Source organism: Halorubrum sp. B53, assembly GCF_059752395.1.
In genome coordinates this window covers 53,042-168,384 of sequence record NZ_MWTH01000006.1, presented here as the reverse complement: position 1 = coordinate 168,384, position 115,343 = coordinate 53,042, and the positions used below count along the sequence as shown (strand labels likewise).

The window sequence follows — 115,343 nt, the reverse complement described above, 5'->3', positions numbered from 1 at the left end:
GTGTCGTCGCGGGGACAAGCGACCATCCCGAAAGAGTTTCGCGAGGAGTTGGGTATCGACACGCCCGGCCGTGTGAAGTTCGTTCGAACCGAGGAGGGCGACATCGTTGTGCGTCCTATCCACTCGGTGACAGACCTGCGTGGGATTCTGGAAGACAAAACCGACGACCAGGGGCGCTCGGCAACCGAGCGCCTTCGAGAAGAACGCGAAGCGGACAACGCCAGCGAAGCGGCGTTGCGGCAGCGCTACGTCAGTGACGACGAGGGAGATGCGTGACGAGCAACGCTGAACCTCCCGAGTCGATCGTCTTCGACGCCGAGCCACTCATCGCCTACTTCTGTGATGAACCGGGGAGCGACACCGTCGAAGCGTACGTCGACGCCGTTGAAGGCAAAGCAGACGGCTACATCTCGGCTGTTAATCTCGCCGAAGTCCATTATATCGTCCGGGCAATCGACGGCGAGGAACGTGCCGATGCCGTCGTCGATGTGCTTGAGGAAAGCGGCATCCGTCGAATCGATACCGAACACACGTGGCCGTTGGCGGCCGAGTTCAAATTTGGCTACGCTCCGGCGCTCGGCGACGCCTTCGCGCTCGGGACCGCAGCACACGTCGGCGGGACGCTGCTCGTCGGTGCCGATGGTGATTACGACGATGTTACTGAAGTCCCGATCACTCGGTTCCGGACCGAACCGGCGTAGTTGGGTAAGGTAGCTTCTCTGTTTAGCTCGTCGCCTGCACAGAGTTCGACGCGCGTTGGTTGCGGCTCACCGGCCCGCTGCCGACTGTCAGTAACCCACTCCGGAGCCAAGCCCCGGGCCAGTCGTCTTGTACACCTCCACACGGTAGAACACGTTACCGGACGCCTCAAGCTCCCTCTGACTCCGTAGTTAGTACTCGATCGCCGCCGAGTACCGGTCCAACACGAGCACGAACGCCGCGCCGGCGACCGCCGCGAGCGCGAACCGCGGCGCCGCGGCGCGCCACGTCTCGCCGCTCTCGGCCAGGCGGACCGACACCTCGACGAGGGGCGCCCGGAGCGCGCCCACCACCAGACTCACGAGAAAGGCGAGCGTCGCGGCCCGGGCCCGCGTGAGCGCGTAGCGGATGGCGTGTGCAACCGTGAACAGCCCGACGACGCCGCCAGCGAGGAACGCCACCACGGGCGGGACGGTCGCGAGGAGCGCGTCGCTTCCGTCGCCGGTGAGGAACGCGACGAGCCCGTCGACCGCTCGGCTCACGGTGCCCGACATGTACTCGTACTGGCCGAGCACGACCAGCAGGAGGGAGCCGGAAATCCCCGGGAGCACCATCGCGCTGACCGCGACCGCGCCGGCGACGAAGACGACCGGCAGCGAGCTGCCGAGCGCGGTCGACGCGTACCCCGACGCGAGGAAGGCGAGCAGAAAGCCCGCGCCCGCCGCCGCCTTGCGACGGGGCGTGTCGAGCGCGACGCCGCCGAGGAGGACGCCCGCCGACGCCGCGATCAGCCCGAAAAAGAAGCCGTACGTCGCGACCGGCTGGGTCGTAAGCAGGTAGTTGACGCCGCTCAAGACGGCGACGACCGCCGTGCCGATGCCCGCGCCGAGCACGAGGAGGAAGGCGCCGTCGATCTCGTGGAACGCGGCGCGCGCGTCCGGGATGTTGGTGGGTCGGACGCCCGTGAGGATCCGTTGGATCCGTCCGGGATCGATCGCGGTGACGGCCGCGATCAGCCGCTCGTAGATGCCGACGATGAGCGCGATGGTGCCGCCGGAGACGCCGGGGACCGCGTCCGCGCTCCCCATCGCGATCCCCTTCAGATACAGCGTTGCCCACTCCCGGAGGCCGGCCATCGCTGGTTACGCGCTCGTCCCGTCGCGGGGCGTCGCGACGGTCGCCGTCGCGTCCGCGACGACCGCGCTCGCGGGCGTGATCGTCGCGCTCTCGTTGCCGCCGTCGCCATTAGAGCCGCTCCCGTCGACCGGACAGTCGGGGTCGCCGCTCGGACAGTCGATAACCTCTTCTTCGAGCTCGACCGTCGCCGCGGCGTCGTCCGCGCCGACGACCTGGCCCTCGGTCACTTCGACCTGGCCGACGCGCTGGGTGGTGTACAGATCGTCGCCGGTTACCTGTTCGGTGCTGACGGTGTACGGCCCGGTCGCGCGCACGCTGGTGTTCGTGTAGCCGTTGTCGGGGCCGAACTCGTCGTACCCCGTCGTGGAGTACGGCACCGTGAACTCGAAGTCGCCGTTGGAGTCTGCTTCGGCGTACTGCGTGTACTCGAACGTCTGCCCGGAGGCCTTCTGCATCTCGACGGTCGCTTCAACTTCTTGGCCGGGCTCGGCGCCCGATCCTTCGATCGTCGCGCCAGGCACCCGTTCGAACGTCTTCACGTAGTCGTCCTGGAACGCCGCGAGGAACGACTCGCCGAGGATATCCTCGACGCTGGTCCCTTCGGGGAGGAGCTGTTGGAGCACGCGGACCTGCAGCGCCGAGGGCGACTGGCCCTTGGCTTGGGAGGCGTGGACGAGCCGGTGGTGTTCGAGGGCTGTGACGCGCTCGGAGGGGAGCGTGCCGACGCCGCCGATCTGAGCGCTGCCGTCCTCCGCGACGTACTCCCGGGCTGCGGTCATGTTGTCGAACTGTTTGATTGTGGTCGTCGGGTCGGCCGGGAGCGTGTTCACTTCGACCTGCTCGCCGCTCTGCGTCTGGGCAGTCCGGGTCTCCCAGTCGACGACGACCGGTTCGGGCTCAACCGCGCTGCCGTAATGCTCGTACAGGCGGATCATCTGGCTCTCGTGATACCGCTGGGTGTTCACCTGCATCACCGTCTGGAACCCGCCCTGCTCGGTCTGCTGGTAGAGGACGCGGTTGAAATCGGAGCGCGTCTCGTTGCCCGAGTAGAAGGTGACGGGCGCGCCGAACTTGGAGTTCGGCGAGGCCATCTGCCAGTCGACCATCACGTAGCGGGTGTTTTCCCCTTCTTCGCTCTGGCTCGCGAGCACTTCGCGGGACGCCTCTTCAGTCGGCGCGAGGAGGTAGTCAGCGGCTTCGCCCGCGTTCTGCTGGAACGGGTTCGCGTTCGGGATGCGCTCGGCGCGGGTGGTGATCCAGTGGCCGTAGTCCCACCACGACTGCACGCCGTACGCGCCCTCCGGATACTCGAAGTCGCCGTCGTCGGGGCGCTCGTAGGTGCCGTACAGCTCCATGGGGTTGTCCGCGCCCTCGAGCTCGCCCGGTGTGGGCGTCTCGTCGTTCATCCACTGGAGGCTGCCGTCCCACTGGGTGACGCCCCCGGGGCCGGTGTTCGCGCCGGCGGCCCAGACGGGGGTCGCCATCGCGACGAGGGGGACGATGAGGACGACGACGAGCGCGATCGCCGTCATCGCCTGCCAGCCTTCGATGTCGCGGAGGTCATCAAGTGAGTGGAGGCTGATTGCGTCGAGGGCCACTTGGAGGAAGTACGCCGCGCCGACCGCGACGATCACCGCGAGGTAGTAGTTGAAGCGGGTCTGGGTGAACGCGGCGCTCCCGATGAACGCCGCCCACACGACGAAGTAGAGCTCTTGGGTGTCGTACTCGACGAGGAACGTCGCGCCGACGAGGAACGCCGCGGCGATGACGAGCCCGACCACCTGCCAGCTCACGCCGACGACGCCGCCGATGGCGCCATACAGTTGTGGAACTGCGTAGACGGAGCCGACGACCGCGAGCGCGGCCGGAATGTAGAGGGTGTGGTTTGTGTCGTCAGAGCGGTAGAGGGGGCGCGCGAGGATGTAGAGGATCGCGGCGAGCGCGAGAAAGAACGCGAAGCCGTACTGCGAGAGGACAAAATCAGAGAAGGCCGCGTTCTGGAGTGGGGGCTGGGCCTCGCCGATTGTGCGGAGTCCGGCGCTCGCGCTGTAGCCGACGAAGTTCAGCAGATTACCTGTGAGTGTCGACCATAGCGACGGAAGCGCGAGCCAGACGATGCCCGCGGACGCGAGGATGAGGCCGCCGACCGCGGGCGGGTAGGTCGTGGTATCGAGGTCGCGCGACTCCCACTGACGAGCGAGCCACGCGAGAAAGACGGCGCCGAGGGCGACGCCAAGCGGGAGGACGACCTGGAGGAGCGAGTACTGAGTGGTTTGGAAGGAGAACGTGTCGAGCGGGATCAGCTGCATCAGAGCCGTCACGCCCATCGCGACCGCGCCGGCGAACGCGACGGGTTCGGGGCTTCTACCGTGGTAGGTGTCGCTCGTGAGCTTCACCGCGAGGAAGACGCCGGTGATCCCGACCAGCAGGACGCCGGGCTGCCACGTCCATATGTAGAGGCCGAGCGCGACGCCAGCCGCGGCCGCGTACGCAGTCGGACGCTTCAGTGCGTCCCAGTCGCGGTCGACGACGAGCTCCCAGACGGGCGCCTCGCGTTCGGCGACCGCGAAGGCGACGAGGAACGCGAGGACGGCGAGACTCTGAAAGAGGACCTCGGCCGCGCTGTGGTCCGGGAAGCCGACGAGACTGTAGCTGAAGAAGGTACCCGGGAGGAGCGCGAGGACGACGACCGCGGCGAGGGCCGCAAACCGATCGACGAGGCGACGCGCGATGAAGTACGTCGGAATCGCGACTAGCGCCCCGGCGATAGGGGCCATGATGAGCATGACTTCCTCGGTGCTGCCCATGATCGGGCGGGCGATCCAGACGCTGACCGCCATAATGTGGTCCCACAGCGTGCCGAACTGGCCGACTTGGCTACCGACCGGGAAGCCGGTCCAGACGTCGAAGGGGAGGGTACTCGGCCAGTTCTCGAGGAGATAACTCGTCTCGCGGAGGTGATACCACGCGTCGTTGCCGCGGAAGTACACCTCGCCGTTTTGAACGAAGTTACCGTACGAGCGGAGGCGGGTCCACAGCATGAACGCGAACGCCCCGAGGAGGATGAGGACGTGATACCACCGCCGGAGGACGTCGAGGGGCGATCCCCCGTCGTCTCCGACGGCGTCGGTTTGCTGACTCATTACACGAAGTCACTTCCAAAACCTCCATAAGGCTTGTTATATACCGGCCGGCAATAGACTTGTACACGTCGTGCTATCGCTGGGGTCAGATTGTCGTCGTGAAGACAGTCTGCGGGAGTTCAGCAGAAAGACTTCGTGAAGGTGCTTTTTTATTCGGCGCCGACAACACCGGCGTATGAACGTGTTTTCGGCGGCTGCGCTGGGCCTTCTGGGCGTGACGGCCGCGCCGTACCTCGCCTTCCTCGGGCTGTACGCGTGGGTCCGGCCGGAGGGTTCACCCGCCGCCAAGGAGCCGGCGGAGCCCACGGTGAGCGTCGTCCTCCCGACGTACAACGAAGAGCGAATTATTGAGGCGAAGCTCGACGACCTCCTCAAACTCGACTACCCGATGGCAAAAGTCGAGCTCGTCGTCGTGGACTCGTCGACCGACGAGACGCGATCGTTGATCCGCGAGTACTTCCGAGACGTAGACGCGCCCGATCTCGTGTTGATCGAAGAGGACGAGCGCCGGGGGCTCGCGCCCGCGCTCAACGAGGCGTACGAGGCGGCACAAAACGAGATGGTCGTCAAGACGGACTGCGACTCGAAGCTGCCACCGGACGTGCTCCGCGAAGCGGCCGCGAACCTCGCGGACGACGAGGTCGACGCCGTCACGGGACGGAACGTCGAGGTCCTCGGCGGGAGCGAGGTGGAGTCGGGATATCGGGGCGTACAGTCACACATCCAGCAGCTGGAGTCGCACCTCGACTCGACACTCATATTCCACGGGCCCTTCTCTGCGTTTGAGAACGACGCACTGCTGCCGATCGATCCGAGCTCGCTGGCCGACGACACGGAGCTCGCGCTGAAGATCCGGCGACAGGGCGGACGCGTGATCTTCGATCCTGCGGTACGGTACAAGGAAGCCAGTCACTCGGAGTTCGTGAAGCGACGCAAGCAGAAGGACCGACGCGCAATGGGGTTGATCCGACTGTTGGTCCAGCATCGGGACGCACTCGGGAGGTACGGCAAGTACGGGCAGGCGGTGTTGCCGTTCAACTGGTGGTTCATGATCGCCTCGCCGTGGTTGTTGGCGCTGACGCTGGTGGTTGGGATGGTCGCTGCGGTCGCGACGGTCGGTTGGGCGGCGATCGCGCTGCCAGTCGCCGTCGGTCTATTCACCTACTTCGGGCAGAGTGACGCGCTCGGTCCGGCGCAGGCGCTGTACTCGCTGTTCGACACGCAGGTGTCGTTACTGCGCGCGAGCGTAGAACTGCTGCGCGGGAAGGGTGACGGGACGTGGGAAGTGGACTCGGAGCTCCGGGAGGCGTTCGAGTGAAGATACTGTTTGTTACGCACCGATATCCGCCGCGAACCGGGGGCGTCGAAACGCACGTTCGAGAGATTGCGACGCGGCTCGTGGACCGCGGTCATGACGTGACTGTGTTCAGCGCCGACGCTGGAAGCGATGTGCCCTCAAAGGCGACAGACAGTGGTGTTCGTGTCCGCCGCTTTCGGTCACTAAGTACAGATGGTGCATTTTATGTCGCACCACAACTGGCGCTAGCAGTCAGCCGTTTCGAGGCCGATGTCGTCCACGCGCACAATTATCACGCGTTTCCGTTATTTTTTGCGGCACTCGGAACTACCTCTGATCGCTTTGTCGTAACCACACACTACCACGGTGGGAGTGCGAGCCGTCTCCGAGATGTTTTGCTGTCGGCCTACAGGCCGTTCGGTCGATGGGCAATCCAGCAGGCAGATAAAATCGTTGCTGTCAGCGACTGGGAACAAGACCGCTTACAGGAAGATTTCGACATCGACACTACAGTGATTCCGAACGGAGTCGACGTCGGGCGATTCGCCAACGCGGAGCCGGAACAGCGGGAGTGTCTGTATCTACTGTGCGTTGGTCGTCTTGAGGAGTACAAAGGCGTCCAACACGTTATACGGGCACTTCCGGAACTCCCCGATTACCAATTGGTGATCGTTGGCGACGGTCCGTACAGAGAGCAATTGAGACAAATTGCGCGTGACGAGGCTGTGGCAGATCGGGTCGATTTTCTTGGATACGTCGATGATAGCCGATTGCCCGGTCTGTACGCTGGCGCAGAAGTCTACGTAACAATGTCAGAGTTTGAAGCATACGGAATAACTGTCGCGGAGGCACTAGCTGCGGGCACACCATGTGTTATTCGGTGTATCGCAGGCTTGTCAGACTGGGCAGATCGAGACGACTGTATTGATATCGAACGAACAACCTCGAGTGAAATCGCCACTGCGGTTCGTCAAGGTGTTAGTTTGGATGGGCCTACCAAGCCAGTTCAAGACTGGGAACAGATCATCCACAAATTAGAGTCAATATATTTAATTAATAGTGGTCGATAATGAATTAAATATGACAAAGAAATCCAGATTTTTACGCTGTTTCGTAGAGTTAGACTATTGTAATATGATAGATGACCGCAGTAAAACAACAATATGAATACAAGTTCTCTGTGAGTGGCGTGAAACATGTAAACATACAAAACAAGTAAATCCGTTTTAATTTCGCATCATGTCTTCCATGCGATGTGTTTTACTTGGTTGGGTTACGGTCTTCCCAAGCAGATGTTTTCCTCTCATCTGGCGTGAACGACGGGCCTTGACAGTGAAATTATCACGTGTTCTCGTCACCTTTGGCTCCACGTAGTGGTTGGACTGTTCCATCTCCAGAACGTTTATATCGAGACTATAGCAATCAGGCGCCATGAACGTATTACTCGTCACGATTGACTCTCTCAGGAACGATCGAGTCGGGAACGATCGTGGTCTCACCCCCGAAATTGACGCAGTTTCCGAGTCTGGGATCGAATGTAGCCAAGCGATCACACATGGACAGGGGACTCCTGTTGCGTTCCCAGCAATCCTTACTGGAACGTATCCGATGCTGTACGGCGGGTGCTCAACGCTGTCTCCCCGTCGTCCTGCTTTGGCTCGACGACTTCAGAACGCGGGATACGACACGGTCGCGTTCACTTCGAACCCTCACCTCTTCGAGCGCTACGGATACGGTATCGGGTTCGATGAATTCAATGAATTCCGAGGAGATACGGACGGTGGCGCTGACACCTCCCACTCTGTGCTTGAACGACTCCGACTGGGAATAAGTTCAATAGTCGGCCAAGACTCCCGACTCTACGACATCCTCCGGCCGGTGTACTACTTTCTCCTGACCGCGACGGGCGAGCGACCGTATGCCCCGGCCGACGAAGTAAACGAGCGGTTCTTCTCGTGGCTCGACAACCGTGACTCGTCGGCCCCGTTCTTTTCATGGATCCACTACATGGATGTCCATTATCCGTTCTATCAAGACGACGACCGACTCGCCGAAGTCGGAGCTGACCCGATCCCGACTCGAACTCAGCGCCGAGTCAACCGCCTGATGAACGAGTCACCCGAGGAGTTAACCGATGACGATGTCTCAGCGCTCAGGTTGTTATACGACGCCGAAACCCGATTCACTGACGAACAGTTCGGCAGACTGCTGGACGGTCTCCGCGACCGCGACCTATACGATGATACCATCCTCATCGTTACGAGTGACCACGGTGAGGGACTGGGCGAACACGGCGGGTTCGGCCACTATAAGGCACTGTACGAGGAACTGTTCCGGATTCCCCTCGTGATCCGAGTACCCGGAGTCGGGTCCCACCGTATTGATGAACAGGTGGGCCAGATAGATATTGCCCCCACCATCCTCGACTTTCTTGGTGAACCGATCACCACAGACGAGGAAGAACCATTTTCGGGGACATCGCTCCGACGCCTGATCGATGACGACGAGGAGTGGTCTGATCGGCGACAAGTGATCGGCCACGGCGACCCACTCGGCGTCCGGACGGAACGATGGAAGTACATCTGGTGGGATCGTAAAGGCGACGAACCGCTGGATTCGGAATTATTCGATCTCCAAGCTGATCCCGGTGAGACGACGGACGTGAGCGACGAGTATCCTGAGGTCATCTCTGAGTTCGATACGTTCCTCTCTGATCATATTTCCCAAGCGGAAAGAACAGACCATGATCCACATACAGCGGCCAAATATGGCGGTGAGACAAGCGATAAACATGTTGAGGCACAATTAGAAGCGCTCGGGTACAAGTGATATTGTGTCTGCGTATCGTACTGATAACCGACAAAAGCTAACGTTACAGTCTGTTCGTCTTGTCGCGTCCAGAGGACCCATCGCGCGGCCACTACCCTCTTGGAAGAGAAGCGAGTTTTATGAGGTACATACTTGAAATGATTATATTAGTTTCGATTGGCTGTGTTGAATCGCCATACGGCAGCGAGGTAGGCCGCTAAATCAAAGGAATTGAACCGGGAGACTTCAGTTGTTCATGACCCAGATCTCCCGCTTCATCGGGGAAGTTGTGCCGGTTGCTCAAAGAGTTACTGGCGATGGAGGCGAATCCGCCGCCACCGTCCGGGGCGGCGGATTCGCCGACTACGCACTCGTTTCCCTCCATTGTCTCCGGATTTACCTCGATCCATCGTACCGTATGACGATCGACTTGTTCAAAGAGATGCCACAAATAACCGAGGATATCGGCCTCAGCGCGGCCGATCTCCCCGCGCCGTCCACGTTGTGTAAGGCGTTCGATCGGATCAGTATGAGCGTCTGTCGAGTGCTGCTGCGCCAGTCGGCGCAGCTGCACGATCTCTCTAAACACGCCGCGATCGACGCCACATTTTACGACCGCTCACCAGCGAGCCGCCACTACTGCCAGCGAATCAGCTACCGCGTTCAGAAGCTCAAAGTCACGAAACTCGTCGATACAGCGTCGCAAGCCGTTCTTGACGTTCACTGCTCAACGAATCGGGAAGGAAGCGACGCGGACCTCGCTGAGCAGATCGCCCGCCGGAACGCGGGCGATCTGCGGTCTCTTGCGGCCGATAAGGGCTACGACAAGCAATCGCTCCGCGAAGGTCTGCGTGAGCTCGGGATCAGACCGCTGATCAAGCACCGCATCTTCGCTCCGTACGACCACGCGCACAACGCCAGGATCGACGATAACCGCTACAATCAGCGCTCCATGACCGAAACCGTGAACTCGGCTGTCAAGCGCTCGCTCGGCTTCGCCGTGCGAGCGCGGTCGTGGTTCCGTGAGTTCCGCGAAATCGCGCTGATGTGTGTCGTCTTAACATCAAACGCTTCGTCACACCGTGAATCTCTCCGCCTTACAGCGATTCAACACAGCCGTTCGATTAAATATCTGATTTACATGCGGAGCTACAATATCAAAGATAGTAATTTGAGGCATCCATTTTTATGCTTCTGTTGGGATATTGTAACATATAGTAAATTATGGTCACGATACAAAATAAAACTGAGCTGACGGCTCGGAGCCTCATGAGTAACGCTTACTGGGGACTGCGGCTTCGTGTCGGCCGAAACACGATCAAACGAACACTTAACGATACAACCGCAGAATTCCCGGTCAAAAATAAAGCTGACGGGTGGAAATACTGGCAGCACGGCGGTGATATCTATGGAGAGAAAGCGGTCGTTTACGATGCGCTTAAACGCATTAAGCCAAGCGATACGTTCTGGGACGTCGGTAGTGCGGACGGCGGCTATTCGGCCTTTCTCGGCCAGCGATGTGCCAACGTTGTCGCATTCGAGCCGAGTTCGGACCGTATTAACCGGCTTCGTGAAACCCTCGAAATAAACGGAGTGGAGGCAACTATTCGACAACACGCTCTCGGAAGTTATGATGGGTTCGTTAGATTAAATAATGATATGTCGATCACATGTACGGGCGAGTCTCAAGGAAGCACGGACGAACCCAATATCCGTCGAGGGGACTCTGTTTCCCCGAACCCACTTCCTTCGCCAGATCTAATGAAAATTGATACTGAAGGCGCAGAACTCGAAGTCCTCCGCGGTATGGGTGACCTCCTGAATGAAGTTCGAGTGCTTTACGTCGAACCCCATCCAGACCACTACCACCGGTTTAACACCGACTGGGCGGAGGTTGAGGACTTCCTTGACAACTTCTCGTTCGAATTAGATCCGATCGAGGTGGACAGGGTAAATCCTCTATATCGGGCCATCCGACCTGAGTAATGATGACAAACGACATTGGCGGAACCGGGTTGTTCTTCAGTCGCGAACCCTGTCGTCGCTCTGGACCCTGACTAGGTCACTGGAACCGTCTATGTGGGTAGTGCTGAAATAAGGTAAGGATGAGCCAGTCAAAAAAATCGACCGCTCTATACTTTTATTCGACCCACTCAGCAGTGATAATGGTTGTATCGAGTTAGATACTTGGAGTGAAGAGGTGACACTCAGGTTGCTGATGAGATAGGTATATGAATTACGTGCTGATTTGATCAATTTATAGATATATTTAGCCATAGCGGTTGAGTACTACTAGAACTAGTTACCGAGGATCTCTCTTCACCCAGAATCTGTTTACTTGAAAATTCTCGCCGAATTGTGTATCCGGAAGCAATTCACCGATATCCGAGATCCGAGAGATGATTTTTGACATGCTCGGGATCAATTCGACCGAACAGATCTTCCTCTTCCAAATCGGGATCATATCCACGTTCATCGCTCCCGTTGATGTGGAGGTACGGAACCGATCTCACAGCAGGAACTGGAACGCCGTGAGGGTGCCCGTACGTGCCCCATTCGCCCATCGCATTCCCGTGGTCAGCCGACAAAGCTATTTGACTATCACAGTTCTGTCGGAGCACGTTGATGTGTTTCAAGACCCAGTCGAGATTATCCCAGTAAGCCTCGCGAAATTCGTCACGTGGGAGACGTCCAGCGGCGAGTTCATAGAACCCGTGGCCCCAGTTCGTATCCAGTAGATCACCGCCGTAGAACCACTCTTCGCGTGACCGGAACGGGGTGTGGGGCTGCATGTAGTGAACGATCATCCGGTTGACATCATATTGATCACGGTTACGCCACACGTGAATCGCTCGATCTGTCACTTCTCGTGGGTCTACCGCACGGATGTCGCCGATGTCGTGGTATTCACCCGAGACAATAGAACAGACACCGAACTGATCGATGTCGAAGTCCTCTATGAAGAGGTTCGCGGTCACGTACGCCGTATCTTCCATCTTGTCGTAGTGATCCGACCCAAACATTCCATCCATCCACTCTTTAGAGGTGCTACCGACCGACCATAGTGTGTCGACGGAACCTGATGGTGGAAGCCATTCTGTGCGATCGCATGCATCCTTCATTTGATCAACCCGGCAGGCATCAAGAATACAAAGTACTTCGAAATCTCGATCCCAGTGGGGTTCCTCAGTAGGAAACAGGGTATGTATTTTTCGGGCTCGTCGAAGTCCACCGACCCACAATTCCATCGCTCCGAGACGGATAGCGTCCTCTACAGGTAATTGAGTGAATCTGTCGGCAGTCATCGAAATCCAATCCATCAGCGACATTCGAAAGTACGTGTTTCATACTACATTTTAAACGGCGCGGTTCTCCAACAATCAGGTCGCTATCCACAGTTCTTCAGGTAGTTGTGAATCGGAGTGGCTGACTGGTTCTGAAATCATACCCCGTAGGTGCGGGATTCATCTGTCGTTGGAATGGCCTCATCCGTAGTGTTCACGCGAGGTGATTCTATATGATCCAATCTGTCTGATCGACTCAGATTTGCACGTTAGCGTCGGAGGTTGAGTGAACGAAGAGGTGGTCGATCTTTTCCATGAGGTCATCGACGCCGCGATCATCGTTGTCTCGAACCCACGAGAGAAGATTGTACACGGCTTCTTTCAGGGAGTGTTCGAGATTCGCTCGAAGCGATGACGCTTTCGAGCGAACCGTTCCCAAGGCGCTCGAATCGGGATCAAGACGAACGAGACTGTAGGCGGCCATCAGAAGGTGCCAGTGGCGACTGGCACCTTCGTCGATCTGCATCTCGCAGTCTCCCAAGCCGAGATCCTGCTTCGAGTCCTCGAAGAACGTCTCGATGCGCCACCGCATCCCGTAGGAGCGGATCACGTGCGGTGTCGGTGCGTCGATCTTATTCGTGGCGAGGTACTTAATCGGGTTCTCTTCGTCTTCGTCGGTCTCTTTCTCGGCGATGACCAGCTTCACGTCTCCCAACTGGGAGACGGGAAGCTTCTTCGTCCAGATGTCATAGAGCTCCTCGTCAACTTCGCGTTCAACCGTGTCGATGCGTTCTGCCAGCGCATCGACGCGGAGTTCTTCGCCGGCGTAGGTCACTTTTCGATTGCTCCGGAGCGGGCCGATCCAGTCCTTGCCGTAGGATTCGATCTGTTCGGAAAGGCCGGAGTCATGAGCGAACCACGAGTCGAAGAGGTAGGTGTCCCGGCGGACACCTACCTCTTCTTCGAGTTCGGTAACGATCTCGCGGGCGAGATCGTACTTGGTGTCGTGGTCTTGGTCATCATCGTCTTGCTGTTCGTAGAGCGGAAGGTGAGCGGATAGGCGGTTTTGTCGTCAGCGTAGAACGCGTAGATGAGGTCTTGGCCCCAGACAGTGTCGCCTTCAGCGTGATCGTAGAAGTGACCGACGCCGGGGACTTCGTCCCCAGATTTCTCGGTGATCGTATCGTCGAGGATGATGTAGCCATCCTGTGACCAGCGCGTTTCACCGTGTTTCTGGAGTTCTTTGAGGCGTTCGTGGTTGAACTCCTGTTCGTCCCAGTCGTACTCGGTGAGGAACTTGTTGAGGGCGCGTTTCCCCTGAGCTGGAAGGACTTCGCGTGCGATGCCCGCCACGGTCTTGTTGCTGGCCGCAACAAGACCTGTGGCGTAACTTTTCGCATGATGGCGTTGAGCCGGTGACAGCGAGTCGAACTCATCGAACACGTGCGTGCACGATAAGAAATCCGTAATCGGCATCATCCGTCCTTGCCACCGCCTACGTCACCCTCCTACTTCAACGTGCAAAGCTGAGTGGTCCAGTTGTTGGCGGTTCTGTTCTAACATTATTACAATAGCCAAAATGATAGTGTTTGATATTCCCCAAAGCACGTTTGATATTGTTCCAGGTTGTTCCAACCAATAGGGTGGAATACTTACTGAGACATACAGTGTTAGTCCCGACAAACTCCGAGAGTATTTAGGTGTGGTATCCGACGAAATGGTCGGTTCTTCGTCGATAACTCTATACTGGCATTGCCGTAATTAATGGACAGCACGGCACCGGTGAGGTGGATCAGAGACAAACACGTCGTTCAGCGACTACCCTCGTAGACGGAATAGCACCGAATAACGTTTCTAACCGAACTGGTGAAGTGTGTGGTGAGGTTGCTGACTGTCTCGAACAATTTAGATACGTACAAGAAAATTTGCGGAGCAAGACTCGTATCGATAAGCGGCTGCCGGGACGACAACACCCAGTTAGCGCCGGTCAAGCAGTTCTTGATACGCGCCGGCAACACGTTCGCCGTATCGGTCCCAAGTGTAATCTTCGACCTTCTTTCGAGCGTTCGTTCCCATCTGACGGCGTTTATCAGGGTCAGAAGCGAGTGACTCAAAGGCGTCGGCAACGGAATCCACATCACGATGCGAGACGACTAATCCGTGTTCGCCGTTCTCAACGAGACTACCGACATTAGGGGTGACGATTGACGGTAAAGCGGACGCCATCGCCTCGTAGCTCACGAGTGCGCTCCCTTCTTCGATAGACGGAAAGACAAAAACATTTGCCTCTCGGTATTTTTGCGCCATTTCGTCAACCCAGCCCACGAACTGGATCGAAGGATCATCACGGTACTCCGCGATGATGGGTGACGCCGCATCAGTTACTTCACCAGCAAGTATTAGTTCACCACCCACGTCGGCCTTCTGCCAAGCTGGAAGTAGGTACTGGATACCTTTCCGAAGTGAGATCGTTCCAGCGAACAGCGCAGTGAACTCGCCGTCTGGTCGAGCCGGGTCTTCTGGCGGTGTGAATTGATCAGTATCGACGCCGAACGGAATTACAAAGATATCGTCTTCGCTGTACCCTCGTTCACGGAACGTATTAGCTACAAATGTCGACGGAACAAACACTGCGTCACACTCCTGAAGTTCGGCTATTGCCCGGCGGTGCTTACGATCCCGGAACCCTCTTTCGGCGATCGGAATGTGACCCTCACCGTAATCGTCTCGTTCCCTGTTCACCAACTCTCGCTGAGCCTCTGGGTGGGTACTGGCTCGCTCGACGACGGTTATCGCTCCTTTCGCGTTAGCTCGACGGAGGGACCGGAGACACATATCGTTCCATCCATGAAACAGGTCGATATCGCTGACGTACCTGCTAGCTAAGAAATCGTACAGGGTGTTCTTCGGATAGTACAACGGAGAATGGTCAATAACACCACCAAATGGTACCTTCTTGATAGGTGCGTCAATCCCACTGGTGTCGGCCGTACGTAAGGTCAAGACCTGCGATAATAGAGATGACCGGTTCGCGCCCCGAACCGCATTACATGCGATACGGCCAATTCCGGATCCACATAGCTCTTCGCCGAAGGAGTAGACTACCTTGCCAGTCACGACCAGAAACTGACGACAATTGTATATAAAATTATTCTATTAGGTGATTCCGAAAATAGATGAGTTGTTAGCCATCTCTGCCCAGTTTCTGTTAAGATAGCGTCAATAATTCTCCGACTCTTTCCCATTAAACTCCCTTCTGGCCGACAGCATTTCGTACCAGCTACTTATCGCTGAGTGCGGCACGGAGTTCACCGTACCGAGCTAAACTGCGTTCGACTCCCGCGACCGCGCCAACCGCTGGGTCTCCAGTAGCGGTGGTCGCAGAAACGATAACCAGCGGCGCAGCGATGAGCCCCAAGACGATTCTCCACAACGGTCGTGGCTCCCCGTGAGCGCGATCCATATAGTAGGCCCCGGAGCCGTGACGGATCGCCCTTGACCGGAAGGAGGGCCAATCGTACTCGTCATTGTGTTCGACGACACAGGGAACGAATTTCATTTGATACCCCGAAGCTGCGACGCGTTTCTGGAGGTCTGCGTCCTCGCCTGCGGCCGTCGGGAACGTCTCATCGAAGCCGTCGACGGCTTCCAATGCCTTGCGCCGATACGCGATATTTGCCGTCGCTCCCATCGGGAGGTCACTCCCGCCGATGGTCGGCCCATCGGGGACCTCGTACACATATCTGACCCGGTACTTGTGGTGCCTAGCAAAGACGCTCCGTTTAAGTGCCTCTTCGGTAGGTAGTAGCGGTCCACCGACAGCCCCCACACCTGACTCGAATCCGGTGACGATAGACTCAATCCAATCCGGCGGAACTACGCAGTCGTCATCGGTAAATAGAATTATCTCAGCCTCGGTCGACCGCCAGCCACGGTTGCGGGCGGCAGCGGGGCCCGCGTTTGACTGACTAATCACTCGAACTCGATTAAACCGTGTACTCAACGAGTCGAGTATCTCTATCTGACTGTCGTCACTCGATCCATCGTCGACGACGACCACCTCGTAGTCGTCAACGGTTTGATCACATACAGATTCGATTGTGGCTTGGAGTCGCTCCGGTCGCTCGTACGTCGGGACGACTACGGCGACTCGGGGCCGTTCGTCTGTAAATGACATTAACTACAATCGAGAGGGGTGTGATACTTTATCGGGGGAGAATCCGACTGACGCGCAAGAAATTTGACACGCACCGGACAGACAACTTGTGATCATACGTGGAACCATCCGGCAACGGCTAAAAGTCATGTGGTAAGAAGGGCCCGCTAGCTCAGGAGTAAATCGGTTAGTAGCTCGGAGAGTTCGGCACCGACTGCGTTGGCGCTGAACGATTCAACAGCGCGAGACCGGGCACGCTCTCCGTACTCTGTCGATTCGTTACGAATCGCATCGATTCCCTCGCGGATCGCCACGGCTGTCGGCTCCTCGAGGAGGACACCGGTATCCCCGACAGCGTGTGGGATGTCTCCGATAGCGGTGGCAATTACTGGGGTTTCCATGCTCATCGCTTCTGAGAGCTTCGCCGGGAACTGATACTCCGAGTCTGGCAGGCGTTGCTGAGCTAGCACTAGTGCGTCTAATGCCGCGTAGTAGCGCGGAACCTCAGAGTGAGGAACCGACGGAACAAAGACAATATCATCGGTTGCTCGCCTCTTCAGTTGCTCGCCATAGCTGTTGTCCGCCGGTCCGACTATTAATCCACGTATGCCGTCATCCGCGCCGCAAATAGCATCGACGAGAGCATCGATTCCCTTCGCTTTGCGAGGAGTACCGATGAACCCGGCAACAAATTCATCCTCATCAAATCCGAGTTCCGCGCGTATTGCTTCGCGGTCGTACCGATCAGGGTCAAACCGTTCGGTGTCGACCGGCGTATGAAGTGCGGTCCCGTTGAGTTGCTCTGCCAGCGGACGGTTACTTGTTACCACCGCGTCGAAGGATGACAACGGGTCAAACGGTAGCATTTCTGCCCACTCTGTGCGGTCAAAGATATCCACGATAACCGGCACATCCCACGGCCCAAGGTGCTTTGCTAGGAGGCCAGCTCCAACACTCCCCTTCCAGCCACTTGCGACGACGACGACGTCCGGAGCAGGGGCGCTGTAAGCATAATGTGCCCACAATCGGAAGGAATCAGTTCCTTGGTTCGATAGCCTCCGGAGCCGATCTGGCACCGTCGGTTCACCATCCCAGTCGCCGTATCCTTTGGTGTCTACGGTATGAAAAGTAAATCGCTCAGAGTCGAAGTAGCTGTGAAGGCTTCGATCGTCGACCAGTCCGTAGACATCAACTTTCGCGTCAGGTAAGGCTTTCAACAGGAGATACGACCTGACGAGCGTGTTGTCGCTTAACCGCCGACAGAGAACTGCGACCCTCATCATCGATATCTGAGAGGGGATGAGGCTTGACCTTGTCGGAAATGAACAGTATACTGTGGCTTGTACTCCTTGTGTAGCCAAGGCTGCCCAGCTTTAGCTCAGTAGTCGGGAGATAGATCTGTTCACTGTAACTTGGCGAGAGACGGCTTTGGTTCGCTAGCTATGTCAGCGAGGAATGCTAACTGCGTCGCCGCCACGGAATCGAGACCGAACTTCGAGATGACCCGCTTGCGCGCTGCCGAACTGAGTTGCTTTCGGCGATCGTTGTCGGTCAGGAGATCGACAATGCCACGGGCTAATGCCTCAGAATCGCGTTCTGGAACGACGGTCCCGGCGTCGCCAACAACCCACGGGAGCGATCCACAGTCGGAGACAACCGGAGGGATACCGCAGCTCATAGCTTCCGCAACGCTATAACCGAATTGCTCAGCCCATTCGTCTGTCGTTTCGCTGGGATAAACGAACACGTCTGCCGTCCGGTAGATGGCTGGCATCAGATCGTACGGTTGACGATCAGTGACAAGATCAATTGCACCTGATAGCCGCTCGGTATCGGCGGCGTCATGAAGTTCGTCTTCGAGATCGCCCTCGCCGAGTAGGGTATACCGCGCTGAAGAGACCGACTCACGCACCGATGGGACTGTCTCCAGCAGTGTTTCGACGCCTTTCTCACGGTCAAGCCGGCCGGCGTAGAGGACGATCCGCTCGCCGGGATCGGAATTGAAAACCGATGGAAGCCGATCGCTTGGGTCACCTGGCTCGGTCGTGCTATTGTTACTAGATAACGTATGATTCGGCGTAGGTGCGAATTGTTCGGTGTTCACGCCAGATTGGGGTGCCTCGGCAACGGGTCCCTTGAATCCGCGCGAACGGATACGAGCGGCAGCGGCATTGCTCCCGGTAATGAGGCCGTGTACTCGTTTGAGTACCAGATCTTCAATTTTCCGCTGTATTCGTGATTGAGGAACGTGATTCAAATTCTCCCACGAAAACACGACGTGTGGGACGCCAACGAGGTCCGCTGCCACCTGAGCGTACAGTGTGCCGACGAACCACGGTTCACCATGTGTGAGTACAATATCCGGATTGATCTGTGAGAGAAGTCGCGGTAGCCCGGGAAAAACATACCGCGCCATGTTACCATGGAATAGTGATTGACACTTGTGGAGCATAAAAGGGGCGTCGTTCGGTGGGTGGTCTTCCGCGGGAATCGGCGGCCAGCCGTTAGGGACGATAATATGGGTATCCACCCCAGCAGCTTCGAAACGAGAACAGAGCTGCCACTGGCGCTTTGCGAGCATCGGATAACCCACCACGACGACGCGCATTCAATATATAAAAACTTGGTAGCCGGTTAAAAGTACTCGGAATTCGGGCGCAGATCTACCCCGGAAGGCTTCGCTAACTTCGATCACACTAGTGGCTGATCGCTGAATTCCCTGCTACTGATCGTCACTCTCGACTGGTGTGTTTATGAGTATGTCTCGCGAGAGTCTAAGCATGAACGTAATCATAATTATCGTTGACACGCTCCGACGCGATGTAATATCGCCGTACGGTGCGAAAATTGACACCTCCCAAACCTATCACGAATAGCCGAGCAGAGCATCGCTTTTGATAATCTTACCGCGGCTAGCTGCTGGACGATGCCGATTCACGCCTCTATGCTTACTGGTGAGTACCCCTCGACTGGCTCTGGTGAATCGCTGTAAGACGACGAGATAGGTCGCCAAATCAAAGGAAGTGAAGCGGGAAATCGGCGATGCCTATGTCGAAGATCTCCCGCTTCACGAGCAAGGCGGTCACGTTAGCTAAAAATGCTGTTGGTGGCCGAGGCGAAGCCGCCGCCCCCGAAGGGGGTGGGGGCTTCGCCGACTACGCCGTTGTTTCGCTCCACTGTCTCCGGATTTACCTAGAAAAATCCTACCGCGAGGCGCTTGATCTGCTGAGTGAGATGCCACAAATAGTGGCCGAGATCGGCCTTGATCCGGGCGATCTCCCTGATCACTCAACTTTGGTAAAGCGTTTGATAGGTTCGAGATGAAAGTCTGGCGAGTGCTGCTGCGGCTGTCGGCACAGCTGCACGACACCGCCGATCACGCTGCGATGGACGCGACGTTTTTCGACCGCGAAACCGCCAGCAAGCACTACTGCCGCCGGACGAACTATCGCGTTCAAACGCTGAAAACGACCGCGCTCGTCGATACAAAAACGCAAGCTGTGCTTGACGTTCACTGCACGACCGAGAAACGTCACGACACGCAGATCGGCTGGCAACTCGCCCTCCGCAACGCGGGCGAGATTGCCAGCCTCGCCGCCGACAAAGGCTACGACTGGCAACGATTACGCGAGAAATTGCGCGAAGAGGACGTGAGACCGCTGATTAAGCACCGCGAGTTTCGACCCATCCATTACGCGCATAACGCGCGCATCGATGGGTCTCTATACGGCCAAAGAGCACTGTCTGAGACCGTCTTTTCCACAATCAAGCGGACGCTCGGCCACGCGGTGCGTGCCCGAGCGTGGTACCGCGAATTTCGTGAGATCGTTTTGATGTGTGCGGTCTACAACATCAAGCGAGCCGTGAAACAGTGAAATCAAACGCCTTCTGGCGATTCACCAAAGCCCCTCGACTCATAAGGCGACCAGGTCCGATGAGGGATTATCTCCATCGGTACCAACTGTCAGTGAAATACTGCATTTGAGCGGGTACCGAACATACTGTCTCAACCCTCCTCACCCACTGAATAGACAAGTAGGGTTTCGTGACCGCGGCTGGGACCGCTGGCACAACACATACACCGACCCGAAGCACGAACAGCTCGCTCGACTCCTGAAAGTTTGGACACAAGAAGGACTCATGGAGCGTCCACGCTACGCGTTTGATTTAGATACTGTCGGTCCGAAAAAAAAATTACCGGACACGGTGGGTACTTGATGAGATCATCAACGTGATCAACGAGCCGAGTGACTCATTTGTTTTCACGAATCTGTTCGCGGTCCACCGCGACTACGAACCGTTTCCGCCCGGTATTCTGGATGTCTCGGAGGAGACCCGGAAAATATCTCGTCGGAAAGATCATTACCAGCATCGGTACAACTAGAGCAATCCCGATCTGCCCGATGACGTTATTGATGAGTTGTGGAAGCTATACGCAGGTGGTGTCCGCTGGGTCGATGAGAAACTCGGTCGGTTTTTCAATCGACTCAAAGAGAGTGGTCTCAACGAAGAAACCGCCGTAATAATTACTTCCGACCATGGCGAACTGTTCGGTGAGACAAACGATCGACCGCGTATTGCACATCAGAACTCACTCCATCCAGCGTTGATCGACGTACCGTTTCTCCTGTATCACCCTAATTTGGAGCCACGACGTGACGATAGACTCGCTTCGCAAGTGGATGTTACCCCGACAATTCTTAACGTGGCAGGTGTCCTTGACGATCACCAGGACACCGTCAGTACGATGGCAGGCCACTCGCTGCTTGGTAAGTCAAAACACGAAACGGTTTTCGCTGAACTCGCAGCGATGGAGTCACCCGACAAGGATCTCGAACAACGATATGAGCTTGATTTTTCGCCGTACGAGCGGACGTACAAGGTGGCTCGAACGCCTAACCATACGGTTCGGTTCCGGCCAGATGGTATGACAGTTGCCCACGACCGACAGGATCAAAACGCGTCGGTCCCTAGCGGTGAAATGGAGGGCCTCCGTGTGCTTGTCGAAGAGCGTCTAGAATGGAATATTAGTTCACTCGAAGTAAGCGATGCTGTTCGTAAACAGATGGAACGAGTTGGGTATCTTGGTTGAGTCCGGACCTTCGTTAGGAAACAGTCAGCACTCACAACGGACTCAGGGCCTTTCGGTAGGGATTCGGTTCTATACTCCTGTGACCGATCTAAAAGAGTTAAATCTCCACCCGAACTCCCTAGGGATATGAATGTTCTCCTCGTAATCGTTGATACACTTCGGCGAGACGCGGTCTCAGCATACGACGATGATGCTGACACTCCGAACTTGTCGCGCATCGCTGAGAAGAGCGTTGTTTTCGAGGATTTCACTGCGGCTAGTTGCTGGACAATGCCCACTCACGGGTCGATGCTAACAGGTCAATATCCGTCGATCCATCGTGGTTTGGAGCCGACCGTGTCGCTATCTCGCTCCTCGCCGATGTTGAGTGAACTACTCAGTGAGAGTGGTGTTCGGGCACATGGTATCAACATCCCGCCGCCATTGGCAGGGGAGGCCGGTTTTCGTGACCGCGGCTGGGATCAATGGCAAAACACTCACCGGATGTCGAAACCGCGTCAACTCTCACGACTGTTCAAAACTTGGGCCGAGGTTGGACTTGGGCGCACTCCCAGCCGCGCCGTTTCTCCCTCGTTCGTCAATGCTCTCCGGGAGAACTATCGAACACGGTGGGCAGTCGACGACCTCGTTACCGCAATCAACGAGCCAGGGGAGTCGTTTGCCTTCGCCAACTTGTTTTCGCCCCACCGACCGTACAAGCCAATTACTGGCGAGGCTGGCGACGTGAGCAACGCGGCTCGTAAACTTGCGTGGCGAGCAGATGACTACCACATACGGTACAACTACGGAGACCTTGATGTAGATGAGTCGGCGATCGAGGAGAACCGTCGGTTGTATGACCGCGAGGTTGCCTGGGTCGATGAGAATCTCGGGCGTCTGTTTGACCGTTTGGAGGCGAAAGGATTACTCGATGAAACTGCCGTGATGATTACTGCCGACCACGGTGAACTGTTCAATGAGCCGTCGGAACCTCCTTATATTGCTCACCGTAACTCGTTACATCCTTCGCTGATTGATGTGCCGTTCCTGCTGTACCACCCTGACTTGGAGGCAGGGCGAGATGATCGCCTTGCGTCCCAAGTAGACGTGGCCCCGACGGTACTCGATGCGGTCGATATTCTTGATAACCACCGCGAAACTGTCGATAAAATGGCTGGTCACTCTTTACTGAGTGATTTTGAACACGACGTGGTGTTCGCTGAAATGGGTCAGCACGATGTTTCGAAGCCCGAACTGGAATCAACTTATGACCTCGATTTCACGCCGTACTACCGCGCTGCGAAAGTCGCTCGCACGGTCAATTACACTGTCGAATTTCGGTCGGACAGTTCGCCTATTGCTCGCCATCGACGAGACCCAACAGAAAAAGTCCCAAATAATGAGGTCGAACGGTTGCGCAAACTCGTCGATGAGCAACTCTCGTGGGAGATTGAAGATGTTGACGAGGCGGTCGCAGACGCCGTCCGCGAGCGACTTCAAGATGTCGGCTATCTCTGATAAGAGACCACCTCGCCGTCGGCTGACAGCGGAAGACAAGATGCCGGTGATGTAGCAAATAGTACGTTCCTGATTGTCGAAATGTTAGACACTCGGTGGCCATCCAACTACATAATTGGTCTTTCGCGCGGGCGTTTTGTTCTTATCAAATATTTATCACAATTGGGCTACTGAAAAACAGAGTCCGTGGTAAAGACCAGGTAAGGAAGTTGTTTGATTCATTAGCCGTACCGACAAACGTAAACAACCCTGAAGATTCCATCAAATAACACTAGTGAATTACTTACAGATGAATATATAACAGTACTCACGGAATCACAAACGAATACTGTTATAATCCTGTTGTGAACCTATTGATACACCGATGGGAATCGCCCGGTCTGGCGTCGGTTGGTTTATCGCTAAAGTCCTCGCTTTGGGGTCGTCTTGGGTTGCTTCGATGTACTTCGCCCGGACGCTTGCGGATCCGGCTACCACCCTCGGCCAGTTTTATGTGTTTGAGACGGTTGTTTCGTTTTTTATGTTGGCATCAAACGCCGGAATCAACGGTACAATTACCAAGCGCGTTAGCGAAGGTGACCAATCAGAGGCCTACGTGGTTACAGGAGTCATACTGTCCGGGGTTATTTTAGTCGCGGCCACCGTTCTCGTGGCGTTAGCGTCCCCGTTGTTCATCAGTTACTTCGATTACGGAGGGCTGAGCGTGCTCTTTGTCGTTGGGATGCTTTGGGCACTCCAGATCCGAAATACTGCGTCGGCAATTCTTGAGGGGTATTCGTTGGTCGGCCGTAGTGGCGGTATCAGTTTACTAGACACCTCGTCACGTGTTGTGTTCCAAGTTGGTTTCCTCTCTGCAGGATTTGGTCTCTTTGGCCTATTGGCTGGGGCTCTCGCCGGAGCGAGTTTGGCATCTATCGCTGCAGTCGTCATACTCGTAATGGGTATTCCCCTGCCATCTCGAAGCGAACTTCGCGACCTAATTGACCGAGAGCACGTGAAAGACATGATCTCGTATGGAAAATATGTACTCCTCTCGGGATTTTCGACCAAATTCTACGACAACATCGATATAATTGTTATCACTTCCTTTCTCGGATCTGCTGCGACAGGTGTCTACGGAATTGGTTTTCGGTTCTCTCTATTACTGTCGATCGTTTCAGGCGCCGTTATGACCTCAAGTCTCCCAGAGATCAGCTTTCACTCTGCCGATGGGAACGCCGAACAGATCAAGGGAATTCTGACTGACGCCATCATATTTTCGACAATATTTGCGATTCCAGCTACTGTTGGAATGGCTGTTATCTCGGAACCGCTAATTGTTACCATTTATACACCCAAATTTCGTGATGCAGCCATCATCGCAACTATTGCGGTCGGGATTCAAATACCAGACGGCTTCCGGTCCGTATTCAGTTCAACTATGAATGCAATTGATCGTCCTGACGCCACCTTTCGGGCGGGGGTCATTCTCGTCGTCGCTAACGGCGTGCTTGACCTATTATTAGTGCCTACCGTCGGTGTCACCGGCGCAGTCGTAGCAAGTCTAGTTGGAATCTCTCTGGCGACGCTTTACCTTGGCTATCATCTCCTTGATGAGTTGGACCTCTCCTGGGAAATACTCCCTGTTAATGCACTAGCTGCAGAATCCGTCGCGGCATTATTAATGGGGTCGGTTGTTTGGTGGTTAAGGAACACCATATCCCTGCCAGTCATCCAAAAGCTTGCGATTCTTATTCTGACGGGAGTTGCTGCGTATTTCCTGATTCTACTGACGATCAGTTCCGGAATTCGTGACCGAATACTTGGAATCGCCTCTGAGTTTGTAGGGTAAACTCTAATCTGTATCTGCGGAATATAGCACTATGGATACTATCGGTTGAGATGGCCGAAGTCGTGAGTTCTTCATATTTCTCAAATTTTGTCATCGCTATTTTCGTTGTGCTCAGCAGACTCGTGCAATATATTAGTAATTCTTGTTCCTAACACCACATAATACTTGAATCCAATACTATTATAACGAATTTAATGTTCAGTGTTTTATTCTACATGATTCCATCTGCGATTTAGTGGTAAGGTATCACCTGTACCGGCGTAGTTTAGTCCTACTTTTATACCGAATTATTGTTCTATTTTAGTTGCGTGTGACGTGAACGAACAATCGTGCGTCCGAAATCAAAGTGAGTTGAACTGCTCAATATAACGGTTGGCCACAGACTGAGAAGTAAATTGCTTCCGTTGACTCTCCTTCCATCCATCTATCTCGCTCTGAAATCCGCTGCTTTCGTGGATATCTTGTAAACAATTTATAATCGATTCTACATTTCCTGTATTAAATAAAAGCCCTGTCTCTCCATTAGTTACCACCTCTGGAATCCCACCGATATTACTCCCAACTACTGGTGTTCCTAACATAAGTGATTCAACGCTCACGCGGCCAAACGGTTCGGCCCACCGAGACGGAAATACGGTCGCTGTCGCGTTCGCCATAGCGTCGTACACCTCATTCGGTGGAACCCGCCCTTCGAACGAAATAGTGTTTGCTGGACAAGTTTCGCTTGCAAGCGCTTCTAGCTCTTTTTTGAGTGGTCCATCACCAAACACTCGTAAACTCGCCTCGGGATACGACTCAGTGAGCTGTCCGACAGCTTCAATAGCTAGATCAACCCCTTTCTCACGAACAAGAGAACTAGCCGTTACGTAAGTCGGAGAATCAGGCTTTTTTCCCGATTCGATGTCAGACTCTACCGACACAGGATTGTAAATGACTTTGTCTTGAGATGGGTTGATTCCTCGATAGTTCGACTTGATAGTGTCTCGAAGATGGTTCGCGATGTACACAGTCGCATCAAGTGTTTCCAGACCGTTCTGGTAATGTTGTCGCTTACTGAGCAGGTAGGGCTTAACCACTTTGCCCTTCATACCGGTCCAGCCCTGATATTCGACGCACTCATCTAGCTGGTTGCCACATCCAGTACATTGCTCACACCCAACATTATAGACCGATATAGGGCAAACAGGCCAATAGTCACGGATTGTACCGATAGTAGTAGTATTTTTAGGGAGATGTTGGAGAGCAAGTGTTGAACGGCGGTGGTGGGCATGTACAATATCCGTATCTTTGAGGTATTTTCTAACTCGTCTGGCGAGCAATCGCTCGACAATAATATCTATAGCAAAGTCTGGGATATCCCGGGCAAAGTCAGGCATCTCAATAGGTTCTACTCGTGCGGAGTCATATTCAAGTTGCTCCTTATTCGCTAAATCGACCCCAACGACTATCAGATCGTCTACGGAGGGATGATCGGCGAGTGACCGGATGATAGTCTGGGCGCTTAGTTCGGCACCCCCAACATTATTAAGATAATCAGTCACCGCGATGAGATTCATTTACTTTTCTATTGTCGCTTCTGACGTATGCTCTTTTCCATGGATAGTTTTAGTCCTAGCTCCTCCCTAGACCAGATATGAAAGCGATGCCCGTTGAATCCACAGACAGCATAGGATTCAGGGCTGAATACACGATCATCAGAGTCCAGCATTAACGGATACCCCGCACGGACTCCGGACGACGACATAGTTTTGGAGGGCAAAATACGATGCCGATCATCCATCTGTCGCCGATTCCTACTCAAACGCTAGAGATTACTCTGCCAATCCGGCCATCGTCATCGGACTCAACAAGCAGAAAAGATCATATATTTAATACGTATAGGTCACAAATTTACCTAAACAACGGTTGGTTATGCTAAACTCTCTCTCTCGCAACCACTCCAAGGCGATGATCTCACCGAGAATGGTGTTGATACTCAAGTCTGTAGCTTCTTCTACATTAACGATATGGTTCAAGATATCATACTATCTGCTGACGCCAGTCCGGTAATAGCTGGTGATGAAGTTATTAATCTCGGCAGTACAGGTGAAATTATAATCTAGGAACCCGCAGATATGCTTGATACGAGTTGTGGTATCGTTCACAAGGAGCTTCAGGAAGACGATCTACTACTTCGTCGGCCGGATATCAGCCGAACGAAAGAACAGTTCGGTTGGTCCCCAAGCATCCCTCTTAGTGAAGGTATTGAGCAATCTATTCTCTAGCCCAAAGATCAACTCAGTGTGAACCTGAACTAAACCGCGAACTTCTTTTTGTATCCGATAAACAACGCAATATGGATCGTGTCCTCGTCACCGGTGGTGCAGGTTTCGTTGGCAGCCATATTGTCGATGAATACACAGAAGCGGGCTATGACGTCACAGTAGTTGACAATCTAACTGAGCAAGTCCACGGAGACAAACCTGAATATTTGAATGAAGACGCAGAGTATATTTGGGGTGACGTTCGAGACCGTGAGTTGATGACCGATCTTCTCAAAGAGACAGACTTTCTGAATCATCAAGCTAGTGCTGTGGGAGTAGGTCAGTCGATGTATGAAGTCGAAAAGTATGTTGACGTGAATACACTCGGAACGGCCCGAATACTTGACATCATCATCGACGAGGAGATCCAACTGGAAAAAATGGTCGTTGCATCGTCGATGTCGATCTACGGCGAAGGTGAGTACTACTGTTCAAACTGTAGTAAGATCCGTCATCCGTCGCTCCGGGATGATGACCAAATGGCAGGCGGTGATTGGGAACATACGTGTTCTGAGTGCGGTCATGACCTCAAACCGAAACAAACGCCGGAATCGAAACCACGGGATAGCACGAGTATCTACGCAATTACTAAGAGGGATCAAGAAGAGATGATGCTCTCTATCGGACGCGCCTACGACATCCCAACTGTTGCACTTCGCTATTTCAACATCTTTGGAAGCCGCCAAGCACTTGACAACCCATACACCGGTGTCTGTGCGATATTTTCTAGCCGAATCAAAAACGGTAATCCACCGCTCGTGTTTGAAGACGGTGAACAAACTCGGGATTTCGTTCATGTTAGCGATGTTGCGAGAGCTAACCGGCTCGCTATCGAGTCAGATACTGAGAATGTCGCTGTCAACATCGGGAGCGGTAATCCAACGAGTATTAATGACGTCGCTGAGACACTGATTGATCTCTACGGAAAATCCGACGAACTTGAGCCCGAAATCGCCAACGACTATCGCCAAGGAGACATCCGGCACTGTTATGCTGACCCCACGGCGGCTGCCGAGGTGCTTGGCTTCGAAGCTGAAATCGGATTTGAGGAGGGTATGCGTGAACTCGTTAAGTGGGGACGCAAACAGCACGCCGAAGATCAGTTCAAGCAAGCCCAAGAAGAACTTGAAGAGAAAGGACTTGTTGGAAAATAACACTGATTCTATCGCTTATTTATTGATCCCCGACAGTCCAGAAATGGTTTTTTCGCGTCTGATACAGAGTTTGTTGGCAATAAAGTGGGAGTACTATCCGGACAGGCTGCCGTAATTGTATGACGTGGCTGATCTCAAGCAGACGCGCAGCATACTGCTCGACGCGTAGCGACGTCATTCGGTCCGTCGTTCGTACGACGGACCCACTAGCGTGTTAGAGTGGTTATACAGGCTTTCCTCATCGCCTACGGGACTGCCGTGTCGAGTCAACGGTAAGGAAATGAGCCGGCCACACACCCGTGTTTGCCACGACGCGATGTCGATATGCGGTGTCTCACTCCCGCAGGTCAGGATTTGCCGCCAGTGGTAATAAGTCGCAATCACCGTATGAATAGGTGTGAGTCTCACAGAGTTTCGACAATTTCGTTATCACATATAGCTGTCGCTGGGTGGTCGAGTCCGATAAAGAAGTGTCGCAAGGGTCGGCCCGCGAGGGCCGATAGTTAGCGAGTGTGGTGAATCGCTGCTGCGTTACTCGGTACGCCGCGTAGCGAGGAGCGCAGCCGCGATGAGCGCGACGAGGGCGACGAGCGCGCCGAAGCCGGGCGTGCTGTCGTCCGTGCCGGTGTCGTCGCCGGTGTCGTCACCAGTGTCGTCGCCGGTGTCGTCACCAGTGTCGTCGCCGGTGTCGTCACCAGTGTCGTCGCCGGTGTCGTCGCCGGTGTCGTCACCAGTGTCGTCGCCGGTGTCCTCTTCGATGGTGAGCGTACCGGTCTCTTCGTCGTTGTCGGTGGCGATACCGTGCTCGTAGTCACCAGCGTCGAGGCCGGACGTGTCGGCCGTGAACTCGACGGTGGTGCTACCGCCGGCTTCCAGAGTGGTCTCCTGGCTGTCGAGCTCCTCGCCGTCAAGCGTGAGCGCGACATCCTGGGTACCCTCTGCGTTACCGGTGTTCTCGATTGTCGCGGAGACGGTCACTGAGTCGCCAGCCGTCGCGGTGGCTTCCTGCGGGCTGAGGTCCGAAACATCGAAGCTTGCTCGTTCCTCAACCGTTTCGACGACCGTCCCGTCAGAAGTGGCGTCGAAGGCAGCCTGGCGGACAGACGCCTCGAACGTGTCGTTCACTTCGGTTTCACTGAAGTCGAAGGTGGCCTCGAACGTGCCGTCGGGCGTCACGATGAGGTCCTCGTCGTTCTGGATGAAGCTCGTCGACGCGTCGTCGTCGCTGCGGACGCGCACGTCGATTTCCGTCCCGGGCGCGACGTTAGTCGTACCCGTGATGGACTGCTCTTCAGCGGCTTCGACTTGGATATCGTCCTCGTTGTCGAACTCGCCCTCGGCTGCTTCAGCCGTGAACGAGGCCGAGTTCTCGAGGAACGCATCCTCGAAGGCATCTTCGTCATCCTCTTCGAGAGTGTCCAGCAGCCGCGCGTCCTGCACGTTGATCTGGACCTCGTACTCGTCCTCATCCTCGATGTCCTCACTGACCTCATCGTTGAGTTCATCGGTGTTTGCGACGATGTAGTAGTTGTCGGTGTCTTCGTCGTAGACAACCGTGAAGATGTCCGAGAATGCACTACTACCGATGTCCTCGTTCACGTCGATCGAGGTGGTCGGCTCGTTCGGACCGGGGTTCTGGAGTTCCAGAACCATTTCGACCTTGTCATCGCTACCGTTGGCAAGGTTGGAGTAATCCGATTCGCTGTCGTAATCGTTCGTCTCTTGGAGAAGCGCGTAGAGCTGGGTCGTCCGATCGCCCTGGCCGAGGCTATCTCCATCGGCGCTCTCGAGGACGCCCTCCAGCCCACTCGCGGTGAGCTGGTGGACGAGAACGTCGCTGCGCGAGCCGTCGTCATCGACGGCAAGTGTGTCAGTCTGCGTGACAAGGTCGCCTTCGACGGCGCTGTTGATCAGTTCGACCGTGGCGCTCTCGTTTTCATCGCCGAGCTCCTCTGCGACGTCTTCCTCAACGCTCTCGCTGGTCCGCCAGAGCGCGAGGCTCGTCTCGGACCGCTCCTGAATTGAGAGCGAGGAGATCGTGTCCGGATCCTCGATCGTGTCGATGAATCGCTGGTCGGCAGTGTCGTTGGTGTACGGGCCGACCGCGAGGTCGTACGTACCAGTATCAAGGATGTCGGTCAGGTTCGAGTCATTCGCAAGTGACACTTCCGCGTCGTCATCGTCCGTGTAGACGATGTCGTCCGGACTCGCGGTGGCGTCTCCAGCTGCGTACGTGTTGAAGAGGACAACCACTTCGTCGTCTTCCTCGTCCTCAATAGTCACGTTCGCCTGGTATCCGTCGTCCTCTTCGTTACCGATCACGAGTGTACCCTGATCGGTGTTGTCGAGTTGGACGGTGATCTCGGCGACGTCACCCTGCTGCTCAACGACCGAATCAGCGATGTCGAGTTCGCCTTCATCGGCCTCGGTGACGTTGATCGTATCGGTGTCCTCAGCAGTCGAGTCAACTACGCTCACTTCGAACTCGTACTCGTCCTGATCGATATCAGTGAAGTCAAGTTCGTGATCGCTGTCCTCAGCGTCAAACAGCGTGATGATGTCATCATCTTCGTTGAGCGCGTAGTCTCCATCCTGCTGACTAGAATTGTTAGCCCAAGCGGAGACTTCATAGCGGTCCCAGTCGCCGTCCTCGTCCGTGATGTTCTCTGTAACATCACGGTCGTAGGTCGCGTTCCCGCTGCCGGTGAAGATGTCTTCAAGATCGTCTGCGTCGAGGCCGTCTGCCTGGACGTTGACGACGTATTCGTTACGCGCGTCTGAATCAATCTCGTAATCGACAAGCGCGTCGTCACCAGAGTCGCCGACTTCGTCGTCGTCAAACTCGGTGGTCAGATCTTGGGCGACAACTTCGAACCGGATGTCACCCTCACCAGAGTTGTTGAACTCGCTACCACTGCTCTGCGTGGTGATGACGTATTGGCCAGCGTCACGGTTGGACGTATCGATGACGACGTAGTCGTCACCATCGGGATCAAGTGCTGCTTCCAGACCTCCGATCTGGGCCGGGCTCTCACTTGTGTCGAGCTCTCGGAGCTCGAGGTTTCCACCATCGTAATTACTGACGCCGCTCACATTAACGATGAGTTCTTGCCCTTGATACGTCGTATCACCGTTGTCTATTTCTTGATCGTACTCTGCAGTCTGAATATTGGCTGCAGCTGCGGGAGCAGCTGCAAAGCCAACTGCGACCATGGAGATAACCATGACCGCTGCAAAGAAGACTGCATTAGCCTTCTTGCGTGTTGTATTGTCGTTTGTCATATTGTTGTCGTTGTGTTCTACGTCGCGACAGTCTGCTTTGTCCTCGCCTGAGTCGCCCGTTCATCATCACCCTACACACTCGATGTGGTGCAGCCGGACTTGACGCGGATTACTTGCGATCGTGTCGCATTGTGGGGTAGGGGCTGCGACCGATTGTTAAAGCGGTCAGTATAAGTACTTTGTGTGAAATCGAGGTGCGTGTGAATGTGTCTCATGGGGTTTTCAGTGGGTTGAGACGGCCGTTTTCAGATTTCAGGTCATGAGCCCAGATACAAGCCAAAAATAAGCGAAGTTAGTACAGAGCGCAAATGAGTGAAACTGTCTCTGGATATCGGATGTCAGACGGTTATGCAGACGAGACAGTCGTCTGATTCCCCCCAAGGACATCCTCGTCAGTCACGGACACAGTCCGGTTACCAATCGTATATTCACCAGGGTATGCAACCCGGGTCACGGCGGTATCTTCTGTCTTCGTGGCATTCCGGGTATATTCGTACGTTTCATTAGCGATCGAGACCGTCGTGCTGGCAGCCACGCGCTCACCGTTCGTGTCACTCACTCGCAACGTTGCACCGGGGACGACTGCAAAAGTCCGAACACCGTCTTCAGCTGCAAGGAGTTGATAGTGGCCAGTAGTGGCCGTCCCGTTGGCGCCGACACCCAGTCCCTCATAGAGTGTACCGTAACTGGAGTTCGTCGGTGGCGCAGCCTCCCGATCAGTGATGACAACGTACCCGACGCGACCTTGGAAGCGATCGTACCATGCGTCCGGATCTGGCGCGGCGAGGAATTGGTCGTGATTACTCTGTGCATAGCCGTAGCTTAGTGACTCACCGCTCACGAAGTAGTTGTACATGCGGTTGTCGCCCCACAGACTCAACACAAAGTTCTGTGGGTAGTCGCGATCGACAGCATCGGCATGTTCGTCGATCGTTTGTGCGGCCTCAAACTGCGCTCGGTCGTGGGTCATTTGTCCGACGAGCGGTGGAATAAGAATGAGATTAAATACGAGCACGAGCGCTACTGCGGCACCGAGAATACCACGCATACGGATTCTATCGGGGATCTGGACGGAGGTGATGCCAGGCGCTGTCTCAGCGGCACCGATGTGGTCAAAGATCGAGCTGTCCTCGTCGTCACTGGTGCCTCCGTCCCACTCCGAGTAGAAAGACCCTGCCGTGTCACCGGTCCTACTCGCAGGGTCGAGCACGTCGACAGGCCGAGCGATATCGATCGCGGCGAGCAGATAGATCAATCCAATACCCGCAAACGGGGCGATGAAAATCGCCAACTGGCCGGCAAACCGCACCTGGATCGTCGCGAGCAGCGTGTAGTACCACGCGAAACAGACGAGTACGAGCCACCCCGGCTCATATCGACGAGCCACAACCCACGTCGCAACCCCGAGGACAGCAATCCCGAAATAAAATCCGAGGCCGAGCTGGATGAGCGGGCCGAACACCACCGCGAAATCGGGACTGAACAGCGAGGCGGTTTCGGTCGCACCCTCACGGAAGAAGAGATCCTCCGCGCGGGCCCGGAAGCGCTCAATCTCGGCCGGGCGAAGTTGCCAATACGCAGAGAGCCCACCTGTAGCGACAATCGCCTCGACGACGACGAATCCCGTTGCTGGAAGATCCGTCCGGCGCCACAGCTCGCCGGCGGCGACAACTGCGACGGCGCCGCCAGCGACGAGCACGGGCGTGACTGCCGCAATCGATTCATGCCAACTGAGCCCGAGATGCGCGGCGAGTGCGAGTCCGGCGCCGACTATGAGCCCCACAACCAGAGGCACGTTTCCAAAGGCTGGCGAACCGCCATGTCGGATGTCGAGGGCGACGCGAAAGCCGACCACAGCAGCAACCGGGATGAACGTGAGCGGCGAGCCGCCCCACAGATGTGCGGAGGCTGCGACAGCAACTGCCAGACCAGCGGCAATACCCCATGATCGCGGGGCGCGTGCGTGGGCGCGAGCAGCGCTAGCCGGGTCTGTCTCGCGGGCGCGACGGGCAACGTCTGTCGCAAGGGCAGTCAACGCGAAAACGAGCAGTCCAAGCCAGAGATACTGGTGAGATTGGTGGTCGAGAAAGCCGACCGTTGTGTACACCACGTTGACAGGGGCAAGTCCATAGAAGAGAACCGCGGCGAGAGCCACGCGAACGTCACTGGTGAGCAGAGATGTGAGTCGGTAGACAACGTACCCGAGACAGACAGCCGTCACAATCGGCAGCCACGCCGCAACCAGTGGCGCGGTATCAACCCCACCGAGCAACACGGTCACCCACCAGTTGATGGCATGTGAGAGCGGCCGCGTGCCTGCGGCCCCACCCATATCAGCAAACAGCGCGAAATCAAAGATGCCATCAGCACGAGCAGCCAGTCGCTCCTGCCAGTAGCGGAAAAAGTAGGTGTCGTTAGCGGGCGACACGACGTAGCCATCGCGGAGCACCGCCGGCGCACCGACAAGCCGTGCCGCAACCACGGTGAGGAGTGCGCCGACTACCGCGAGACGCGTTTGAAAATCGCTAGCGAGACGGGCAGATAATTTTTCAGACAGGGAGACACTCTTTGTACTCTCACCGGTCGCAGGATTGTTGGCTTCGGTCGATTCAGCCATATCGGCTCCATCGAGCGCAGCGCGAATCGCAGCCGGCTGCTGGAGGCGATACCCATCATCGACAGCAGTCGCGAGATCACGCGAGACGAGCTCCCCAAACTGGCCGGAATCAAGATCTGTCTCTGCAAATGTCCAGGGGTCACCATCAGCATCGCGCTCAAGGAGTGCCCCGAGCGCGTCTTCGGCCTCCGGGTGGTCCGCGAGATACTCGCGGGTGCGTGCGGTTGTCTCCTCGGGCGAGGGCATTAGCGTGCAACTGTGGCGGGGCCGGATTAGCGTTTTCGTTCGGGCCACCTCGTCGCGGAGGGAGAGGGATTCAGAATTGTATCTTGAGGAAAAAAAGAAATGACGGATCCTTTTGTGGTGACAGGTACCTCTCTCCGTATGCGCCGATTACGGATCCCGCTGCTCCCGAACATAATGCGATGGGGGGCTGTGATCACAGTTGCAGGGATTATTCTGTATTACTCGATTCAAGCGGGGCCAGGCACCCAGACGTTTCAGACGGGCCCACTCGGGATATTCCCGTATTCGGACTGGCTGCATTTTCTCGCGTACGCCTGTCTCGCCGTCATGCTCGCGTACGCGTTGCATGATTCCCGGCTCCCAGAGTGGCAGGTGGTTGTCCTCGTGGGTGTGTGTGCAATCGGCTACGGCGTCACAATTGAAGTGATGCAGTCACGGCTGCCATCGCGGACGTTCGCGGTTGCGGATATGGGCGTGAATGCGGTTGGCGCAGCCGTGGCCGTTGCCTGTTGGCGACTGCTCGCGCGGTACGTTCGGTTCTATCGAGCTACAAGGATCGCTGATCTTGAACGGCCAGTGTGAACAGGAAGAGCTCTCCGCGCAGGCCAGCGAACGCGACCGATGATACTCAGACAACGAGCGTAACGATCCCGCCACCAACAATTGCGAGCCCGCCAAGGCCAAAACAGACGGCCCAGAACGGGATCCGCTCGACGACGCGCATGAGCGCGTCAATCGTGAGATAGCCGACGACGGCGCTGACCGCAAGCGCGACGCCCGCTGCTGTGGGACTAATCCCGGGGAGGCCACCAGCGCTCAACAGTGTGAGTACTGCGGCGCCGAGACTCGCCGGAATAGACAACAGAAATGAGAGTCTGAATGCGGCCGGTGGCTCGTAACTGCGGAACAGGAAGACACTCGTCGTCATCCCCGATCGCGAAATACCGGGCAGAATGGCGAGCCCCTGCACGGCGCCGACAAGGAGCGAATCGGTGAGTGTCGGGGCCGTGTGGCCACCCATCGAGACGGATTCAGAGGCAAGTTGGAGGACCCCAGTTGCAAGCAGCAAGAGCCCGATCACGGCGATGAACACGCCACCCGTAAGTTGCCCGGCCAGATCAACGGCATAGATGTAGAGCGGGATGCCGACGACGCCCGTCATGAACGAGGCGACAACGATGTACGAGGCGATTGCGTTCTCGCCCTCGTAGGCGTCCTGAGGCCGCCAGCCCGGCACCGCCGCGAGTGTGGTCTGGAGTTCGTCTCGGTAGTATGTGGCCGCCGACAGCGTCGTCCCGACCTGCAAGAAGAGCGCGAGTTGTACTGCGACGGCGGGGTCGGTCCCAACCAGCGTTAAGACGAGTGAGAGATTGCCCTGACTCGATACCGGGAGCCACTCGACGACCCCCTGGACGATCCCCGCAAGAATCGCGATGAGCAGGTCCGTTAGCGTCACTGTATGCACTCGTGGGATCCGGCTACTTAAGCGGCGCAGATTCGCGATGCGGGTGACGGGTGGGATGACGTCAGTGTGTGCTACGACGAGAGCGGCGATACGCTGGCCGTCTGCGCCTGGTCACCGAACCAACTTTTTAGGGGCTGTTAGCGACGTTCGGAATATCCGTTTTGGTATGGTCACCGAGGACAGGACGGAAGCGACCTCTCCGCTCAACGACGCGATAGAGAACATCCAGCGGGAACTGGTTCGGCGGGTCGCCGCGGACGACTGAGATTCGAACTGGAACGTCTACGACACGCTCAAAAACGAGTGAGAAATATCTACAACCCCTTGGATATATATTTTTCCAGAGCATAGGGGACCTTATGCCGAACGAAACGGACGCTGCCGATTCAAACGCTCCCTCGATGACGCGAGGTGAGCGAGTTCGTGCGGCCGCGCGAACGCTCCGAACGCCCCGAACCGCATCGTGGGTGGCCGAGGAAACAGAAACCACGACGAAGACGGCCCAGAAGTACCTCGATCAGCTCGTCGAGGATAACGTCTTACAGAAGACCGACCGCGGGAGCCAGACGCTCTACTGCGTCGATCAACTGATGGCGACCTATCGCGAAGTCGCGACCCTCCAGCGCGAGCACGACCGGGAAGAACTCGCCGACGCCCTGGAGACGATGCGGGCGCGGATCGCAGAGTGGGAAGCCGAGTACAACGTCGAGTCGCCGAGCGAGCTCCTTGCGAGTGTCGCCGAGGTCGATACCCCTGACGAGGCCGAAAGACGGCGTGCGATCGCCAGCGAGTGGGAACACCTCGCTGACCGGTTGCCGGTCGTGAAAGCAGCGCTGAAAGAGTACGACTGGGCGACCGACCGAGACGGGGTTCCGGTCTGAACGATGGGGTTGCCAGGGACGATCGACACGTCTGTCTACGACGGGCTTCGTGACATCTAAAATCGACATCCCAAAGTCACAACTGTTGGCTTTGAGCCGGACAGTATCTCGAAAGAATACATTCGAGCGAGTGTCGCTCCCGACCGGGTTGAGCCCCCTACTGGTCCAGAGCCCCCACTACTCGAAGTGGAGTGGCGGTTTCGACGAGAAACGGAATCCTATCGAATCCACTACGCGGACCCGAACACGGGCTTCGACTGTGGGTGGCACCGCGACGAGGATCATCCGGATCTAGGTTCGGTACACTTTCAGTACGAACACCGGAACACAGGGGAATCCGATCGGACACGCGCTGAATTCACGAAATCTGTTCCGACAGAGATTCTGTGGACTGCGCTTCATCGGTTGTTCGAAACGAAGATTCCAGCGTATACGTCGAGTCGATAGTTGATTGGTTCCCTCAGCCGTGCGCTAGCACTCCCTGCTCGGCAAGCGAGCGGGATGAGGTTGGGTGGCTTACACGCCCCGACCCGGACAGACGCACCAACCGAACCTGCGGCTGGGTTTTGTGAGTCCGGTAATTCGTCGTGTTCCCGTCGAGTTTTGCCTTCTCACGCCACGCGACATTCACCGACGCATTCCGGTCAGCGTGGTCTTGCACCACGTCACACTCGTCGTTCGTACAGCGGAACCGCCGACCCTGACGATACCCACGCTCACCACAGCACGAACACGTCTTCGAGTTGTAGTACGCATCCACCGTATCTGTCGGGAGTTCTCGCCACGTCGCCTTGTACGACACGAACGTCTCGAACTTGTGGAACGGCAGTTTGTGCAACCGGCGGTTCATATACGACCCGTACTGGATTTCATCACGGATACCCTCCATATCTTCGAACACGATGACCGGGTTCGAGAATTGGTCTGCGAACTCCACGACAGCACGGGAGAGCCGATGCAACACCCATCGGTGAATCGTTCTTCCTTGTCGCCGAGTTTCCGGTGGACGCTTGTCTTGCCGTGTTGAATCGATAGGAGCGCCCCTAGACTGACCGGTACGGAGAACTCGCCGGTAGGCTCTTGAGTATGGATATGATCTGAATAGGTATGGAAGAAGCGAAAAAACGACGTGTCGGCGACCGCGGTCAGGTCACCCTCCCGAAGACGCTGCGCGAAGCGTTTGACATCAGTGGCGGCGACGAGGTAGCGATTCACGAAGAGTCCGGAAAGATCGTCATTGAGAAACCGGTGACTAAAGAGGATCTTGCGGCCGGGTATCGTGCGCGAGCCGAGCAATTTCAAGACCTCAACGACGAGATGGAGAAGGTATCACAGGAGGCCAATACGTATCTCGGCGATGCCCCGGAGTGGGAGTAGATGGAGGTTCGCCGCGGCGACATCGTGGTCGTTGGGCTCGACCCGACGAAAGGATCCGAGCAGCGAGGGACGCGGCCGTGTCTCGTCGTCCAGAACGACGCCGGGAACGAAAACGCACCCACGACGATCATCGTCCCGTTTACGACATCGTTTGATGGCGAGTTGTACCCGTTCGAAGTGCTCGTGACGGCTGAGGAAAGCCACCTTCGAGAGGATTCTGTCGCGATGTGTAGTCAGATCCGAACAGTGTCGATCGAAGCCCGGATCGAAACCGTCATCGGCTCTATTCCCGACGAGCGAATGCGTGAGGTTGATACCGCACTCGAGTACAGTCTCGGACTCCGTCATTAAAACAGAGATTCCAAATCGTTGTCGTCGCCGAGCAGATCCTGTCGCTTCTCGTCGCTTTCGCCTTCAATTTCGTCGAGATTCTGCTGGGCCTCGATGGCGACCTGTTGGAGTTCTTTGACGCGAGGGACGTTCGTGACGCCAGCTAACAAGACGACGGTGGCGACAACCCCACTACCCGTCCGCGGGTAGTCCCCACCACGCACTTCCATCGAGCCGGTCTCTTCTTCGAGCCACTTCCGGCTGCGCTCGATGCCTTTGCGGTTGAGGAGTGGCCCGGCCCCGGCCACGACAAGCAGCGCGCGTTCAGTCCCCTCCACCTCACACGGGAGGGTAAGCCGGCCCAGCGTCGCCTTGCGGACGAGACTCGTGATCCGATTGGTGGTGTCGGTGCTGTCGAACGCATCCGAGTCGTTACCGCCACCCGAGAGCCGGGAGAGAAGGCCTTGTTGTGTGGGCTCCTCAACGTCGGACTCTGCGTAGCCGAGCGTTGAGATCCCTCCGCCGGAAAGCGTGTTAATGATCTCTGAGGAGTCAACGACGCTTTCAGCAATATCGTTGCCAGCCTGCATCTCGCCGGCGCTAAACAACAGCCCGAATCGCTTCACAATTTGCTCGTTAATTGCGTCGAACCCCTCCGTGACGGATTCGGACGTCTGCCGCCACGCATCGTTGTCGAACACGAGGAGATTGTCGACTTCTCTGACGAACGTTTGTAATGAGCGGGCCGCATTCAGCGTGTAAATGCCGCCTTCGTCGCTGCCGGGGAGGATCCCAAGCCCATAGATCGGTTCGGTGTAGATCCGTTTGAGATATTTGGCGATCACGGGCGCGCCGCCAGAGCCGGTACCACCACCCAGCCCGGCAACGACGAGGAACGCATCAATCTCGTGAGAGGGCACGCCATCAAGCGCGCCCTGAATCTCACCGAGGTCGCGTTCGATGACCTCGGCGCCAAGCTCGTTGTCGGCCCCGACGCCGTGGCCTTTCACTTCGGCTTGCCCGACAAGAATTCGCTTCTCGTCGGGGATGTGGGTGAGTCCTTGGAGGTCAGCGGTTGCCGTGTTGACAGCGACCGCGCCGCGCACGAGGTTCGCCCCGTGTGCGGCGTCGTATTCGATAAATCGATCAACGATTTTGCCGCCTGCTTGCCCGACGCCGATAAGTGCGAGTTTCATTGGAGGGAGGTATGGTCGGTCTTTGTCTCACGTTAACATAAAACCGCCTCTGAGACTGGGCGGGAGCGCGCCAGCGAGGGTGTTGCTGGTATGAATACCGACTCCATTAGATACGGGACGATGAGGTACACAAAATGCACAGTATCTCATCTCTCAGGCGGCCCTCTCTGAGGCAGTTTCTTGTCGTCTAGTGGTTGTGTGGCGAGTATGTCGGCTTCTTTTTACTCCTATAGGAGTGGATTTCCGCCTTGCTCTGCTATGAGAAACACTACATACCTCGGCGGGAATACCCCACATAATCCATGAACGTCACAAAAGCGGTTATCCCCGCAGCAGGGTTTGGAACGCGCTTTCTGCCCGTAACGAAGGCGCAACCAAAGGAGATGATGCCGGTACTGGACAAGCCCACCATCCAGTATGTCGTCGAAGAGGCTGTCGAGGCCGGCATCGACGACATCCTTATCATCACCGGCCGTGGCAAGCAGGCCATCGAGCGCCACTTCGATAAGTCGTACGAGCTGGAAGAGGAGTTAGAAGCCGACGGCAAACTCGACCGGCTTGACCGCGTCCGGGATATCGCTGATCTCGCAGATATCCACTACGTCCGCCAGAAAGAGCGGGAGGGGTTGGGTGACGCCGTGCTGTATGCGCGGAAGCATGTCGGCGATGAACCGTTCGCGCTACTGCTCGGGGACACAATCATCGAAAACGAAACGCCGTGTACCGAATCGCTCGTTGAGGCCGCGGAGAAACATGACTCGTCTGTCCTCTCGCTCGAACGGGTTCCGTGGGAGGATGTGCCCTCGTATGGCGTGGCAGATACCGACGAAGTCGATTCGAGCGCCGACAGCTTCCCCGTTCACGACTTCGTGGAAAAGCCGCCACGCGATGAGGCGCCATCGAACCTTGCAATCACCGGCCGCTATGTGCTTACCCCAGAGATCTTTGAGCTCTTACAAACAACTGAGAAGGGGGTTGGTGGCGAACTACAGCTAACAGACGCGATCCGCAAGTTGGACACTGTCCGCGGTGTGGAACTCGACGGTGACCGATACGACATCGGAAACATCCCGAGTTGGCTCCAAGCCAATATTGAGATGGCACTCAACCATGACGACGGCGAGATTAATGAGGCTGTGAAAGCGCTCCTCGCAGACCGGGACGCATGAGCCGGATCCTCGTCACCGGGGCGGCAGGCTTCCTTGGGTCGCATCTTTGCGATCGACTGCTGGCAGATGGACACGAGGTGATCGGGATGGATAACCGTGTGAGCGGGCAGGTAGAAAATCTCAACGCTGCCTTCGAGGATAGTCGGTTTCGATTTCACGATCACGACGTGACGGAGTTCATCCACGTGTCCGGCGAGTTGGATGCTGTGTTACACCTAGCGAGTCTCGCCTCGCCCGTGTTCTATCGGGATCACCCGATCAAGACACTGAAAGTCGGAGCATTAGGGACGCACAAGACACTTGGCTTAGCGAGAGAGAAAGACGCGACGTACCTGTTCACGTCGACGAGTGAGGTCTATGGTGACCCCGAGGTGAATCCGCAACCAGAGGAGTATCGTGGAAACGTGGACTCGTACGGCCCACGGTCATGCTACGATGAATCAAAGCGGTACGGGGAATCGCTGGTTCGCGCCTATCGCGACAAACATGATCTTGACGTCCGGGTGGCGCGCATCTTCAATACGTATGGACCACGGATGCGTCTTGATGATGGACGCGTAATTCCGAACTTCATGAAGCAAGCGTTGACACAACAGGATCTAACCGTGTATGGCGATGGGAGTCAGACGCGAAGCTTTTGCCACGTTGACGATATGATCGAGGGGCTGGTGACACTGCTGGAGTCAGACGTACAGGAGCCGGTCAATATTGGCAATCCTGATGAGCGGACAATCAACGAGTTAGCTGAGTTGGTGATCGAGATTACTGATAGCGAGAGTGGAATCACCCACGAGGAGCTCCCGCCCCAGGATCCGCAAGTGCGACGACCAGATATCTCCAAGGCACGCTCGGAGTTGGGGTGGGAACCAGAGGTAGGATTGCGTGACGGGCTACACCGCTCAGTTGAGTACTTCGATCAGCGAGTGTAGAGGCTCAAATGAGCAATTCTCGGGCAAATCGCCTAGTACGCTCTGCCGAAACGGTATCGGCTGGATCCACTCCTGAGTGAGCAGACAGGGTGAGAGCCGCCTCTGACTGCGATCTGAAGGGGGCTGACCGTCTGAACGCTGCTACTTGTTGTTCGACTCTGTCTGGTCGACGTCATCGGATGAGCTCCCCACCGATGAGTCGGCTTCGGTGGAATCGTCAGTCCAAGATGTCTCTTCGTTTGTACGTGGTTGGGACGAATTCGTGGTGTCCTCGCCAGCTCCAGACCTCGGTGGCTCTGGTGGCTCCAAGGCGGCAATCGTGAGCGCGACAGGCCGCGTTTCTCGGAGCGTTGCCCAGTCACGGTCGTCTTGCATCGCAACCAGTCCGAGTACGGCGAGACCACCACCGGCAGCGAGACGCGTCGTTGCAACACCACCGTGGAGACCACTGGCAGCGACCACGATACCAAAGAGCGCGATCAGAAGCCCGAGGACACGCAGCGGCGCTGCAAGCGTCGCTATAGCACCCCGCTGCGCGATGCTGACAACACGGGAGTCGTCTGCAGCATCCACAAGCCGGTCAATAATCCAGTCGAGGATCTGCAAGACTGGCCCAACCGTCCAGGTCTTGCGTAGGTCAATCACAATTACGTCCGGGTCGGGTTCAGCAGTAAGCCACTGATACAGTACTGAGTGCCGAACCCATGAATTCGCTCGCGACCCGGCTGTCCGAAGGGCGCTCGCGATGCGGGAGCCAGCTAATATGGCCGGTGTCTCGGCTTCACCCGCTGATCCGGGGTTGCTGGCTGCGTCGGACTCATCTGAGGTGTGTGTCGTCATGCTAGTGGTACCCCTCTCGAAGCAGGCGAACCGGGCAGCTGCTGGCGCCGTGGAGGGCAGCCCGGCTCGACCATCAGGTGACGCTCACCACCTCGGCATCAATAATGCGCGTCCCCACGTCGATCGTGATGGTGCTACCTCCGCGCAGCGGCTCACCTTTGAATTGGACGCCTGTCGCTGTATCTCGCACTTGGATTTCGGCGGTGATGGTGACGTCTCGGTTGATCGGGTGGTCCACGACGTTGACGCTGCCGTCCTCACCGGTCGCAATAATCAGCGATGGCTCGGTCTCGACGTCGGTGATCTCCGCGACGGGATCGTCGACTGGACCTTCGGTCATCCCCGGCCGGATCGCGTCGGCGGTGTCGTCGCGCACGTCGCTCATCCGGAGGGTGACTCGTCGCGTCGACGTCTCGCCAAGCTGGAGATCGCCGTTCACGCGCTCGATCTGGCCATTAATTGTGTACTCGTCAGCAGGTAAGGTGAGCGACTGGCCACGCTGGAGGGGGACGCCACCGAAACGGGCCTGACCACCCTCGCGATGCGTCGACAGATTCGTTTCGACGAGGATACGCGTGCGGGCAGGATTGTTTGTGGCATACGTGGCCACATCATCGATCGTCGCAACCGTGCGTCCAGCGAGTCGAATCTCGTCACCAGCGGTGACTGACGTGGCCGTTTCGGCATCAAGCGTGTCCCGAAGAATCACCTGCTCAGTGTCGCCGGGGAGGGCGTTATCGCCACCGATATCTCGTATTTGGCCGCTCACCTCATACTGGGCCGTCTCAATTGCGAGGGTACGCCCAAGCCGTGGGGGCGCATTCGCATAGGAGATCGCGTCGCCATCGATCTCTCCTTGGAGCTCGACGCGGGTTGTGACGCCGATCTGGTTCCCACGTGGGGTGAGATGGACATCTGTAATGGTGATAGTCGAGGTGTCGTCAGGCGAATACGTGTCGCCTTCATTAATTGCGTCGACGAGATAGGCGGGTTGAGTTCCCATATCGAGAGTGGCGTATGTCGTGTCAGTGTCGGGTTCAGGCGCCGGATCATCCGAAAACACAAGCGCGACGCCAGCAACGACGACTGCAAGCACCACTAGCACGACGAGCGCGTCGACGACGTTGACGACACCGAAGAGATTGCCGTCGTCGTCGATCAGTTCCATGAGAGACCACCCGTGAGTCGCATTAATGCGTGGGTGTTGGGCGGGGAGTAAAACGGTTCCCCTTTTGAGAGTGTGAAGATTCGGATGCACTGGCGTTCATAGATAAGAGAGTACATTTCGTGTGCTTTCGATCGGCGACGGTGCTGAGAGCGAGTGGATTTCGTGTGCCTTCTCTCCCTTCTTCGGAAAGATACGAGGAGATAACGGATGAACCAGTTGACCGATGGGACAAAGGGAGGGAAGTTCTTGAAACTCCCCCACTGTGTCGAGTGCTTGTCTCATCGGAGCAGCAGTTGGATCCCCCACCCCACCGTGTCGAGTGTTCCGTGCGCGGGAACTATCTTGAGCATATTGATCGGGCAGTCACTCGGTTGGACTCGCATACGATGACGCCGTTCGTCCGAGTTTGCGGTAATCCGCCAGCGTCTCACTGAAACGGATGGAGAACACGTATCCAGATCCTCACATCCTGTACCGAGTAAAACTGGTTTCAGACGTCGTGTCGCGGGAACACCCACCCCACTGTGTCAAGTGTTTTTCGAAGGCAACCACCGACAGTTCTCTACCAAATTCTACTGCGTCGAGTAGTCGATATCGATGGCTGGACGTCTCCATGTCTCACCCCACCATGTCGAGTGCTCTTGGAGATCACCAACGACAGTTCTCGTACCATACCCCACGGTGTCACGTGTTCGGTGTGGATGACTGGAGCTCCCTATGTCCCACCCCACCGTGTCGAGTGTTACTAGGAGTTGCTATCGAAGTGGCCTGATCAAAAGACACTCCACCGCGTCAAGTGCTAACCGATAGACTTCAAACATCTATCTTTTCATATGACACACTTGACGCGGTGGGTTTATACGTGTGGGCTGAGTCAAACCTGGCAGGGGATGGCTACGTTCACACGCGACACGGAGATCTTCCGCAACGAGGACATGCTCCGTGAGGATTACCAGCCGGATTCGATCACCGCTCGCGAGGACGAGATTTCGACATACACTGCTGCGCTTCAGCCGATCGTCAACGGCGCACAACCTCGGAACATCTTCTTGTACGGAAAGACGGGCGTCGGGAAGACCGCGGTGTCTCGGTATCTACTGGAGCAGCTACAGCGGGACACGGAGCAGTACGACGACGTCGATCTCTCGGTCTGCTGGCTCAACTGTACGAACCTCTCGTCATCTTACCAAGTCGCGGTTAACCTCGTGAACCAGCTGCGACCCGCAGACGATCAGATCAGCACGACCGGGTATCCCCAGCAGCGCGTGTTCGACATCTTGTACGAGGAATTAGACCAGATCGGCGGGACGGTTCTCCTCGTCCTCGACGAGATCGACCATATTGGCAGCGACGACGAGATCCTGTATGAGATCCCGCGAGCCCGGTCGAACGGCTACCTCTCGAAAGCGAAGCCAGGCGTGATCGGCATCAGCAACGATTTTGGCTTCCGCGACGACCTCTCTCCGAAGGTGAAAGACACCCTCTGTGAGGAGGAGATTCATTTTTCGCCGTACAACGCCCCGGAACTGCGAGCTATTCTCGAAGGGCGAGTGGCCGGTGCCATGTACGATGACGCGGTGGACGACGCCGTGATCGCGTTGTGTGCTGCCATCGCAGCACAAGACACAGGAAGTGCCCGTCAGGCGTTGGATATTCTGTACAAATCTGGTGAGATCGCACGGACAAATAACGAAGAGCGGCTGACAGAAGACCACGTCCATCAGGCTCGCGAGAAGCTCGAACAGAGCCAAGTCGAACACGGGATGCGCGAACTAACGAAACACGGACATCTTGCGCTCGTAGCGATGTTACAGCTCGCGTTCGAGCAGGAGACCCCGGCACGGATTCGCGACGTATACCCGTTGTATCGACGTATCGCGGACGCTTCTAACGTCGACCCGCTCGTTCGTCGTCGCATGCACGACCATCTCGCGGATCTGGCGATGCTTGGCATCCTCGATCGGCAGATGAAAAATGAGGGACGGGCAGGTGGACACTACTACCAGTACAAGTTCGACGTCAACCTCGATATCGTCGGCGACGTGGTTCGGGACTTCGACGGCATCGCGCTCCCAAAGGATGTGGCAGCGCGGATCGAGTGAGTTCGATCGGTTTCGTTCGAGTGGCCTTGGCCAGCGTCGTATGAACACTCGACACAGTGGGGTCACACCGGAGAGCATCTGCCCTCTCTCAGGAAGAACACTTGACACGGTGGGGTGGGTGTGGCGGTGACACGACGGGGCGCAGTCAATATTCGGCTGGATGACGCCACGGAACTGCGGACGATCCTCGAAGGCCGGGCAGACCGCGCCGTCGACGACGAGGCGTGTGGCACGACGGCGATCGCGAAGGCGGCGGCGTTGGCCGCACAGGAGGTGGGGAACGCGCGGCAGGCGCTCGATCTGCGCCGCGTCGGCGCGGAGCGGGCCGAGCAGAACGGCAAGGCGCCGGTCACGGACGACCACGTCACGACCGCGCGGGCCCGAGTCCAGCGCGGTCGGGTCGCGAAGGTGATCCGAGACCAAACCGAGTACGCACAGTACATGCTAGAAGCTATCGCGACCCTCCGGACGAGTGGTAAGGTTCCGGCGCAGTCGACGGGAGATCCAGCGAGCGTCCGAGCGGGTGGCGGCGTCGCACGCCGCCTCACCGCTGTCGACGCTGAAGCGCATCCAGGATCATCTTTTGTACCGCCACATGTTGGGGTTCCTTCGACGCCACGAGCAGAACAAGAGATTGAGCGGGGGGCAGTGCGACGAGTATGAGTTGGATCTCGATCCGGTGATCGGCTTCGAGACGCGGGCGGAGATAGACGAACACACGCAGTAAACGCACACGAAATCTGCGCTGTCTCTCGGAGAGATTCTCGGTGGGACGCGGGCGGGAAAACAGACGAAACGTACTCTCTCCTTCATCGAGGTTGCGGTCGCGGAGATGATGAAGGAGATCCGGACGAATTCGGAACGACTATGATGAACGCAGGGCGGACACAGCGTCGGAACGAGACCGACGACATTATTCGAGTCGCCGACAGAAATCGGTGTAACTCACCGCTATGTCATCGTCAGATCCCGAACCGGTCTCCAGACGCGAGAAACTCGACGCTCTCCGCGACGTCGCGCGGTACAATCCAAAATATACGGCGGCGGTCGTCGTACTCGGGGTCGTCGCCGCGGTGCTTGAGGGCGTGGGACTGAGCTTTATTTTACCAATTGTTGAACTTGTCCAACTCCAAGATCCCGCCGCGGAGGCGGAAGGACTGCTCGCGGTGTTCGTGACGGTCTATCAGACACTCGGGATTCCGTTTACGCTAGGATATATCGTACTCGGTGTGTCAGCCGTGATGGTCACGCGGTACACGACCAGTTTCGCGGTTGCGTGGTTCCGGGAGGCACTCCGGACCTACTACATTCGTGATCTCCAGACGCGGGCTTTTCGCAATGCGTTGAACGCGCGCGTAGAGTACTTCGATAAGGAGGGGTCGGATGATATTTTGAACGCAATCGTCACGCAGACGTACTACGCTGGTCGAGTGATTCAACGAGGGATACAGACCTTTGAAATGTTCTTTTTGGCTGCGATATACTTTCTCGTGGCATTGGTCATCGCACCTGCGCTAACAATCATCACGGGGGTTATTCTCGGCGGGTTCACGGTTTTATTTCGACGCGTTCTTGATTCGGGATACGGCGTGGGAGACGAGGTCGCCGAGGCAAATGAGAAGAGACAGCAGGCCGCACAGGCTGGTACTCAGGGGATCCGTGACGTGCGGATCTATGGTCTTGCTGATGAACTCTTCGAGGATTTCTCACAGGCAGTCAACCAGTATACGGACTCACGAATCATACTGCGTCGTAACGAAGCCGCGATCGACAGGTTTTATAATCTCGTCGTCGCTGTTTCGGTGTTCGTACTGATCTATCTAGCGTTAACGTTCGCGAATCTCTCGGTCGGAGAACTCGGTGTATTCCTCTTCGCGATGTTCCGACTTGGGCCGAAAGCGAGCCGCGTGAACAAACTGTATTATCAAGTTGAAAATGATTTACCGCATTTGGTTCGGACTAATGAATTTATTGAAGAATTAGAGTCGTATAACGAGCCAACTGGATCAAGTCGGAAGATCCCCGAAGAGATCAGGGAGATTGAGTTCGACGACGTCCATTTCTCGTATGACGACGAGGAAGAGGTACTTCGTGGGATCGACTTTACTGTCGAGAAGGGTGAATTCGTCGGTTTCGTTGGCCAATCGGGCGCAGGGAAGTCAACGATTGTCTCGCTTCTCGCCAGATTGTATCCGGTTGATGAAGGTGAGATCAGAGCGAACAGGATTCCAATCGATGAGATGGATATCGCAGAATGGCGCGATCGACTCTCGATGGTCAGACAGGACCCGTTCATCTTCAACGACACGCTGCGGTACAACCTGACGCTCGGGAACCGAGAGGTCTCCGATGAAGAACTCAACCGTGTGTGTTCGATTGCAAAGGTTGACGAGTTCATTGACGAACTTCCGAATGGGTACAAATCTCTTCTCGGCGACGACGGTGTTCGGCTATCGGGCGGACAACAACAGCGCGTTGCGCTCGCGCGGGCGCTGCTGGAGGACGCTGACTTGTTGATTCTCGACGAGGCGACTAGCGACCTTGACTCCAACTTAGAAAAGCAGGTCCAAAAGTCAATCGAGGAGATGGACCGCGACTACGCAATCGTCACGATCGCCCACCGGCTTTCGACAGTGAAGAACGCCGATCGGATCTACACGATCGAGGAGGGCAGGGTTACCGAGACGGGACGACACGACGAACTCGTTGATGAAGACGGGAAGTACGCGGAACTGTATGGTATCCAGACGAGTCGAGAGGGATTCAACTAAACTATTATCAGATTAATTTTTGTGTGAGATGTACTCAATCTCCCGGAGAAGTGTCAATAGGATCATTATCTTGACCGGGACCGTCCGGATGATGATTGACGGCAACACCGCACTCTTGATCGGTGGAGATCAGTCGATCCCGTATTCTACGGTTACTCGATCGCAGCCCACAGATTTCTGGATCCTTGACAACACTGAGCCAGACCACTCGTCGTTTAAATCAACCATCTCAGACGATCGCTGCCGGTTCTTCACCGAAAACGTTCAAGATAATAACTTCTCTCTTGAGCTATGGCCAGCATCAACACCATCGTTCATACGGCAGAAATGAAACGTTAATATCTGTAAATACAATTTGTTCGGGGCAATAAAACTAACACTCGACCTCTAGAATGGTTTCGGAGAGGACTTTTAACTTGGACTACTCACGCCTAACCGGGTATTAGTAGAATCTGGGACCTACAAGAGGTTACTTTGACGGTCGGGCGCGTAAGAGAACTGGCACCCGCTTCAGGCAAGCTGAGCTATATTGTGAATCAGAGATATCGAGGTACAAAAAGAGCTTACTTGTACCCCAGTGCCGCTAATTTCTCTTGTAACGCATCGGAATCTTCCGGGCCAACGTTTGCTTCTCCGGGGATAATCTCTTTTTCACTAGACTGAGGAGTGATCAGCCAAGGAACATCTCTGAGCCCACGAGAAAACACACCAGGATGGCCATAGATCCCCCAGCGACCGAACTCGTTGCCGTGGTCAGACGTAACGACAGTCTGCCCAGGTAGGTCTTCAATGAGTTGTTCCACAGCTGGGAGAACGATCTCAAGATTCTCTTGATATGCTCTTCGAAAATCTTCCTCAGCGACATCATCATGTCGTAACTGTTTCCAGAATTTCCTACCAGAGGAGTAGTGCTGAATGACGCCGTGATCGTATAACTTCTGACCAAATTCGCCGATAAACGGGAAGTGAGGCTGCATAAAATGAATTATCAACCGCTTATTGGGATATTTAACGGCGGCTTCAGCGGCGCTCGTAGCTACCGCTTCTGGGGGCACAACGTTGAGTTCATCATCCCAATGTGATTCCCAGAGTCGAATTCGGTCGTAGAAGCGGGCATCGATGTAGGAGATATTCGGATTGGCGGAGACATACACGATATCCGGAAATTCCGAGTGACCAAAATTCCGTTCGAGAAAATCGACCGTATTTGATCCACGAGAGCGTTTCTTTTGGAGTGCACCGTCCAAAGAGTTTATTTTCTCGAACGTGTCGAAGCGACACGCATCAAGGATGATGAGATTATCCCAATTTTCTTCGACAATATTAATTCCTGGAGGCTGGTTGAATTGCTCTTGGTATATTGTATACAATTCTAGAGCGGCACGGCGGGGGTTCTTAATCCCTTTCCAAAGCTGAGACAGGTCGTGCGAAATAGACGACATATGAGTTATCTTGATCGGAACCGGCATTAATCTTCCATTTCGGGGTTCTACATAATTTAGATGTCGTGGAAAGATAGATCAGTGGAAGGCGGTACTCATGTGTGTATGTTCAGTGAACTCGACGATATTGGTCAGGGAGTTCACCCAGTTAGAGCGTCCGGGATACAGTGGAAAGAGCGGTGTATCCCCGATGAAAGCCGCCATCCCGCTGTATGTGCTCGGCGGTGCCATGATGTAATCGCAGAGAGAAAGCTGGACGAAGGAATCGATGTAACTTCCATTAAATTGCCCACTTGCCAGTAGATAGTGATCTTCAGAAAAATGCTCTCGCTCAACGAGACTCTCATCAGACGACACAATAAAGCCGACATCACGATCGGGGAAACGTTCATTTCTAATGCTATTTACCCACTGATTGTACGTTTCGGGATCGAAGAAGTACATTCCATCCTGCCAACTAGAATAATCGCCTCGCCGAATGTGAACGCCCATCAGTAAATCATGGTTTTTTTCAAATTCGTCTAAGTGATCGGCAGCGTTTCTATAGTAGTAGTCGGCCGGTTGTAGTTCTAATCTGATTTTCCCGGAATATTCGAAGACAAGCGGCCAACACCGAAGTCCCCATCCAGCGACGACTGTGTTATCCACGTCTCGTATCCGCTGGAGGAACGAACCATCTTCAAGATCCAAATTTGTCAGCTCTTCGCCCGGAAGTGGGTATATGATCTCCCCCCCATTTACAACGAAACTTTGGGAATTTCTCTGTTTAGTTGCTACCCAGTGTAAGAGGAGAATCTGTACGGGATCGATACGTGTGGTTGCAATCCGACTACTGATTTCGTTCTGGAGGCGTGTTACTATGTAACTAGCGTTACCGGGGTACAGTGAACTGAGAAGCACATCAAACAAACTCATGCCGCTCACTGTGGTTGGCTGCTGAGATGTTCCGAAGTATTGTTTACCATATTTGAGCATCGGAATATTTATTATGTCGAATTTAGGGTGTTTAATACCAAAGGCCAACAAATTCGCCTGAGTGAGTAACTGGTTGCCTAACCGTCCACCACCCGCAGAAAATATGAATCTTGAAACCATTTGCTGGTACCATCAGAAGCAGACAGTAATAAAGTATTTTTTCATTTCCCGGATGGTCGGAAGTCGGGAGACCTACTCTGTTTTGGAACCACCAAACCAGACAGCATATGGATGTGACAATATATAACCGCGTGAGAGTCGTCGATCCTCCGTTTGTTTATGAGAATACATCTCAATACTGATAAGGGTGTCAAGCTTATCATGAAGGAGAACGCGGTCAAGCATTCTGGTAGGTGTTCAGAGGATGCCCGACCACGTGGTTGAGTAAGCACGCGAGCAAAACGTATTTTCGCGTGAAGATACGCCAACAGAACAGCGCATCGAAGAAGCATTTCTGTATCACGTGGGTCTCTCGTACCGCCGGGTAGTGAGAGTAGTTGGGCGTTCGTATGAGGCCGTACTCCAGTGGTATCATCGGTTGGCGCACCTGTTCGAACCGTAGCCCGACTACCATTCGACGATTGCGATCGACGAGACCAAGCTGAAGTCGAAGAGAATGAGGTCTACGTCTGGGCGGCAATAGATGTGGACACCTTCGAAGTGGTCCATATCAAGATCCCTTCTAGCAGATATGACCTCGATGCGTTGCTGTTCATCAAGCTAGTCCTGAAGCGGTGTCACGGTGAGCCAGTTGTGCTAGTTTATCCCGGACCATGGTACAACTGGGCGCTTGACGATCTCGGTCTTTGTCAGTCACGCCGAGAAACGCGGGGGAAGGGTCTCTGATCGAAGCCTGGTTCGGCTTGTTGAAATGCCAAACTAGGCTCTTCTACAGCCGGTCCCCCCACCAGAGCTCCTGGGTCAAAGCCCTCGCAGCCTTCCACAATACGATCCTCTAATCTTGGCACTCTTTTACATAATATTCCGACCTATTTATTAGCAAAATCTGCGAGATTGTTCTAAGACTACCAGCAAATCAAACCAGTTAGATTTAGGTGACGCATGTACTATCAACTTGGTAGTGGGAACCAGCACAAGTTCATCACGATGGGGGCGGTTAAGCCAACAGTTGTCCACACTGACTGCGGCGATTCCCGATCGAAGGTCGTTCCTGCTTCTGCAGCTGTACCTGTACCTTGGATTCGTATTTTCAGTCTATATCTGGTATCTCCATCCAGTGAATCCCAACGGATGGCCACTTGATGTTTCCTTGATTAAGATTCTACAGTCAGTAGTTTTCTCTACGGTTGCGATGCTAGTGATCCCAAGCGACCAGCACCCGTTCGTTGCCCTCTCCGGATGGCTGTTACTCATCTTTACAATCGTACCTGTCACGGCTTACTACGCCCTGACTAGCGGACCGCAGTTGTTCACAGCCACGGTTGTATTGGCATTTCTGATCGCAATAGAGGTCGGAAAGAGAACTCCACGTATTATTCCCGTGCTCAATAACCCCAATCTGAACCTTGCTGGCTACGGGGCCCACTTCGTCATCGGATCTCTTTTAATACTCATCGGGATCGTACTCCTGGGACTCTTCATCGCGAACGGTCCTCCTCGGACGGATCCGCTTTTCTATCAAAATACATATGAAATTCGCGGGGAACTGGAGTTACCCTTCCGCAACTTTGGCTACCTCAGAGCCTGGGCCGGTAATGTTGCGATTCCTATATTGGCGGCCATTTACTTGTACAGAGGAAGCTATCGGTTATTCGGAATAGTGGTCGTTACAAATCTATTACTTTATATGTGGACACCGTTTAAGCTCCTTGTTGCCCTACTGCCCTTCGTTGTTGGCGTACTGTGGTTGGAATACCATAACAAAATTAATGGTGGCGTTTTAGCGGCCGCTGTGACAGTGATGGTCGGGATCTTTGCCATCGGAGCACTCACCGGTACCACATTACCCCGATACCTCGTCGCCGCTCGGATGATCTTCTGGCAAGGGCGTGCTCACTTCATATTTTTTGAGTTCTTTAATTCAAACCAACATGTGATTTTCACCTCTACACCTTTGAATCCCCTTGATTATCCGTATTCGAAACCGGTCCCATTCGTCGTCTCTGAGGCATCCGGATTGGTTGGCGAACATAATATGAATGCTGGGATTTTTGCTGATGCATTCGCACAGGGAGGGTACGCCGGCGTGCTCATTATTGGGGCGGCACTGGGGTTCCTGCTCGCTGCCTTAGAATCACTCGCCAAAGTCAGTGACTATCGGATTCTGCTGGCTGGCGTTGCTATCCCATTCTTCAACCAAACACAAAGCGCATTCACCATTGGGTTGCTGACCGGTGGCTTCCTCCTCGTTATTGGGATCGGCGTCTTGTACGATAGCTAAGACCTCGCAATTGAGCACTTGTGGTTCCAGTTGGGGTGCTCTACTTTGTTGAATCCGAAGACGGCGCAGGGATCACTGTCTGAGAGCCTGTTCGAGGTTGTAGACTGCGGCGGTCAACATCAACCCGCGGTACCACGCACGAGGGTGGACAGCGGGACCGAATCGACGCTTGATGGTCGAAAAGGCGGTCTCGGCCATCCAGCGCTGGCCGTATAGCTCGCTGTCCAACCGTGCGTTGTGTGCGTGATCGTAATGAGCGAACAGCCGCTGCCGCAGCAAGGGTCGGACGCCCGCTGAACGGAGGGCGTCCCGGAGAGATAGGTCGTCATAGCCTTTGTCGCCGGCAAGACTCTCGATCTTCGCGGTGTTGTGAAGGGCGACTCGACGGCCGGTTTGGATGTCGTGAGGCCAGTGTGCCGAGCAGTGAAGATCGAGGATAGCACACGAGTCTGTATCGACGAGTGCCCGTCGTTTTGAGCGTGCGTATGTGGCTATCTGAGCGGTGTTGGTAGTGTCTCGATGCCGTTTCCCGATCGAAGAATGTGGCATCGGTGGCACCGTGCGAGCCCGGATCGCAGATGGTCGTAGACTCCCGAAGGAACCCGCGCCACACGGACATGGGCACCCTCTCAAACGACCGGACAGCGTTGAGGGTGCGGGAAATGCCGTTCAAGCGAGCTGTAACAGACCACGCACGCGATCCATCTCACTCGCCCAATCCACGATCTCACGGTACGTCGCATCTGCTCTGTTGAATCCGCAGAATGCGTTGGGATCGGGTCTCTATATCCAGTTCAGTGGCGCTGCCGTGAGAATCCAGAGATGGAATCTTGGCAGCGAGAAAGAAGATCGAAATCGTCAAGTAGATCGATCCAAGTCGTCGATGCCGAAGAGGGGAAATATCCGCGGTTTCAGAGATAGGGACCCCGTGCCGTCATCGGATTCAACAGAGCAAACTCGACAGTAAATAGGAGCTATATCCATCAATTTATGCCTCTATGAGAATAGCAATAGCCAAATAATGGCAGAGAAAATCAATATTGGCCTCGTTACTAATATTCCGTCCCCATATCGGATACCGTTATTCAACGCTATTGCTGGACGAGACGGCGTAGGTCTAACGGTCTACTTCATGGATGTCACCGAAAAGAACCGCTCGTGGGCAGTTGCCCCGGAAGAATGGGAGTTTGATCATGTGTTTCTAGATGGCTCAACATGGCATTCAAACATGCTAGATCGTTCGGTAGCGGTCAACTGGGGCGTGATCCCCCGCTTTCGAGAAGCATCTCACGATGTAATTGTTGTTGGGGGATATAACCACACAACATGTTGGGTGACGCTCGTATACTCAAAGCTCTCTGGCACGCCGATCGTCCCATGGAACGGCACTTGGACCAGAAGTATTCGACTCAATAACCCGATTGCCAACACACTCCGCCGAGCGTTCGCTCAGAGCGGACAGGCCTGGATCGCGTATGGTTCAAGAGCGGCAGCCGCGCTATCGTCGTGGGGGGCCGATGAGAACCGGGTTTTCGAAGCGACGAACACTGTTGACGTAGCACGGTTCGCAGAGCAATCGAAGCAGATATCACGTCAACATAGAGGTGACGGATTCGAACTGCTGTACTGTGGTCAACTGATCAAGCGAAAAAACGTTAGAACAATTATAAGCGCGTTATCTAACTTCCCGGAAGACGATATTTTGTTTACTATCGTGGGGGATGGGACAGAGATGGAGTCGTTACAGCGACTGTCTGAGGAAGCGGACATTAACGTGAGTTTTGAAGGATACGTTTCACGTGATGAGTTATATCGATATTATTCTAATGCCGACATACTGGTTTTGCCGTCGAAAGAAGAGGTGTGGGGACTTGTTGTCAACGAGGCGCTGGCATGTGGGACACCCGCTATTGTCTCCACCGAATGTGGCTGTGCGCCCGATCTTATCAGAGAGGGATTTAATGGAAATACATTCACACCGACAGATCCTGATTCGTTTATCAACACAATTACACCCCTACTTGAGGGAACAAATGAGTATGCAGACGCTGATGCTATCCGACAGGACGCGCTGGACCGTTTTGGAATCGAAAAAGCCGCCAACGCGTTTGTTTCTGCTTGTCAGACAGCGAGTAGGCAATATAAATAGGGTGTTTCGCTGAATGCAGCCACTTCTTGTTAACAGTCACAGCCATCGAGGTGGGGCAGCGGTTGCAACTCGGCGATTACACCATGGTCTCAGAGCTACAGGTATCAATTCAAAGATGCTCGTACAACGGGGACAGGCTCAAGAGGATTCAGTATTTGGTCCGGAATCTCGACTCGACAAGTGGGTAGGGGAACTTCGGTACAAAGCAAACTATTTGCCACTCTGGAGACGCTACTTCTTGGAGGATCAGCCGGGCCTATTTTCACCGACCTGGGTGCCAGACCGGCTATCAGCCCGCACCCATGAGCTATCTCCAGATATTCTACACCTCCACTGGACAGCTGGATTTATCCGGCCAGAAGCGATCGGAGAGATCGACACCCCCCTCGTGTGGACACTCCATGATATGTGGCCGTTCACTGGTGGGTGCCATTACGCCGGGGGCTGTCAGCAATATCAACACAGGTGTGGAGAGTGTCCGGTTTTAGGGAGTACTACAGAGAATGACCGCTCTAGGTCATTATGGAACCGAAAACAAACCGCGTGGGAAGATCAAGAGTTTACGGTGGTCACCCCCAGTACGTGGATGGAAGCGAAAGCCCGTGAGAGTTCTTTATTCAAATCAAGCAATATTGTAACTATACCAAATGGCCTTGATCTCGAACGGTATCGACCTGTCGACGGCGAGCAGGCTCGTAAAACGCTCTCTATCGAAACGGACGACGAGCTTATATTATTCACAAGCGCCGATAGTACGCTTCGAAAGGGAGGTCACCACCTACGTACAGCCCTCGATCAGCTCACGCTCGACCCCGCATCCCATTCACTAGTTGTGTTCGGAGACGTAGGAGACAAACTCAAAGATACTGAGTATGACGTATATGAATTGGGGTATATTGACTCATCAGCCGTTCCTCTGGCATATAGCGCAGCAGATGTTACGGTTATCCCATCAGAACAAGACAATCTTCCCAACACTGGATTGGAATCTCTAGCGTGTGGGACACCGTGTGTCGCCTTCGAGATTGGTGGGATACCAGATATAATTGAATCCGGCCGAAACGGCTATTTGGCGAGCCCATTCGATGCAGGGGCATTAGCGGAGGGTATTGAAACTGTTATAGAGAATAAGAAGCAATTATCTGAAAATGCGAGAACGACTGCGGAAAATCGGTTCGATATCACTAATACTGCTCAGGAATACATTCAGCTGTACCGATCGATACTCTGATATTCATTTTTTCGTATAACTGAGTCCGTATCGGAGTTGTCCGCTCTGGTCTTCTGACGACCGATTTTCAACAAATTTCTCAAAAGCATCGTTTTGATTGGTATCATCAGAGATCAAGAGTCCTCCCTCACGGAGATGCTCCCAAGCAATTTCGTATTCGAACAACATACAGGGGAACGAGTGCTCTGAGTCGTGAATAAACACATCTAATGGCTCTGAGGCCTCTAGAATCCCTGGGAGTAACCGTTGACTCTTTCCCATCTCTAACGTCCAACGGCCCTGGACTGAATCTGGGATGATCCATCCAGAATCCCTACCAGCAGGAATAGTCGTAGCAGGATTATCGTCGAACGTTTCGTCACGAAACTCACTGACTGACTCATCGGCGCGGAGCGGTAGATCAACCGAATACAGGTGGCCCGATCCGTTCATTTCTAACGCAGCGAGCAAATAGAGGGTAGAGAATCCGTGGCGGACACCCGTTTCGACAATTGTGTCTGGTTCAAGTGATCTTACAAGAGTATAGTACTTCTCACCCATGCACGGATTTCCAATAGATTCGTCCCCGTAGGTGTCCGTTAGTCGTTCTCGAGCCTGATCAAACCAGCCAGAAACAGGCGAACTCTGCAATTCCGCACGGTAGGAATTGTATTCCGTGGTATCCTCGAAAAAGCGGTCGATTACAGCTTTATCAATCACCGACTGCCGTTGACGCTGTCCGGTCCGATACTTGAATTCATGGTACCCCCGTCTAATTTTTGGTTGGATACTTTCGGGTGCTAGTTCGTACAGTTTCCGAAGTCCACTCATTGTCCAGCCACGATCTCATCCATGGTTCAGTTCATCTGTTGTGATGCCTCCATCCGTAATGATTCCTTCGTTGGAGATCCTTCGTATATATAAAAGACCACTCAGGTATATTCACTATTATATACAACCAATCAAGCCTTAGTTCTGTCGAAATTAACATACGAGAACTTGATAAGATAGTGGCTTCATTCTTGTCGAAAGGGTTAGAAAGACCCAATCATTCTAGTCGGTTCTGTTGAATCCGCAGAAGGCGTCGGGATCGATTCATTCTGTGCTCGATTCAGAGCCGCTACCGAAAGAATTTTGAAGATAGAATCTTGACAGAGAGCGAGAAGATCGAGGTCACTGGGTGGATCGATCCAATTCATCGTTATCGAATACCGAGATAAAAGTAGCTTCAGAGATCGTGATCCCCGTGCCATCATCGGGTTCAACAGAGCACACTGAACTGGAATCCTTAAAATAACCTCTCACATAAGGGTGGATGTCTTTTAATGGGTCCTCGAAAACTCGAATCGTCTCGTGCTGGTCGTCGATCGTGAATTTTCTTGACTCCGCCCGAACCACGAACCCGTTCGCCAGATAGTGTTTCCCGCCACTACCATCAACATCTGACTCGGGATACAGATGCTCGTACGCACCCAGCGATTCGATGATCTCGACCTCGATACCCAGTTCCTCCCTAGCCACGCGATGTACGGCATCCTCCAAGCGTTCACCCTTTCGAACACGTCCGCCGGGGACGAACCACTCGCCTTTTGCTGGCTCGTTGGTCCGCTTCGCCAGAACTAGGCCGTCGTCGGTCAGCACCACCAGATCGACCGAGACGATCGGGACGTTTCGGACGATCGATTCCCACTCGTCGTCGGGGATCCACTCGACGGGCTCCGGGCCGTCCTCACTCATCGATGATCGTCTCGCGGTTGGCTTCGTACCACTGGATCGTCTCGCGGAGACCGTCCCGGAACTCAGTCGAGGCTGTCCAGTCAAACCGGTCTTCCGCTCGGGAGGTGTCGAGTTTCCGGCGGGGCTGTCCGTCCGGCTTCGAGGTGTCCCACTCGATCGTGCCCTCGAAGTCGGTCAGGTCGGCAATCAGTTCGATCAAGGTTTTGATGCTGATCTCTTCGCCGCTCCCCAAGTTCACCGGCTTGGAGGCGTTGTACCGCTCGGTCGCATCGAGGATACCCGCCGCCGCGTCCTTCACGTAGAGGAACTCCCGCGTCGGCTCGCCAGTCCCCCACGCGGTTATCGAGTTGTCGCCACGCTCTCTGGCTTCGACGCACTTCCTGATGATTGCGGGGATAACGTGAGACGTTTCGAGATCGAAGTCGTCACGCGGTCCGTAGAGGTTCACCGGCAGCAGGTAGATGCTGTCGAAGTCGTACTGCTCGCGATAGGCCCACGACTGGGTGTGAAGGGCCTTCTTCGCGATGCCGTAGGGTGCGTTCGTTTTCTCGGGGTACCCCGCGTAGAGATCCTCCTCGCTGAACGGTACGGGCGTGTCTTCCGGGTAGGCGCAGATCGTACCCAGAATGGTACACTTCTCGACGTCGTACTGTCGGGCCTGTTCGATGAGTTCGATGCCCATCACCGCATTATCGTAAAAATACCGCCCCGGATTCTTCCGGTTCGCACCGATACCGCCGACAGTTGCCGCGAGGTGAATAACAACGTCGGCCTCGCTGTCCTCGAACGCCCGCTGGATATCGACTTTCTCCCGAAGGTCGTACTCGTCCGATCGAGGGACAAAGATGTTGATGTCGTTGGAGCGAGTACGAAGTTCCTCGACGAGGTGACCGCCGAGAAATCCTGACCCACCTGTCACCATCACCGTCTTCCCGTCCCAGAACTCCGTGGTGTCCCGATTCATCGCCAGTCTACCCGGCCGTACCAGCTGTCAGGGTTGTTCGCGTACCAGTCGATCGTTCGGCGGATCCCCTCACGCCAAGATACCTCGGGTTCCCAACCCGTTTCCTCGTTGATTTTCTCGTAGCCGACGAGGAGTTCTTCAACGTCGCTATCCCCGGGCCGGAATCGGTCGTCGTCCTGAACGATTTCAGGATCTTCCCAATAACCGTGTTCGGATCCCACTTCGAGAATCGTGTCCGCCCACTCTTGCATCGAAATATTCTCACCGTGGCCATAGACGTACTGTTCACCCGGCGATCCGCCGAGCGCGACGTGGAGGTGTCCCCTAACGCCATCGGCAACATAACACATGTCGCGCTTTGGCGTCAGGTTACCGAGCTCGACGATATCCCGTTCGAGTGCCTGTGTGATGATCGTTCCCGTAATGTATCGGGGGTTCTGTCGAGGGCCGTAGTTGTTGAACATCCGCGTCGTGACTGTTGGCAGTCCGTACGCGTCGTGGTAGTTCATCGTTAAGAAGTCCGCGGCCAACTTCGAAGTCGCATAAACACTCGTCGGGTTGACCGGAGACCGCTCGCTAAGGAGGACCCGACCGTCTTCTTTGAACTCGTGCTTGTCTTTCACGTTCTCGTCGACATTTCCGTACTCCTCGCTCGTCCCAGCAGTGTCAAATTTCGCGATATCGAGATCCAGATCGACAACCGACTGGAGAAGATTCAGCGTTCCGGTAACGTTTGTATCAACGGTTTCGTAGGGGCGCTCCCACGATTCGCCCACGTGTGCTTGGGCAGCAAGATGGAAAATAAGGATATCGCTGTGCCCCTTGAGTGTTTCAAGGGCTTCTCTGACAGAGAGTTTATCTCGGAGATCGCCGCGATGTACCGTGATTTCATCTCTGTGGTGGCGAATGTTGTTTAATTCTCCACTAGAGGTTGCTCGAACGAAAACATGTACGTCTGCCCCGAGTCCGACGAGTCGATCGACGAGGTGTGATCCGACGAATCCGTCAGCACCGGTGACGAACACCGGACGATCTACAAGTTGGGAGTCGAGATTCATCTGATGGAAGAATAAACACGTGCCTTCATCTATGTTTTCATCTGTAGCCACCGGAACCAGTTTCACGATCAGGATTGCGGAGTGTGTTTGGGTGCTAGACGAAATTTACTGTACTTTATCCTCATAGCTATGGAAGTACTGAGGTATTTTCCGCAGTGGCTTGATGAGTGGTATATGGATACCTCCACGTAAGTCGTTCTTCAACCAAGATTCGTAAACTTCCAGATTGGCTTTAGCGATGTTCGTAAGTGATTCATTACTTTTCCCGCCCAAGGACATTCGAACAAGAACTTTATCGAGATACGTCGCCGAAATGTCGTGGCGTAAGAGGAGTCGAAGCAACAACTCGTAGTCGGCAGCAATCGAGAAATTGAGGTCAAACGGTTCGAACCGCTCGTAGACATCCCCTCTCACGAACACCGTCGGATGCGGCGGCATCCATCCATAATAGAACTTTCGTGGCCGGTATTCACCGCTTTGCCAGTACCGTACGACCTCATCGTCATCATTAACGTATACGAGATTACCGTAACAGAGTTCCGCTCCACTTGTTTCAAAGGCATCGACTACAGATCGAATCACGTTGGAATCTTGATATCTATCATCCGCATTAAGAATCCCGACTATATCGCCGCTAGCACGTCTAATGCCCTTGTTCATTGCATCGTATACACCGTCATCAGATTCCCGAATGAGAACATCGATACAGTCGGCATAGTTCTCGATGATCTTCGGTGTCTTGTCGGCCGATCCTCCATCGACTACGATAATTTCGATATCAGGAACGTCTCGTTGTGAGAGAATAGACTCGAATGTTTGTTGAATACGCGGTTCGTTATATACGGGTGTAATTATACTCACTTTCATCGTTGAGTCCCGCGATCCGTTCGTTTTCCAATCTGTATTTTAACCAGATGTGTCATATGGTTTTAAAGGGAAATATTTGATCACAGTTCGGCTCGGAGAGTTTGCATCGCAAAAACACATCTGTGGCTTGTTCAGGAGCATTATCCGGTAACGGTCGCCACAACATCAAGTCCGACCTTCCAGACCTGGCGAACAACAAGCTTCAGATCGTACGTGAACGACTGCTGTTTGACGTACTGCAGATCGTACCGCAACTTCTCTTCTGGATCCGTACTTTTCGCACCATTCACCTGCGCGAGTCCGGTCAGCCCTGGCTTGACGAACCACCGCTTACGCCACGATTGTTCTTGCGCCTCCAACAGCGACTCCTCTTCAGTCCACACGGCTCGCGGCCCAACAACGCTCATGTCTCCGACAAGGATCGACCACAGCTGTGGAATCTCGTCGAGATGCGTCTGGCGCAACACGCGCCCTACACGCGTGATTCGATCATTCACCTCATCATCTACCGGCTCAACGGATTCCCCTTCGGGGACCATCGATCGGAACTTGAACACCTCGAACGTCTCCCCGAACACTGCGGTGCGCTCTTGGCTATACAGGATCGACCCGCCATCATCCAGTTTGATCGCCAGCGCAATCGCACAAATGACGGGACTCAACATCACCAACCCAACCAACGAGAACACTACGTCAAAGCTGCGCTTGAGGATGTGGTCTTGGATGTCCCACGGCTCGACGTCGACGGTAACGAGCGTCCCGGCATCACTCTCTGCAGTCAACACCCGATCGGCGTGATCGCGGTGAACAAGCACATCGACGCCGTGCTCGTAACACGCATCGAGCGCGCCGAAGAACTCGGCGCGATCCGTGTGCTCAAAGGCTAACACAGCCGTATCAATATCGTACTCGACCAACACATCCTCGATCCGTGAGAGTCCACCCAGCCGTGCCAAGCCATTCAATTGGACCCCACCGTCGGCAACAGCAGCCACCGGCTGCGATGACGCCTCAGCCATGAATGCACTCGTCGGACAGAGATACCCCAGGAGCGGGATATCGGTGTCGGCCGCGAGCGCCTCAATCGCGTCCGGATCATCTCCGACGATGACCGCCCGCTCGGCGTCACCGGTCGGCCGGTGTCGAATCCACACGAACCATGCAGGCAACGTCACGAGCAACAAGGGCGTGATCGCGATGAGCGACGCCCGTGGGAGCCGATAGGTATAATCGAAATACCCGATCGCAGCGAGCGTGACCATCGCGACCAAGACCCGCTTTTGGGTGAGCGCCACCGTGTCGAGAATCCGTCGCGGCCGTGGCTTGTACAACGGGAGAAACGCCGCCGTAACGATAACGACCGTCGTCACCATCTCGAACACGAGTTCGGCACCCATCGGCGCATCCGCCGCCAGGCGCCCCACAACTGGCAGCCGCGTGAGCAGCGCGTGGGTGACCGTGCTGTTGGCGACCGCAACCGCCAGGGCAGTAATGACTGCGACACCGCCGACGCTGCGCAGCCGGTACTGCCACCCGGAGAGCATTAGCTGTACATTATGATGACACTATATAAATGGACTACGATGTCCATGACAGCAGCGTGGTGATGGCGGAACCACGGTCCCCTTGAGGGGGAAAAGTAACCAGCCAAGCAGCGAGCTCGACAATCTAATCGGGAGGGTGTGATCTGCGTGGCTCTGGAAGCCCTCAACGTGTATTCAGACACGGACAGACATGATCTAGATGATCCCAGATTAGGTACGTTCAAACAGATTGTGTGTTCTCAGTCGTACTCATTCTCGATCACTGCCGCTTCAGCGTCCAACGCCCGCACCTCGATCCCCCGCCACTCCCCATCAACCCCCACGAGCGCCTCCGCATACCCGAGCTCCTCGTTCCCCGGCACCGCCTCCTGCACGAACCGCTTTTGGGCGTGATTTAACCCGAACTCGTCGGCCCAGTGGTCGTCCATCCCATCCAACCGATGGAAGTACTTGATCGCACACTGATCAAGAATCATCTCGGCTTCAGACCGCTCGAAGAACTCATCGACCGTCTGGGTAACCAACTGCAGCGACAGATCGTGGTGCCGGTGATGTCGAAAGATCGTCTCAAGGAAGGCCAGATTCTCCGCATCACGCAACACGTACCGCGCCTCATCGATCACGAACACCACCTCCTTGTCCGTCTGTTTAGCTCGCTCGTACACCAACGAAATAAGCAACTGCATCACCAGCGTCGTCCGCCCGCCGACACGCCCCTCCTGTTGGGCCAGATCCAAATACAGCAGATCGGTGTCCGAAAAATCAATCTCACTGGATCGCCCCAGATGCGCAAACTGCCCGTCCGGCGCAAAGGGTCGCAACTGATCAATAAGCCACGTGGCGTCCGCCTGCAGCTTCTCGGCTTCGGCCTCGATCCGGAGCGTCTGCTCTTTTGGTGCCGCCACGAACGCTTCAAGCATATCAATTACATCCCGCAGCGTCGGACTCTCCCGGTCGTGGGTCGTCAGATCCTCCGTGATCCCCGCCTCCCGGTACGCGGCGTCAATCGCTAACTCCAGCGTCGTCCGTCGATCCCCAAGCGTGATCCCGCGCTGCGCAAAGAAGTTCGTCAGAAAGCTCACCACCCGCTCTTTCTTTTCGGTGAAGGGACTTGCGTCAGCCCCAAGCTTCCCACGGACGTGTGGCGGCATCGGCGTGATCTCAAGGGGATTGATCCCCAGTGTCCCACCCACCGTGATTCGCTGGGCATCCAACGCGTCTGCCACGCTCGCCCAGTCGTTGAGCGGCTCCAAGATCACCCCGATCCGGTCCTCGTGATGGGCCACCGACCGAATAAACCGCTGTTTCGCGCCGAAACTCTTTCCAGACCCCGGATCCCCGACGGTGAACGTGGCGTACCCGTTCTCACGCGCAAACGGATCGATCACCACCGGCGTATCCGTATGCCGATGCACTCCCACCTCGACGCCATCCGGCTCCAACAGCGTGGGGCGATGCGGCGACGCCAACAGAGCGCCCACCGCGCCGCTGACACACGTCGTCCGGCGATCCAACACGGGCCCGCCGAGCGGTGCCGCCCCGCGCAGCGCCCGATCCTGCGCGCAGATTGCGGTCTTCGGCGCCAGCTCCGCGGGCTGCTCACGAAGGGTTCGCTTCACCCGGCGCACATCCCGATCGAGGGTCTCCCGGCCGTTGGCCCGCACAGTCACAAGCAGCGCCTGTGCAAACACCCGCGCGCCGGCTTCGACGGCGCGATACATCGCCGCCGCCTCACGCGCCCGATCCTGCAGATACGTGCTGCGGACGCTCGATTCGAGATCCGCATCCACTTTCAGATCGTCGGCGGTCGCCTGCAGCTGGTCGAGCGCCCGCTCCTGATCCCGCGGGCGGAAATGCGCCGTCACGTGAAACCGGACATCGGTGAGCGTGAACAGCTCGCTGAGATACCCATCGCTCGGATAATCCGGCCACCCCGCGATATACAGCGTGGTCGTCCACTCATCGCCCACCCGAGCACACCGACTCTCCCACTCAACAGCTGCCGGCGCGACCGCGTCCTGCTGGCGCTCACGGGGTGGGGCCACCTCCAGATCCCGTTGTGGCGCTCCCGCAGGCGGCTCCACGAACGCCGACAGATCCACTTCCGGATCACGATCAGGTTGGCGCGCCTGCAGCCACACCCCCAACAGGAGCCCCACGACGAGGATGCTTCCCCCCGCCATCAGGCCGCCGACGAGCAACGACGGCGACAGCGACTCAACGCCACCAACTAGGAGCAGCAGCTCACGCATCGGCGCCACCTCGCTCCGTGTGGTCCACACCGGCCCGGTCAGCGACGGGCGTCTCTGTGAGCTCAGTGCCGTTCCAGAACTGCGTGGCCAACCCCAGAATCTCGGCCGTCGACAGTCGGCGCGCCGTACAGTCACTGGTTTTGGCGACGAACTCCGTCTCAACCGTCCGCACCCGCTCGCGAAGCTTTGTGAGTTGCGCGCCCCGCAGCTCCGCGTCGGTGAGCCGATCGCGACGCGTCACGAACGGCGTCGCCAACACGCCAACCACCGGCAGCGTGGTGAGTCGCTCGGCCGGCGTGCGCTCCTCGGGATGCCGCTCGTACACCTCGTACGGCGCCACGGACACCCCCAGAAAGTAGCGCACTTGCTGCGTTTCTGCCAGCTCGGCCGGCCGCTGATCACGGTAGGCGGCGATCAACGCCCGCACCGACTCCCGCTCGCTCACGGCCGGGTCGGCGAGGCGATCATCCAACTGGTCAACCAGCGTCGCCGCCGGGTACGGATCGGTCGTCGTATACAACGTGAGCGCGAAGGTCAGCTCCTGATTCGCGAACGCCTCACCCACGGCTTGCCGGGCGGCCCACTCGTCAGCCATCGCGAAATCCATATTGCCCGGGGTGAGCTCGAGAAACGTCTCCATCCGCCCATCTGTCCGTTCAACGGCGCCGTGGCCCGGCCACGCCCGCTTGAGCGCGGTCAGCTCTTGGGTCTGCTCGTCGACAACGAAGGGCTGTGGGACCGTCGTCTCACTGTCCGGGTCCGGTGTCGAGGCGGCCCCCACCGCCTCGTGGAGGGTCACCCGCGGCCGGCGCAGATAGAACCGCCCCAGGTCGGCAAGCCACGTGCTCGCCGGGAGCTGTCTGGGAGCCGCATACACAACAGCCACTCCAATCGCAAAGCCAACACACACCAGCGGGAACACGAGCGGCTCAATCCCAAGCGCCGCCCCAACCACGAGCCCCGCAATCGGAAAGCTGAGCAACACGTACAGGTCACGTTCGTACACGCCGATGAGTGGGAGTCGCCGGTCGGCGTCAAGCGAGCGCATCACGCGACGGGTCGCGGGGGTGTCTGAATCCGTGCTCATGGGCGTGGTTCATTTTCGGTGCGGCGGTACGACGCCCACCCACCCTCGTGACTGCGCACGGTGGGGGACGACGTCGCTGCCGTCGAGGGTGGTTCACTGCTTGAGTCACCACTCGAGTCCGAACTGCTGTCGTTTCGGGCAACCCGCTTGGCGACGGTATGACCAACCGCGGCTTTCGGCCCCCACCGGGCCGCCGTGGCGCCAGCCCACGGGCCCGCGACCGTCGCAGCCCCAGCAACCGCGCCGGCGGTCGCGGTGAGCCCGGTCACACGGCTGATACTCCGGACCAAGCGTGGCGTCGTATACGCGAACAGCTTCCAGATTATCCAGACGCTGAGCACCGGCAGCGAGACCGCGATGATGTATCTGAAAAATGCGCTGTCAGGAGTAAGAAGTGAGTCTGGACCGTTAGGAAACAGGAGTCCATAACCGCGAAATAACAGCCCAACTGGAAGTGGCATTATTGCAAGAGGGATGAATTTGACAGCAACACGTGTTGCTAAATTCGATATAACTGGCAAACCACTGTATGCCACCGCTATTGCTATCGGCATAGCATAGGTCGCGACGTACAAGAGGATCTCCCGGAGGAACAACAGTGCTTGGAGTGTCCACATCGCTACCGCGCCTATAAAAGTGAGAAAGAATCCAAGAGGTGGATTCGAGATAGTGACTGTGAAGAAATCGGCTAAGCCAGTAGCCACAGTACCTATAGAAGGAACAAGCAAAATCGCAAACCCATCAACAAGATATAATGCAATCACAGCAACCCAATACCAAGTCGCTATCAGAATTCCTCCTGTCCATGCAGAACGACGAACCTGTCTGCTCCTAATTGGATCTGTGAGATTGAAAATTCGAAGTGTGTGACGTCCTTGGACACATACGAGCAGAATCAGGAAGGCAATTAGTGTCACATCACCAGCGACTAGTGACTCATGAATGCGTATCCATGGCGTGTTTTCCGGCGGTCCTAGAGGAAGCCCATTTGAAGTTTCTGGCACGGGAGTACCGAATAGTGCCTCAGTGAGATCGCGATACCCATTTGTGATAGCCTCTGTAAACCATTCGATTAGCTGGCTGAGAATATCGGTGAACCACTGAAACCCAACATCAACAAGTGAGACCCCACTCATTAGATCTCCCTCTCAATAGTGATTTGACAGTCTGAGAGGCTACTCCCCCTGTAAGTGACGTTGTATGTCTGCTCAGTATCTTGTTCAACTACATTACTGGATAACGAGATTCTAAATTGGCCACTATTTCCTTCAGATGTACATTCAACCTCACTTCCGCTTGGTGAAAACGGGAGGCTTTCAGAGTAGATGGTAAGGAGTTCATCTGGCTCAATAATGGGATTAGTATATCGTACAGGCTTCTCTATCGCTGCAATCCCGCTCCCAGAGAACTCATCGGGTGTTGGGTTAGGAACATCACCGCTAAATCGTAGTTGAGTGATTTTCTCTGGACCAGTACCTGTATTTTTGACATCCAAAATGACTTCTGTGGAGATGGTTAGCTCCTCAGCCCCTTCGTACATTTCCTCAGGGTGATTTCGACCGAGTTTCAGATCCTGAATCACAAGTTCTGGTCGCAACAACTGCTCAACGGCAGCCACAACGCGATCAGCATCAACCAGCTGGACGGTGTAGGTCCCCGGCGGGTACGACGTCCCAAGCGGAATCGTCTCGCGGCTCGCCCCCGGCGTGAGCTCCCGCTCGGCAAACGCCTCGCCAGAGGGCGCAATCACAGCCAGCCCAGTAGCGCTCGTCTCCGCGTCGTACTCGACGACCAACGCGGTGCCCTCGACACGGACGGCCGAGAACGCGCCCGGTCCGGGCTCGCTCGAGGCATCGCTGGCACAACCACTGACAGCGACGAGCCCGCCGGTCGCGATCGTTGTGAGCACGGTACGGCGTCGTGGGGATGATGGCGTGTGACTCATGGCGGTGATTCACGGGACAAAAGGTGTGCGATCTGCCGGCCGGCAACCCACGCGACAGCAATCGGGATCACTCCCCACAGCACGGTCTCGAGCAGCTGCACCCACCCGGCGACAGTACTGAGCGGATGCCAGCGCACGGTGTCGCTGGCAGCCACATACGCAGGGGTAGTGGCGCGCCACGAGGCGGGCTCGAAGCGAACCGTATAGAGGCCGGGCTCCGAGAGCGTGCGTCGTGCCGTGCCGTTCGGCCCGACGGTGAGCGGCTCGCCGTTCACCCAGAGTTTGCCGGGCGGCGCGTCGGCCACAATCGGGCGGGTGGCGTTCGATCGACGTGGTCGAATCGGCGCACCCGTCACGGGGTCGGTCAGCGTGACCACCAGCGTCGCGGAGGCCGCACGCCGGTCCGTGAGCCGTACCGACAGCTCCGGCTGACGAATCGGCCGTTCGGTGGGCGTGACTGACGTCAGTGGCGCCGACACGCCACGGACGATGCCGTGGAGCCGGACCGCCTCGAGCTGTGTGGCGTCGCTGCGCACTGCCAACCCATACGATCGGGTGTACGCGTCGTCCACGACACCAACAGAAACGTTCTCGTGGAGCCGCGCGGCCGGCGTCGCCGTCTCCACACCCCACACCGCGGTCAGGGTGGGCCCGTCACGCACCGGCATCGTACGCGGGCCGATCCGTGACGGGTACGCGACGACCTCGAGCGCCGGCACCCCCTGCTCGAGGCGACTCGTCCCCGTCGCCCGCGCCACCCGAAGCCGCTCCCAACGAGGGTCCCGCGCCGTATAGTAGCGCCAGACACCCCGCACGCGGTGGGTACCGTTGGCGGTGAGCGTGAGCCCGTGCCACGGCTGGCCCTGATACACGGCGAGCCCGCGACTCCCATCCGGATACTGGGCGGTGTACGCGTCCGGGTGGAGCCGATGAATCCACACCGACCGCGTGTCGCTGACCGTCACCGTCTGGGTGGTCGCATTCGCCGGCGTCCCGTTCGGCGCCGTCGTCACCGCAATCGTCGCGGTGACGGTGAGCGGCTGGTCGCCGGTCCGGGTTGTGGTGTACGAGAGGGCAGGCGTCTGCGTTCCGGTGGTCGTAGCGACCTCTTCATCGCCGATTGTGACGGTGACACGCTGCACTCTATGACCGATAAGCGACCGATTCGGGCCGAACGCCCCCCGCACCCGGTAATCGACGAGCGCCCGAACGGTCCCCGTCGGCGCAAGATACTGGCGAGTGGTGGTCGCATCGAGCTGGACCCGGGTTGCGGGATGAATCGCGACCACAGTGGCGTGCGCGTCAGCGATCGCGCCGCGGGAGACGCGGTCGGCGTGTGGGGGATAGACACTCGCGTTCGCACCACCCGGCTCGAACGCCGCGAACGCCTGGGCGGTCATGGTCGCGGCGTGGGCGGGTGGCGCGTCGTACGTCAGATCCGTACACGTCGCCAGCTGTTGGGTGCGGGTGGGCGCCTGACCGTACGTGGCGGTATACTGCGCCGGCGACAGACACGGATCCGGATCGCGGGCGTCGACAGTCCGCGTCTCATTCGCGGGCGGCGGCTCTGTGGGCGTCGCGGCGGCACTCACGGCCAGCACCGACACGAGAGCCACCAGCGAGAGTGCGAGCCGGGAGCCCCAGTGGCGCACGCGCATCGTTTACCACGGAGTCAACTCCACACACTCCGCGAGCGGGAGGTTCATCACGCTGCCGGCGACCGTATACAGCGGCCCGAGCACGACCAAGATGACCGTCGACCGCAGCGCGGTTCGCTTGTGGCGTTTGAGCCCCTCCCGCTGTTCGGGCCGGAACGTGAACAGCTCGATCAGCGAATCGGCCTGCCACACGATCACCAAGCCGAGCAGCCCGACCGCGGTGGTCAGCTGGAAGAACCCGGAGATCATGCCTGGCAGGCGATCGACCTCACAGACGGCGCTGTCTTGGGCGGCCGCTGGCTCGACGGCAAACAGCAGGAGGACCAGACCGCCGACTGCGACGCGGCGACAGACCGCGCGGACCGAGACACGGACGGGACGCGACGGCGGGGCACGGGTGAACATGAGTGGAGGGGGCGAACGTAGGTTGTGGTGTGGTATCGTGGAACATGACTTCTATTGTGACTCTCAATAATAAAATTTGTCCAGCGCTGACGAAATGGTTACCAGAATGACTTGTGAAACGGCGGTGTTAACCAACAACGCGGGCGACTGGTGGCCGGTGTTGGTTAAGACTGAGCACTCTTACGAGAAATACGAGGCGAAAGCCTCGCGCTTCAGCGCGGGGATGAAGCCGACCAACAGTATTCAACCGCCGTCAATGGAATAGGCTGTTGCTGCTTGCGCGGTAATCGCGTCCCAGTCGTACTGTTGTGCGTGGGCGACGGGCGATATCGGTGGCCGGGCGCCACCCAGCGCGGCGTCGAGTCGCTCCGTGAGCGCGTCGACCGTGGGCTCGACGAGGAAGCCGGCGTCAGCGAAACTGGACGGATACATACCCAAACGGCGCTACTAAGTAGCATAATACCGAATTAGTTTGTATGAGTAGTATCGATCTCCCATCCGACGTGCTAGATGCGATTGCGGCACCGCCGGAGGATCGAGAACCGATCGTCCGGCAGGAGCTCGCAGTATCACTGTACCGGGAGGGATATCTCTCGTTCGGGAAGGCACGAGAGCTCGCCGGTCTCTCGAAGGCGGCGTTCCACCGGCTTCTCGGTGACCGCAAGATCCAGCGCCACTACACGGAGGCGGACCTCGCACTCGACGTTGAGTACGCGCAGGAGTAAGCTACCACGCCCTGAAAGGCGTGGCATTCAGCGTGGACTCCCGTTCTAACCGTTAATCACGGTAGGCGAATATTCGCCATTCACGTTCAACGTCCCGCTGTTCAAGCGCACGCCTACGGGTGCGCCTCCACGTCCAGACTTTTGCTGGTCGCGGAGATACTTCAAGCCGATATTCTTCGCGGCGTTGTAATCCGCGTGAACATCGTAATCACACTTTAGACAACCGAACTCGTCCTGTCCCTTGTTGTGTGGGCGGTTGTCCTCGTGGGTGAACCCACACTTCGAGCAACGCTGGCTCGTGTACGCCGGATTAATCTGCTTCACCACAAGCCCCTCTGATTCAGCCTTGTACGTGACGTACTCGAACAATCGGTGGAACGCCCACTTGTGAACCGCCTTTGCGTGCGGCAAGCGTTCGCGGATTCCGTTGAGTTGCTCGAACACGATATGCGTACAGTCGTTTTCGAGGGCTTCCTCAACAAGTTCATTCGAAATGGTGTGAAGCAGTTGCTCGAAGCGCCCAGTCTGCTTTCGACTGACTCGTTGAACGTTGATGTGTGCCCATCGAGTCCCAGTCTGTTGCAGGTCGCCTCGGCGTTTCTCGTACTCGCAGTGCCAGTGGGTGAGTTCGCCGCCGCTCCAGAACCGCCCGGTTGAGGTAGTTGCGATGTTTGTGATACCGAGGTCAACACCAAGGACGGAGACGTGCGTGGCATCGCCTGTGTCGGCATCATTATTCTTCACGGCGGGCTTTGTCCGCACGTGAAGGTAGAAACAATCCTCTACCTTGTCGTAGTGGAGCGTGGCCCCTTTCACGTCGTAGTCGTCGTTGAATAGGTACGCCGAGTGCGGCGTGTCACGGTGTTCGTCAGGAAGGACGAACTCCGCAGTCACTCGTCCATCTATTGTGGCGAGTGTGGCGTGGTCGTCGTTGACGGTGATGGTTCTCGCGTCGTAGCTGGCGAACCGAGACGTGAAGTGGGGTTTCGAGGCTTTCTTCCCTTCCTTCCAGCGTTCAATAACACCGTTGACGGCTTCTGCGGCGCGGTTTCGTGCGGCTTGCACGAGGTTGGCCGGGAGCGGTGAGTTGTCTCGAACGTCGTAGTACGTGAGGTCGTGGAGTTTTTGTTTACTGGTGATTTTCCAGTCTGGTTCCCACGCTACGTCTACAACGTGGTTGGCGGCGTCAAGGAAGTGGTCGGTGGTCTGGTGGAGGAGGTCAGCGGCACTCTTGTCCAAGTCGAGCTTGACGGGAACAGTTCGAGTGCTTGAGTCGTCCACCATCTGTACTTCATATGTAGTAGCGTGTATTTATTATGTTTTGGATTGGTGTGGGGGAGTCAGCCCCTTACCGAACGTGGGTTGTGTCAATGTTGTCGGCTTCCTCCCGCGCCTGAAGACGCGGGTTTCCGCCTTGCATTCATTAGGAGCACGTCGTAACTCCCATCGCCGTCGTCGCCGAGCAGCTAGCACGCTGCAAGCCCCGTGGGTGGCGACAGCTCGGTGGGGGACACTTCGCTCCCCCAGCGAAGGCTTTGAGCAAGCGCCGAGCTGCGAGCGGGGGGCGGTTGCAGGGAAGTCCCCGCCGCAATTCCCAATCGGTGAATTAGCTGAAAGCGGGACGCACAGCAATCGCCACCCACACAGCACAACGCCACACACAGGGCCGGGAGCCACCGAGAGCGGGCGCACCACAGCCTGACGCCACACCAGCACGGCGGCCGTCACTGAGCGCGATGGCGAGCCACTGCGCACACGACCACGAATACCGCTGTCCGAGAGCTGATACGCGATCGCCGTACTCCCGGATCACCCCCGCGACCATGGGGGTGGTGACGGCGATCTTGCCTTTCGGCGATCTGAGATATCGTGAGGCTGTCGGGCACACAGCGCGCTGGCCGACCGGCGCCTGCAGGCGCGCCACCCGGCCGCCGTCCGGCAGTTTGTGAGCCGCTGGCGTCGCGTGTGCGTGGGGCCACCCTGCGATTGGGTGCGAGGGGATGACAACGACCACCTTGCGCGAACAGTTGCACCCGTTGCACACAGGGTGATTGCGGAGGACCCGGCCCCTGGGTAGCCGTGATGTTCGCGGGCGAGCGCCCAACCTGCGGGACCATTCGCTGCGGAGTGGTGACACCAGCCGGTGGCCTGCCGTCTAGGGGCGCGCTCGATGGCATCTCACCAGCCAACGTCCGTCCGTGTGAGCCTCGGGGCGCTGCTGGCAGCGATACTTATTTGCGTGTGCTGTGTGATCGGGCCACACGATCAGCGATGGGCGAAGTACCCACGGCTGACGCCCTCCCGGCGGCGCTCACCGACCGTGACCAGTGGGTGTGTTGGCGCACCCACGAACGGAACGGAACCCCGACCAAGGTGCCGATTGTCCCCGAGACAACCCAGTTTGCGTCGACGACCGACCCGGACACCTGGCGACGGTTTCAGACGGCGCGCGAGGCGGTATCTACGACAGGGATGGCCGGAGTCGGCTTCGTGTTCACCGCCGACGATCCGCTGATCGGGATCGATCTGGATGACTGTCGGGATCCCGAGACGGGCAAGCCCACCGACTGGGCCGAGACCATCATCGATCAGCTCGACTCGTATACGGAGGTGAGCCCCTCAGGGACCGGATACCACATTCTAGTTGCCGGGACGCTTCCAGATGGCCGAAACCGGGCCGGCAACCTCGAGTTGTACGACCGCTCGCGCTTTTTTACCGTGACCGGTGACCACGTCGCTGCCACGCCGCCTGACGTCCACGAGCGAACTGACGCTATCGAGACGGTCCACGACACCGAACTGCTGGACGCACATTCGGGGTCGAAACCAAACGCAGAGACGACACCGGCTGATGCAGCAGACGCCACGACCGACCAGCCCTCAGCACCCCCACATGCCACCGCTCCCGATGCCGCGGCTGTGTCGGACGACGAGCTCCTCGAGCGGGCCCAAACCGCCGCAAACGGCGAGAAGTTCACGCGGCTGTGGAACGGCTCGGCGAGCGGCTACGAGAGCCACTCAGAAGCGGATCTCGCGCTGTGTCGTCTGCTCGCCTTTTGGACGGATGGTGACCCCCAGCGTGTGGACCGGCTGTTTCGCCGCTCGGGACTCATGCGTGACAAGTGGGACGACGTCCACTACGCCGACGGAAGCACCTACGGCGCAAAGACTGTCGAGCGCGCGATCGCCCACACCGACGAGGGGTACACCCCGCCCGAGGCGACTACCTCATCGACTGGGGATGGCTCCCCGGCGGAGTCGGCCCCCACAGACAGCAGCGCTGCCGCTAGGGAGGCGACAGCCGCAGCCGACGCTGCCACGGGCGACGCGATGTCAGCACCAGCCGCCGCATCTCTCGATTCGGACGGTGACGCCACAGCGGGCACAGCCCCGGCTGGGGATTCCGACCTACCAGCGGCCCACCCGCAGCGTATCCAGGCACGGCGTGCTCGTATTGAGGAGCTCACCGAGCAGGTGGAGTCACTGTTAGCGGAGAATGAACGCCTGCGGGAGGAACTGCATGACGAGCGTGAACGGCGACAAGCGCTTGAGGCGGCACGCGAGGAGCCATCAAATGGATGGTGGCAGCTGTGGTGAGCGTCGACGCCGCGGTGCTGGGGCAGGTATTGAGCCCGGTCTTCGCAGTACATCTGGAAGTCTGCCGGAGTTCATAAATAGTATGAAGACGTAGGCTCTGGTAGAACGATGGCGCGAATCACCGGCTCGTATCCAGACGATCTAGACCTCCTCATCGAAGGTGCTGTCGAGGCTGGTGTGTTCGGAGGCAAGAGCGACGCGTTGCGAGAGTTTGTGCGTGAATACTTTGAGGACCACGAAAACGAGCGTATTGCGGCTGCAGTTGCGCTCTACGAACGTGAACGCATTACACTGGGTGATGCTGCGAGACTTGCTGCTGTTGACCGGTGGACGATGCGTGAGATCCTCCGTGAGCACGACGTTGAACTCCGCCTCGGACTCGGTAACGACGACGACGTAGCCGAGGAGGTAGCGGCAGCACGCGAACTCGAATTCGATGATGAAGACTCGGATAATACGGAGTAACCTGGGAAATGCCGGGTGACAGTATTCCAGCGAATCCGAGCGTTCTCAACACGACTGTCCTCTCGAATTTTGCCTACATTAACCAATTGTGGGTGATCTCAGCTCTCACTGAGATCTGTACCGTGCCGGTCGTTCGCGAGGAACTCGAATACGGCGTTGATGACCATCCATATCTCCAGTTAGCACTCGATACGCTCGACGACGAGATTCCAGTCGCGGCGGTCTCGGATACAGTCGCAAATAGAGAACGTGTTGTTAGTGGTCATCTTGATCCCGGTGAAGCACAGGCGTTCGCCCTCGCAGACGCACGCAACGGTCGACTGCTAACCGATGATGGAGACGCCCGGTCGTTTGCGAAAGATCAGGGCGTGACCGTTGTTGGGTCAGTTGGCGTCCTGTTGGCCGCAATTGACGCCGGAAAAATCGATGAACCAACCGCTGACAGGTGGCTGTCGACGTGGATCGACGAGATCGGCTACTACGTCCCATACCGAACCATCTCGGAGTATCGGTGATCACTTTCGACTTCGTCCGGGTGGGCGGTCGACGGCTTCGGCGGCCTTGATCTCATCTGTTTTCTCGACGTCGGCGAACAGCGCTTGGTATGCAGCCGGCTCGAAGAGGTTGTTCCGGTCGAACAGCGCACGAGCGGCGTCGGTACACTGAAAGAACCGGTACGGCTGCCCCCGGGCGAGTCCCTCGCGGTCCCGTTCGATGACCTCGATCAGCCCCACCTCTTCGAGCCGGCTGAGATGGCCGGTGAGCGTCGACGCCGCGACGCTCGGGTTGTAGTAGTCGAGTTCCTTCTTCGATGGTGCGCCGTCCGGATGGCCGACAATCGTCCCGATAATATTCGCACGGGTCGTATCGTCAAGGGCACTCAGCGCTGCGATCGGATCGAGGCCGGCCGTCGTCTCGGCTGGCGTGAACGAGGCGGCATCGGGCCGGGACATGATATCTCATTATGTGTGGTCCAGTCAGATAACCATTTCGGTGAAACTCGAAGTGGTGTGCAGCGTCCGTGTATTTTCTACTTCCGGTCGCCTTTCCGTACCGTTAGGTGTCGGGAATGTGTGGGTCCCAGCATGACCACCGGTGACGCTACCCGTGCAGTCATCGACAACTTGGGTGAGCAACCCGGCGAGACGCTCACCCCCGAACGGGTCGAGTCGATCCAGACTGCGATGCACGAGAACCTGGGACGGTTCATCAACACCACCTCCTACTTTGTACTCGGCTCCTACGGTGAGACAGAACGGCCACGGTTGGAAGCGGTTCGCGACCAGCTTGCATGCGATGCCGCAGCCTCGAATGCAGATGCCGACGTCGAGGCGTTCCTCATGGACGACATTCTGGATATCTCGGAGTTTTTCACGTCGAAGTTCAAGCTGCTGGTCAGCTACGCGGACCATATCGTCGGGGTATATGAACACTCTCACGGGGGGCACGCGTGGGAAGCAGGTTACATCGACCAACCGACCTACCGGGATCGGACACGGGCGTTTTATCGGAGCTACGAAGCTGAGGAGGACCAGTATGCGGCGTACGACGGAATGTTCGCACACTATCTCCTCTCGATGGAGCGCGCGGACCGTGCGTACACATGGACAACCGCCGAGGAACTTCGTGACTGTGTGACTGACGTCTACGAAATTGATTGATTCGATTCGTTTCTGTCAAGGTGCGTATCCCGCACTGACTGAAACGTGTGGACGTCGGTGAGTCCCGGCTGATCGATGGTGAACGCGGCGGGCCGCGTCTGTTCGCCGTAGGTTTTCTGGACTCGTGGCTCCCCATCTGGCGGCCTGTTGAGCGCCGCAACAACCTCGTGGGCGGCGGCCCGATTTTTGACGATCCAGATGGCTGCTGCTGGCGCTTGGGCGGCCAGCTTGTCGTAATCCTCGGGGACGGCCCGCGTGACGTCGTGATTGATGCGTTCGGCCTCAAGCGCGGCGACAACATCGCCGGCCTCGTCGACGGCGGCCGCATCGAGCCGGCCCTCGGGAACTGCATAGTACTGTTCGACCCGAACCGCCGCGGAGTCCGGCTCGGCGACGTACTCAGCCTCGAGTAGTGCTGTACCCACCTCCACCATCGCCACATGCAGACTCGACTCGCTCAGATCGCCTTTTCCAGCGCCGTGGGCAACCCCCTCACGGTGGCGCACGCCGATCGCATCGCGGCCATCTGGAGTGACCGTGTACAGCGTGTGTGGGTAGCGACAATCACGGGTGAGGAGGCCCGCCTCCCGCAGCTCATCGATTTCGTCGACGTCGATCCCCACGTACTCGGCGAGCCGACGCATGCTGTCGCGGGTGATATCGTACTCAAGGTCCGGGTCGTACTGGCCTTGGTGGGCCGAGTAGACGGCTTGCAGAAAGCGGAGGCCAGCATCGCTCACGGGACTCTCCTGGCGTTCGGCGTACGACAGCTTCAGCGGCAACGCACAGATGGGACAGTCGTCGCGGTCGACCGCATCGGCATCGTGACAACAGGTGATGGCCGCCCGCAGCCCGTCCGGCGTGGGATCATACCACGTCTCACACGCCGTACAGCCGAGCGCGTGCCGCTGGTCGTCGTACACCACGGGATCGGGGAGCCGCTGGGTGTACGGCAGCGCCGAATCGATGCGTGCCGGGGCGGCCGTGTCGGCGTCGGATGAGTCGCCGTCCGACTCAGCGTCGCTCGGGCCGGTCGTCGCTTGGGTGGTGCGGACATCAAGCCCGTACTGCGCCCGGGTGCGGTCGCGACACGCATCGATCCGGGCGGCAGCCGCCGTCTCGCGGGCCGGCCGGAACCCCTCGCTGTCTGGATGCCCCCGTGGGAGCGGCGCGCTCGCGAGCAGAAACGGTGCCGGTGGCGTCTCACTGAACGGCGCCGGGAGCCGCACCAGCCACTCGCCGCGACCGAGCGCGCGCAACCGATTCCCGATCGCCGCCGGATCCTGATCGGCGGTCGCGAGCCGCTTGGTCAGCGGCGTATCCACCGGGACGCTCCCGGTGACGACGGTGGCGACGTTGTTGAGCAGCTCCACGTACGCCGCCTCATCCCGCACCCGCAGCTGGCCCGGGAACTGTGTGGCCAGCGTGACGCTACAGCCAAATGAGCGGCCCTGCGCGAGCAGCTCGTCGATAATCCCCGAGGTGACAAGCTGGGCCGCCTCCTCGAGATACAGATTGACCAAGGGACGGTCGTCCGACGCGGTGGTCTGGGCGCGCCGCTGGAGCGCCGTCCACAGCTTCGAGAGCACCGTCCGGGTGAGCGCCTGCTGGCTGGCCGTGCGCAGCGCCCCCGTGTCGATGATGACGACCGCATCCTCGTCGATCACCGCGCGCAGATCGAAGTGGGGATCGCCCGCCTGGGGGACGTGATCAAAGAGCTGACCTACGCGTTCGTCGAGCGGGATCTTCTCGATGCGGTTGTGGACGCCCTGGAGCAGCTCGTCAAACGATTGTTGGCTGTTGGCGGCGACGTTGTACAGCATCGATTGAAGCTCGTCATCCACGACAGCTGGGGGTTCACCCGTTTCATGAAAGCGGGCGGCCGCCTGTTGGAGCTCGCGATGCGCGAACGCGTCGCTGCCGTGGACGGGATCGAACAGCGCCTTCACGAGCTGGCGGATGATATCGGGCGAGCGCACGGCTTGGTAGAACCGCTCGTCGCCCATGATCCCGGCCAGAATCTCGATATAATGGTCGGTGATATCTTCGACGGCCGTCGTCCGGTCGATCCCGGCCGCGAGCTGCGGGCGGATATCAAAAAAGGAGAGCGCCGGCAGCGTCTCCGCACAGTCGAAGTAGTAGACGTTCTCGAGGGTGTCGTACTCGGCGTAGTGAGCGCGCAGATACGCCGTCGCCATGTCATCGCCTTTCGGCGTGATGAGAATGTCTGCGCCGTCCGTGGCCGCATGATTCGCAAGCATCCCCGTGGTGAGACTCGTTGATTTGCCCGAGCCCGTCTTCCCGAACCACGCGACGTGGAATGGTTGGAGGGCCGGTGGCACGGCGACCGGCTCGGCGCTGGGCTCGCCATCCTGGTCGAGCGGCTGGCCAAGCGTGAGCCCAGCCGCCCGATAGCGCTCAAGTTGGCTCGCGGGCGGCGGCGGCAGCGCGGTCCGCTCGCTGGTGGTCGGCGCGAGTCCGCGGTGGCCGCTGGTGGTGAGTGCGGCGGCATCAACCATGCCGAACGCCGGCGCGGTTGCCGCGTCAGCAATAATCCCACGGCTGCGGTTGCGCGTCCACGGGAGTTTCGTCACCAGCGTGTCGTACTCGGGCGGGTAGACGGTCTGGTCGCGGATCGCGGCCGCGACGTCGTGTGGGTCATCAGCGATCCTGGCATCAACTTGGTAGAACTCCCCCGACAGCGCGGTGAGCGTCCCGGTGATGCGGTCGGCAACGGTGGGCGCCGCGTCGCCCCAGACGAGACAGCGTGCGTTGACGATGAAGGCGTGTTGCGGATCGGTGGCGGCGATCGACTCTTGCCGGCGGCGCGTCGCATGCCCGGGGGGTCGCGATCCCGTTTCTGTGTCGTCCCCCACATCACCAAACAGAAGCTCAAACAGCCGGCTTGCTGGCGTGTCCCGGCCGTGCTCGAGCTGGTGTTGGCGATCCTGGACTTTGCCACGGTAGTCGCGAAACGGTTGGAAGACGGCTTGAAACGTGGCGCCAGCAGCCGTGTCGGCAAGCGTTTCGGCGACAGCCGCCAGCGGGAGTTGGCCGTTGTTGTCGTCGTCGGTAAACGCTTCCAGCGGCGTCAGCTGTGTGAGCCAGTCGTCGCGTCGCTCCGCGTCACCGACCCATTCGACGGCGGTGACGTCTTCTGCTGTGGGCTCGTCGTCGTCATCGAGGTCGGGCAGCGACGGCGGCGTCGCCGGCGTGAGTTCGTACTCGTTTGGACAGGCTGTGCGTAACCCCTCCTGCAGCGTGTCGATCGGCGCGTCCGTGCCTCCAACGTACAGAGCAAGCTCAGCCTCGGCGTCGGCAGGGCTGTGCAGCCGCCACTCGATCATGGGCTGGGTAGGGTTGCCGAACAGGCGCTCACGCCAGCTCGGGGTCGTTCCGAGCCCGTGGAGGCGTCGAAGCCCCTGCTCGACGGCCCCAGCCGTGAGCGGCGTGTCCGTCGGGCGGATACGGAGGTGGGTGTGATCCGGGGAATCAGCCGTGTCGGGGTCAGCAGTGCGCCCCATACTATGTGTTGTGTTCACATGCATCAGTAAGAAAGTTACGGCGATTCACACCTGAATCAAAATTGTGTGTGCTGGTTTCTCGGTGACGGCGACTCCAGACTGGCTCCCGCAGTCCGGGTCGTTCGGTGGGGCCGGGTGTCCTCGCCTGTCGGTTTGTGGCGCTCCCGAGGGGTGGGAGCGCATATGGCCGAATCCCACTCTCCGAGCGGGCGCGTCACGTTTGGTGACGCTGACGCCCGCGCCGACCAGATGGATCAGGCGATTGATCAGTGGCTCAGCGAGCTTGTCGACGCCGTCGATGAGGCCCGGGCCAGCGAGCAGTTCCAGCGGTGGCTCGACGTCCAGAGCCGATTTCATGACTACTCGCACCGAAACACGCTGCTCATCACCTTGCAGTGTCCCGACGCGACGAAGGTGGCGGGGTATCGGACGTGGCAAGACGAGTTCGATCGGCAGGTGCAGGACGGCGAATCGGCGATCTGGATCTGGGCGCCGTTGATCTCACGGCAGTGTCCCGACTGTGGAAACAGTCCCTCGTACCACGACGACAGCGACTGCGCGTACGATGAGACGCCGCCCGACGAGTGGAATGAGGGCGTGGTCGGATTCAAGCCCGTTCCTGTGTTCGACGTCTCACAGACGGAGGGGGAGCCGCTGCCCGAACTGGAGACGGCGGCTCAAGGTGAAGCTGATGAGCTGTTAGCTGGACTGCTCGCGGCAGCCGACGCACTCGGTGTGACGGTCGATGTGGTGAGTGCTGATGCGTGGTCGCACGGTGATGCCGACGGTGTCTGTCGCCACGTCGACGAGACGCCCCACATTCAGGTGCGAGAAGCCGCACCGGCTGCGGTGGCGGGGACGCTCATCCACGAGTACGCCCACGCGCTCCTTCATGATCCAGCGGACACCGCCGATCGCGAAGCACGCGAGCTCGAGGCCGAGGCGGTCGCATACGTTGTCGGCCGGCACTGAGGCTTGGAGATGGACGGGTCAGCGTTGTATCTCGCCGCATGGAGCGACGACGACGCGGATCAGCTCTTCGAGCGATGTGAGCGGATTCGGGAAACGAGCACGACGGTGATCAACGGGATCGCTGAACAGAGCGATCCGATTGGTGATGCGTAGACAGTGTTTGGGAAGTCAATACAGAGTGTCCGGAATATCTCGTCCGAGTTGGCAACCCCAAACACTATTATCTAATACACGAATTATGAATTATATGTCGAAGGCAGCTGGAGACCCCGAACGCGCTGTCAACGGTCTGCTGTCAGTTGCACAGCTGCTGGAAGAGCCGCGACTGGCGCGACTCTACACCTTTGTTCTCCGGGAGGAGGCGGTCACGATCGACGAGATTGTTGATGAACTCGAGATTCCTCGAACGACCGCGTATTCGGATGCCAGCTCGCTCGTTGAGCTTGCGGTGTTAACGCGAGACGAGACAGAAAAGACACACACCTATTCGGCAGTTCCGATTACGCTCTCAACAAATCTCGGGGGGAATGAGTATACGATCACGCCAACGCTCATCGACGCGTTCGGCCGATCGCCTCGGGATCAAGACCTCGATCTCCTCATCGAGAGAGACGGTCTCGGAAAGCTCGCTGCCGCCCTCACGTATGCGATCCCGTACGCTAACGGAGACATGTCGGAGCGAGTTGCGGCCCGAGAACTCGGCCTTCAACACGCGTTCGCAATTGCCGTGTTACAGGCGCTACGAGACGTCGTCCTCGATATGGAGTCGGTTGATCCGTACTTCGACGAGATTCGGGATGCCACCGAGAACCCGACGATCGAAGGCTAACTACGAGAGCGATGCGTGAGCCTTGCGATCCGGGACGGGATTCGGTGGCGTGGATAGCGGATACAGGCTTGTTCATCGCGTGTGGTCGCCAGCAGAACAACAAGTACACGACTCTCGAACACTTTGCTCGACGGAACGGCCTCACGTTTGTCGTTCCGCAGCGAGTCTACGACGAACTCGGTGGTGCGCCGGAGCGAAGTACGCCGGGTCAGACTCCGATCAACAGCGCTATCGATGCCGGTTGGGTGACGGTCGCCGACGAACCTGATTACACGAATGGGACGGTCTCACGAGTGATGGACGACGTTCGGTCGTATATCGCTCGGTCCTCGAATCGGAGCGAGGATCGGATCGAAAAGGCCGATACTGCGCTTGCTGCGGCCGCAGTTGAACGGCTCGAAGCGGAAAGCGGCCAGGTCTGTATCGTGACGACCGACATCGACGCTGGCGAGGCGATCGTCGTGACACTCAACGCCCACGGGTTCGAGAATCGTGTGCGATTCAAAAACGGGTTTGAGTTGATCGACGATATCACGTGACGGTCAAGCAGCGTTTTTCAGAAACCAGCCGGTTCGGAGTGGAATGTCTCTGAAGAACAGGAATTCAACAGGGCCCCTCGGTTTTTACCTGAAGATAGGCGCTAAGCCCTCTTCCTCAACGAGCGACCGTAGGGAGCGAATAGGGAGGGGATACAGCGCCGTCATCGCCTGTTCGTACACTATTCTGTCGCAGGCCCACAGGCCCACGTTTACCAAAGCTGTTATACGTGTAGTGTGCATAGCGTGCATTACGGTGAAACGGAAGACAATCACCATTCGAGAGGACCAAGACGAGTGGATTGAGGACCAACACCTCAACCTCTCGTCGTTCGTCCGAGAGCAATTGGACGAACTTATTGAGGAACGAGAATAGCGTAATGTACTACGCCTACAAGTATCGTCTTAAGCCGTCCGACGCCCACCGCGAGGAGTTAGACCGCCACCGCGATATTTGTCGGCAACTCTACAACCACACGCGCTACCGTCTCAACGAGTACCAAGACGACCACGGCGAACTGCCATCCATGACCACCCTGCGGTCGGAACTTCCCGACCTCAAGCAGTGGTGGGACGGCCTCTCCGACGTGTACTCGAAAGTCCTCCAAACCGTTGTGGAACGTCTGTTTCACAACCTCAAGAGCCTCTCCAAACTCAAGGAGAACGGCTACGGTGTCGGTCAACTCAAGTGGAAGCCGCCACGGGAGTTCCGGAGTTTCACGTACAGCCAGTCTGGCTTCAAGCTCGACAAGAAGGGCGGTCAGACTGTGCTGTCACTCTCGAAACTCGGAGACATCCCGATTCGGCTCCATCGTGCCATCCCCGACAACGCGACGATTAAACAGGTCACGCTCAAGAAGGAACCGACAGGCGAGTGGTTCGCCACCTTCGGCGTCGAAATGGATCACGAACCCCCGGAACCGCCTGAGAATCCCGAGCGGTGCGTCGGTATCGACGTGGGGATTCTCACGTACGCCCACGACACCGACGGTACGGCAGTCGGGTCGCTCGATCTCTCCGCCGAACAGGAGCGACTGGAACGCGAACAGCGGTCCCTCTCACGGAAAGAACACGGGTCGAACAACTGGGAGACGCAACGGCAACGGGTCGCGGAGTGTCACGCCGATCTTCGACGGAAGCGCCGCGACTTCTTGCACAAACTCTCGGCATACTACGCTCGGGAGTACGACCTCGTAGCCGTCGAAGACCTGAACGTGAAGGGAATGCTCGAATCAGCGTCGAACAGCCGCAACACGGCGTCGGCAGCGTGGGGAACGTTCCTCTCGTTGCTCGACTACAAGTGCGAACGAGAGGGGACGCACTTCGTGGCGGTGAACCCGAGAGGGACGACGAAAGAATGCGCGGCGTGCGGCGTTTCGACGGAGAAGCCACTATGGGTCCGTGAACATTCCTGTCCCGCCTGCGAGTTCGAGGCGGACAGGGACGCGAACGCGGCGTGGAACATTCTTTCTCGCGGCCTCGAAAAAGTAGGAGTGGGATACTCCGAATCAACGCCTGTGGAGACTGGGCTCCCTGTGGACACCTCCGTGTCTGCAAAGCGCGTCTTGGAAGCAGGAAGCCCTACCCTCAAGGAGCGAACGGCGTCAGCCGTGAGCGAGTAGGCTTGGGTAGTTCACTGATTAATCATAAAGATTCGTGTGGGGAGTCAAGTTGCTTTCGCTCGTAGGTTGTTATGAGAATTGTCGGATTCCGCCCACGGCTGAAGCCGGGGGCTGCCTCCGCGTTCCTCTGTAATTCACAGCCAGTCGGTAGTAATGTACGTCACTGTGTCCATCGCCTCTCGGTTGGGGAACGCTTCGATAACTCGCTGGATGATATGGTAGAGTTCGTGCGAGGGGAGCGACTGGTTGGGGACGTAAAATACCCCACCGTGAGAGTCTGCCGGCATCTGGACAAAGTCGTCGTCGCTGGTGACAATAAGATGCCCCTCTTGGACGGCGTACAGACGAATTGTGGTGTCGTCGACGCCTTCTCCCAATTCGCTCACGTCGACGACACGCTCTACGTCGTGGCCTGCTTTGTCGAGTTTGTCAGCTAGTGGAGCCGCGATGTTCTCGTCAAGCAGAAACGACACCTCCATCACGACGATTCTGGCAGATCCTCGGGGCCGGTGATGATGCTCGGGTCGTCTTTTGCGGCTTCGTGAAGCTCTCGACGGCGTTCTTTGACCGCCCGCATCTCTTCGGGGTGGTCGTGATAGTACGCCAGTGCGTGGTAGACGTCCGACGGAGTGAGGTCAAAGCGGTCCGCAACCGTCCGTGCGTCAAGATCGCGCTCTTCGACCAGCGCGTGGATATGGCTCACGGTGATTCGCCGGTCTCGAATGTGAGGCTCGTTGTGAATATCCGACTCGTCACCTGAGACGACGGTGTTCATCTGCTTTGACATAGTGGTGAATACCATCGCAGTGGCCTTCAGTCTTTGCCGGTTCAGGCAGTCAGCCGCGGATACTTTGGAGGCGATGGCTCACGTACCGCTCGCTTGGTACGTAGTGCGTTCGTCTGCAGAAAGACGAGCGCCTCTCGGATAGACCACAGCGATAGAAACTGCGAGCGAAGCGAGCAGTACGCACTCTTCAACGACTGGCTGTTTCGGAGATCATATATCTGAAGAATAGGATTTCAACAGAGTCTCTCCCACCAATCCTACGGCTCCGACACCGGGGTGTCGCCCTCGTGGTCTACTGGCTGGCTCGGCTTCCAGTGTCGGTTTGTGGGGTGCCCTGAAGGGGTGGACACCATGTCCAAGCAGTCATCGTCCCCGGATCAGTCCGGGATCGAGACGCGGCGTACCGAGACGGTCGAAATGACCACGGCCGATCAGGTCGCACAGTATCTGATCGAAGATCAGATGGCGGATCTCACGGACGCGATCCGTGAGGCCGTCCAGAACGGGGTTGACAGTCCCGGCTCCACACGCGTCTTGGTGAGCGTCACGCCCGAGCGCACTGTCGTCTGTGATGACGGCGCGGGCGTTGATTTGGGGAGTGACGAGGGAACGCGGGGTCTCTCCGTGCTTGGTGCCGGGACGAAAGCCCGGGCGGACGACACCACGCTCGGCGAGTGGGGGATTGGGACGGGTGCGATCATCGCGAAGGGTGCGGTGCGCATCTGGAGTGGCCAGCACGCGCTCTGTTTCGACTATCAGGATCAGCGGGCGACAGGGCCCGTCGCAGACGTGGCTGGCCGTGAGGGGGTCGTCGTCGAGACCGAGCACGCCTTCGACGGCGTCTGCGTGAGCATCGACCACTATGCGGGTGAGGTGCCCGATCCCGAGAGCTACCGGTGGCGCCGGATCGTCGAGCGGCTCCGCGAGCGGTTCGCGTATCTCACCTTCCAAACGGACGTTGCGGTCATCGTCAACGGCGAACCCGTGGATCGCGGGCATCCATTTGAGGTAGTCGCCGACAGTCGAGTGTCCGTAACGCGTGAGACCAAGGACGCGTATCTGGCCCTTGAGCAGGCGCCCGAGGACGGACTGGCTGTGTACAGCAACGGACTCTTTGTCACCACGGATCACGACGTCGGCGTGGGTGGCGTCGTCGTCTCGAAGGGGAATCTGACGCTCAACTTCGGCCGGACGGCGATTCAATCGGGGTGTGACCGCTGGGGCCGAATTCAGGAGACGATCGCTGACGCTCGTTGCGACCTATACGACCAAGTGAACGATGACCAGCTCGACAGCCAGACACGCGCCAAGATGGCCGAACTCCTGGTCAGCGACGAGACGCTGCGGGAGCGCTGGCGGGATCGCGATCTCTTCCAGCTGGTGACAGAAACGCCGGTGAGTCTCGCACGGATCCAGGCCGCCCCACAGATCGCGTGTCAAGAGGGCGCCAGTCACGGCGGCGATGCGCTCGTCGAGCGCGGGGCCATCATCCTCGATACGACCGATCTAGCCACCAAGCGACTGGCGGCGGCAGCACGCGATTCTGAGACCGACGTCGCGCTCCCATCGCGGTTCGACGTCGCAGCGCGGGCGGAAGAAGCCGGCGTCTGGCAGGGGTATCGTCGGCTGGCAGACACCGACCTCTCGACGCGACAGGCACGCTACCTCCTGTTCGCGCGAGCGCTCGCTGAGGCGATCGGAATCGACCGCACAATTTGCTGGGGCGAAGCGACCGCTGACGCATGGACGGACGGGCGGACGCGGATCGTGCTGACCGATTCAGCGGTGACACACACGAAACGCGCCGTGTGGACCCACGATCTGTTTCTCACGGTGTGCCACGAGGCAGCCCATGATCGGTCGGACAAGCGCCGCCCCGCGCATGGACGGCGCTTTGAGAGTCGGTTTCGCGACCTCGTTGAGGATCCGGAGGTGCGGACGGCGTACGCCGAGTTGGTGACCGCCGTTCACGATCGCGGGTTCCAGCCGGTATTCAACGAACGGGGAGTGACGCTCAGCTAGGAGAGAGTTGTGTGGCTCCCAACGGGTGGGAGCCATGTTCAAACGGCTAGTGATGTTCGTGTTCGGTCGCACCGCTCGCGTGCTCAATCGGTCGACGTGGGGATCGTGTCCGCATCCACCGGCAGCACAAGCACAGTATGCCACACCACGGGGGCGGCTCGTCGCCTGCGAACGCTGTGGACGAGTGGACCCACAGAGTCAGTAATGGGACCTACGAGGAGTGTCCACGGTGTGAGGGCGGCGGTCGCGCTCGTCGCCGCGTGTTGCCTGCAGACCGCGATCTGTCGCGTACCTGTTAATTGTATGGTTCGACGATTGCAAGCACATCAGTCGCCTCATACCGGCGGTTTCGCTGCTGGCCGGTCGTTTCACGCAGGATATCGTCGTCCCATAGCTGCCGGATAGCTTGGTTGACAGCCGGTTGTGACCGATCGAGGGCTTCCACTGTCTGCGGCTCCGTGAGATACGGCTGCTCGATAATGAAATCGATGAGTTCGTGGATGACGACGCCCTGGCCTTGATACTGCTCCCGATAGCTGTCACGCAGCGCTAAGAGGTCGCGTGCGACCGTGTATGCTTCGTGGCCCTGTTCGGCGATGGCGTGTACAAAAAACGAGACCCAGTCTGTCCAGGCCCCGTCACGGCTCACCGCCAGCAGCCTGTCGAGATAGGCATCACGGTTCGCGTTGAAGTACGACGACGGGTAGAGGTAGGGGCCGGGCAACAGATCCCATTTGTAGAGAGCCAGCATCACTAGCAGGCGACCGAGTCGCCCGTTTCCGTCCTGAAATGGATGGATCGTCTCGAACTGATAATGAATCAACGCCAGATCTATGAGCGGGGCGTATGTCGGCCCGGATCGGATATATTGGAGCAGACTCCGCAGTGCGTATGGAATGCTCGCCGGGGGTGTCGGGACAAATCGTGCCTCATTAAGCGGCGTTCCCGGTTCGTCAATACCCACGAGATCCTCGCGAAGCTCACCAGGATTCTTTTGTTCACCACGGGCCCCCTGCAGTAGTAGTTCGTGGAGCCGGCAGAGTAAGTCCCGATCCAGCTCAGCACCCCCTCGGAGGGCTTGAATACCAGTTGTGATCGCCTCAACGTAATTTTGAGCCTCCGCGATGTCAGCGCGTTCTGTTTCGGTCTGGCCAGGCTGTTCACCAGCTTCTCGTCGGTAGATGTCTGAAAGAGTGAGCCGGGTCGTCGTCTCGATGTTCGAGGAATCGACAGCCTCGCGGTGGATGAGTGGACTCAAAATGACTTCGGGCGAATCAAGCCATGTGTCAAGGTCAGAAAGCTGGCCCACGGCGTACATCGCGTTCCCATTCTCAGTAAGGAGCTCATGAGTCGCGTCGAGATCTGGGGGGAGTGGGTCCGGACTAAAGGTAAAGATGCCATCAACCATCTCAACCTCACCGGGAGGGGACCCAGCAAAATCTTCAGGTCGCATTGTTATTCATAATACGTCCTTACGCCAATATAGATAACGATTTCGCTGTTTGTCTATCCAAAATCACCCATCCAGTGTTCTAAGATAGATGTAAGCGAGGGTGGCTATCCTAGTAGCAGCGATCGAGGCTCACGTTAGCACCGGTTGTCGCGATCAGATCGAGACGACCAACCCATGCGAGCGGAATCAACGCCGACGAATCGACAACAACCATCAGATGCGATCGAGGTCGCGTTCAAGATCGTCAGTTGTGTAGCCGGTCTCGATGCCTTCCTCAGCGGCGAGTGACAGCATCTCAACGTACGGGATCTCAGCCAGTTCAGCTGCACGACGGAGCGTAATGTTGTGGTCTCGAAGCTGATCCAGAGCCTTCTGTTTCCGCCAGTGTGTGAGTCCCTCTCGGATAAGACGCCGAAGCACCTCTGATCGGTCTGCGGTGAGCTCTTCTTCAAGCTCAGATAACGCCTCCTCGTCATCTTCAGGGATCCGAGTCGTGACGGTTTTCATCGTTACAATACACTCCGTTACATTACGTGATAGATGTAATGATATATTTTTATGGATATTTTAGTAACATAAAGTCAGATCCGATCACGGTTAGTCGCGATCGTAGCATGTGTGGCCCACAGAGAGCGTTCTGTCGTCAGAGTAACAACTTTGTGTTGCCGCCGAGTCTTGAGTAGCAGCTATCGAGGCTCACAGAGGAACACGGAGGAACCCAAGGCTGAAGCCGGGAGAGGGAATCCGACATCGTACACACGGCAAGAACTAGGAATATTGGCTCATACTGTACACATAATGACGCCCAGTACCGATTCCTCGACGGCGGTCGACGACGAGGTTCGCCAGCTGTACGAGCGGTATCAGGCAGCCGAGAGCGACACCGAACATCGCGAGATCGCCCTTGAGATGGGGAAGCTTGACGGGCGCCGCCACGCGGAGATTTATGCAGCGCTCGAAGACGAGTGAGCGCTCTACAGACAGGTGTCAGCGCTGCTGATCACGACGCCGACGGTGCGTCAGTTCTCGTTTGCCCTGATCAGCTGGCAGCGACCGATACACTGAGGCTTCTCGACGAGATGAGCGCTGCTCGCAGTTGGGACACGACCAGCTACGTACAACGGGCCCGCTCGTTGCTCAAGGAGTCGTAATCTCGCATCGTCTCCAATTATGCGGCAGCCGGAGCGGACCGACTGCGGGTTTGTGGCTCGCCGCGATGGGTGCCGGCGAGCCACTCGCCGGCGTGATTCGATGTCGACACGGTGTCAACTCCGGTTCGTTCGGACCCTCGAGGCGGGCCGGACGACCGATCCGACCGACCCAGTCGCACCGGTGTACACCCATCTTAACAGGGAACCAGCAGACGTATGTAGGGTCTTCGAACAGTTCACACCGCGGTTCCAGAGACATCTGGCACACGGTGGGCCGAGTATCTGGCTGTGCAGTGGGTCCAGAGACCAAGTTCAAACAACACAACTGTCCCAAATAGCTATGTCCCAACAGTACCAACAGTAGCCCATGTCAAGCGATGCTATCGATATCGAGACGTTTGAGAACGCCGACGACGATGCGTTTGCAGCACAGAACGACACAGAGCGGATCGTGGTGTTCCTTGACAAACACGACGATCGGGCATGGAAGGCAGCGACGATTGCCGAGCGGCTTGAGTTGGAAACTGATACCGTGAGCGCAATTTTGTCCCGGTTGAAAGAGCGCGGGCTTGTCCGGCACAAGCGTCCTTACTGGGCGATCACAACCGACAAGAAACGACTTCGAGCCGCCTACCAACTGCACCAGCGGCATGCGGCTGCAGATGACCAGTACGGCGACGAGGAACTCGAAGAACTGCGAACGGACGAGATGGAGAAGGTGCAGTGACTGAGTTTGCTGAACTCGAGCGTGGCGACATCGTCTGGGGAACGGATCCACTCTCGGAAAAGGGGCGCCCGCTACTCATCTTAGGGGCACCGGACCTGCCTGCACACGGCGTACAGCTCATTACTGTTCTAATCTCGACACAGACCTACCACGATGAAGCACTTACACTAAGAAATGAGGATTATAACGGTGGGCCACTCGGGAAACGGAGCCATGTCCTGCCGTGGTCAATTGTCACGCTCAACGACACGACCGAAGTCGAATACTATATGACATCAATCAGCAAGGAGCGCATCGAAGATGTCGCGAACCAATTAATCAGTTACATTTCTGCGTGAGCTTCTGCCTTCTCAGTAACCCCGATCAAACCGACTTGTGGGTTTGTGGCTCGCCGCGATGGGTGCCGGCGAGCCACTCGCCGGCGTGATCCGATGTCGACACGCTGTCAACTCCGGTTCGTTCGGACCCTCGAGGCGGGCCGGACGACCGATCCGACCGACCCAGTCGCACAGGTGTACACGCACTCCGACGGGTATCCGGAGGGTGTGCTTGAACGTCTCCAGCAGCTCAAACAGCTGTTGGAGGCGACGACCAGTGTGCGCGGACCAGCGTATACGGCCGCACAGTACGTGTTCCTCGAGAAGCTCACCGCGATTCCGCTGTATCTGGATCCGTCACGCGAGGCTGAGCGGCGCGTTGACGCGAGCTCACCCGCAGACGTCTGTGATCCGGCCCGGATGCAGCATCTTGCCCAGCCGCTGTTTCTGCTCGGCCACGGAATCGAAGATCCGCGGGCAGGCATTCACGGCGACGAGGAGTATCTGTACATCGTCGAAATCCCACCCTACGAGGTGGCGCACGTCGAGCCGCCGGCGTGGCAGGTGGCCGTGAGCGAGCCGTGTGGATTCCCGCGGTGGGACGCTCAGACCGATGGAGCGTTCAGCGAGGCAACGTGGCAGTTTGAGGGATCGCTTACGGCGGCGTGCGACCGATTCAATTGTTAACCAACAGCGACGGTGATCCGCGTGCTTTGTTGATTAATAAACCGCTGATGTGCAAGCTTTATGCAGGCGCCGAAACAGTTATCAATCTATGTGTGGAATTTGCACATCAAATGAGCGCAAGCGACGATCCGCGACGGGTCCATTTCCAGTCGCCGGCGTATCTCGTCGACCGGTTGGACGCGATCGCGGAGCTCTTCGACACGGATCGAACGGATCTGCTCATCGAGGCAATACGCGAGTACATCGCAGAGACGGCCGATAGCGAGACGTTCCAGGAACTCGTCGCGACGAAGTACTACGACGACCAGCTCGAATTCGAGACCGTCAAGCAGTTGGTCGGCACCGAAACCGCCCAGCGTCTCCGGCTTCTCAAAGCGGATCTCGAGGACGAGCCACTCGATCTCGCTGCTCCCGACGATGTCGACGTCTACAATAGCGATACGACGGCGGTCGAGCCCGCAGCTGACGACGAGCGATGAGCGACCGGCGACTCCGAACAGTCGTCGCCGACACCAGCGCACTCGTCAGTCTCGGCGTTCCCAGAGCCGACGCGACCGTCGACGCCGACGCTCCGGACCCGTTTCAGTATCTGCTTACATCGTGTGACGTATTCGTACCACCAGAAATGATCGCGGAACTCCATGACATCACGCAGTATCAAGACATCCACGCCGCGGCTGCGAGTAATGTCCTCGCGGCCCGCAGCCACTACACGGTCGAGGATCCGTACGAACGCGACGACACACCGGACTCCCGGCCGACGTTCGGACTCGATGACGGCGAAACCGACGGGATCGTCCTCGCAAACGCGCGTGCTGTCGATGGGTTTCTCACCGACGAGTTTGGTGGGACGAACTTCCCGCTGATACACGCTGTACTGGAGGGCCCGCGGATCGTTCCGACGCCGCGGCTCATCGTTGACTACGCCCGAAACGGCCATCTGAGTCACGAGGCGGCTCGAACGCTGATTACGACGATCAGTCCGCATCGGAGCTGGGAGAACAGTCCGTACGTCACGCAATTGCTTCACCGGCTCGATAAGTAACCGCCCTCCGAGTAGCGACGCCGAACACCCGGCGTCGGCGACGACACCTGAAAACCATCGGCCGCTCGAACGTTTCGTGTTCGCTCGAGACTGCATCTCGCTGGCTCTCGTTCGCATCGTCGCCGGTGCGCTTCCAGCACGGCGGCTGCCCGAGAGACCTCGGATCCCTCGGTGCTCACGAGAACGCCGCTGCGCGCCTCATCCCCACGGGTCTTGTCGGATCGGGGGATGACCGAAGCGGCCTCGCTCGTTCTGAGTCCACCAGGCTAGCAGCTGGTTTGTCGGGCAACGTAGTCGACTGGCCAGATGATACGTACCGGCTCGCCCCGCTCGCCGCTGCCGCCCTCCACTTGCTCACGGCTCACTCCGTTCGCCGTTCGCATCGCGGCGCTCCCTGTGGTCGCGCCGTGCGTCGCTCGCGACCGACCAGTCCGGGCTGGCGCGGCCTCGCTGCTCGCGGTACTCCCCGCTCACGTCCCGTGGCCGCCCGACGGTCGGCCACGCGCCGCTCGGCCGCGTTCCGGGCTGAAGTGGATGTGCCCTCGACGCCAGCGGGAAAGCGCGCAGGGTTGCGCGGCGTGGCTGCTCACCCCGCACGCTTTCTCCGCTGGCCGCTCGCTCCGGGCGGTCTCGCCGCGCGGGGCTGGCTGGCCCGTCGAGCAACGAGCGCGCGCCGCTCGCGCCCCAGGGGGCGCTCGCGAAGGCGCGAGCGGCGCGCGCAGATACCTCGTGTCGGTGTGTGTGTGAGCCCTCCCGCGTTGAGCGCGGGTGGTGGCGCGTCGTGGGCGCCTTCAGGTGCTAGACCTCCCATGCGTCGGAACCACGCTCGAACAAAACCGATTTCGGTCGATGCACAGGCGCTCAACGAGGCGACAGCGGACCCCGTCGAGGAGGAACCGATGCGCCCCACGGTCGAGATGGCGACGCAGGCGACGGTGGATGCGAACCATCCGGATGCGGGCCGGCACGGATTGTCACTCGCAGCCGAAGAGAAGGCGATGGCGCGCGAGGCTGAAAAGGCGCGCACTCGAGAGCGATGGGATCGCCGACAGACGTCCGATCGGGAAGCTCGAACACGACAGGTCGCAGCAGATGGGAGTCGCCAGCAGCGTGATGCGTTCGCCAAGCGCCGGGCCGCGGTGGACCCGTGGGCGGATCCGGACCGTGCGGATCCCCGCGAGGCACTCGCTCAGGACGCACTCGCGCAGGTGAATGCGGCGGCGCGGCGAATCGCCACGACCCGGGAGGGGTGGACGGCCGCGGCGGTGAGCAGACAGATCGCCAAGCAGGTCGTCGACGGACGCGACATGACAGCAGCGGTGGTGCAAACCGCCGAGCAGGTGCAAACGGCGCCCGGAACCGTCATTCCAATCGACGCAGTCGCCGACGTCGATCGCGGCACGGTGAGCATCGCCGGCGAGTGGGTCGATGACTGGGAGCCCACAAGCTCGGCCATCAGCCAAGTCGGGCTACTTGCGGATGACACGGGCCAGATCAAAGTGACCATCTGGCGGAAATCGGACCAGCCACGCATCGATGAAGGTGAGCGTGTCCGCATCTCCAACGCGAAGACGAGCTGGTACGAGGGCCGCGTGTCGGTGGCGCTGACGCGGCGCTCTCGGGTCGGATTCCCCGAGCGCGACCGGTGGTGGGACAGGTAGGCCAACTTGACCCTTTTTTTTTGCCGTGCGATCGCCGTGGTGGATGGCCGATCGTCGCAGCGGGGACCCACTGATCGGTGTGTCCGCACCGTCCAGCCACGCCCCACCACCCCACCCACCGCTCCGTGCTCGCTCCCGCGGTCGCTGCGCGCGCAGCCACGACCTCAAGAACTGATCTTATTTCCAGGCTGACTCTCGCTACCACGGAAAAATCACCTGCAAATCTAAACCTCGAACGTACTACTAATTAGAGGTCAAGCGTCGCGTCGACGAACAGGTCATCCAGATCGTATTCGTGAGGAATCACTCCTTGATTGTGTGCGTAGTCCACGAACGTGTTCAGTTCTGTTCTCGTCTTTTCCGTGAGGCCGTACTCCCACACAGACTCCGGAGGGCCCATGATGCGCTGCTGTTCAAGATCGTGGAGGTGAGACCATGTCGATGACAGGTCCGCACTCGGACTGCGCTTGCGGTCAAGACACTGATCGCGCGCGTCACACAGTGCTTCGTAGACGCTGAGTGCGACCCACGGATGTTTGTCCAGAATCTCGTCTCGAATGACAATCACGTGCATGATCGGATGGATGCCAGTTTCTTGGAAATATCGCTGTTCTTCTCCTAACGGATCATCGAAGAGGAAATCAAGATTGTCAGATTGCGCTACCTCACTGAAGAGGGATCCGGAGGGGTCCATCGCGGCATCTAACTCTCCCTCAAGTAGGGCTTGCCGCACGGGCGCGCGCCGGGCAGCATCACCCTCCTTTTCACCCGGAAGGACGTTGACATCAAAGCGATCCGGCACACCCAGACCCACGTCGTCTTCTTTTCGCCGGTACCACGTGACATCCTCTAGATCAAGGCCGTACTGCTCTCGGGCAATCCCACGAATCCAGACGGTCGCAGTCGTCTGCCATGACTGAGTGGCGACATTCTTGCCGGCCAGATCACCGAGATCGGTCATGTCGGAGTCGGCCCGCTTGTACACGAACGAGTGGCGAAACTTCCGATACGGGAAGACGGGAAGCGCGGTGAATTCGTAGTCGTTGCTGACCGTCCGCGAAGAGAGATACGACGCCAGCGATATCTCACAGATATCGTACACCGGGTGCTCGAAGAACCGGCGGTGACGCTTCGATGGGCGATTCGCAATAGTGGTCAACTCCACGCCATCGGGTTCGACAGCATCGTTCAGCAACGGTCGCATAATGTCACTATCCGTACATCCGAGCGAGAGGTGAACAGCCATGGTCTGAGTTCCCACAGTTATGTAATATATTTATCGAAAAGCTCGAAAATGATCTAGGGCAGATGGGCGAGTTCTGTCAAGTAGTGGCACGACGTCGCCTGGAAATGGATGCACTACCGTTTACCGTAGCTAACAACGATCAAACCCACGTAAAGACATCACACAAGATGGGAATGTGATACGGCCAACACAAGACTTTTTCAGCGTCTCGCGAAACAATCGCGGGATGACCGACCCGAAGCTCCGCATCGAGGGGCTGACAAAACGGTTCGGCAACGAGACTGCAGTCACCGATCTGTCGACGTCGGTCGCGAGCGGCGATTTCCACTCTATCCTCGGCCCGTCTGGCTGTGGGAAGACGACGACGCTCCGGTGTGTGGCGGGACTGGAACAACCAGACAGCGGGCGGATCTACATCGACGACGAACTGGTGTCAGCGCCCGACCAGGACGTCCACGTAAAACCGAAACACAGGGGGATCGGGATGGTGTTTCAAGAGTATGCTGTCTGGCCCCACCTTACGGTCGCGGAGAACGTCGCCTTCCCGCTGGAGGTCAGAGATATCGGCGACAGCGACCACAGACGCGAGCGGGTCCGCGAAATGCTTGCACTCGTGGGTCTCGAGGACCGGCTCGACGACCTCGCGACGAACCTCAGCGGCGGCCAGCAACAGCGGGTCGCCATCTCCAGAGCGCTCGTGACCGAACCGGCGATACTGCTGTTCGACGAGCCCCTCTCGCACCTCGACGCCAAATTACGCCGCGAGATGCGCGTCGAGATTGAGCAGATCTGTACGGAACTGGACATTACGACGCTGTACGTCACCCACGACCAAGACGAGGCGATGTACCTCTCCGACAGGATTTCGCTCATGCGTGGCGGCTCCCTCGTCGAAGAGAACGACCCCGTATCGCTGCACACCGCGCCCAAGACGCTCTTCGGGATGAACTTCATGGGCCAGTGTAACGTTTTGGCGGGTGAGGTCGCGTCGGTCGAGGCCGACAGCGTGACCGTCGCCACCTCTACCGCCGGCGTCAGGGCCCCCCGTGAGAGCTTTGTAGGCCAGCCCCGCGAGGGGCAGACGGTCCAGGTCTGTTTCCGACCCAAGTACTGTACGTTCGACGGCGACAGCGCCGTGACGTTCTCCGGTGAGGTGGACAGCGTGTCGCAGACGGGGGATTTCGTTGAGTACGAGGTCACACTCGAGGAGGACACGGTGCGGGTACGCCTGCTTGAATACGATTCCGTCGACCCCGGCGATTGCGTCGATATCGCCGTCGACAGCGGACAGGTCCGGATGTACGCGACCCCGGAGAGCGAGGAAGCGCCAGAGCCGGGGTCCGAAAGCCTCAGTGCCGGCCGGCCGGGGTCGTCATAACCGCCACAGTGCGTCGACCAGGAAATCGACAGTGCCCGCTATATGTCTGTGACGGCGACGTCCGTGAGGAGGTACGTCCCCACGTAGACGACGAGGATCAGCGCGACGATGATCGTCGCGATCGCTGCCGACTGCTCGGCGTTCCCGTTGGCGATGCGGCGCCACATGAGCACCTGGATTACCTCGGCGTTCCCGGCACCGAGTAACAACGGGATAGAGAGACTCTTCATGTAGTCGATAAAGAGCAACAGATATCCCGAGACCAAGCCGGGCTTGAGGAGCGGAATGAACACCCGCTTGAATGTTCCAAACAGGCCCGCGCCGGCGATGTTCGCGGCGTCTTCGAGTTCCTGCCCGATCGACCGAAACGAGGAGTTCGACGCCCGGACGCCGTAAACGATGAACTTCGCGGTAAAGGCGATCATCACGAGCCAGATCGTCCCGTACAGGCCGAAGACGTTGAAATTCAGGAAAAACCACAGGTACGCTGTTGAGAGGACGAGCCCCGGGATGACGATCGGAACGAACGTGAGGAAGTCGAGTACGTCACCGACGACCGACTCCGTTTTGATGACGATATACGAGACCAGCGCCGCCAGCACCATCCCGACGACCCCACCGACCCCGCTGAGGAGCAGCGTATTTTTCAAAGCGAGTCGGAACGTCTCGGCGGAGCTGCCGACAAAAAAGTGCAGGTAGTTTTCGAGCGTCCACTCGACGTGTTCGAGGTCGAACCCAAGGAACGTCTGCTGGAACGAAGAGGCGACGAGAGTCACCACCGGGAGCAAGTAGAGAAAGACGATCAGGGCGAGAAACACGGCCGACAGCACGTGGCCGTAGCGGCCGAGGTCATACTCGGCAGTGGTGACGTTGCCCTGGCCGGCAATCGTCTCGTATTTTTCGCGGGCGCCCGAGAGGCGGCGTTGAGCGGCGACGCCGAACACAGCGATAAGGAGGAGGATCATCCCGAGGGCGGCGGCGAACGTAAAGTCGTAGGGGTAGCCCCGCAGGGCCAGATACATCTGCGTCGCGAGGACGAAGACGCCGCCGCGGATACCGAGGATGAGCGGTGTCCCGAACGACTGGAGGAGGCGGGTAAACACGATCACAGTCGCGATGAGCAGTGACGGACTCGCCAGCGGGAGCGTGATCTTCCGTAGCGTCATCAGAAGCCCTGCACCGGAGATCTCTGCCGCCTCCTCTAATGACGCGGGCACTGACTCGATAGCCCCTTTCGTGAGCAGATAGACGATACCGGCGTAGTGTGACCCCGACACCAGTGCAATACCCCACACGCTGAAGATGTCGACTGGCGGGACGTCGAACATCGGCAGCGCCAGGAGAACCTGATTGACCGGCCCCTTCGGACCGGCGTAGAACTGCCAGGAGAGCGCCAGGATGTACGACGGCAGGAAGTACTGCACGAGGAAGGCAGGCGCGATGAGGCGTCTCCCAACAATATCGGTTTTCGTCGTCACGACAACGCCTCCGACGCCGAGCACGAGCGCGATCGCTGTGCCCGAGACGGCGACCGCGACCGTGTTCCCGAGCGTGCTGTACACCTGTGGCGAAAACAGTTCCTGGTATCCGCGCAGCGTAACTGTGCCACCGAGGCCGGGGGCGGTCGTCCAGAACGACCCCCAGATGAAAAAGGCGATCGGACAGCCGATGATCACCAGCAACACCGACAGCACGCCCCACCGGAACAGCACGTTCGGTAGCTGGCGGGTCACGGCTCTGGAGCTGTATGGCTGACCGCGTGTTCAGTTCGTCGGGGCACCGATGGCGTTCTGGTAGGTCGTCTCGTAGCTCTCGATGGAGTTCTCAAACTGGAAAAACGCCGGTATCGTCTTCCCTTCGACCAACTCGAGTAGCTTGGAAGGTTTTGCCGCCGACCGGTCGGCCGCGACGGCACCCTCAACCAGCACTTGCATATCCGTCCACTGGAAGTACTTGTCGAGGAAGAGGTACGACGCCCATGGATGCTGGGGTTTGGCGGCCATTCCCATGGGGGCAACCGTCGGCGTCGACGCCTCGCGGCTCCAGACCGGTTCGGTTGGCAGCCCTTCGCGCTTGAACTTGAGGGGGTGTTTGTAGTTGGCTAGGTAGCCCACGCCGTAGTTGCCTTGTGCGACCTGCTTGGGGACGCCGTACGTCGATTTGATGAGCGTCGGATTCTGGTCAGCGAGATCCTGTAACCAGCTCTCGCCTTTGATGTCAAGCATGACCGGCATCATGATCGTCTTCGGCGTCCAGTCGAGGACGATGGTGCCGTCGTCGAATCGGTCGGCCATGAGTTCGTCCCACGACTGGGGCGGGGCCGACACCATTTCGGTGTTGTACGAGAGCCCGTAGACGACCTGGTTTTTGATCCCGAACTGCGGGTGGATCTTGACGTCCTCGGGCAGGTCTTGGTAGGCCGGGATATGGGTCAAGTCCCCGAAGGGGACGCCGGCTTTGATCAGCGCGTCGATGTTGCTGAGGTCGGTGACGTCGATATTGCGCTTGTCGGCTTGGACCTCGCGCTGGTAGCGCTGAGTCAGCGTGTCACCCGACTGTTTGACCACATTAATGCTGTTGGTCAGCGGTTCGTAGACGCCCTCGTAGTCGTGGTCGCGAATCCCCTCGATGAATTTCGGATTCTTGCTTACCGCGTAGAACTGTAGGTTCTCCTCTTTCAGTTCCTTCTCGGCTTGTCGCGAGACCGTCTTGCGCCACTCTTCGGCCGACAGCTCTTTCAGTTGCTCAACCTCGCCTGCTTGGATCCCGCCGCTGGTGGTCGCCGAAGCATCGCCACCCCCGGAACAGCCGGCCACGCCGACCCCGACACCGACGCTTGCGACCGTCTTCAGCATCCTGCGGCGTCCCTGGCTGGTCACTTTGCCCGCCGCGCTCTCTGCGTGCGCACCGTCCCGTTCACGTTTGGAAACCATTGTCCGAACCCATTGCTGAGATGTAGTGTAACGGTTTATATTCTTTAGGGAGATATTTATACAGTGAGAGCGAAAAATTGCGAATAACAACGTGATACAAGGGGACGTAAGATAGAATAGTAACGTGGTTTTAGGATAATAATGATAACGTGATTTTTAGACAGATTAGCCCGAACGCAGAGGTGTAGGGGTTACCGTAGAATGATGACGTGAATACTATTCACCGGCCTGTTCGAACGTGCGGGTATGCGCGGTCCGGCAGCGAAGCTGTTCTATCCCGTCGTGTCACCGCTGTTCCTCAACGCGATCCACGAAGAACTCAGTGACGGACTCGGCGACGCCGAGAGCGCTCCGCTCGATATCCAGTGGAGCGAACTGGGGATGTATTCGCCATTCAAAAACCGTATTGAGAAAGTTAATCGACCACTACTATGAGTGTGGGTATCACAGACTGACTAATTTTAATATAATTGCCACGATATGCGAGAGTGACGCCCGAAACAGCTCTCAAACTGGGAGGATTCAACACGATGATCACCACTTGCCTCACCACGCGGCGTACTCGTTTTCCCATAGCCGTGGGTCTCGTGTTCGGCGAGTGCCTCCAACACCAGTGTGCAAAGAGACCGGGCGCACCCCGCCGGATTCACGTCAACCTCGAATACAAGAGTTCGACGCACTCCGGCGACGGCCGGACACGCTCTCCCGCATAACTCGACCCCCATACGGACTACCCGTCAGGGGTCGGGGAACACGGGATTGCCGCCTGCCTGTGCCCAGTACTCGCTCAGTACACAGCCTGATGCGAGTGCGGGGTGCCAGGCTCGCGGCTGCTTGGTTTCCGTTCGTCCCGATACAGGGGCGAACAGGCTCCGTCCGCGCTGAGCGAACGGAAGTCGTTAGCTAACAGCCCCGCAGCGAGAGCTGCGGATACGTCGAGCCCCGGAGTCTCCGTTGGCGAGGGACGCCGGACTTTGAATCCGGAGGTCGCCGGTTCGATTCCGGCCGGGGCGACATGCCGACGTGGTGTAATCCGGCGAGCATACGGTCCTGTCACGGCCGTGGTCCGGGTTCAAATCCCGGCGTCGGCGTGGATGCGTGGCGTGGCCACGTGGGGATACCCATCGAGGTAGGCAGCCCGTTGGTGCGATCAGCTGGATCGTTCCGACGATGCTGGGCCCAGCAGGGTCTGCAACCTACATGAGCCGGTGTGGTATTCCCGGGAACACCCGAAGTACGCCCCCGCGATGAGACGCGCAACCACGACTACTCGGTCGCGGTTGCGCAGTTGGAAAGTCGTACAGATAGATAATCAACTGCCAAACGCTCGGCAGTCCAGTGAGCCGATGGTCCAGCGGACGACGACCTGTGCCTTGGGCGCACAGGACCGAGGTTCGAATCCTCGCGGCGACATTTTCTCCCTGTGGTCTAACGGCTACGATGCCTCCCTGTAGAGGAGGAGACGCACGTTCGAGTCGTGCCGGGGAGACTGCGGGACGGTGGAAGAGCCTGGCATTCACACACTCTCGCCGAATTTTCACCGGAGATCCGGTGCGACGGTGAGAGTTCCTTCATCTCACTTGTAACGAGAACACGCAGGTTCGAATCCTGCCCGTCCCACTGGCCGATGACCCGTTCCAGACGAGGCCACCCCGCTCCAGTGGAGTAGCGGCCAAACTCACGGCCCTCTCACGGCCGAGCCCCCCGGTTCGAATCCGGGCTGGAGCATTCTCCAACAGTCCGAGGCCTCTCACTTCCAGCCGGCGAGACTGAGGGACGGACAGCTGTGGAGAACGGAGAGATGTCCATGAGTGAGTTCCGAATTGTGTGCTGCGGGATAGGATAGTGACATCCTCCGCGCCGTGAACGGCGCCGCTTCCCTGCGTAGGAATACCAGCTAGTCGCTGGCAGTGGGTTTCGACCCGAACTCACTGAGCGTCATCTGCTCTGATTGGCTCTGCTCGGTGTGGGTCGTGGTGCTGTCACAGGCACTCCCATCCCGAGGCGAGTCATTGCCTGCCGGTTTCAGCGGCACGCTCTCTCCCCACGGGTCTGCCCGCTGTGCGATATTGATAGCGCCGTTTATATCTCCCTCAAACGTCGTGACGTGGCACTCGTCGTGCGTACAGTGAAACTCTCTGCCACCGTCTCGATAGCCGATGTGACCGCACTCGTGGCACGCCTGCGACGTGTATGCGGCATTGACGTACATCGTCGGGATTCCCGCTTCGGTGGCTTTGTCCTCGATACGGTCTTGCAATCGAGCGAAGGCCCAAGCGTGAAGCCGCCGGTTCATGAATTTGCCGCAGTCCAGCGACTCGCGGATGTACGTCAGGTCCTCCATCACCAGCACCGGCTTCTCGAAGCTGCGGGCGTACTCGACAGCCTGCCGAGACGCCTTCTCGACAATATCGGTCAGCGCGTTCTGGTAGTGGTCGAATCGCTCGTCTATCCGCCACTCGGCGGCGTCACGCTCTTGCAGTCGTTTCAGCGTGGTGTGCATCTCTTTGCGGAGATGCTTGGCGCGGCTCCCGTCACACACAAGCGGGCGGGTCGGTGAACCGTCTCTAAGGGCACAGCCCATGATAAGCGACGATTCACCAATGTCCAGACCGATGTGCGTCACGTCGTCGCTGTCGGCATCGTAGCCGGATTCTTCGACCGAGTACTCGACAGCGACGTGTAGCGTCCATGATGTGCGATTCTGTATCAATTGGAGTTGGCCGGGCGACACGTTCCCATCCAGCAGGTCAGCCCACAACTGCTCCTGTTCAGGGTTGATGCGAAGCGGAATCCAGAAATTCGTCCCGCGTCCGGGTTGGGGGACTTCCCACACGTAGCTGTGTTCCCGATCCTCCGAGTGGTCGAAGCGAGCGGCACGGTTGACCATTCGTGTCGGGTGGCCGTCGCTCAATTCCTGTGCATCGTCCAACGACGGCACGTAGTTTTTGAGCGCGTCTTTGACCTGATACGGCAGGTCGTAGGGCGTCACAATGTCGTTGACTGCTGACTGCGTATCAGCGCTAGCCTCGAACGCCTCGTGTAGCCCTTCGTGATACAGGTCGTGGAGTTCCTGTAGCTTTCGCTCTTTGTGGGCTGTCGGCGGCGCGAGTGTCGCTTCGAGCGTCTTAGTCGGCATCGGCAGCCTCTAATCCCTTCTCGATTAGCTCGCGGTATGCTCGTGGGTGGCGGATACCGTTCTCACGGGCGTATTCTTTGACCCGTTCGTGTAGGTCGCCGTCCAGCTCCATGTCCACGTCGGTTCGCACAGAGCTATGTAAGTAGCCGTGTAAGTAAACACTTACGTCCGGTGTTCAGTTAGACGACAGTCCTGGCGGTTGTCGCCCGAAGATTACACGATTCCCTCCCGCCCTGTTCGTTCCTCGGTTCCGACCAGTTGGAACACTCTTCACTCACGGGAAGGGCGGGATTCCCTCGATGTATCAAGATGAGCGTATTCGATACAGTCGAACTCTACGACGACGTCCACCTACCGGAGTATCCCGAAGGGATTACTCCTGCCGAGGACGTCGACTGGCAGACGAAAGGCATCGATCGACCGACTATGACCACATTTCGGATTACGGCGGACGGTCGGCTCCTTGAAGAGGAGTGGCACACCGAAGCGGTCCCGCCGGAAGATCGACTATACGCGAGCCGAGACGACGTCGACGAGGAAAATCTCCTCTACATGGCCGGCAGTCTGAATCGAGTCCACGACGGGTGGATCGAACGAGACGACTACCACGGCCGTTTCGAGCTCACACACTCCTTCGAGGATCTCGATACACTCGTCACGTATCAAGTGACGTTCACGCACGGGCAACTCGAGGGCTTCGAACGGCTGCGTTGACCCGTGCGTGCCTACAACTCAGCACTTGATTTCGTCCCTACCGCGCTCCCGGAGTCTCCGTTGGCGAGAGACGCCAGTTTTTCAAACTGGAGGCCAGGGGTTCGATTCCCCTCGGGAGCACTCGGGGGGCTGGCTCTGACAGCGTTTTCCCGTGTCTGATATAGCGGGCAGCCACGGGTCCGTGGCGCTGTCACAGTCGGCTCTCCTGCGTGTGGTCGTCAAGGTGGTGCGTTCCTTCGCCCGCAAAGCAAACCAACGGGAGTCATAGCCCGTCGCACCACCGGTTTCCCGACCGCACGTGGCGACCGTCGAGTCGGAGCGGTGCTTCGCCAGGAACTCGCAGGTTCAAATCCTGTCGGTGGCGCAGTCCATCGAGAACATCCCGGACAAAGAGCGTACGAGAGGACGCTCGACACCGGTCCCGCTCCGACGGTTTTCCGGTCGCCGTGTCGCCAGTGGCCGTCGATCTGGAGCGATACGTCGATAGCACGCTACGGGGTCGAATCCCGTCTGTCGCTCCAGGAATTGTCCGGCCACTTGTGTTCCCGTAGCTCAGTCAGGACAGAGCACCGGCCTTCGAAGCTGGGTGTCGCACGTTCGAATCGTGCCGGGACCCTCCAGCCGAGCGACGCGAGGCTGGGATCGGGGAGTTTCCCCGTGATACTCGCTGCTCACAAATCTGCGAGCAGCCGCGATCGGAGTCGCCTGTTGCGGCTCCGGGTGAGAGTATGAAATTCAACACGCCGAAGCAAACGGTCGCGGAGGCAACGCGGACCACCAACTACGAAGGTGGGGAAGCGTTCGAGCCTACCGACCCTCGACTGGCATTGTACAAGCGCACGATTAATCAGCTGCTGGAAGGGTCGTTCTATGAGTCCGATGACGAGCAGTTGGCTGCTGTCGTTCACCGGTTCGACGCCGCCGCAGACGACGACCCGGAGTTTGTCCTGAAGCTCGCGGCCTACGCGCGGCAAGAGCTCTACTTACGGGACATTCCGCAAGTGTTGCTCGTGCTGGCAGCCAACGACGACCGGTTCAAAGATGAATCCGATGAGTCGGTCATCCGCGAGTGGGCACCGGCGATCATCCAGCGGATGGACGAAACAGCGACTGCGCTGGCTGTCCACGATCAGCTGTTCGGCGGAACTGCGCCGTGGCCGCTTCGACGCGGGGTCGAGGACGCGCTCGTTGAGATGGCTGACGCCTACACGCTGAGCAAGTACGACCTATCGCGGCGTGAGGTGACGCTGTACGACGTCTTCAACCGCGTTCATCCCACGCCCGTCGACGGCGAACAGGAAACGCTCTTCGAGCGGTTCATGTACGGCGACCTCGACGACTATCCCGACGTCGACTCGTTGCCAGCGCCGAACACGTGGGAGACGGTCATTTCTGAACGTGGCAACACCCGAGACGCCTGGGAACTGCTCATCGAGGACGACGAGTACACGCTACCCATTTTCGCATCGATCCGAAACCTTCGGAACATGCTCGAAGCCGGCGTTCCGGAGGACATCGTCGTGAACCACCTCGACCTGGAGGCCGTCCGGCACGCGCCGCTGTACCCGTTCCGGTACTACCAGGCCTACACCGCGCTGCAAGACGCGGATGTACAGGCACCGACGGTCGAGCAGTGGCTCGAAGAGGCAATTGATGTCGCAGTCGAGACGGTGCCCAACGGATTCGGCGATACCTTCGTCGCGGTCGACCTGTCGGGATCGATGGATCATCCACTGTCCGCAAACAGCACGCTCCGATTGAAGGAGGTCGGTGCGTTGTTCGGTGCGATCCTAGCCGACCAAGGTGCCGAGGTCGGCGGGTTCGGCGACGACTTCCAGACCGTTCCGATGCACGTTGACGAACCAGTACTACAGCGTCAAGCGGCGGTGTTGGCCATCGACGATGACGTCGGGAACTCGACAAACGGTTGGAAAGCGATCAAGCACCTCCACGACAGCGGTGATACTGTTGAACGGATCGTCGTGTTTACCGATATGCAGCTCTGGGACAGCACGCCGTTCACAGCGCGCGATACCCAAACAGTCAAGGACGCATTCGATGCGTATCGAGACGAGGTGGCTGCGGATACCGCGCTGTATCTCGTCGATCTCGCGGCCTATGGCGACCTCGTGACCCCGGAAGGCTACGAGAACGTCTACAACATCTCGGGGTGGTCTGAGAACGTCCTCTCGTTCATCGAACACGCCGAGAATCCGACACAGGTCATCGATGAGATCGAGACGTTCGAGCCCTCGTAACTGTCCAGTGGCCCACGACGAGTAGCGGGGGAGAGATCAGAGACAGACTCGCTGGTGTCTCGGATCTTGAGTCGATCAGACGAATCAACTAAGCCGTTCAGAATTGTACTCGCCTCGGATATGCCCTACAGCGACGAGGAGTTGCTTGAGGATATCCGTGCCGTCGCAGCGCTCGTCGAGCGAGCGCCCTCCATGCAGGATTACCGTGACCACGGCGAGTACGCCGCAACGACGATCACGCGCCGGTTCGACTCGTGGCAGGATGCTGTCGCCCGCGCCGGCTTCGAGCCGCATGCCGCTGAGACCGAAATCCCAACGGAGGAGTTGCTCGCCGAACTGCGGCGGCTCGCCGATGAGCATGACCAACGCCCGACAGCCGAGCTCATGAACGATGAGGGCCAGTACTGGGTGTCGACATATCGTCGGCGGTTTGGATCGTGGGCGAACGCCCTCGCCGAAGCCGGCTTTGAGCCCGCAGACGCCCGGACGGCTGCACAGATTTCCGAAGCCGACCTCGTGGGAGAGCTGGACCGGATGGCCACCGCCAAAGGTGCGACCCCAACGTTCCACGAGATGGAGACTGACGGCGCGTACAGTCCACGGACGTATGTCGATCGATTTGGCTCGTGGACCGACGCGCTTGACGCTGCCGGCCTCGAACCCCGCGAGTCCGGCAGAGTGAGCGACGCGGACCTGCTCACGGAGCTTCGTCGGTTGCGCGATGCGCTCGGTACAGAACCAGTCGCCGATGATGTGCGTGAGCGGGGCGAGTACAGCCTCGCAACGTATCAACGCAGATTCGGATCCTGGTCAGACGCCAAAGACGCCGCGTTCGACGAGTGATCCCAACGCGACAACGCACGAGGTGGCTGGCCGGAAACGCTGAAATCGCCTTCGAAAACGGTCTAGCTAGTGTGTCGACAGTAGCTAAATGCGTCTTGCTGGAGAGAGTCGACAAATGACTTCATAGCTTTCTCGCTACGGGACCGCGAGTTCAATACTGATCGCCCACTGCCAGGCGTTTGTTACCTCTACTTAGACCGAGAATCTCCAAGAATCCCATAAAATTGCCCAACACGATACGCGGCGAAGGCACTAAATACAATCGGAGTCGCGATAAAGAAAATCAGGAGAACCTCTTCACGCGTCAACAATCCGGTGATCGCATTTTTGCTGACACTAGGTAATCCCGCGAGGATAATGGGGACGAACAAGAGGATACTGAACATTAACGCGGCCGTCAAGCGCGTGTATGGCCAGATTCTGTCGCCACTATCTGTAGATGACATTAGGCCTTCACCTCGGAACGGATTTCGCTTTCTGCCGAGGTTTGTGTGAACGTCTCCCAATCCTGTTTCGCCCATTCTTGAGCGCGCCGGACGCGATCGGGTGCAGATTGGAATTGGCCGTGATCGCCGTGTTCTTCGACATAGCGAAGACGACGAAGCAAGCCGTCCATATTCGCGTTTTGGATGCCCAGGCCAGGACGCCGGTTCACTTCGAGCACCATCGGCCCGTTGGCCTCATCAAAGACAATATCAACACCAGCGAATCCAAGCCCGCTGGAGATCGCAGCGCGAGAGGCCATCGCAAGCACCGCTTCCCACTCCGGAATGGCGAACTCGAGGTCGGCCCCCGTATCAGGATGAGACTGGATGAACGCATCGCGAGTCTGCTGGTAGCCACCGGACGCTTCGCCAGTGAGAATATCGATAGCGACGGCGACAGCACCGGTATGGATGTTGGCGGTCCCGTTTGATTCGTTGGTAGGAAGTCGGACCATCGACATCACAGGGAACCCCTGGAGGGTGATGACTCGAAGGTCGGGCACTCCACCCGTCGTTCGGTCTGCAAGCAGGCCATCGGGTGTGATGAAACCCTCGACAAGCGCCACCCTCCGAGCACCGTAGTCACCGACACCACCAACGCAGATCTTCCGAGTGTGAGCCACAATCTCCTCAGCCGTCAGCCGCCCACGATTCGTGAGGAACTCGTTGGTCGCTTCGTCTCGACCACGAACGACGAGTATGTCGCGGCCACCATACCCGTCGATCGGCTTGATAGCGAAGGTCGGTTGCGTCTCGATAAGGGTCCGTAACTCATCAAAATCGGATTCGTCTTCAGCGATAAGATACGTAGCCGTTGTGGGGATCGAGAGCCCGTGAAGGGTCTTTTTCATCTCGCCTTTATTGAACTGCGCCATAATCGGCGCGGGATTGTATTTGTTGATGAACTCCCGATTCCTGACTCGCATCGTGAGGACATCACCAGTGTTGTCTTTTCCGAGAGAGCGTCGTAACTCTCTGAATCGGAGATATTCGCCAAGCCGGACGTCAGTGAGCGTCCCGAGAGCAATATTGATGGCGACGAGTGCGACCCAAAGCTCCGGCGAGTGGATGACGAGTGTGACGAGGGGTTCGAAGGTGATAATCACGAACGCCGCAGCGATTCCAATAAGGGTAGCAGCGAGGCGCCGCGTCGCGGGCACCCACCCAGTTTCGGTGAGGCTCCCGACAAAGCGCTCGGCGTACCACGTCGTCAACACGACTGGGAAGAGAATAACCGCTTGAAGCGACGGGATATCTTGGAGTTGCCCAGCGGCTTCGATAACAAATAAGCCAATAGCTGCGACGACAAGGAGTGACGCCACCCGGTGAGGTGTTCCGAGGTTCAAATCACTAATCGCAACACGGGCGAGTGCCGTGAGAACGAAGATGTACGCGATAACGAGAAAGCCCCAGAATGGCCCAACAACGACCCACGAAAAGGCCAGAATAACGGGACCGAATACACCAAAGGTGCTCATTCCAATTTCGTTCCGGAAGACGGCGATAACTGTCCCAGCGATCATCAACCGGAAGGCAAAGTCGAGATCTTCGGCTACCGGAACGAACAGCGCAGAGTTGCTCCGTAGGAACACAGCAACAACCATTAAGCCGAACAGAAGCACCACACTGGGGAGGTGCTGTTTAACATTCAGATCCATGAGTTCCCTCGTGAATTCCAGAGTATGAGATGGTTAATTGCCCCACCGCCCGAGGAGAGAACGCTCAGACATCGATCTGTTTGATAGCACTGAATAGACATTATCTACTGTCGTAATGCGATTTGAGTACTTAAATTAGCCTTTTGTATACAGAGGTCAGAGAAGCATAATCTCTCTCGAGTAACCGGAACTGCAACCTTCACAATTGTCAGCCGGCGGACGGTGTACCGAGCCGAATCGTGGCCCGTGGACTGCCGTGAGATGACTAATTAGCGGTCCGTCATAAGCCCATAATATTATCTTGTCGAGGTAATTCTCTGGGTCGTGTCGAAGTCGTCAGCAAACGAATTGACTAAGCGCAAGTTTTTCGCTGTAGTGAGGGAACACTGTCCGCACACATGGACGTGACCGAAGACGCGGTCCAAGACATCTGCACGGACGCGGTCTTCGAGCGCGGCGAGACCTACCTCGCAGAGAACCGCATCCGCGAGATCCACCGCGTCGACGCCACCGTAACCGTCGTCGTGAGCGGGAGCCGTCAGTACAACGTTCGCGTCGATCTCGCGGCCGATAGGTTCGATCCGTGGTGTGAGTGCCCCTACGACGGACCGGGAGCGTGCAAGCACGTCGTTGCCGTGCTGCTTCGGTGTGTCGACGAGGTTCCGACCGACGAGGGCGACCGACTCGACGCCGCGCTTGACGCCGCCGACGCGGACGATTTGCGAGCGTTCCTCCGTGAGACGCTAGCGACCGACGCCGCCCTCCGCGAGCAGTTGTTTGCCCGGTTCGGCGAATCCTCGACACGCTCGGTCGATGAGCTACGCGCCGCCATCGACCGGCAGTTCGAGGAGACGAACCCGGAGTACTACGTCGTCTTCGAGCCGATCGACTTCTCGGAGTGGTTCAATCTCGCGACCGAGTACCGCGAGCAGGGCCGAGACGCGCCGGCAGCCGCAGTCTATCGGGCGCTCGTCGAGGCACTCGACGACAACATGGAGCGCGTCGACGGCGCGTACGATCACTTCTCACAAGCGTTCACACGAGCGCTCGACGGCTACGTCGACTGTGCCACAACTGTAGACCGCGAGACCGACGGAGCCACAGACGCCGTCGCCTTCCTCGAGGAACGAGTGGAGTCGGGAACGCCGTTTCTCGCTGATCAGTTCGAGCGTGCGGCGACCGAACTTCGAGAAAAACAGGCGGAGAGATCTGACGGCTGAGTGGGCTCGACAGGGCAACACAGTCGGTGCCAGTCCGCATCCGGCCGCATTTCCTACTCAACCGTCACACTCTTCGCCAGATTTCGCGGCTTGTCGATCGGCCGACCCTTCTCGTTGGCAACGTGGTACGCGAACAACTGAAGATACACGTTCGCCACCAACGGCTCAACGATCCCGACGTCGGGCACGTCGAATGACACATCGAGCGTGTCGTACTCGTCGCCTTCCGAGACACAGCCCAGCGCGGGCGCCCCACGGGTCTGCGCTTCGGTGACGTTGTTCATCGTCTCGGCGGCGCGTGCACCCTGTGTCAACACCGCCAGCACGGGCGTGTCGGGTGTCACCAGCGCCAGCGGCCCGTGCTTGAGCTCGCCCGCAGCGAACCCCTCGGCGTGGTCATACGAGATCTCTTTGAGCTTGAGGGCGCCCTCCAACGCGACAGGGACGCCGAGCGCCCGCCCGACGAAGAAGAACGCCTCGCTGTCCTGGTACTCGCGAGCCGCCTCCCGCACCTGCGCCTCCTCGTCAAGCACCTGCTGGACCGCGCCGGGTAACCCCTGCAGATCCTCTAACACGGAGCGCGCGTCCGCGGCCCCGAGCGCGCCACGGTCACGCCCGACGGCCACCGCGAGCATCGCGAGCGTCGCCACCTGCGAGGCGAACGTCTTCGTCGCGGCCACACCAATTTCGGGGCCGGCTCGGATGAACGCGGTGCCATCCACTTCGCGTGTCACCGTACTCCCCAAGGTGTTCGTCACGGCGAAGGTCCGCGCCCCCGCGGCGTTCGCGCGCCGGACCGCGCCGAGCGTGTCCGCGGTCTCCCCGCTTTGGGTGACCGCCACGATGAGCGTCCGGTCGGGCGTCCGGCCCGCACCGAACTCGTACTCGCTGGCGATCTCGACGGTCGCACGCACCCCCGCGAGCTCCTCGAACAGCTGGGCGGCGTACCGGCCCGCATAGTATGAGGTCCCACAGGCGACGACCCGAATCTCCTCCAGATCGGCGAGAAAGCCCGGCGGGAACGAGACGTCGAGATCCACGTCACCGGCGTCAACATCGAGCCGCCCGGTGAGCGTCTGGCGGAGCGCGGAGGGCTGCTCGTGGATCTCCTTACGCATGTAGTGGTCGTAGCCGCCCTTTTCCGCGGCGTCGGCCTCCCACGTCACCGTCTCGATCTCACGGTCGACCGGCTCCCCACTGGCGTAGATGTCGACGCCGTCGGCTGAGAGCGCCGCCACGTCGCCGTCTTCGAGATACGTCACGTCCCGGGTGTGATCGAGGAACGCGGTCACGTCGCTGGCGACGAACGCCGCGTCCTCGCCCCGGCCCAACACCAGGGGGCTCCCGCGACGCGCGACGACGATCCGGTCGTCATCTTCCCGCACGGCACAGATCGCGTAGCTCCCCTCCAACCGGTCCTCGACGCGCTGGACCGCGGCCAACAGATCGGCGTCGGGGTCAGCGGCCAGCGCCTCTTCGATGAGATGCGGGATCACCTCCGTGTCGGTATCGCTGGTGAACTCGTGGTCCGCCAGCTCCGCTTTGAGCGTCTCGTGGTTCTCGACGATCCCGTTGTGGACGACGGCGACGTCGCCCACACAGTCGGTGTGCGGGTGCGCGTTCGCGTCTGTCGGCGGCCCGTGCGTGCTCCAGCGGGTGTGGCCGACGCCGTGGGTTGCGTCGGGCACCTCGGGCACTGTTAGCCCGTCGACCTCGCCGGAGCGTTTCGCGACGGTGAGCCCGCTGGAGTCACCCACGAGCGCGACGCCCGCAGAATCGTACCCGCGATATTCGAGATTCTTGAGTCCGCGATGCACGATGTCGCCGACACTGTCAGCGCGACCACCGTCGCCGGCCGTCTCGTCCTCACCCGCAGCGACGCCAGCACCGACATACCCGATAATGCCACACATGGTTACCCCCTCCGGACGACAGCATCCGCTGTGATCCGGCCGTCGATTACGACGCCCGCGTCGGCCTGCACACCGTCACCGACGACCGCGCCCTCGGTGAGCGTCGCCCCTCCACCGATCGACGCGTTGTCACCGACCACGCCGCTGAGTTCGATATCGCGGTGGACCGCGTCGCCGACAACCATCTCCGCGGCGCCGCCGGCGATCGTCGCGTTTGGCCCGATGCGGGCGTTGCCGGCGACGACGGCGTCGCGGACGACCGCCCCCGCACCGATGACGGCATCGGGGAAGATCACCGCGTTCTCGATGACCGCGTTCGCCTCGATCGTCGCGTTGCTCCCGATTGCCGTACTCCCACCGATCGTGACGTTTGCGCCCACCCGGATGTTGCCCGCGAGCGCCACGTCGGCGGCGGTGCTCACCGAATCGCCGAGCGCCGGGTCGCCGCGTTGCGATCCGTCCTTCTCGTCGATCAGACCTGCATTAACCGTCAGCAGATCCCAGAGGTTCGAGACGTCGAGCCACCGGCCGTCGTACGGCACCGCTGTCACGCCGCGGTCGGTAGCAATTTCGTTCAGCGTCGCCGTCAGCGTCAGCTCACCGGTCACGTGTGTCTCCCGAATCGCCGCGAAGATTCCCGGCGAGAAGCCGTAGACGCCGGCGTTGATCCGGTTGGTGTCGACCGGGCCCTCGGGTTTCTCCTCAATATGGGTCACCCGGCCGTCGCCGTCGCTGGTCACGACGCCGTACTCGCGCGGATGCTCGACGGTCGTGACCGCCATCGCCGGCGCCGCGCCGTCACGGACGCGGTCACAGACCCGCGAGACGAGCGACGGGTCGACGATCCGATCGCCGTTGAGCACGAGAAAATCGTCATCAATCGCCGATTCAGCGTGTAACACGGCGTGACCGGTGCCGAGCTGGGTTGACTGTTCGACGTACTCGATCGTCACGCCCCAGTCGTCGCCGTCGCCGAAGTGATTCCGGATGCGTTCTTGACGGTAGCCGACGACGAGGACGATCCGCTCGATGCCGGCCGCGGCGACCGCCTCGACGACGTGTTCGAGCAACGGCCGGTTCGCGACGGGGATCATCGGCTTGGGCCGCCGGTTCGTCAGCGGCTGGAGCCGGCGCCCCTCACCGGCTGCGAGGATCACCGCAGTCACGGGGTCTTCGCTCATACCCTGCCATCAGCCGCCTGACTGTTAAAACGCTCGTGCCCGGCGAGAAGTCAGATCGCGGTATGTGATGGCGATTCGCATGCAATTTGCGGAGAATCGAAGAGACGCCCTCGCGCTTCAGCGCGGAGTGGATGTCATTCCGAGAGCCGATCGCGCGTCAGCGCCTCGCCGGGAGCGGTCGTCTCACCCGCACCCAGTTTGACGCCGGCGTTCAGCGACGTGTTGATCCCGGTCTTCGCACCGTCGCCGACGATCGCACCGAGCTTTCGCCGGCCGGTATCCACACGGTCGCCTTTCACCGTCAGCCGGACATTTGCGTCATCGTGCCGCAGGTTCGCCACGTTCGTGCCCGCGCCGACGTTCACGCCACGTCCGAGCACGGAGTCACCAACATACGAGAGATGGCCCACCGACGCGTCGGCCATGAGCACGCTGTTTTTGATCTCAACACTGTGCCCGACGTGTGCGTTCGGCCCGACAACCGTGGCGCCCCGAAGGTATGCGTTTGGCCCCACCTCGGCGCCCGATCGGATCAGCGCCGGCCCTTCGACGTACGCGCCGGATTGTAATTTTGCGCCCGCTTCGATGACAACCGGACCGTGCAGCTGGACGCCGTCTTCGACGGTGCCGGCGTTCTCGACACCGTCGTCCAGCTCCCCGAGCGCCAGTTCGTTCGCTTCCAACAGCTCCCACGGCCGCCCGACGTCGAGCCACGTCCCCTCGTAGGGCGCCACGTCGATCCGGTGACCGTCGTCGAGCAATAGCTCGATCGTCGTCGTGATCTCGTACTCGCCGCGCTCGCTCTCGGGCGTCCGATCGATGTACTCGAACACCGCAGGCCCGAACGCGTAGCAGCCGACGTTCGCGAGGGTGGTCGGCGGATCGTCGGGCTTCTCGACGATCCCCGCAAGCGAGCCATCGTCGCTCGTCGAGAGCACGCCGTACGCCCGCGGATCCGCGACGTTGGTGGCCGCGACGGCCGTCCCCTCCGCGTCGGCGAGCGCCCGCGGCAGCGAGGCGTCGACGACCACGTCGCCGTTGAGCACGAGAAAGTCATCGTCGACGACGGATTCGACCTGCGCGACGGCGTGAGCCGTCCCCAACGCCTCCGACTGCTCGACGTAGTGGACCGGATAGCCTCGGTACGACTCACCGATCGTCTCGCGGATCGCGTCGCCGCGGTAGCCGGTGACGACGACGAACTCGTCGACCACGTCGATCGCGGTGTCGAACACGCGTTCGAGCAGCGAGCGATCCCCGACCGGGAGGAGCGGTTTCGGACGACGATCCGTCAGCGGTCGCATCCGGGTCCCGCGGCCGGCCGCGAGCACGACTCCGTACATATCCAGAGTCGACGAGAGGCTGTGGTTTAGCCGCTGTGATCGGTGTTCGAGCGCCAGTCCCGAATACGAGAACGAATGCGTGTGTAGATATATTTCGTGTACCAAAGATATATATCCACCACACCGCTATCAGATCACATGTCTGACGACAATACTAGGAGCTCGTCGTCGGGCAGTCCCTCGGAGGCGCGGCATCGGTGGAAGAGCGAACGAACCACGTTTCAGCGAGTGTACGACGTGATCACCGGCATCACCGATTACGCGTCGGCCAGCGCCATCGCCGAGCGTGCGGACTGCTCTCCCGACGGCGCACGAGACGCGCTCACCCAACTGTCCGAGATGGGAATCGTTGATCAGCGCGGGAGTCGTCCCGCGGAGTACCGACGCAACGAGTCGTACTTCCGATGGAAGCGCGTCGAAACGCTGGCCGGCGAACATACGCCGGCCGAGCTTCGTGAGCGCTTGGATGACCTGCTCGAGGAGGATACGGATCTCCAGCAGTCCTTCGGTGTGCCCGCCCCCAACGGCGTCTCAGTCGCTCGGATCGAAGACGGCGACCACGCGGCGGTCCATGATCGGCTTGAGTCGCTGTCACGGTGGCGCACGGTCCGACGTGACATCGAGCTGCTGCAACGGGCGCTCTCGCGAGCCGACGCGCAACGGCGCGACAGTGGCGACCTCGGGGCGTCGGCCTGACGCGGACAGAGACCCATGTCGGACGACGATCCTACTGATGTGGCAGAGGGTGGCCGGCTCGATCGGACGACGATACAGACGCTCGGA

92 protein-coding genes, 7 tRNA genes and 5 pseudogenes (2 of these 104 running past the window's edge) are annotated in these 115,343 nt (G+C 58.1%); 56 read left to right on the top strand and 48 right to left on the bottom strand.

The window, feature by feature from the left end; all coding sequences use genetic code 11:
* Both B4V06_RS06045 and B4V06_RS06040 read left to right on the top strand, forming a co-directional pair.
* Positions 1–276: the 3' portion of an AbrB/MazE/SpoVT family DNA-binding domain-containing protein gene (locus B4V06_RS06045; protein ID WP_498168347.1), read on the top strand. It extends 33 nt beyond the left edge of the window; the window shows 276 of its 309 coding nt (coding positions 34–309); the start codon falls outside the window, past its left edge; its stop codon occupies positions 274–276.
* Positions 273–701 carry a PIN domain-containing protein gene (locus B4V06_RS06040; protein WP_498168345.1) on the top strand — a complete coding sequence of 143 codons (429 nt, stop codon included), beginning with the start codon at positions 273–275 and terminating at the stop codon, positions 699–701. The genes B4V06_RS06045 and B4V06_RS06040 overlap by 4 nt, the downstream gene beginning before the upstream one ends.
* Positions 702–890: 189 nt before the next feature.
* Here the strand turns inward: B4V06_RS06040 and B4V06_RS06035 are convergent, their stop codons facing one another.
* Positions 891–1,835: a DUF368 domain-containing protein gene (locus B4V06_RS06035; protein WP_498168342.1), complete on the bottom strand. Its 945-nt coding sequence runs from the start codon at positions 1,833–1,835 to the stop codon at positions 891–893.
* Positions 1,836–1,841: 6 nt separating this feature from the next.
* A complete protein-coding gene (locus B4V06_RS06030; protein ID WP_498168339.1) occupies positions 1,842–4,979 on the bottom strand; it encodes an oligosaccharyl transferase, archaeosortase A system-associated in 3,138 nt (1,045 codons plus the stop codon).
* 175 nt (positions 4,980–5,154) lie between these two features.
* Here B4V06_RS06030 and B4V06_RS06025 point away from each other — a divergent pair, with 175 nt between their 5' ends.
* The 5 genes and pseudogenes from B4V06_RS06025 (at position 5,155) to B4V06_RS06005 (ending at position 11,070) form a co-directional block, all read left to right on the top strand.
* Positions 5,155–6,297 carry a glycosyltransferase gene (locus B4V06_RS06025; protein WP_498168336.1) on the top strand — a complete coding sequence of 381 codons (1,143 nt, stop codon included), beginning with the start codon at positions 5,155–5,157 and terminating at the stop codon, positions 6,295–6,297.
* Positions 6,294–7,346, top strand: coding sequence for a glycosyltransferase family 4 protein (locus tag B4V06_RS06020; RefSeq protein WP_498168333.1), 1,053 nt, complete (start codon positions 6,294–6,296; stop codon positions 7,344–7,346). Before B4V06_RS06025 ends, B4V06_RS06020 begins: the two co-directional genes overlap by 4 nt.
* 361 nt (positions 7,347–7,707) lie before the next feature.
* Positions 7,708–9,105 (top strand): sulfatase family protein, encoded by a 1,398-nt coding sequence (locus B4V06_RS06015; protein ID WP_498168330.1) that lies wholly within the window; start codon positions 7,708–7,710, stop codon positions 9,103–9,105.
* Positions 9,106–9,340: 235 nt separating this feature from the next.
* Positions 9,341–10,170: pseudogene (locus B4V06_RS06010) on the top strand (IS5 family transposase).
* Positions 10,171–10,353: 183 nt separating this feature from the next.
* Positions 10,354–11,070: an FkbM family methyltransferase gene (locus B4V06_RS06005; RefSeq protein WP_498168327.1), complete on the top strand. Its 717-nt coding sequence runs from the start codon at positions 10,354–10,356 to the stop codon at positions 11,068–11,070.
* A gap of 389 nt (positions 11,071–11,459) precedes the next feature.
* On the opposite strand, the gene B4V06_RS06000 is transcribed toward B4V06_RS06005, so the two are convergent.
* The 6 genes and pseudogenes from B4V06_RS06000 to B4V06_RS05975 all read right to left on the bottom strand — a co-directional run bounded on the left by B4V06_RS06000 (position 11,460) and on the right by B4V06_RS05975 (position 19,132).
* Positions 11,460–12,413 (bottom strand): hypothetical protein, encoded by a 954-nt coding sequence (locus B4V06_RS06000; protein ID WP_498168324.1) that lies wholly within the window; start codon positions 12,411–12,413, stop codon positions 11,460–11,462.
* Positions 12,414–12,624: 211 nt separating this feature from the next.
* Positions 12,625–13,847, bottom strand: a pseudogene (locus B4V06_RS05995) (IS701 family transposase).
* A 498-nt stretch (positions 13,848–14,345) separates the two neighbouring features.
* The gene (locus tag B4V06_RS05990; RefSeq protein ID WP_498168321.1) at positions 14,346–15,485 is read right to left on the bottom strand and encodes a glycosyltransferase; all 1,140 of its coding nucleotides are present in this window, start codon (positions 15,483–15,485) and stop codon (positions 14,346–14,348) included.
* 163 nt (positions 15,486–15,648) lie between these two features.
* Complete coding sequence (locus B4V06_RS05985) at positions 15,649–16,545, bottom strand: glycosyltransferase family 2 protein (RefSeq protein WP_498168319.1); 897 nt, start codon at positions 16,543–16,545, stop codon at positions 15,649–15,651.
* 146 nt (positions 16,546–16,691) lie between these two features.
* Entirely contained in the window at positions 16,692–17,807 is a 1,116-nt protein-coding gene (locus B4V06_RS05980) for a glycosyltransferase family 4 protein (RefSeq protein WP_498168317.1), read from the bottom strand.
* A 119-nt stretch (positions 17,808–17,926) separates the two neighbouring features.
* Entirely contained in the window at positions 17,927–19,132 is a 1,206-nt protein-coding gene (locus tag B4V06_RS05975; protein ID WP_498168315.1) for a glycosyltransferase family 4 protein, read from the bottom strand.
* A 440-nt stretch (positions 19,133–19,572) separates the two neighbouring features.
* On the opposite strand from B4V06_RS05975, the pseudogene B4V06_RS05970 reads away from it, so the two are divergent.
* The 4 genes and pseudogenes from B4V06_RS05970 (at position 19,573) to B4V06_RS05955 (ending at position 24,944) form a co-directional block, all read left to right on the top strand.
* Positions 19,573–20,399, top strand: a pseudogene (locus tag B4V06_RS05970) (IS5 family transposase).
* A gap of 545 nt (positions 20,400–20,944) precedes the next feature.
* Positions 20,945–21,616 (top strand): sulfatase-like hydrolase/transferase, encoded by a 672-nt coding sequence (locus B4V06_RS05965; protein ID WP_498168312.1) that lies wholly within the window; start codon positions 20,945–20,947, stop codon positions 21,614–21,616.
* Between the two features lie 126 nt (positions 21,617–21,742).
* Positions 21,743–23,113, top strand: a complete 1,371-nt coding sequence (locus B4V06_RS05960) for a sulfatase (RefSeq protein ID WP_498168310.1) — start codon at positions 21,743–21,745, stop codon at positions 23,111–23,113.
* Between the two features lie 364 nt (positions 23,114–23,477).
* Positions 23,478–24,944, top strand: coding sequence for an oligosaccharide flippase family protein (locus tag B4V06_RS05955; RefSeq protein ID WP_498168307.1), 1,467 nt, complete (start codon positions 23,478–23,480; stop codon positions 24,942–24,944).
* Positions 24,945–25,285: 341 nt separating this feature from the next.
* Here the strand turns inward: B4V06_RS05955 and B4V06_RS05950 are convergent, their stop codons facing one another.
* Entirely contained in the window at positions 25,286–26,500 is a 1,215-nt protein-coding gene (locus B4V06_RS05950) for a glycosyltransferase family 4 protein (RefSeq protein ID WP_498168305.1), read from the bottom strand.
* Between the two features lie 779 nt (positions 26,501–27,279).
* Here B4V06_RS05950 and B4V06_RS05945 point away from each other — a divergent pair.
* A complete protein-coding gene (locus B4V06_RS05945; protein WP_498168302.1) occupies positions 27,280–28,401 on the top strand; it encodes an NAD-dependent epimerase/dehydratase family protein in 1,122 nt (373 codons plus the stop codon).
* Positions 28,402–28,932: 531 nt separating this feature from the next.
* Here the strand turns inward: B4V06_RS05945 and B4V06_RS05940 are convergent.
* Together B4V06_RS05940 and B4V06_RS05935 are read right to left on the bottom strand one after the other, a co-directional pair.
* Positions 28,933–31,683: a DUF7827 domain-containing protein gene (locus B4V06_RS05940; RefSeq protein WP_498168299.1), complete on the bottom strand. Its 2,751-nt coding sequence runs from the start codon at positions 31,681–31,683 to the stop codon at positions 28,933–28,935.
* A 346-nt stretch (positions 31,684–32,029) separates the two neighbouring features.
* Complete coding sequence (locus tag B4V06_RS05935) at positions 32,030–34,546, bottom strand: hypothetical protein (RefSeq protein WP_498168296.1); 2,517 nt, start codon at positions 34,544–34,546, stop codon at positions 32,030–32,032.
* A gap of 138 nt (positions 34,547–34,684) precedes the next feature.
* On the opposite strand from B4V06_RS05935, the gene B4V06_RS05930 reads away from it, so the two are divergent.
* Complete coding sequence (locus B4V06_RS05930; protein ID WP_498168294.1) at positions 34,685–35,128, top strand: VanZ family protein; 444 nt, start codon at positions 34,685–34,687, stop codon at positions 35,126–35,128.
* A 46-nt stretch (positions 35,129–35,174) separates the two neighbouring features.
* On the opposite strand, the gene B4V06_RS05925 is transcribed toward B4V06_RS05930, so the two are convergent.
* Entirely contained in the window at positions 35,175–36,002 is an 828-nt protein-coding gene (locus B4V06_RS05925) for an undecaprenyl-diphosphate phosphatase (protein WP_498168292.1), read from the bottom strand.
* Positions 36,003–36,370: 368 nt separating this feature from the next.
* On the opposite strand from B4V06_RS05925, the gene B4V06_RS05920 reads away from it, so the two are divergent.
* Positions 36,371–36,892, top strand: a complete 522-nt coding sequence (locus B4V06_RS05920; RefSeq protein ID WP_498168289.1) for a DUF7342 family protein — start codon at positions 36,371–36,373, stop codon at positions 36,890–36,892.
* A 460-nt stretch (positions 36,893–37,352) separates the two neighbouring features.
* Here the strand turns inward: B4V06_RS05920 and B4V06_RS05915 are convergent.
* Positions 37,353–37,918, bottom strand: a pseudogene (locus B4V06_RS05915) (zinc ribbon domain-containing protein); the annotation flags it as partial.
* 81 nt (positions 37,919–37,999) lie between these two features.
* Here B4V06_RS05915 and B4V06_RS05910 point away from each other — a divergent pair.
* Entirely contained in the window at positions 38,000–38,269 is a 270-nt protein-coding gene (locus tag B4V06_RS05910; protein WP_498168287.1) for an AbrB/MazE/SpoVT family DNA-binding domain-containing protein, read from the top strand.
* Positions 38,270–38,620 carry a type II toxin-antitoxin system PemK/MazF family toxin gene (locus B4V06_RS05905; protein ID WP_498168285.1) on the top strand — a complete coding sequence of 117 codons (351 nt, stop codon included), beginning with the start codon at positions 38,270–38,272 and terminating at the stop codon, positions 38,618–38,620.
* Here the strand turns inward: B4V06_RS05905 and B4V06_RS05900 are convergent.
* Entirely contained in the window at positions 38,617–39,795 is a 1,179-nt protein-coding gene (locus tag B4V06_RS05900; RefSeq protein ID WP_498168283.1) for a tubulin/FtsZ family protein, read from the bottom strand. The genes B4V06_RS05905 and B4V06_RS05900 overlap by 4 nt on opposite strands.
* Positions 39,796–40,097: 302 nt before the next feature.
* Between B4V06_RS05900 and galU the strand changes: the two genes are divergently transcribed.
* Both galU and B4V06_RS05890 read left to right on the top strand, forming a co-directional pair.
* A complete protein-coding gene (gene galU / locus B4V06_RS05895) occupies positions 40,098–40,964 on the top strand; it encodes a UTP--glucose-1-phosphate uridylyltransferase GalU (RefSeq protein WP_498168281.1) in 867 nt (288 codons plus the stop codon).
* The gene (locus tag B4V06_RS05890; protein WP_498168278.1) at positions 40,961–41,893 is read left to right on the top strand and encodes a UDP-glucuronic acid decarboxylase family protein; all 933 of its coding nucleotides are present in this window, start codon (positions 40,961–40,963) and stop codon (positions 41,891–41,893) included. The genes galU and B4V06_RS05890 overlap by 4 nt, the downstream gene beginning before the upstream one ends.
* A 141-nt stretch (positions 41,894–42,034) precedes the next feature.
* Here the strand turns inward: B4V06_RS05890 and B4V06_RS05885 are convergent, their stop codons facing one another.
* Entirely contained in the window at positions 42,035–42,733 is a 699-nt protein-coding gene (locus tag B4V06_RS05885) for a hypothetical protein (RefSeq protein WP_498168276.1), read from the bottom strand.
* Positions 42,734–42,806: 73 nt separating this feature from the next.
* Entirely contained in the window at positions 42,807–43,901 is a 1,095-nt protein-coding gene (locus tag B4V06_RS05880; protein WP_498168274.1) for a DUF4330 domain-containing protein, read from the bottom strand.
* A gap of 890 nt (positions 43,902–44,791) precedes the next feature.
* On the opposite strand from B4V06_RS05880, the gene B4V06_RS05875 reads away from it, so the two are divergent.
* The 3 genes from B4V06_RS05875 to B4V06_RS05865 all read left to right on the top strand — a co-directional run bounded on the left by B4V06_RS05875 (position 44,792) and on the right by B4V06_RS05865 (position 48,774).
* The gene (locus B4V06_RS05875; protein ID WP_498168272.1) at positions 44,792–46,003 is read left to right on the top strand and encodes an orc1/cdc6 family replication initiation protein; all 1,212 of its coding nucleotides are present in this window, start codon (positions 44,792–44,794) and stop codon (positions 46,001–46,003) included.
* A gap of 120 nt (positions 46,004–46,123) precedes the next feature.
* On the top strand, positions 46,124–46,666 hold the full coding sequence (locus tag B4V06_RS05870) for a hypothetical protein (protein ID WP_498168269.1): 543 nt from the start codon (positions 46,124–46,126) through the stop codon (positions 46,664–46,666).
* Between the two features lie 290 nt (positions 46,667–46,956).
* Entirely contained in the window at positions 46,957–48,774 is a 1,818-nt protein-coding gene (locus tag B4V06_RS05865; RefSeq protein ID WP_498168266.1) for an ABC transporter ATP-binding protein, read from the top strand.
* 563 nt (positions 48,775–49,337) lie between these two features.
* Here the strand turns inward: B4V06_RS05865 and B4V06_RS05860 are convergent.
* Together B4V06_RS05860 and B4V06_RS05855 are read right to left on the bottom strand one after the other, a co-directional pair.
* Positions 49,338–50,243: a hypothetical protein gene (locus tag B4V06_RS05860; RefSeq protein WP_498168263.1), complete on the bottom strand. Its 906-nt coding sequence runs from the start codon at positions 50,241–50,243 to the stop codon at positions 49,338–49,340.
* 51 nt (positions 50,244–50,294) lie between these two features.
* The gene (locus B4V06_RS05855; RefSeq protein ID WP_498168260.1) at positions 50,295–51,311 is read right to left on the bottom strand and encodes an O-fucosyltransferase family protein; all 1,017 of its coding nucleotides are present in this window, start codon (positions 51,309–51,311) and stop codon (positions 50,295–50,297) included.
* A 961-nt stretch (positions 51,312–52,272) separates the two neighbouring features.
* Here B4V06_RS05855 and B4V06_RS05850 point away from each other — a divergent pair.
* Positions 52,273–53,592, top strand: a complete 1,320-nt coding sequence (locus B4V06_RS05850) for a hypothetical protein (protein ID WP_498168258.1) — start codon at positions 52,273–52,275, stop codon at positions 53,590–53,592.
* 72 nt (positions 53,593–53,664) lie between these two features.
* On the opposite strand, the gene B4V06_RS05845 is transcribed toward B4V06_RS05850, so the two are convergent.
* On the bottom strand, positions 53,665–54,141 hold the full coding sequence (locus B4V06_RS05845; RefSeq protein ID WP_498168256.1) for a transposase: 477 nt from the start codon (positions 54,139–54,141) through the stop codon (positions 53,665–53,667).
* 472 nt (positions 54,142–54,613) lie between these two features.
* On the opposite strand from B4V06_RS05845, the gene B4V06_RS05840 reads away from it, so the two are divergent.
* Together B4V06_RS05840 and B4V06_RS05835 are read left to right on the top strand one after the other, a co-directional pair.
* Entirely contained in the window at positions 54,614–55,741 is a 1,128-nt protein-coding gene (locus B4V06_RS05840; RefSeq protein ID WP_498168254.1) for a glycosyltransferase family 4 protein, read from the top strand.
* Positions 55,742–55,754: 13 nt separating this feature from the next.
* A complete protein-coding gene (locus tag B4V06_RS05835; protein ID WP_498168252.1) occupies positions 55,755–56,972 on the top strand; it encodes a glycosyltransferase family 4 protein in 1,218 nt (405 codons plus the stop codon).
* A gap of 3 nt (positions 56,973–56,975) precedes the next feature.
* On the opposite strand, the gene B4V06_RS05830 is transcribed toward B4V06_RS05835, so the two are convergent.
* The 13 genes from B4V06_RS05830 to B4V06_RS05770 all read right to left on the bottom strand — a co-directional run bounded on the left by B4V06_RS05830 (position 56,976) and on the right by B4V06_RS05770 (position 70,900).
* Positions 56,976–57,782, bottom strand: coding sequence for a class I SAM-dependent methyltransferase (locus B4V06_RS05830; RefSeq protein WP_498168250.1), 807 nt, complete (start codon positions 57,780–57,782; stop codon positions 56,976–56,978).
* A 342-nt stretch (positions 57,783–58,124) separates the two neighbouring features.
* Positions 58,125–58,688, bottom strand: a complete 564-nt coding sequence (locus B4V06_RS05825) for an NUDIX domain-containing protein (RefSeq protein ID WP_498168248.1) — start codon at positions 58,686–58,688, stop codon at positions 58,125–58,127.
* Positions 58,681–59,652 carry a GDP-L-fucose synthase family protein gene (locus B4V06_RS05820; RefSeq protein ID WP_498168246.1) on the bottom strand — a complete coding sequence of 324 codons (972 nt, stop codon included), beginning with the start codon at positions 59,650–59,652 and terminating at the stop codon, positions 58,681–58,683. The genes B4V06_RS05825 and B4V06_RS05820 overlap by 8 nt, the downstream gene beginning before the upstream one ends.
* Entirely contained in the window at positions 59,649–60,710 is a 1,062-nt protein-coding gene (locus B4V06_RS05815) for a GDP-mannose 4,6-dehydratase (protein ID WP_498168244.1), read from the bottom strand. Before B4V06_RS05815 ends, B4V06_RS05820 begins: the two co-directional genes overlap by 4 nt.
* 105 nt (positions 60,711–60,815) lie before the next feature.
* Positions 60,816–61,577, bottom strand: coding sequence for a glycosyltransferase family 2 protein (locus tag B4V06_RS05810; RefSeq protein WP_498168241.1), 762 nt, complete (start codon positions 61,575–61,577; stop codon positions 60,816–60,818).
* 140 nt (positions 61,578–61,717) lie between these two features.
* Complete coding sequence (locus tag B4V06_RS05805) at positions 61,718–63,121, bottom strand: sugar transferase (RefSeq protein WP_498168238.1); 1,404 nt, start codon at positions 63,119–63,121, stop codon at positions 61,718–61,720.
* Between the two features lie 239 nt (positions 63,122–63,360).
* Positions 63,361–65,373 carry a VirB4 family type IV secretion system protein gene (locus B4V06_RS05800; RefSeq protein WP_498168236.1) on the bottom strand — a complete coding sequence of 671 codons (2,013 nt, stop codon included), beginning with the start codon at positions 65,371–65,373 and terminating at the stop codon, positions 63,361–63,363.
* Positions 65,366–66,421 carry a TraC-like domain-containing protein gene (locus B4V06_RS05795; protein WP_498168234.1) on the bottom strand — a complete coding sequence of 352 codons (1,056 nt, stop codon included), beginning with the start codon at positions 66,419–66,421 and terminating at the stop codon, positions 65,366–65,368. Before B4V06_RS05795 ends, B4V06_RS05800 begins: the two co-directional genes overlap by 8 nt.
* A gap of 35 nt (positions 66,422–66,456) precedes the next feature.
* Positions 66,457–67,596, bottom strand: a complete 1,140-nt coding sequence (locus tag B4V06_RS05790) for a TrbL/VirB6 family protein (protein WP_498168231.1) — start codon at positions 67,594–67,596, stop codon at positions 66,457–66,459.
* The gene (locus B4V06_RS05785) at positions 67,596–68,369 is read right to left on the bottom strand and encodes a hypothetical protein (RefSeq protein WP_498168228.1); all 774 of its coding nucleotides are present in this window, start codon (positions 68,367–68,369) and stop codon (positions 67,596–67,598) included. The genes B4V06_RS05790 and B4V06_RS05785 overlap by 1 nt, the downstream gene beginning before the upstream one ends.
* A 32-nt stretch (positions 68,370–68,401) precedes the next feature.
* Entirely contained in the window at positions 68,402–70,063 is a 1,662-nt protein-coding gene (locus tag B4V06_RS05780; RefSeq protein WP_498168225.1) for a DUF8186 domain-containing protein, read from the bottom strand.
* Positions 70,064–70,066: 3 nt separating this feature from the next.
* Positions 70,067–70,468 (bottom strand): DUF7985 family protein, encoded by a 402-nt coding sequence (locus tag B4V06_RS05775; RefSeq protein ID WP_498168223.1) that lies wholly within the window; start codon positions 70,466–70,468, stop codon positions 70,067–70,069.
* A gap of 243 nt (positions 70,469–70,711) precedes the next feature.
* Positions 70,712–70,900, bottom strand: a complete 189-nt coding sequence (locus B4V06_RS05770; RefSeq protein ID WP_498168221.1) for a hypothetical protein — start codon at positions 70,898–70,900, stop codon at positions 70,712–70,714.
* A 44-nt stretch (positions 70,901–70,944) separates the two neighbouring features.
* On the opposite strand from B4V06_RS05770, the gene B4V06_RS05765 reads away from it, so the two are divergent.
* Positions 70,945–71,193 carry a UPF0175 family protein gene (locus B4V06_RS05765; protein ID WP_498168218.1) on the top strand — a complete coding sequence of 83 codons (249 nt, stop codon included), beginning with the start codon at positions 70,945–70,947 and terminating at the stop codon, positions 71,191–71,193.
* Between the two features lie 45 nt (positions 71,194–71,238).
* Here the strand turns inward: B4V06_RS05765 and B4V06_RS05760 are convergent, their stop codons facing one another.
* A complete protein-coding gene (locus tag B4V06_RS05760; RefSeq protein ID WP_498168216.1) occupies positions 71,239–72,477 on the bottom strand; it encodes an RNA-guided endonuclease InsQ/TnpB family protein in 1,239 nt (412 codons plus the stop codon).
* A 987-nt stretch (positions 72,478–73,464) separates the two neighbouring features.
* Between B4V06_RS05760 and B4V06_RS05755 the strand changes: the two genes are divergently transcribed.
* From B4V06_RS05755 to B4V06_RS05745, 3 genes are all read left to right on the top strand, one after another.
* Positions 73,465–74,790: a phage NrS-1 polymerase family protein gene (locus B4V06_RS05755; protein WP_498168214.1), complete on the top strand. Its 1,326-nt coding sequence runs from the start codon at positions 73,465–73,467 to the stop codon at positions 74,788–74,790.
* A gap of 108 nt (positions 74,791–74,898) precedes the next feature.
* Positions 74,899–75,255 (top strand): UPF0175 family protein, encoded by a 357-nt coding sequence (locus B4V06_RS05750; RefSeq protein WP_498168212.1) that lies wholly within the window; start codon positions 74,899–74,901, stop codon positions 75,253–75,255.
* An 8-nt stretch (positions 75,256–75,263) separates the two neighbouring features.
* Positions 75,264–75,770, top strand: coding sequence for a PIN domain-containing protein (locus tag B4V06_RS05745; RefSeq protein ID WP_498168209.1), 507 nt, complete (start codon positions 75,264–75,266; stop codon positions 75,768–75,770).
* On the opposite strand, the gene B4V06_RS05740 is transcribed toward B4V06_RS05745, so the two are convergent.
* Positions 75,771–76,208, bottom strand: coding sequence for an ArsR family transcriptional regulator (locus tag B4V06_RS05740; RefSeq protein ID WP_498168207.1), 438 nt, complete (start codon positions 76,206–76,208; stop codon positions 75,771–75,773).
* A gap of 132 nt (positions 76,209–76,340) precedes the next feature.
* Here B4V06_RS05740 and B4V06_RS05735 point away from each other — a divergent pair, with 132 nt between their 5' ends.
* The gene (locus B4V06_RS05735; RefSeq protein ID WP_498168205.1) at positions 76,341–76,916 is read left to right on the top strand and encodes a DUF8170 family protein; all 576 of its coding nucleotides are present in this window, start codon (positions 76,341–76,343) and stop codon (positions 76,914–76,916) included.
* Here the strand turns inward: B4V06_RS05735 and B4V06_RS05730 are convergent.
* Positions 76,901–80,440: a type IV secretory system conjugative DNA transfer family protein gene (locus tag B4V06_RS05730; protein WP_498168202.1), complete on the bottom strand. Its 3,540-nt coding sequence runs from the start codon at positions 80,438–80,440 to the stop codon at positions 76,901–76,903. The two genes, B4V06_RS05735 and B4V06_RS05730, sit on opposite strands and share 16 nt — an antisense overlap.
* 183 nt (positions 80,441–80,623) lie before the next feature.
* Between B4V06_RS05730 and B4V06_RS05725 the strand changes: the two are divergent.
* The 4 genes and pseudogenes from B4V06_RS05725 to B4V06_RS05710 all read left to right on the top strand — a co-directional run bounded on the left by B4V06_RS05725 (position 80,624) and on the right by B4V06_RS05710 (position 84,399).
* A pseudogene (locus B4V06_RS05725) lies at positions 80,624–81,565 on the top strand (DUF955 domain-containing protein).
* 94 nt (positions 81,566–81,659) lie between these two features.
* Complete coding sequence (locus tag B4V06_RS05720) at positions 81,660–82,241, top strand: DUF7437 domain-containing protein (RefSeq protein ID WP_498168200.1); 582 nt, start codon at positions 81,660–81,662, stop codon at positions 82,239–82,241.
* 11 nt (positions 82,242–82,252) lie between these two features.
* Positions 82,253–82,780: a PIN domain-containing protein gene (locus B4V06_RS05715; RefSeq protein ID WP_498168198.1), complete on the top strand. Its 528-nt coding sequence runs from the start codon at positions 82,253–82,255 to the stop codon at positions 82,778–82,780.
* Between the two features lie 377 nt (positions 82,781–83,157).
* Positions 83,158–84,399 carry an RNA-guided endonuclease InsQ/TnpB family protein gene (locus B4V06_RS05710; RefSeq protein ID WP_498168195.1) on the top strand — a complete coding sequence of 414 codons (1,242 nt, stop codon included), beginning with the start codon at positions 83,158–83,160 and terminating at the stop codon, positions 84,397–84,399.
* Between the two features lie 134 nt (positions 84,400–84,533).
* On the opposite strand, the gene B4V06_RS05705 is transcribed toward B4V06_RS05710, so the two are convergent.
* Together B4V06_RS05705 and B4V06_RS05700 are read right to left on the bottom strand one after the other, a co-directional pair.
* Positions 84,534–84,878, bottom strand: coding sequence for a DUF5615 family PIN-like protein (locus tag B4V06_RS05705; protein WP_498168192.1), 345 nt, complete (start codon positions 84,876–84,878; stop codon positions 84,534–84,536).
* Positions 84,878–85,186, bottom strand: coding sequence for a DUF433 domain-containing protein (locus B4V06_RS05700; protein WP_498168190.1), 309 nt, complete (start codon positions 85,184–85,186; stop codon positions 84,878–84,880). Before B4V06_RS05700 ends, B4V06_RS05705 begins: the two co-directional genes overlap by 1 nt.
* A gap of 417 nt (positions 85,187–85,603) precedes the next feature.
* Between B4V06_RS05700 and B4V06_RS05695 the strand changes: the two genes are divergently transcribed.
* The gene (locus B4V06_RS05695) at positions 85,604–87,208 is read left to right on the top strand and encodes an ATP-binding protein (protein WP_498168657.1); all 1,605 of its coding nucleotides are present in this window, start codon (positions 85,604–85,606) and stop codon (positions 87,206–87,208) included.
* A 295-nt stretch (positions 87,209–87,503) separates the two neighbouring features.
* Here B4V06_RS05695 and B4V06_RS05690 read toward each other — a convergent pair whose 3' ends face one another.
* Together B4V06_RS05690 and B4V06_RS05685 are read right to left on the bottom strand one after the other, a co-directional pair.
* Positions 87,504–88,616, bottom strand: coding sequence for a Fic family protein (locus B4V06_RS05690; RefSeq protein WP_498168187.1), 1,113 nt, complete (start codon positions 88,614–88,616; stop codon positions 87,504–87,506).
* A gap of 258 nt (positions 88,617–88,874) precedes the next feature.
* Positions 88,875–89,168: a UPF0175 family protein gene (locus B4V06_RS05685; RefSeq protein ID WP_498168184.1), complete on the bottom strand. Its 294-nt coding sequence runs from the start codon at positions 89,166–89,168 to the stop codon at positions 88,875–88,877.
* Between the two features lie 291 nt (positions 89,169–89,459).
* Between B4V06_RS05685 and B4V06_RS05680 the strand changes: the two genes are divergently transcribed.
* The 7 genes from B4V06_RS05680 (at position 89,460) to B4V06_RS05650 (ending at position 94,249) form a co-directional block, all read left to right on the top strand.
* Positions 89,460–89,630: a hypothetical protein gene (locus B4V06_RS05680; RefSeq protein ID WP_498168182.1), complete on the top strand. Its 171-nt coding sequence runs from the start codon at positions 89,460–89,462 to the stop codon at positions 89,628–89,630.
* 549 nt (positions 89,631–90,179) lie between these two features.
* A complete protein-coding gene (locus tag B4V06_RS05675) occupies positions 90,180–90,539 on the top strand; it encodes a MarR family transcriptional regulator (RefSeq protein ID WP_498168180.1) in 360 nt (119 codons plus the stop codon).
* Positions 90,536–90,877, top strand: a complete 342-nt coding sequence (locus B4V06_RS05670) for a type II toxin-antitoxin system PemK/MazF family toxin (protein WP_498168178.1) — start codon at positions 90,536–90,538, stop codon at positions 90,875–90,877. Before B4V06_RS05675 ends, B4V06_RS05670 begins: the two co-directional genes overlap by 4 nt.
* Positions 90,878–90,970: 93 nt before the next feature.
* Positions 90,971–91,543: a hypothetical protein gene (locus B4V06_RS05665; protein WP_498168176.1), complete on the top strand. Its 573-nt coding sequence runs from the start codon at positions 90,971–90,973 to the stop codon at positions 91,541–91,543.
* Positions 91,544–91,653: 110 nt separating this feature from the next.
* The gene (locus tag B4V06_RS05660) at positions 91,654–92,022 is read left to right on the top strand and encodes a hypothetical protein (protein ID WP_498168173.1); all 369 of its coding nucleotides are present in this window, start codon (positions 91,654–91,656) and stop codon (positions 92,020–92,022) included.
* The gene (locus tag B4V06_RS05655; protein ID WP_498168171.1) at positions 92,019–92,588 is read left to right on the top strand and encodes a hypothetical protein; all 570 of its coding nucleotides are present in this window, start codon (positions 92,019–92,021) and stop codon (positions 92,586–92,588) included. Before B4V06_RS05660 ends, B4V06_RS05655 begins: the two co-directional genes overlap by 4 nt.
* 809 nt (positions 92,589–93,397) lie before the next feature.
* The gene (locus tag B4V06_RS05650) at positions 93,398–94,249 is read left to right on the top strand and encodes a DNA-binding protein (protein WP_498168169.1); all 852 of its coding nucleotides are present in this window, start codon (positions 93,398–93,400) and stop codon (positions 94,247–94,249) included.
* 247 nt (positions 94,250–94,496) lie between these two features.
* On the opposite strand, the gene B4V06_RS05645 is transcribed toward B4V06_RS05650, so the two are convergent.
* A complete protein-coding gene (locus B4V06_RS05645) occupies positions 94,497–95,495 on the bottom strand; it encodes a substrate-binding domain-containing protein (RefSeq protein WP_123114525.1) in 999 nt (332 codons plus the stop codon).
* A 226-nt stretch (positions 95,496–95,721) separates the two neighbouring features.
* On the opposite strand from B4V06_RS05645, the gene B4V06_RS05640 reads away from it, so the two are divergent.
* Positions 95,722–96,873 (top strand): ABC transporter ATP-binding protein, encoded by a 1,152-nt coding sequence (locus tag B4V06_RS05640; RefSeq protein WP_498168166.1) that lies wholly within the window; start codon positions 95,722–95,724, stop codon positions 96,871–96,873.
* Between the two features lie 38 nt (positions 96,874–96,911).
* Here the strand turns inward: B4V06_RS05640 and B4V06_RS05635 are convergent, their stop codons facing one another.
* Both B4V06_RS05635 and B4V06_RS05630 read right to left on the bottom strand, forming a co-directional pair.
* Entirely contained in the window at positions 96,912–98,606 is a 1,695-nt protein-coding gene (locus B4V06_RS05635; protein WP_498168163.1) for an ABC transporter permease, read from the bottom strand.
* Positions 98,607–98,636: 30 nt separating this feature from the next.
* Complete coding sequence (locus B4V06_RS05630; protein WP_123114522.1) at positions 98,637–99,806, bottom strand: type 2 periplasmic-binding domain-containing protein; 1,170 nt, start codon at positions 99,804–99,806, stop codon at positions 98,637–98,639.
* 246 nt (positions 99,807–100,052) lie between these two features.
* Here B4V06_RS05630 and B4V06_RS05625 point away from each other — a divergent pair, with 246 nt between their 5' ends.
* From B4V06_RS05625 to B4V06_RS05600, 6 genes are all read left to right on the top strand, one after another.
* Complete coding sequence (locus B4V06_RS05625; protein WP_123114521.1) at positions 100,053–100,241, top strand: hypothetical protein; 189 nt, start codon at positions 100,053–100,055, stop codon at positions 100,239–100,241.
* A 503-nt stretch (positions 100,242–100,744) separates the two neighbouring features.
* A tRNA-Gln gene (locus B4V06_RS05620) sits at positions 100,745–100,820 on the top strand.
* 3 nt (positions 100,821–100,823) lie between these two features.
* Positions 100,824–100,897, top strand: a tRNA-Asp gene (locus tag B4V06_RS05615).
* A gap of 251 nt (positions 100,898–101,148) precedes the next feature.
* Positions 101,149–101,216 (top strand) — tRNA-Pro (locus tag B4V06_RS05610).
* 83 nt (positions 101,217–101,299) lie between these two features.
* A tRNA-Thr gene (locus B4V06_RS05605) sits at positions 101,300–101,426 on the top strand.
* Between the two features lie 34 nt (positions 101,427–101,460).
* Positions 101,461–101,534, top strand: a tRNA-Glu gene (locus tag B4V06_RS05600).
* Between the two features lie 169 nt (positions 101,535–101,703).
* On the opposite strand, the gene B4V06_RS05595 is transcribed toward B4V06_RS05600, so the two are convergent.
* Both B4V06_RS05595 and B4V06_RS05590 read right to left on the bottom strand, forming a co-directional pair.
* The gene (locus B4V06_RS05595; protein ID WP_498168161.1) at positions 101,704–102,945 is read right to left on the bottom strand and encodes an RNA-guided endonuclease TnpB family protein; all 1,242 of its coding nucleotides are present in this window, start codon (positions 102,943–102,945) and stop codon (positions 101,704–101,706) included.
* The gene (locus B4V06_RS05590; protein WP_498168159.1) at positions 102,935–103,057 is read right to left on the bottom strand and encodes a hypothetical protein; all 123 of its coding nucleotides are present in this window, start codon (positions 103,055–103,057) and stop codon (positions 102,935–102,937) included. The genes B4V06_RS05595 and B4V06_RS05590 overlap by 11 nt, the downstream gene beginning before the upstream one ends.
* A 197-nt stretch (positions 103,058–103,254) precedes the next feature.
* On the opposite strand from B4V06_RS05590, the gene B4V06_RS05585 reads away from it, so the two are divergent.
* The 5 genes from B4V06_RS05585 (at position 103,255) to B4V06_RS05565 (ending at position 106,760) form a co-directional block, all read left to right on the top strand.
* Complete coding sequence (locus B4V06_RS05585) at positions 103,255–103,659, top strand: hypothetical protein (RefSeq protein WP_498168157.1); 405 nt, start codon at positions 103,255–103,257, stop codon at positions 103,657–103,659.
* A gap of 44 nt (positions 103,660–103,703) precedes the next feature.
* Positions 103,704–103,779 (top strand) — tRNA-Glu (locus B4V06_RS05580).
* Between the two features lie 420 nt (positions 103,780–104,199).
* Positions 104,200–104,275 (top strand) — tRNA-Arg (locus B4V06_RS05575).
* 112 nt (positions 104,276–104,387) lie between these two features.
* Positions 104,388–105,917 (top strand): TROVE domain-containing protein, encoded by a 1,530-nt coding sequence (locus B4V06_RS05570; protein WP_498168154.1) that lies wholly within the window; start codon positions 104,388–104,390, stop codon positions 105,915–105,917.
* Positions 105,918–106,037: 120 nt separating this feature from the next.
* On the top strand, positions 106,038–106,760 hold the full coding sequence (locus B4V06_RS05565; RefSeq protein WP_498168152.1) for a homing endonuclease associated repeat-containing protein: 723 nt from the start codon (positions 106,038–106,040) through the stop codon (positions 106,758–106,760).
* A 445-nt stretch (positions 106,761–107,205) separates the two neighbouring features.
* Here B4V06_RS05565 and B4V06_RS05560 read toward each other — a convergent pair whose 3' ends face one another.
* Positions 107,206–108,903: a sugar-transfer associated ATP-grasp domain-containing protein gene (locus tag B4V06_RS05560; RefSeq protein ID WP_123114516.1), complete on the bottom strand. Its 1,698-nt coding sequence runs from the start codon at positions 108,901–108,903 to the stop codon at positions 107,206–107,208.
* A gap of 398 nt (positions 108,904–109,301) precedes the next feature.
* Here B4V06_RS05560 and B4V06_RS05555 point away from each other — a divergent pair, with 398 nt between their 5' ends.
* Complete coding sequence (locus B4V06_RS05555; protein WP_498168150.1) at positions 109,302–110,123, top strand: SWIM zinc finger family protein; 822 nt, start codon at positions 109,302–109,304, stop codon at positions 110,121–110,123.
* A 53-nt stretch (positions 110,124–110,176) separates the two neighbouring features.
* Here the strand turns inward: B4V06_RS05555 and glmS are convergent, their stop codons facing one another.
* The 3 genes from glmS to glmU all read right to left on the bottom strand — a co-directional run bounded on the left by glmS (position 110,177) and on the right by glmU (position 114,560).
* Positions 110,177–112,036 carry a glutamine--fructose-6-phosphate transaminase (isomerizing) gene (gene glmS, locus B4V06_RS05550; RefSeq protein WP_498168148.1) on the bottom strand — a complete coding sequence of 620 codons (1,860 nt, stop codon included), beginning with the start codon at positions 112,034–112,036 and terminating at the stop codon, positions 110,177–110,179.
* 2 nt (positions 112,037–112,038) lie between these two features.
* Complete coding sequence (locus B4V06_RS05545; protein WP_498168145.1) at positions 112,039–113,217, bottom strand: sugar phosphate nucleotidyltransferase; 1,179 nt, start codon at positions 113,215–113,217, stop codon at positions 112,039–112,041.
* A gap of 134 nt (positions 113,218–113,351) precedes the next feature.
* Positions 113,352–114,560: a bifunctional sugar-1-phosphate nucleotidylyltransferase/acetyltransferase gene (glmU, locus tag B4V06_RS05540; RefSeq protein ID WP_498168142.1), complete on the bottom strand. Its 1,209-nt coding sequence runs from the start codon at positions 114,558–114,560 to the stop codon at positions 113,352–113,354.
* A 138-nt stretch (positions 114,561–114,698) separates the two neighbouring features.
* Between glmU and B4V06_RS05535 the strand changes: the two genes are divergently transcribed.
* On the top strand, positions 114,699–115,256 hold the full coding sequence (locus B4V06_RS05535) for a DUF7342 family protein (protein WP_498168140.1): 558 nt from the start codon (positions 114,699–114,701) through the stop codon (positions 115,254–115,256).
* A gap of 15 nt (positions 115,257–115,271) precedes the next feature.
* On the top strand, positions 115,272–115,343 hold the beginning of the coding sequence (locus tag B4V06_RS05530; RefSeq protein ID WP_498168137.1) for a toxin-antitoxin system TumE family protein. It continues 381 nt past the right edge of the window; only the first 72 of its 453 coding nucleotides appear in the window; the start codon lies at positions 115,272–115,274; the stop codon falls past the right edge of the window.

What these genes read in the sequence shown, in the direction of transcription:
- B4V06_RS06035 (WP_498168342.1), bottom strand. Translation starts at nt 1,835, where the DNA reads ATGGCCGGCCTCCGGGAGTGGGCAACGCTGTATCTGAAGGGGATCGCG.
- B4V06_RS06030 (WP_498168339.1), bottom strand. Translation starts at nt 4,979, where the DNA reads ATGAGTCAGCAAACCGACGCCGTCGGAGACGACGGGGGATCGCCCCTC.
- B4V06_RS06025 (WP_498168336.1), top strand. Translation starts at nt 5,155, where the DNA reads ATGAACGTGTTTTCGGCGGCTGCGCTGGGCCTTCTGGGCGTGACGGCC.
- B4V06_RS06015 (WP_498168330.1), top strand. Translation starts at nt 7,708, where the DNA reads ATGAACGTATTACTCGTCACGATTGACTCTCTCAGGAACGATCGAGTC.
- B4V06_RS06005 (WP_498168327.1), top strand. Translation starts at nt 10,354, where the DNA reads ATGAGTAACGCTTACTGGGGACTGCGGCTTCGTGTCGGCCGAAACACG.
- B4V06_RS06000 (WP_498168324.1), bottom strand. Translation starts at nt 12,413, where the DNA reads ATGTCGCTGATGGATTGGATTTCGATGACTGCCGACAGATTCACTCAA.
- B4V06_RS05985 (WP_498168319.1), bottom strand. Translation starts at nt 16,545, where the DNA reads ATGTCATTTACAGACGAACGGCCCCGAGTCGCCGTAGTCGTCCCGACG.
- B4V06_RS05980 (WP_498168317.1), bottom strand. Translation starts at nt 17,807, where the DNA reads ATGATGAGGGTCGCAGTTCTCTGTCGGCGGTTAAGCGACAACACGCTC.
- B4V06_RS05975 (WP_498168315.1), bottom strand. Translation starts at nt 19,132, where the DNA reads ATGCGCGTCGTCGTGGTGGGTTATCCGATGCTCGCAAAGCGCCAGTGG.
- B4V06_RS05960 (WP_498168310.1), top strand. Translation starts at nt 21,743, where the DNA reads ATGAATGTTCTCCTCGTAATCGTTGATACACTTCGGCGAGACGCGGTC.
- B4V06_RS05955 (WP_498168307.1), top strand. Translation starts at nt 23,478, where the DNA reads ATGGGAATCGCCCGGTCTGGCGTCGGTTGGTTTATCGCTAAAGTCCTC.
- B4V06_RS05950 (WP_498168305.1), bottom strand. Translation starts at nt 26,500, where the DNA reads ATGAATCTCATCGCGGTGACTGATTATCTTAATAATGTTGGGGGTGCC.
- B4V06_RS05945 (WP_498168302.1), top strand. Translation starts at nt 27,280, where the DNA reads ATGGATCGTGTCCTCGTCACCGGTGGTGCAGGTTTCGTTGGCAGCCAT.
- B4V06_RS05940 (WP_498168299.1), bottom strand. Translation starts at nt 31,683, where the DNA reads ATGACAAACGACAATACAACACGCAAGAAGGCTAATGCAGTCTTCTTT.
- B4V06_RS05935 (WP_498168296.1), bottom strand. Translation starts at nt 34,546, where the DNA reads ATGCCCTCGCCCGAGGAGACAACCGCACGCACCCGCGAGTATCTCGCG.
- B4V06_RS05930 (WP_498168294.1), top strand. Translation starts at nt 34,685, where the DNA reads ATGCGCCGATTACGGATCCCGCTGCTCCCGAACATAATGCGATGGGGG.
- B4V06_RS05920 (WP_498168289.1), top strand. Translation starts at nt 36,371, where the DNA reads ATGCCGAACGAAACGGACGCTGCCGATTCAAACGCTCCCTCGATGACG.
- B4V06_RS05910 (WP_498168287.1), top strand. Translation starts at nt 38,000, where the DNA reads ATGGAAGAAGCGAAAAAACGACGTGTCGGCGACCGCGGTCAGGTCACC.
- B4V06_RS05905 (WP_498168285.1), top strand. Translation starts at nt 38,270, where the DNA reads ATGGAGGTTCGCCGCGGCGACATCGTGGTCGTTGGGCTCGACCCGACG.
- B4V06_RS05900 (WP_498168283.1), bottom strand. Translation starts at nt 39,795, where the DNA reads ATGAAACTCGCACTTATCGGCGTCGGGCAAGCAGGCGGCAAAATCGTT.
- galU (WP_498168281.1), top strand. Translation starts at nt 40,098, where the DNA reads ATGAACGTCACAAAAGCGGTTATCCCCGCAGCAGGGTTTGGAACGCGC.
- B4V06_RS05890 (WP_498168278.1), top strand. Translation starts at nt 40,961, where the DNA reads ATGAGCCGGATCCTCGTCACCGGGGCGGCAGGCTTCCTTGGGTCGCAT.
- B4V06_RS05885 (WP_498168276.1), bottom strand. Translation starts at nt 42,733, where the DNA reads ATGACGACACACACCTCAGATGAGTCCGACGCAGCCAGCAACCCCGGA.
- B4V06_RS05880 (WP_498168274.1), bottom strand. Translation starts at nt 43,901, where the DNA reads ATGGAACTGATCGACGACGACGGCAATCTCTTCGGTGTCGTCAACGTC.
- B4V06_RS05875 (WP_498168272.1), top strand. Translation starts at nt 44,792, where the DNA reads ATGGCTACGTTCACACGCGACACGGAGATCTTCCGCAACGAGGACATG.
- B4V06_RS05865 (WP_498168266.1), top strand. Translation starts at nt 46,957, where the DNA reads ATGTCATCGTCAGATCCCGAACCGGTCTCCAGACGCGAGAAACTCGAC.
- B4V06_RS05860 (WP_498168263.1), bottom strand. Translation starts at nt 50,243, where the DNA reads ATGCCGGTTCCGATCAAGATAACTCATATGTCGTCTATTTCGCACGAC.
- B4V06_RS05855 (WP_498168260.1), bottom strand. Translation starts at nt 51,311, where the DNA reads ATGGTTTCAAGATTCATATTTTCTGCGGGTGGTGGACGGTTAGGCAAC.
- B4V06_RS05845 (WP_498168256.1), bottom strand. Translation starts at nt 54,141, where the DNA reads ATGCCACATTCTTCGATCGGGAAACGGCATCGAGACACTACCAACACC.
- B4V06_RS05840 (WP_498168254.1), top strand. Translation starts at nt 54,614, where the DNA reads ATGGCAGAGAAAATCAATATTGGCCTCGTTACTAATATTCCGTCCCCA.
- B4V06_RS05835 (WP_498168252.1), top strand. Translation starts at nt 55,755, where the DNA reads ATGCAGCCACTTCTTGTTAACAGTCACAGCCATCGAGGTGGGGCAGCG.
- B4V06_RS05830 (WP_498168250.1), bottom strand. Translation starts at nt 57,782, where the DNA reads ATGAGTGGACTTCGGAAACTGTACGAACTAGCACCCGAAAGTATCCAA.
- B4V06_RS05825 (WP_498168248.1), bottom strand. Translation starts at nt 58,688, where the DNA reads ATGAGTGAGGACGGCCCGGAGCCCGTCGAGTGGATCCCCGACGACGAG.
- B4V06_RS05820 (WP_498168246.1), bottom strand. Translation starts at nt 59,652, where the DNA reads ATGAATCGGGACACCACGGAGTTCTGGGACGGGAAGACGGTGATGGTG.
- B4V06_RS05815 (WP_498168244.1), bottom strand. Translation starts at nt 60,710, where the DNA reads ATGAATCTCGACTCCCAACTTGTAGATCGTCCGGTGTTCGTCACCGGT.
- B4V06_RS05810 (WP_498168241.1), bottom strand. Translation starts at nt 61,577, where the DNA reads ATGAAAGTGAGTATAATTACACCCGTATATAACGAACCGCGTATTCAA.
- B4V06_RS05805 (WP_498168238.1), bottom strand. Translation starts at nt 63,121, where the DNA reads ATGCTCTCCGGGTGGCAGTACCGGCTGCGCAGCGTCGGCGGTGTCGCA.
- B4V06_RS05800 (WP_498168236.1), bottom strand. Translation starts at nt 65,373, where the DNA reads ATGCGTGAGCTGCTGCTCCTAGTTGGTGGCGTTGAGTCGCTGTCGCCG.
- B4V06_RS05795 (WP_498168234.1), bottom strand. Translation starts at nt 66,421, where the DNA reads ATGCGCTCGCTTGACGCCGACCGGCGACTCCCACTCATCGGCGTGTAC.
- B4V06_RS05790 (WP_498168231.1), bottom strand. Translation starts at nt 67,596, where the DNA reads ATGAGTGGGGTCTCACTTGTTGATGTTGGGTTTCAGTGGTTCACCGAT.
- B4V06_RS05780 (WP_498168225.1), bottom strand. Translation starts at nt 70,063, where the DNA reads ATGCGCGTGCGCCACTGGGGCTCCCGGCTCGCACTCTCGCTGGTGGCT.
- B4V06_RS05775 (WP_498168223.1), bottom strand. Translation starts at nt 70,468, where the DNA reads ATGTTCACCCGTGCCCCGCCGTCGCGTCCCGTCCGTGTCTCGGTCCGC.
- B4V06_RS05770 (WP_498168221.1), bottom strand. Translation starts at nt 70,900, where the DNA reads ATGTATCCGTCCAGTTTCGCTGACGCCGGCTTCCTCGTCGAGCCCACG.
- B4V06_RS05765 (WP_498168218.1), top strand. Translation starts at nt 70,945, where the DNA reads ATGAGTAGTATCGATCTCCCATCCGACGTGCTAGATGCGATTGCGGCA.
- B4V06_RS05760 (WP_498168216.1), bottom strand. Translation starts at nt 72,477, where the DNA reads ATGGTGGACGACTCAAGCACTCGAACTGTTCCCGTCAAGCTCGACTTG.
- B4V06_RS05755 (WP_498168214.1), top strand. Translation starts at nt 73,465, where the DNA reads ATGGGCGAAGTACCCACGGCTGACGCCCTCCCGGCGGCGCTCACCGAC.
- B4V06_RS05750 (WP_498168212.1), top strand. Translation starts at nt 74,899, where the DNA reads ATGGCGCGAATCACCGGCTCGTATCCAGACGATCTAGACCTCCTCATC.
- B4V06_RS05745 (WP_498168209.1), top strand. Translation starts at nt 75,264, where the DNA reads ATGCCGGGTGACAGTATTCCAGCGAATCCGAGCGTTCTCAACACGACT.
- B4V06_RS05740 (WP_498168207.1), bottom strand. Translation starts at nt 76,208, where the DNA reads ATGTCCCGGCCCGATGCCGCCTCGTTCACGCCAGCCGAGACGACGGCC.
- B4V06_RS05735 (WP_498168205.1), top strand. Translation starts at nt 76,341, where the DNA reads ATGACCACCGGTGACGCTACCCGTGCAGTCATCGACAACTTGGGTGAG.
- B4V06_RS05730 (WP_498168202.1), bottom strand. Translation starts at nt 80,440, where the DNA reads ATGGGGCGCACTGCTGACCCCGACACGGCTGATTCCCCGGATCACACC.
- B4V06_RS05720 (WP_498168200.1), top strand. Translation starts at nt 81,660, where the DNA reads ATGTCGAAGGCAGCTGGAGACCCCGAACGCGCTGTCAACGGTCTGCTG.
- B4V06_RS05715 (WP_498168198.1), top strand. Translation starts at nt 82,253, where the DNA reads ATGCGTGAGCCTTGCGATCCGGGACGGGATTCGGTGGCGTGGATAGCG.
- B4V06_RS05710 (WP_498168195.1), top strand. Translation starts at nt 83,158, where the DNA reads ATGTACTACGCCTACAAGTATCGTCTTAAGCCGTCCGACGCCCACCGC.
- B4V06_RS05705 (WP_498168192.1), bottom strand. Translation starts at nt 84,878, where the DNA reads ATGGAGGTGTCGTTTCTGCTTGACGAGAACATCGCGGCTCCACTAGCT.
- B4V06_RS05700 (WP_498168190.1), bottom strand. Translation starts at nt 85,186, where the DNA reads ATGTCAAAGCAGATGAACACCGTCGTCTCAGGTGACGAGTCGGATATT.
- B4V06_RS05695 (WP_498168657.1), top strand. Translation starts at nt 85,604, where the DNA reads ATGACCACGGCCGATCAGGTCGCACAGTATCTGATCGAAGATCAGATG.
- B4V06_RS05690 (WP_498168187.1), bottom strand. Translation starts at nt 88,616, where the DNA reads ATGGTTGATGGCATCTTTACCTTTAGTCCGGACCCACTCCCCCCAGAT.
- B4V06_RS05685 (WP_498168184.1), bottom strand. Translation starts at nt 89,168, where the DNA reads ATGAAAACCGTCACGACTCGGATCCCTGAAGATGACGAGGAGGCGTTA.
- B4V06_RS05680 (WP_498168182.1), top strand. Translation starts at nt 89,460, where the DNA reads ATGACGCCCAGTACCGATTCCTCGACGGCGGTCGACGACGAGGTTCGC.
- B4V06_RS05675 (WP_498168180.1), top strand. Translation starts at nt 90,180, where the DNA reads ATGTCAAGCGATGCTATCGATATCGAGACGTTTGAGAACGCCGACGAC.
- B4V06_RS05665 (WP_498168176.1), top strand. Translation starts at nt 90,971, where the DNA reads ATGTCGACACGCTGTCAACTCCGGTTCGTTCGGACCCTCGAGGCGGGC.
- B4V06_RS05660 (WP_498168173.1), top strand. Translation starts at nt 91,654, where the DNA reads ATGAGCGCAAGCGACGATCCGCGACGGGTCCATTTCCAGTCGCCGGCG.
- B4V06_RS05655 (WP_498168171.1), top strand. Translation starts at nt 92,019, where the DNA reads ATGAGCGACCGGCGACTCCGAACAGTCGTCGCCGACACCAGCGCACTC.
- B4V06_RS05650 (WP_498168169.1), top strand. Translation starts at nt 93,398, where the DNA reads ATGCGTCGGAACCACGCTCGAACAAAACCGATTTCGGTCGATGCACAG.
- B4V06_RS05645 (WP_123114525.1), bottom strand. Translation starts at nt 95,495, where the DNA reads ATGGCTGTTCACCTCTCGCTCGGATGTACGGATAGTGACATTATGCGA.
- B4V06_RS05640 (WP_498168166.1), top strand. Translation starts at nt 95,722, where the DNA reads ATGACCGACCCGAAGCTCCGCATCGAGGGGCTGACAAAACGGTTCGGC.
- B4V06_RS05630 (WP_123114522.1), bottom strand. Translation starts at nt 99,806, where the DNA reads ATGGTTTCCAAACGTGAACGGGACGGTGCGCACGCAGAGAGCGCGGCG.
- B4V06_RS05625 (WP_123114521.1), top strand. Translation starts at nt 100,053, where the DNA reads ATGCGCGGTCCGGCAGCGAAGCTGTTCTATCCCGTCGTGTCACCGCTG.
- B4V06_RS05595 (WP_498168161.1), bottom strand. Translation starts at nt 102,945, where the DNA reads ATGCCGACTAAGACGCTCGAAGCGACACTCGCGCCGCCGACAGCCCAC.
- B4V06_RS05590 (WP_498168159.1), bottom strand. Translation starts at nt 103,057, where the DNA reads ATGGAGCTGGACGGCGACCTACACGAACGGGTCAAAGAATACGCCCGT.
- B4V06_RS05585 (WP_498168157.1), top strand. Translation starts at nt 103,255, where the DNA reads ATGAGCGTATTCGATACAGTCGAACTCTACGACGACGTCCACCTACCG.
- B4V06_RS05570 (WP_498168154.1), top strand. Translation starts at nt 104,388, where the DNA reads ATGAAATTCAACACGCCGAAGCAAACGGTCGCGGAGGCAACGCGGACC.
- B4V06_RS05565 (WP_498168152.1), top strand. Translation starts at nt 106,038, where the DNA reads ATGCCCTACAGCGACGAGGAGTTGCTTGAGGATATCCGTGCCGTCGCA.
- B4V06_RS05560 (WP_123114516.1), bottom strand. Translation starts at nt 108,903, where the DNA reads ATGGATCTGAATGTTAAACAGCACCTCCCCAGTGTGGTGCTTCTGTTC.
- B4V06_RS05555 (WP_498168150.1), top strand. Translation starts at nt 109,302, where the DNA reads ATGGACGTGACCGAAGACGCGGTCCAAGACATCTGCACGGACGCGGTC.
- glmS (WP_498168148.1), bottom strand. Translation starts at nt 112,036, where the DNA reads ATGTGTGGCATTATCGGGTATGTCGGTGCTGGCGTCGCTGCGGGTGAG.
- B4V06_RS05545 (WP_498168145.1), bottom strand. Translation starts at nt 113,217, where the DNA reads ATGAGCGAAGACCCCGTGACTGCGGTGATCCTCGCAGCCGGTGAGGGG.
- glmU (WP_498168142.1), bottom strand. Translation starts at nt 114,560, where the DNA reads ATGTACGGAGTCGTGCTCGCGGCCGGCCGCGGGACCCGGATGCGACCG.
- B4V06_RS05535 (WP_498168140.1), top strand. Translation starts at nt 114,699, where the DNA reads ATGTCTGACGACAATACTAGGAGCTCGTCGTCGGGCAGTCCCTCGGAG.